The following is an 87,038-nucleotide window of genomic DNA, read 5'->3' as shown; positions in this document are numbered from 1 at the left end:
TAGTGTCGCAAGTTGTACATCCGCTGATGCCAGGCACGAAGTGTTTCAGGAGTACAACTAATCTTAGGCGCAATTGCTGTGATTGCAGCCCAAGTAGAAGGATAATCTTTTTCAGATTCAATCAATAATTGAACCGCTCTTTCTCTGATTTCAGGGGTATATTTTAATTTTGTCATCGGGACACTACGCTTCGCTACGTCTTGCGAAGCAAAGCTTCTCATCTCAGAATATTGACTCTCCGACAAACCCGGTACGGTTCACCTTCTTTTATTGGACTTTAACAATACATAGCTTCTTAGTAAAATATGAGCCTACATCAATATAGTGACAATTGTCGATTTGTGTCTGCTCTTTGACAATTGTATGACCAATATAAATTTCGTCAATATTTTCGACAATATCATATTTATCTGAGTAATTACGTATTCTCCCCCGCCCCCACAAAGCATTTGTATAAGCCGATGTGATTCCAGAAATTTTATAATCGCCTTTAACAAGATCTTCCTTAAAAGCATTCCAATCGTGAATATCAATGTCGGCATGAACAATACCTATCTTTTTATCTTTCAGCTCAACTTCAATCACCAATGGTAACTTTGCTAAACGACCAATAATTCTCTGCCGTGTCTTTTGAAATTGTCTATAAAACCATGCTCCCCCATTTCTTGCATGCATGTCTTTCATTTTAGGATCATGCTGTCCTCGAATACACATTTCTTCATGATTACCGCGCACAGTCAAAAACCATTTTTGATCGAGTAATGAAATACATTCTAAATTTTCAGTACCTCTATCGATGAGATCTCCTGTGCATATCAGTAGATCATTTTCAAAATCAAAATTCTTTAGATGAAGCTCTTGCATTAGAAGACTATAAGACCCGTGAAGATCTCCAACGATATAAACTGAATTATAATTTTGGTTTACAAGTATCTTTATTACATCATTCATGCTATGAATAAAACCTTCTACGAATTTTGAATCACATTATAGAACATGACCACGACAGCCTCCGATTCATTACAAAATATTGTTATTTATACAAATAATAAAATTTCACTTGATTTTTATAAGCCATTTGAAGATGGACTAAACCCTATATTATTTACAGTTAAAACTTTAGAACAGATCCCTAGAAAGACTGAAAATAAAATCCATATTGTCATCTTGGAGTCCTGTGATGAACTTAGCAATCTACAAATAAATTGTAATAAAATTCATCTTATCATGCCTACATGTTCAAAGAATAAATTAGAAAATGATCTACATGCCCTAATCTTTAAGTACGAGCAGTCGATGAATTCTCAACAAGCTTTAGAAAATCTTTACCATAGTTTTATTAAGTTCTATTGCTCGGCTGAATATTATCTTGACCCTCAGGATTTTTTTAATTCTGACTCATATAAAGATGGATATCGATGCATCAATATCCATGAAATATTGCAAGATAATGTTAGTTATGAACAACAACTCCATACCTACCTTAATACGATATCGAATACTGAAACAGTATCCTTCAATTTCTCAATAGGCTATGAATTCTCTTCTGAATCTGGCTATTTAAAGCGGATAGAAAATACTGTTGATCATTTAACATATGCAAAAGATAGAGATGTGTTCTTTAGCGTTGTGCTTTCAAAGTATCCACTATCAGATAATAGGTTAGCTATCGTACATTTGAGTCAATAGTCTCTAATGGCTTAATTTTTTCATATCAAAACCGATTAATTCATCATTATCTAGATCAAAAGGAAGAACCAATATCTCTGGATTTTTCCCTTGATCTATTTCATGCTTATTTAACCGAAACTCTGGTAAAGCTTTATTAAATTTGGAACTTTTTGGATAAATCAAAACTATTGGACCATCGTGTTCAAGGTACATATAACTATAAGCAAACATTTGCTGCATATCACCATCGCTGATTCCATAACGCTGATCTTCACTATTCTGATCCAATAATTTCCATTTTGTATCTAAAATCATATTGCTATGAATATTTTTATTTTTCGCTTCAAAGTAAATATCTGGCCGAAGATTAAATCTATCTTTTCCATTATGATGACACAAATATTTATTGCTCTTCTGCCTTTGGATTCGATAATGATCCGAATATGCTTTTTCAACCTTACTCAGCACATAAGCTTCAAATAACTTTTCCATCGGAAACAGCAAACTCATTCCATGCCATTCACCATGTAATGCAGATGGTGTCTGCTCTCCTAGGACTATTTCACACCAGACTTTGATTGGTTCATATTGAGCATATAAACGACCTGATTTCCATTGGGGAAAGTCTAAACGCGGCAATCTACTCGTTGGCACCTCACTCAATTTAAGACGGATTTCATTTGCCAATCGCCAATTATCAGTATTTTTTGTGAGTTTACAGATTTTTTCTAATGCAGTTTTAATAAGACGATTTGGCGCGGTATTTAAAGAAAAAATATCATGTTCAATCGGAAAACGATGTTGCTCGGTCACTGGTTGAGTCAGATATCTTTGGATATTCAATTTACCTTTCAAATAGGCACTTTGCTCTGCAACACATTGATATTCAGACCTTACACCTCGCTGAAGCAATAGGTTGCATGCCTCCAAAAAGCGACTCATGATCCATTCACTCAAAGGTAAATCTAACTTATCCAATGAGGCTGAGCCTGCTTCTCGAGGGGATGGAAGCTTCCATAAGGCTCGCAGCATTTTTCTGAGTAATGCACGTTCTTTTTTAATTACGTTTTCTATTTCTTTGTGGAATTCCTGACTCTTACTATCTTCCTGTTGAACTGGTAGCTCTATATGCTTGGGTAAAATCTCAATGGTATGACCACATGGTGTTTGAATAATACCGACATAGTTATCGACTTTTATTTTACGTCTGCCTTCTAACTCAAAAATGGCAGCACCATTTTTTTTAGCTTGGCTAGAAAGCTTACATAAATAATCAAATACTGAATTAGGGACGCAGATATGATCTAGTCCCATTGCATAAGGTTGGTTAGTGCCATAGTCTTCAATGACACCGTATTCTCTAATACTCAGAAGCACTATAATTCAGCCTATTACAAGTCATCTTCTTTTGCTTTCACGCCTGAAACAATCTGCAGAAGAGAATCAATTTTATCCTGAAGGTCTGCTTCATTTTTAAATAAATCTTGATTAATTTCCCAATTTCTACTTTCAAGGTTTTTCATTAGTTGTTCATCCATATTTGGAAATAGGGATTTATCTAATTTTTCAGTTTTTATCATCTCGTTATTACCAAGTACCAAATTAATCTTACTCCAATCATCAAAAAAGTATTCTTGCAATAATGGGATTATTCTTTTTTCAAAAATTGTCATCAATGATTCTAAACTTGGTTTTTCTATTAACGGGGTAAAATATGCATGACCAATACAGTGATCACGGTCTAATAAAACTTTGATTCTATTATTCATCACTTTTAGTAACTGATCGACTTTAATCTCAGTAGCATTTTTGATTTGGATATTCTTTAAAACCTTATTATCTGGCAGCATTTCGATAAATTCAAAACGCCGTCTTAAGGCGATATCAACTGAAGTTAATGAGCGGTCAGAACTATTCATTGTTCCAATAATATAAAGGTTATTTGGTACACTAAATGGCTCATTAGAATATGGTAATGTAACTTCTAGACCTTCTAGTTCTTCTGACTTTCCTTCTCTTTTTGATTCTTCAATTAATGTGATCAACTCACCAAAAATCTTTGAAACATTCCCACGATTAATTTCATCAATAATCAAAACATAATTTTCATTTGGATTGTTTTTTGCTCGTTTACAAATATTTTTAAAAACACCAGATTTAACGTCATAATCTAATTGTCCCTCTACTCTCTTAACTTTGATGCCTTCAATAAAGTCTTCATAACCATAACTTTGGTGAAAAGTAACAAAACTGATTTTACCTTCATCAACTAAAACTTTGTATTGTTCAACAATAGTGGATCTAGACCTTTCTAAATCTTCACTCCACCAATCGGGTACTACTATTTGTAGAGCCTTACTGATAGTTACATATGTTTTACCTGTGCCGGCTGGACCATATAAAATCTGATTAAGAGGAAAATCTAAATTATTTATATTTTCATCTAATTCAGAAGATTCATTCTCATCCGATTTATTTTTATCTTTTCCATTTTTACATCTCTCAGACTCTATTTCACAAACTGCTTGATAATACAATTCATAGAGTTCTTTATTTTCAAACCTATTTTTTATTTCCGTTATAGCAGTACAGTAGTCTGTCCATACTTTTGATGCTTTTTCTACGTTATTAACAGAAATATCTCTGTAGTTAATACCATACTTATTAAGAAACTTCGTACCTATAGAATTTAAAGGAAAAAACAAATCTGGCCGGCAACGGCTCAATCCTGTAGAAAGCTTATTAATTCCGATAGATGCATTGGGTAAAATATCTAAAACTTGATCTTTTATTGAATCGATATCTTCATTCTGAATTTCGACAACATCATTAAATAACTTCCATAAGTTAGGGATAATTTTTTCCGATCTTTCTACTATTATTTTGTTTTTTTCATTTGCCTTATATGGATAAAACCACACACTTTGAGCATCAGACTCTGCAATACCTGTTAGATCAAGGTCGAAAGACTTATCTAATAAAAGTCTGTGCAATTTTTTTCTCTTTTCAGTGGTTCCTACATTGATTAAAGCTAACACTGTAAAAGGATCTATTTCGGTATGATGATTCGGATCATCAATTATTAAACCATTTTCACCTAAGATTTTATCAGGTCGAAAATTATGACTTACTTCCTCTTTAAATTTTTTTAAATCATTAGCAAGTTCGGTTTGTTTTTCTTCATATCCACGAATATGAGGAAATACTGTTTTCCTATAAAACTCAATCCACTCATATCTTTTATCTAGAACTTCAATAGCCACTTATATATCCTTTAACTCTTAAATTAATTTATTAATGTATTCCGCTATTCATTTTGCATATGCCATTAACTGACAAAATACATTCACTAACTTCTGCTGTTTAATATTACTTGTATTACAATTTATTAAGTTGGGATTCCCCACCACGATCGCTAAAGACTGTGCTCTCGAATTCGCTACATTTAAACGGTTTTTATCAAACAAAAAATCCATTCCACGTGGTGAATCATTCGCATCACTTGCACATAGGCTGAAAAACACAATAGGTGCTTCCTGGCCTTGAAACTTATCTACACTTCCCAGCTTTGCATGTTCACCTAAAGCAGATTTAAGCTTAGTCACTTGAAAATTATATGGTGCTACAAATAAAATATCATCTAAAGTAATAGGCTTTTTATTACCTTCCTTATCGGTATAAATTCGCCCAATGAGCTCATTCACAGCATGTTGAATCGCTTGAACCTCTTCATTACTCGCTTGAGTATTTCCTTCATGTTCAACGGGGATGAATACAACACCTGCTTCCTTGTTTAATACCCCCTTATAACCATCAGGGACTTGAATAACTTGCAGATCGTTAGACTTGTGTGAATTTAACTTACCCTCATAAATGGCCTGACTGATAAACTCATTTACTTTTGAATGCATTCTGTAGGTAGTGTCGAGAAAGATGCCTCGATTAGGCTCAATTGTTGGATGATCTTTTAGCAAATAATCTAAAATAGACAAACCACTATCGCCAGGGTGCGTACCTTGAGCGGGTTGTCCTAGTTGCATTTGGTCACCCATTAAAACCAAATTATGAGCTGATTGACTCATTGCAATTAAGTTTGCTACCGATACTTGCCCTGCTTCATCAATAAACAAATAATCAAATTGCTTATTTAATTCCTCACGAGAAAACCCCCACGCTGTGGTACCAACGACACATGCTCCATCAAGATATTCAACTATTTTGTCATTCTTAATTTCTGAAATTCCAAAGTTTTCAATTTCAGTATCTGTATTTTTTGTACAACAGAAATGAGCTGGAATATTTTCATTTTGGCAATACTGTGCCACACCAATCAAAAGATTATTAATTGCCTTGTGGGAATTTGAGCTAATGCCTACTTTTTTTCCTTGCTTAAGTAGTTCTGCAATAACATGCTTACCTGTAAAGGTTTTTCCTGCTCCAGGAGGTCCTTGAATCACAATATATGAGTTATCCAAATTACAAATTGCCGATTTTATTTGATCCAACTTTTCTAAGTTTTTATGGCTCGAAACAATTATTTCTCCCTTTTCTATACCCTTAATGCGTGGATAATCCCGTCTTAAAAAATGGAGAATAGCATCATCATTGAGCTGGTTTTCATAATAGCTTCGGACTACTGTTTCTATTGCTTTTGGAATAGGCTTTGGATTCACATAATCATCTGGAATTAAATGCACAACAGAAAGCGGTTCTTTAAGCTGTAAGCAAATTCTGCCTTTTGAAACTGATGAATGCTCTTTTAATAATGTCGCTTTAAGATTGTTTCCCTTTTCATCTTCCTCCCCAAGAATATAAAAGCTAGTGGTATTTGCCATTTTAAATTCTTGATGAGGATCAAATGAATACTCATATGCTAAGCTTCTTGCTTTGGGGGTTGGTTTAAATGGATCTTTGTCTGTACGAATACAATTTACTAGACAATCAAGGTCATCATAAAGCTCTTCTACTGTTAAGCCCATTCTTTCAAAAAGTCGCCAAAAAACTGGCTTAGCTTCTCTACGATGAAACTCCAGAGCCCAAGCCATGTTTTCACAAATTTGTGACTCAATTATATCGTGAGACTTAAGAGATTCTGCTTTACTCAATAATTGATCTCTTAAGTTTGTTATTGCCGTTATTTCCTCACTTAGCTCTTTTTCTACAATGTCTTTTTTTCCTACATACTGGATGCCAAATTCTTGCTGTTTCTGATGCAACCAAGCCACCAGCTCTTGCGTACTATTACAATCATCAATATTGTAGTCTCGGATACTTTTCAGGACTTGTGATGTTTGCCAGATTAATCCATCTGGATTAACTCGCCAATTTTCATACACGACAACAGAATCGCCACCGGAACCCACTTCTGTTTCACGTTTACCACGGTATAAGTGTTCTACATTTTTAATAGAATATTTAGGTTCACCAATCCGTAATCCATTTTTAACGATCTTGTATAAATCAACAAAAACTTCATTTCTTAACAATTGATCTACTTCAAATTCACAAACACCATAACGGCACATAAGCTTCTTACATGCAGCAATTTCATAGTTTGCATAATGGTAAATATGCATCGTAGGATCTTGCTGCCAACGTGCATAAACCCATTCGATAAATGATTTAAATGCTATTTTTTCTTCAATTTCATTGTGAGCCCAAAAGTCTATAAATTTACGCTCACCCTTTTCATCGAAATATGTACATCCCCATAAATACTCAAGTCCCCCTTCAATTAAAGGAAACCCCTCGATATCGAAGTACACATCATTTTCAGAGTGCTGGGGTAATAATGCCAATCCTAGTTTTTCATGAGTGTTAATGATTTCAAATAAAGGCGTTGTAAGCCCTTCACTTTGCCGCTGAATCCGAGCCTGAGCTTTTAATCTTTTATATACATCAGTATTCAAGCCCTTAATATTTAGCTTATCACTATCAATCAAATCTTGCATCGTCTGAATACCCTCAGCATTCAGCTTCTTGATTTGCGAGCGTGTAATTGTGGCAACTTGAGAAAGATGATCTCTATCTTTGAGTAATTGCTTCGCATAATTACTCCAACAACCCCATGACTTGGAGTCAGAAGGATTAGGGTACTTTTCTAAATCGAATTCTTCGTGCAATTGCAAAAAGGCATTTTTTACTGATTGGTAGTAATAGTAAAATTCTTGTGTTCTCAATCGCTGTTGAGTTTGATCGCCTAAAATAATGACAAAATCATTCGAATAACGGCCTTGAATAGCTGCAATCATTTCCTGATAACAACACAGTTGGATGGTGTAATAAGGTTGTAGTGATTTAGAGAGTTTGGTATCCCAAATTTCATAATGATAGTCCCCAAGTTGACTAGAACCTGGAACCTTAACTAAAAAATCAGCAAATCCAGTAAACTTACCTTTACTTAAACAAGCCTGAAAAATAACATCTACACCTTCTTTCATAGCCTGTATCGTTGCAGCTTTCTTATCTGAACTTAATCCTATATCTGTAATTGTTAAGCCTTGTTGCTTCAACTCTTCCAATACAGATGATTCGTGCTCTGCTCCTTTATCCTGAAGCATGAGCATCATTGCATCATCTTGATCTTTTAAATCTAAAGTTTCAGGAGTAGTAAGACTGAAATGTTCCATCCAGGAAGCAAAAGGACTTTCTAAAAACAAAATTAAATCAGAGGGTGAAAAAATTAAATTATCATTGTGTAGTTTCATATTAACCCCAAATATTTTTATAAAGTACTAAAAAAACAAATACTACTATAGACTTCTTTCATAAATCAAAAAATGATCTTCTTCTTGGTTAATATTTGCATCCCAGATTTTTTAGCATTCGTGCATAATCTGCGGTTGAAATACAATGATTAGCCATCCTTTAACAAAAAGTAGATTTTTGCATCAGTCGCCTTAAAAAATATATTAGACCTTGCATTAGTCAAAATTTAAACAGCCACAAACTATATTTTATAAGGTTTTAACCAATTCAAAATTAGGTAAAAGCATACTCCGCAAGGTCTATTGTTAAAAATTCTATTCATGAAAAAAATCTGGGGAATCATAATGTGAATTTTGCATAGCTACATCTAATGGACAATAAAAAAATTGCACCCCTGGAATTTTTGGACTTCCATCTCGATTTTCCAAATGTTTTTCTAGTTTAATATATAAAGGATCATTTTTATCAAAACTGACATCTAAGAATAAATTACCTAGATATGGTTGCTGTATAACATTATCACTAGCCATACCGTAACAAAACTCAAATGAAATATTATTATAATTTAGCCATTGTATTAATTCATTTCGCTCAGTTAACTCTTTATAATTGTGATTTTCTATTGTCATTTCACTAAAACTAACAAAAAGTACATCACTTCCTTTTTTTCTCGCAATTGCATCTATATGTTGGATTATCATTGGCATCTTATTTACCCCTTCATTATATAATTTTTACTTCATGTAGTATATCTATTACATTAGAACTTGTTGACATTGACTGCTCAAAAAAATGCGAGAAAGTAGAATTTAATTTACAGTCTCAATTTAATCGCTGTGTTAGGTCAGGCAGCCTATCTTAATAAACTCCTCCAACAAACCCGGTACGGTTCAAAAACGGAAAAATGAAATTTACATTAAATTATCTGCTATATTAGCGGTATAAATCATTAAAATTGTTCTCTACATATACATAAAAATCATTTCCCACACGATCATATTTAAAAGCCATGGTGTTCCGAGTCATCCATCGCTTTAAAAGTTTTTCGTAGACATTCGCTTTTTTAGTTGAGGTCGCACTAAAAGACCAATAATGAATATCATGCTTATAGATAAGCTCCTCAACTCTCTGACTAATCGCATTAAAAACTTTCATGGCAGGTAAATTCAAGTTGATATCTTCATATATGGGATCATCTCTAAATAGGGCTAATTCAGGATGTTTACGGTAATTGATCTGGACTCTGGCACGGGGTGGTCTATTTAAAGAAAAGGAAAAACTATAATGATCAAATTTGAGTATGTAGTGCAATCCATCAATCATTAAGTCCTCTTTCAAAATCATACGATATCCTTCTTAAAATGATGAACAAGAACATTATTGTAGATTTCCATCAAGATATCTTGATCTTCCGGTGTTTGGAATGAACTGCCAAAAAAATCACGATCAGTCGAATTAAATAATTGAATAAAATGTTTTAGAAAAGGTTTTAATTTTTTACGCTTACAGTAGGCAAAATACTCACTTGCATCTTCGAATAAAATCCACCATTCCTGAGGACTACCAAATTGGTTTCCACCCATTGGATGTAATTGATCAAATAGAACATTCAGTAGATATTGAAAATTAAACTGCAAACTGCCGTATTCAAACTCTGGATATTCAGAATCCAGATCAAAAGTATTTATATGCTGATGAATTGCATAAGCCTCTTTTAGTATTTTCTGAACCTTTTGATATTGTTTATAGCGAATCAAATCTTTGGCAGATATTTTGGGCAGGCGCGATAAATCCATATTGTCACGTAAATCTGCAAGTTTAACTTCGCAAGCAATCGGATTTTTTACTGTTCTTTGCACTGCCTGAAAACGACTTTCACCATCTTGTTTTGTGACGGCTAAAACTGCATGAATAATATTTTCATCAAACCCTAGTAATCTTAAATCAGTTACCGATGTTGCTGTATCTTCCAAAATATCATGCAGAACAGCGACAATTTTGGCATCAGGATGTTGTGCATTTTGCATGACACGCAAGGGGTGATGGATGTAGGGTTGCCCTGCTTTATCTATTTGCCCCAAATGCCGTTCAGTTGCGAAGGAAATTGCTTTTTCTAAAGTAGCGATATGATATTCCCTTTATATTTAATCAAATTTTATTCAATTATATTAATCAATTACAGCAAATAAATAAAGTTCAATCATAGCTATTACGTCAATTTATGTCGTCTCATTAGGCAAATTTATCTGGGTTAAATCTAATTCTTTTACAAGCTGATCAGCTTTCAACTTCCTTGCCATTCTGCCCATATTGGTTTGTGGTTCAGCTACGGCTACATATTCATTTGCCGGAGTGATAACAAATGTTTTTAGAGATTCATTTTGAAATTTCTCCCAGAATAAAGTCATTAACCATTCTGCGGTATCTTTTACTTTAACGGTTGTTTGTGAAGCTTCTTCTTTGACGTAAAGTCTAATATTGGCGTCATCATCTTGCATGCTGACTAGACATTTCGATGTGATTTGGAAGTAGTGACAAATTTTTAGAATATTTTGATTAAAGACTGAATCCTCACAATCCCTAGGTTGTTTCACCCAAAAAAACAATTTCCCATTTTCTTTTTCATTAGCATTTGAATAATGCAGACTCAGCTGTTCAAACGCATATTTTAAACCAAATAAAGCAGCTGCGATTTCAACTTTATTAGTGAAGACTGGAAGAATATAGATTCCTGCTTTTTCATTAGAGGTATCGCCCAGTATCAGTTGATTGATAAGATCTAAATCTTGAACTGTTTTTTCAGTTTGATGTACACCCATATTTTCCTCACGATAAGCGAATTATAGTTATTTGGTTTATAAGGATTAATTTCATAACTTACTCTACGAGTTAGATATTGAATTAGCAAACCTATCGAGCATCTTTGCGACATTAATTGTCGTCTAGCTATTGTTTATTGAACCTACTGCACTTCAGTTGAAGTTATTCTGTGTTAACATTTAATGGAAAATTAAACAAATCTTTTAAATACTTTACTTCATTTATTCGCTAGATAGTTATGTACTTTTCAGATCTGGATTGGATTTGACTCATACATAGATATGCATTCTTCAACGAAACGTTTTTCAAGTAGGCATTTTATGATTTATCAGTATTATCAAGAAATTAAAGACTATAACTTTTCCGAAGATCAAATCTTAGTATTTGGCTGTCATGAGTTAGGTAAGCATTACTCTGGATATGCACAAACGGCTCTACATCATTTTGGTGCAAAACTAGGTCAAGGTGAAGGAAGACAAGGCCAGTCTTATGGCATTCCAACCATTGCTAAAAATGGGGAAGCCTTGGATTTAAATCTTATCCAAAACTATATCAATAACTTTAAGCAATATGCCAAAAGCAATCCTCATCTTGAGTTCTATCTCACTGAGATTGGCTGTGGGTTTGCCAATTTCAGCCTAAATCAAATTGGCCCTTTATTTAAAGACTCACCGACCAATATTTATTTTCCACGCAGCTTTGTTCCATTCTTAGAAGATTTAACGGTATTTTCTGTAGAAGATATTGAACACGTGTGGAAAGCGGATGATACACATATTGAATTGCCTTTAAACACTGGAACAACTGTACGTTTGAAGCTAGATCACCAGCAGCGCTTAAACATGCAGCCAAATGTTTGGGAAAGAATTAATACCAATCAAAATATTCAATATCTCACACTCAATGAACAGCAGTTTAATCAACTCGATCAAGCGATTGAAAATTTTAGAAAGGAAGAGGCTTTATTATTTTCTGAACTGATGTGAGCAACAGAATTTTTTAAACCTTATTTTCTTTTTATAGATCATCGTTATTTGTGAACGATGATCTATAAGCTAATTAAAGGGTAAATTAATTACACAGAATTATTTACACCCTCCATTAGAATAATGAAATGGGCAATTGTTTTGATCGCTAGCCAAATCATATTACCCTTGAGTTACAACTTTTCCATGCCTTAGCCAATTTAACCCAAGCTTTATTTTCTTTTGACCAAATACGTCTACATAATTCGGTAAGATCATCAAATTGCCGATCTACTGCACTTGAAACCCCATATTCCCAATGCCCTTCGTAAAGCCGAGCTTTTGCCAACTCTAGTATTCGATCTGCTAAAGCAATATGTTCTTCAACAAATTGTTGTTCTGTCACGCTCATATGTGCAAAATATTGCAAAGAATCCTCGGACTTATGAAGTATTTCTTCTGTTTCCCAAATCCATAAGGCAAAGCAACGATCTGCGCTTAAACAGTCAATAAATTGTTTAAAGTTTTCAAGTTTGGTTTTAAATGCAATATTGGCTTTTATTAATGCGTTTATTGCTATGAATCGCTCTTCATTATAAGTTAAATCAATATTTAAACTCTCTAAGTAGTCTCTTGTTTTTCGATCTAACCCTATGATTTTCATTTTTTCTCCTAATAGTTGAACATTCAACAAAAAATGTACCCACGAATGAGTGCATTTTAAAAATCAAACTTCTTTCTTTTTACGCATCTTATTCACAGGCTTACTCGCTTCTCTTTCAGCCTGGCTTTGTTGAATTGCTCATAAGCTGTGTCATTTGCTCCATATGGGCGGCATTGCTATCCAGGACAGCGTCTCAAGTGCTGTATCAAATTCACCTAACAGCGCTTGTTCACGTGGATTATTGTGAATTTGAGTTATCATACGAGTATTCTCTGACATCTTGCTCACGTAGCATCTGGAACAATACAGTGTGAGTTCACTTAGATACTCAAGGTTTTATCACCACAGGCAACAATCTAAGAAATAAACTCATAAAATCGATGGTAAATTTTTCCTAACTCTTTAAAGATTTCCAAGGCTTCATGAGCTTCCTTTACTAATGCTGAAACTTCCTTTTCAGCACTAGTAAAAAGTAGAGGCTTATGAATACTCTTAGCAATCTATAATGACTCTATTTATATGCACTTTAAGATTTAGTGATATATAAATCAGTCTTAAAATTCTCTTCACTTCTTACACATAGATTCGTCTCTTGCCGTTTTACCCACAACAATTGTTTTTGGAAACTTTCATTAAATGGAAAATCTCTGTCTTCTTTCACTTTTGGCCACTCAATGTATTTTATCTGCCAAAATCCAACTCCTTGATCTAATCGAAGCTCAATTTTCTTCCCAGATTTCAATCTAAAAAGTAAAAATCTCGCATGATCAATTTTTGAGTCGGGTATCTGCAAATTCAGCTTCTGAGATAACTGATCTTCAAAATAATTTATAAAGAAACTCTCAAATACTTCATGCTTGCTAAAATCTGAATATAATTTTTCATCTTGTATTTGTTTGTTTCTAAAACAAGTTGTTATCGTTAATCGAGGGCGAATACCTAATAATTTCTTTATTCCTTTTAACAAACTGGTTATCAGAATAATATTTGCTGGGGATTGCAAATATCGATCTGAATATTCTATTTCTATAACCTCATCAATCACCAAATCGTGTAGCTTAGATATTGGTAAAATTTTAGCCCAAAATTTTTCAGCAAAATCATTTACTGATTCACCATCAAAATCTTTACCAACTTTGATTTGTTGAAACTCATTTTCATAAGATTCAATAGCTTTAAAATCAAAACTAAATTTTTGTAATTGCAACTCTGGGGAAGTAATTGATTTATAGCTTGGGCTTTGACCCTCCAACCAGAACTCATTAAAACAACTTACTTCTGTCGACTGATTGTATAAGGTGATTACTTTCTCCTGACTTACAATCTGAGCATACAAATATTCAGGGGTAATATTGCTATTCACCGTAAATGAAATACCGATTTTTTCCAATGCCAACATTTCTTGCTGTATTTGTGGTGTCAAACTCATATCTAATGAGACCACCCCCACTAGCTTTATATTACTATTCAAAAATTTAAATAGTTTTTTTCTGATTGCAGTACACAAAACATCCCAATCTTCACTATTACCGGTGAGGTTGAATGTGATTTGTGTCGCACCATGATTTACATATTGCTCAATGATCGAAAATGGAGTACCCGCGATAAAATCTGTATTAGCAATTGGAGAATCTAAGTAAGTTAAAAACTCATCTCCTAACCATGCCAATGCCAAAGTACGATCTAAGTTTTCAATGTCATGTCTTGTTTGAGTATCAAGCAAGCATTTGCCACAGACTGAATCACAACTATCGTCTATACAATTTAGTTTTTCCGCAACTAATGATCTTAAAACTTCAGCAATATAATGAGCAGCAGTAGTCGAAAAACCCGCTCCACCGCTTAGGTCATCAAAAATTTGTAAAACTAAAACTGCTTGATCATCAATTTTCTTCACTTTTACTGCATAACCCAACTCATCAGTAGCAATACCCAATTTAGTTGCTATTGCCTGACGTAAAGCTACAACTAATGTTGTTGCAATAATTCGACCATCTTCATTGTTTAAAATATATTCATTACGGGTCGGATGTTTTAAAACAATTTCCAATACATCGGTTTTAATTTGGCAGCCTAAATGAATATTAGCTTTAACGACGCTTGAACCACCGCAATCTGGTCGTTTAAATTTATCACCATCTTTTAGAGCTTTAAGTGCCTTATGTGGACGATCTGGAGTTAAAGTACTTGGAAACTTCGCTTCACCGTCATAACTTTCTTCCATTGAATCCGCTCGACCACATTGCATACAAATAGCAAATCCTGTGCCGTTCAATCCTGAACTATATTGAAATACATGTCCATCAGGGTCTAGGTTAAAATATCCTAAATTAGCATGTGGCAATGGCCAACTTTGAGCTGTTTCTGAAAGCCCTACCCAAGGTTTCTGGACAGGGATATATTTTTGCGTCGTGACATCATTATTGGGTTTATCATAATAATCAACACTAAATCCGTTTGGACGTAATACTTTTTTAACATCTTTTATAATTTCGCCACATTTAGCATTTGTACATATCAACTGTTCTTCATTCAGCAAAACACCTGATGTCAACCCTGTTTGACCACAGTGATGGCACATCCAAGCATAATCAAATTTCTGGGATTTCTTATCGTGTTCATTATGAGTATTCTGCCATGCAAGTGATATGCCTCTCGATATATAGACACGACCATCAACGATAACTTCTGCACCTGGTGCATATTCACGAATCGCAATCGCAATATTACGGCTTGGTAAGCCTTTTACACGCGATAAATTATCTTCACGATCAAGACAACTTTCCAAATCCTTTGTTTTTCGGTTCTTTGAAAGTTTATCCCAACGATCTTTCTCTAGCTTAGTAATATTATTAAAGGTAATCACATCCGTTGGGAAACCATAACTTGGTAAAAAGTTACGCATTGCTAACTCAGATAATAAATATGTTTGTGTCAAACGGTATTTTTCATGTGTCAGGCGATGTAGATAGCTACTATTAGGATTCGTAGCCAGTTCTTGTTGATACTCTCTTTCAACGATGACATATTCTTCCAACCATTCTATCTTAAGTTCTCGGATTTTTGTCACACAAGCATCTATGATTTCTGCATTATCAATATCTTTTAATGCTGTGCCTTTTTTCAAAAATTTTAATACTTGTTGATAATCTTTTACTGCTTTGCCCACCAACCATTTTTCAAAGGTGTCACAAATTGAATCAGATTGATCATCCTGTTTAAGATAAAACCATTTTAAATCTAGTTTAGGTCGATCAATATCTGTATCCCCAATTTCTTTGATTAAAAAGATGGCTAGTAACTGTGCATTGATATGTCTCTGAATCAACCGTTGTGAATTAAAGCTTACATGAGGTGCCTGAATTGCTGTGGTATAAGCCCATAATGGTTGCTTAAACACTTGCTGATCATGTGGATTATTTTTACAAATCGTATAAGAAATAGCACGTGATTGACTGCCACGTCCTGCACGCCCTGTACGTTGTAAATAATTGGCAGGATGTGGAGGAACATTGTTCATAACTACCGTTGAGATCCCTCCAATATCGACCCCCATTTCCATGGTTGTAGAGCAGTTTAGGACATTGACCTTACCTGCCTTAAAGTAAGTTTCATATTGCTTGAGTAAATTTGCCGACTGTTGTGCAGAATGTTCTGCTGTACGATAGAAGAAACCACCCAATACTGCGCTATCTGATAGGTCTGTCCATAAATTTAATGATCTGAGCTTACCAACGGTTGAATCACCATGTATCTCTATCAAATTTTCAGGATCAAACTGCCACAGCTTTGGAAAAGCCATTTCTTCTGTTTTATATTTATCAATATTGTGCGGCAAACTGATTGGTAAATAAGGCGTGAACCCTTTGAATGTGGTATCCATCAAGCGATGCGTAATTGGGCATAAAAAGACTTTATCCACCAAACTAAAAGTTAATTTTTCCTTTCTAAGATGATATTTTGAATTCCCATCTTCAACTAGAAAGTCAGCTTTTAATACTTGCCATGCTTTTTTTAGCCAATCGTCAGCCATATTTCGATGTGCTTGCAAGCTTAAATCTAATTTTGCACCTAACACTAAAAGTTTGACTATGCGGTGATTTTTAGACACTGATGCCAGTGGCCATGCCAAAATACTATTATTTTTCGAACCATCATCTCTGTGTTTAAATTGATCTGCTAATTCAAAACTCACAACGTGCTTTGGACGTACACGCCCGCCTAACCATTGTTGCCAATCATCAGCAAGATCAATCACTGTATTCTCACGGATATAGTAATCTAGAACAACTTTAATAAAATCTTGCCAATCTTGATTACCTAAGCCAGATTCTTTCCAATAGTTCGGCAGATCATTTAAGTTGTTTAAGCCCTGATAACTAACTTTTACCAATCCCAAAGTTTCTAAGCTATTGGCGTTTTTAGGTCGACGTGAAAACTCACGTGTTAGCAGCATTTGTGCCAGTTTAAGTGGTCCTGCATCATCAAAAATATCACCTGCTATATGACGATTTGCGAGTAAAATACCATTTTGGAAATCAAAATCTTTTGCTAAGACTCGATATAGCTCTTCCCAACTTATTTCAGGTAGCGCAACTGGGGCTTTATTATTTATAAAACCATCTAATTCTTTTTGAAATAGATTAATTAAAAAGTCATTTCCTGATTTTTCTGCTTCTTTTATCTTCTGACGTAAAAATACCTCCGTCGAATCCATAGTTATAGTTTGTGCTTTCGTATGTTGTATTAAAGCTTTAAGTACAGCACCACGTAAGCGCGACCGTTCTGCTTCTTGTTGCATTTTGACAGACAAGCGTGCAGTGCCTTGACGACTATCCGTAAAGGTAATTAAGCGCTTACCCTTAGCTGGCATGTCCCATGGTGTGCAGTCTTTGAGATCTTTGAATTCACCTTCAATAAATTCTGGATCATTAAAATTTTTGCTTGCTTCATCAATATCATCCTGATCAATATCTGGACAATATTGTAAAAGATGTGGAACAGTCTGTGTAATATAGTAAGGTGCACCTAAAATCGCACGTCTAAATGGCAAATCATATTTTGTTCCTTTCGAGCCACATTCAGGATTGCTACATTCAACAAAATCACCAGTGTTAAGCGGCTCAAAATAATGCACATTTAACGCTTTTTTAGAAATTTGCCCAAGTTTTAAATTATCTAGATTCAGTTGTTGTCGACGATAGTTTTTCTCTTTATTTTCATTTGAAGAAAATACCACTAAACGATTCTTTATAGCATTTTTAAATTCACGTTCTTCTTGCTCTTCCGTTTCATTATCAATAAGTAATGCAAATTCATCTTCAACTTCAACAGTCCATTGTTTAAGAACATCTTCCCTACCCAATAAACCTAATAAATGTGGTTCCTTACAACTCTTACAGAACGTTAATTCCAATACAGGTGCTCCACACGCGCAGTTTTCTTGATGTGTCGCATACACCTGGCCAAAGCTCCAGTTTTTTAGATCTTCAGATTTTTGATCACACTTATCATTTATACAACTCCATAATCCATGAGTTACACGTTGATAATAGTTAACTCGAATCTTGAGAAAAGCTTGTTCCGTAATCGAAGGTTTTGTAAAGGTTAATAGATCTAACCATTTTAAAATCTCTTGTTGAGATAGCTGAAAATCCTTTTCTAGTGTTTTTTTGAATAAATCTTCTAGTGTTAAAGCACGTTCTGAGCAAATATATTCACGTAAAGTCAGTGCGATTGGGTGTCCAGACAGTTTATGATAACGCTCAAAAGAAATTTCTTGTCCTTCATCAATAGACACTAATTCATCAAAAGACAGAAGATTACTCTCAACCGAAGCTAATGGAGGTACTTCACGTTGACCACCAATCACCAAAATATTATCAATACTTTGACCTGAAATCTCTGATAAAAATTGTTTCAGTTTTTCCTCTGCATCTGCACCTGCAATCGTTGCAGATGTTGCGACAAAACGAACGTCTTTTGCTTCTACACCAAATGCATGTAGAACACGACGTAGTTGCATCGCAAGCTCAGCTGCTTGTGAGCCCATATAACTATGAGCTTCATCCAATACGATCCAACGCAATTTCCCTTGAGATTTTTGCAAAATAGGTGCATCGATTTGGCGCACCATCATATATTCCAACATGGTGCCATTTGTCACCAAAATAGGAGCCGGATTCGATCTTAGTTCTTCACGTGTGAATACTTGATTCGGATGAAGATTTTGTTCTCCAGTTTTCTGTGATTTATGCTCTGGTGTATTACCATTATATAAACAATAACGAATAGCATTCGCTGGTAGGAAATGCCGCGTCCAAGCATCTAAACGTTCTTGTTGTGAGTTAATCAGTGCATTGAGTGGATATAAAAACAATGCATGCACACCAGTTAAGGATTGCCCTGCTTGAATAAAGTCTTCATACAAGTCATTTAGAATGGGCACCATAAAACATTCCGTCTTACCTGAACCCGTTCCTGAAGTCACAACAATCGATTTTTTATCTTCTAACAAAGCATTCCAGCTCTGTAATTGATGTACATAAGGTTGATAGTTACGATTAAACCGATATGCGCCGTTTTCTTTATGATCTAAAGCATCAATCACATTTGCATGAAGTAATTCACCACCCAAATCTTCTAAAGTAGGCTGACCTGTCTTCCATGCAAACATCTGTTCAATTACAGGTGAAGATAAAAATGATTGATCTTCACCCACAGCTTGAGACATCTGCTGTTCTAGAACATTACGTAGTTCAGGATGCGAGATACCCAATATACTCAGTGTAGCTTCTTTATTTTTTTGAATACTTTCTTGTGTTAAAGAACTAAAATATTTATACATTGTTACTTCACTTCTAAAATTAAATATTTAACAATTGAACTAAAAATTTGATTAAACCATTGCTCATCAAATGCAATGATTTGCTTAAGTTGCAATATATCGTAGGCACTCAATTGCAGTTTAGAATGATGCTTAACGTTCATATATGCTAAACAAAATGGTAAATAGACCACATCTTTATTCCACTGACTTGCCAATTGACAACTAAAAGGGAGCTTCTGCATACAGTCAAAGTAAGCCCATTTATTCTGCGAAAGTGCCGTTGGCCACGCTTGATCTTCTGTTGCACTATGATTTCGTTGCAACATACGTTGATACTCAGAGTTTTCTAAACCACCTATAAAGTTACCTTCAAATATCCAGTCATTTAAAAAGTGAAAATTAAATTCAGGCCCAAATGAACGTTGATTGCTCAAATAGAATGTATGAAATGATTCAGCCAATAAAGGAGTAAAATTCTTCAATCTTTTTAAGATATTTTCTGCCTTTGCTCGACCATATGTTCCATCATCCATCAGTATTTTCTGCCAATACTGAATCAATTGATTGATTGCATTCAACCATGATGAAACAGGAATTAAATACCACATCACCGACAGTTCGGTTTCGAAACGACGTAAAATATCGAGAGATAAATCAAGTTTAAATATTGCGATAGCCAATTGATCATAATTACTTGCTAGACCTTTTAATACTTCAAAAGTATTTAAAGGCAAATGGTCATAATTATGTAATAAAGCTTTCACATGTTCCCAAAACACCTCATTATTTTCATAATTTACTGTACGTATAAACTGCTTAATCGATAGTTTATTCTGACCAAATGCACGTGTGGCGACAGTTAAAGGCTCAATGTCTTCATCTTGAGGATAATCAAACTTATGAATGCGTTTTGCTCTAAATAATGTAGAACCTTTGCTCGGAATTAATAAATAAGGAGCAAGACTCATATCTAACTCTGGTATTTGAAAAGCTTTCCCTACCCATTCATTTTTTTCAATTAAATCGAGTGGTGTAACCTGTGGTTGCACCAATGACATCACTTGCGGTTTAAAGCATAAAGATTCGGTATGATTTGAGGCATTTTCAGCATAGTACGCCTGAATACTTTTCCCCCAATTTAACTGATGTGCGTAATGACCGATATTGAATTTTTTTTCAATCTGCTGATATCTGACGGTACATTCAACATAACTATCCAAGTCATCATCGACACTCAATACACTTTTCACATCTTCCATAAACTCATATAAATTAATTAAAGAAATTCCTTGTTTTACTTTCAGCTGTGTACGATAAAAAGGTAAAGCATGTTTTTGATTATTTTTTGTTTTTAAGACAAGATCAAAGCCTAATTTAGCAGGTCTATCGTATGAATAAACCGTTAATTCTGTATTTAATAAATCATGAATGACTAAATCTGTAGATATTAACTCTTGCTGCTCACGAATCAGTTTGAATCCTCTTGCAGGAAAAGGAACTGTAACAATACACTCTCCACCAAATTTAAAGGTTATTTTTAAGTTTAATGCTAAAGGTACAACTGCACATTCCACTTGGCACTTATACAATATTCCAGTCTTTTCATAGACTAAGCTTGAATGAGGATTCAAGACTTCAATTTGAATTTCAGCATCTGATTCAATATCAAGTATAGCTTGATTAAGTACAGCACCTGCTCTTACATTTACTTCAAAATGTTTTGGTAAAACAATTACTCTCTTTTTTAATAGACTTTCACCCTGTCTATTTTTTAAAGTTAGCATCTGTTCTCCAAGTAACCGATGCAAAAGGATACTTTCAATCGGCTCTTTGCCACAAAACAAAGTATGTGTATCAAATGTTTTTAATACTGGTTTTCCTGTGAATGCTAAACTGGGTGAAGTTTGTAATGCGCTGATATTATTTGTTCTAAATAATAACTGTTCAAATTCAACTTGAGAGTGACCGCATTTAATGAAAATTTGATCACCATCTTGTGTCAGAATCCGTTGTTGGCCACTAATTTTATACAGATCAAATGCTAAAAATTGCCCTATATACTGTGGTGAGTCTTCTGATTCTGTATGGATAAACTTTGCGCTAGCCGGCAGACTAAGTAAGACTTCAGATGCCTTAGTTTTTAGCGCACCTTGTGCAATATACTTTGGTTTTTCCTGTATTTCAAAAGCTATAGGTAAAGTTTCAAAATCCAGAGAACTGTCTTCTAATTCCTTATAGCTAAGTACTACCCCATCTACCTCTAAACACAAATATAAGGTTTCATTGCAGAATTGTCGGCGAATGTCTTTTGAAAACCCTCGGTTAATTTCTGCAATGACTTGTTGGCTCTCCTGCAAAGAAAGATAAGCAACGCATAAAAAGTGGCTTTTATTATTCAAGCCTTCTTTAATCACCAAATGACCCCGTGTTCGAAGTAACTCAGTGTTCTCTTTCAATGTAAAAGAAAGTTCTTCAGGCAAATAAACCGTACTAAATAGCTCTCTAAAATCCTTAGACAAGCTATGTGTACATTTGAAAGCCTGGCGTAATTGGTGATGTTTAGAAATTTCTTCAGTGGTAGATTTAAATAAATGCCTTAAGAAATCATCTACAATGGTTTGATCTTCATCAATTGGCAATGGAAATTCTTTACGCCAGCTCCTTGATTCTTGATCTAAAATGGTAATTGGATCTTGCTGTACATTTAATCCATACTTTTCCACTTTTTCGATGATTAATTTTACAATATCAATTACTAAAGATAATGTCTCATCATGCTCAAATGCTTGGGGCAGCGTTTTTAATTCTTGCTGAATTTCAGCTCTTAATTCATCAATATCATATTTATTGTTTAAATATAATGAGGTCACTTTTTGAAAAATCGAAATATAGCGATTGCCATCCTCTTTTAACAGGCGTGCCGGGAACCCACCCTCTTTAAAAATCGAACCCAGGTAGTTATTGGCTTTACTATATTTTATAATCGGGCGCTTCCAGAATCTCAGCCCTTTAATTACAACTTCATTTCTGGTATTTACGGGTAAGTTGACGATATTTAATGCAGTTAAAATCGGATCCCATGTCCATTTTGCAGTATATTCACGTCTAAACCATTCGGCAGCATACAGTGTAAATAACCTTGCCCATTCATCGCCTATGCGGTTTATATTTTGAAATGGGAAACTTTTTTTTAGAATGTTTTCAATTTCTTTAAATTCCCCAACTGATAATTGATATTGATAAAGTACACGCCCATCAGCAGATGTTAATCCTCGTGTTGTTAATATCTGCTCTAAATATTTTCTTGGACTAAAATTTAAATTGCTCATTATTAAAACACTCGAATTTTAAATATTAAAATACTCATCACTATCATATTCAATACGTTACTTTTAAAATGATTAATTAAGCCTATTGATTAATAACTCAAATAATTTGAACGTATCATTTCCCCTTTAACACAATTAAAAAAAATGCCTCGTCCCCTCGAGGCATTTTTTGTTCAAACTTCTTTATTTTTACGCGTCTTTTTAGCAGGCTTACTCGCTTCCCTTTCTGCCTGAATTTTGACAAGCAAGGCTTCAGCACTGTTTACCCCTGTAATCAGGTCTTGATGCTGTTCACGCCATTCAGCAGTCAGTTCACCACTAAAGGCTTTGGCTAAAATAGATTGAGTCAGTAAATTCACTCGTTTTTGGGCTGATTTGACCGTTTCCTCAATTCTATTTACATACTCAAATAGCTGATCAATAACTTTTACAATCTGATTTTGTTCATTGAAACAAGGATAATGTACAAAAACATTTCGCACTGATTTCTTATCAATTGATTTTGTAGCTACACCACGTACATACTGAGAAATATATTTTTCACCAAAAATACTTGTTAAAAAATAATTTATGTATCTTGGGTTAACTAAATCTTCATCAAATCGCAACATAAATAAGTTCATTGCTAAACTGCATGGTCTATTCAATTTTGGCATTAAATAAACAGACCCTGCATTACCGATTTTTGAAATCAGAATTTCATTACCAAATAACTTCGTTTTTGTTAAAAACTCATAAGCTGTTTGATCAATATAAATTAGGAGATCATCAAAATTATTTTTTTCAAAATTTGTTGCACGAATCATGCAAGCATAATTTTCTTCATCAAGTAATGTGACATGATCACGGAGTTTTTCATAACTTCCATTAGCATGATAATCTGTTAAAAATTCAATCAGATCACCTAAACCAACTAATTTCCATGAGTCAGGTAAATCTACATCTGGCTTCAAATTTTCATCAACAGAAAAGTCTAAGCTTCTTTTTTGACTTCCAACTACCTTACTTTCACGATTTTTTTTAATTTGAATTAGTTCAGAATTCAAATCATCATTAATATTTTCAAGTCGCCACTCCTCCGTCAACTTCCCACTCACAGCATCCGCCAAAATCGACTGACGGAATTTTTTAAGAATGGCAGGAATCGCATCTAAACGGGCTTTAATTTGCTCGACTTGAGCAAGCATGACATCAAGCTGACGAACGATTTCTTGTTGCTCATTAAGTGATGGCAAATTTATAGGAATTTTTCTCATATTAGCTTGAGTAAGCTTTAAACGAGTTCCTCCATTTACGTAACCTAAGTAATCAAAATAATTTAAAAAATAAAAAATATATTTATTTATGCTCACTCCCTTAATAGCAAGTAATACATGAGCATGGTTATTTACCCAAGTTTTACCATGAAGCATGTAAGCTTTATTTTTAAAAGGATCTAGGAAAGGTACTCCATCTTCTCCAAGAGCAATAAACTCTCCATCAAATAGATAGTCATCAATCCAACCAACCTGTCCTGTTGCACCATAATAAGGGTAAAGCTCATTCGCTTTTTTATTTTCTATTCTGGCTAATCTTTCAGAATTATTTACAGGTTTTCGTAAATTATCTAAGACTTCCACACAATCTTCTAATGTAATAGAAATGGTAGTATCTGCTACAGGAACATTATCTAAACTCATGCCTGTTCCTCAGCGTTTAAACCTAGTGCATCTGCAAGCAATTGCTTTTGCGTATTGGCTTCATCGGTTTGACCTAAAGCTTTCATTAATGCATCTAATTCAACCAAAGCTTGAGTTAATTCAGACATTGCCTCACTTGCCAATACATGCGGTTCAGGTAAGTTTGCAGCATCCACGGCGTCATTGTCTTTTAACCATGAAATATCTAAAGAATCACCTTTTTGTTCTTTAATCCATCCACGGCTAAACTTACGCCATCGGCTGTTCTCAAGTGTTTGCTCTTGGCTTTCTTCTGTAAGTGACCATTCACCCTCAGTACGTGGTGATAAACCTTTAGGGTCAGCGCCGTACACAGTTTCAAAACCTTTTAAATGCATTTCGGTAAATGGCGTACGCTTACCAAAACTTGGCATATTGGTACGCAGGTCATACACCCACGTCTCTACCGTGCAGTGTTCGTCTTGTAGCGGATTGACTTCTGTTCCTTTGGTAAAGAACAACACATTGGTTTTTACGCCTTGCGCGTAGAAAATCCCTGTCGGCAAACGCAAAATCGTATGCACATTACATTTGTTCATCAGATCTTGACGAATTGCTGTACCTTGCCCAGCTTCAAACAGCACGTTATCTGGTAAGACCACGGCAGCACGACCACCTGGTTTTAAGTTCTTATAAATGTGCTGCAAGAATGCCAATTGCTTGTTTGAGGTATTAAATGGCAAATCATCACGGGTAATACTTGCCTCACCACCTTTAGACGTACCAAATGGCGGATTGGCTAAAATTACATCCGCTTTTGGCAAGGCCTGCCCCACAGGACCCAATGAGTTACCCAGTTTAATTGCACCTTGCTCACCACCAATATCATGCAGTAAACAGTTCATTTGCGCTAAACGGCGCGTATTCGGAACAAGTTCAACCCCAACAAAAGCATCTAAAGTATAAAACTGAGTTTCTTGTTCAGTCAGTGCATACAAATCATGGTGCTGTCGTATATACGCATCCGCAGCAATCAGGAAGCCCGCCGTACCACATGCAGGATCTTGAATCACTTCAGTTGGCTTGGGTTGCATACAACGCACGATACTATTGATGAGTGGGCGCGGAGTAAAGTACTGACCTGCACCTGACTTGGTTTCAGTAGCGTTCTTTTCCAATAAGCCTTCGTATAGATCACCTAGACCATCAGCTTTAATGCTGAACCAGTCCAGCTTGTCAAATTCATTGATCAGTTGCTGTAAATGGCGAGGTTCACGTAAACGGGTTTGAGCATTGGCATAGATTGATGCAATCAACTCATTTTGATTTTGAGACAAGTCCAAGAGCATTTGCTTATAGAAGTTTAATAGCTCAATGCCGTTATGATCTTTAAAATGCGACCATTTATATTGTTCAGGATAAATCTTGGCAAGCGTAGAAAACTCGCCATCCAGCTCATCGACCATTTTGACAAAGAGCAGCATTACCAGTTCAGACACATAATCGCTATAGTTAATCCCGTCATCTTTTAATACGTCGCAAAGATTCCAGAGTTTTTGGACAATATCATTTTGTGTCATGTGCTGCACTTCATCAGAAAATGTGAAAAATATAGAAATTTTATTACAGGTGAATTGTAGCAGTTAAGAGGCCTGCCACAACCCATCATGGATATCATCGACCAGTTTTTCAACGTCGCTATCAAGTAACTTACTCAAGCGTTTAACCCCACCGTCTTTGGCAAATTGATGGTGAATCATATTCTTGTCAACCACCACCTCTTTGGCAATAAACAGGGTTAAACGTGCCAACCATTGCTTTTGATCTTCCGTCCAAGCACGCTGCTGTAGAATCTTGTTTAGGCCCCGCTGATAACGTTCTTCCACCGATGAGATTTCTTCACCCAATGTTGAACGGCGAATCATAGAGATGATCTGTGATGCATAAGTCTGATTGGACTCATTGCCACCTAGTGCCTGGGTTAGCTTGCTTTGGGTAAAGCCTTTGCTGGTCAACAAGTTTTCCAGTTCTCGCAACTGCTCGCGAGTCAGATCAGATGGTCGTGTTACGACTGCTTTAATCGCAGCATTGTCATTCACGGCTGTTTTAACGAAGCTATCGAAATATTCCAGATAATCTTCAGGCTGTTGATGTGCCGTATCTACGACGCGTTCAATCAGCTCGTCTTTCTCGTCCGAGATAATTGGTAAATCCAAGGTGCCGAGAGCACTACGAACCTCAGCCAAACGTGCTTCTAAAATCGCACTGTTTTGCTGTAGCCAAGTACCAAGATCATCAATACCTTTAGCACGCAGCATCTGAGGTAGCTTAAAGGACTCAACCCCGAAGTTTTCTTTGATTTTTCCAAGTGCTTCACGCAATTTGCCTTGATCAGGATGATGCTTAAACTTCTCAGCCTTACCTAAAATACGGGTCACTTTCTGAATAAATTCATCGAGAACGATATCCGCTTGCGTACGCTTGACTTCATCAATACAAGGAACATTGATTGCTTTAGCTTTCTGCATCAATTCAGGATCACTTAACTCACGAATCAACTGATCAATGCTGATATTTGGACGCACGACAATCGGTTGCATGGTATTCACCGCTTGCAAGGTCGCAAAAATATCTACGGCGTCGTATATACGGAATTCTGTTTTACCAATATCAGGACATAACCGAGTTGCACGACCGAGCATCTGTTCAAACAGCACACGTGAACGAACTTTACGCATAAACACCAGATTACAGATCTTCGGTACATCAATACCCGTGGTAAGCAAATCTACAGTGACAGCAATATTCGGAAACTTATTCTTTTTATAACTCTCTACCAGTTTGCTTGGCTGATCTGCATTGCCTGTAATTTTCACCACAGCATCATTATTCCAGTCTTTCCCATATTTCTCTTTGAAAAGCTCATTTAACAATGCTACCACCTGATCCGCATGACGATCCGTCACACAGAAAATCATGGTCTTTTCATCACCTAACGGGTTCAGATCCTTTACCAATGCCTGACATATGACTTTATTGAAGCTTTCATTGATCACGCGTCGGTTAAAGTCTGCGACATCAAAATCCATGTCATCGGGTATCAGCGCCGTGGTCTTTTGCCCGGTGGCATTAGTCATCACCTGAACGCTTGTCCCTTTAGGTATTTCAATACCTGCCTGACTAAGTTTGGTGATGTAGCGAATCGGTTTGTCATAGTTGACTAAATAGCCTTCTTCTACAGCACGAGTAAAACTGTAGGTGAATACAGGTTTATCAAAAATCTCCGTTGTATGTAGTGCAGGTGTTGCAGTCAAACCAATCAAGGTGGCATCAAAATAGTCGATTACACGCTTATAGGTAGACAAGTACTGCGCTTCATCACGAATCGTTTCCTCACCTTCGGTCATTTCCTTATCCAGGGTATAACCACGGTGTGCTTCATCAATGATGATACAGTCATAAAAATCGATTGGCAGTGGTGCATCACTGTTAAACAGACGATGTACCAAGCTTTGCACTGTAGCAACTTGAACTTCAGGACGTTCAGTAGTATCTACACCTAAATCGGCAACAGTATAGATTTGTGCCAAGGTTTGGCCTTGCTCAATGACTTCAGCACCAAATGCATCAAATGCCTGTGTGCCTAAAGTAGAACGATCAACTAGGAACAATATATGCTTAAAACGCTGGCTTTTGATTAATCGATACATTAGGCCAGTCGCTAAACGCGTTTTACCTGTGCCTGTTGCCATAGCCAGTAAAATACGTTGCTTGTCTTTGGCAATTGCTTGCTCAACCGCTTTAATTCCTTCACGCTGATAGGAACGATCATTGAATGGCAGGATCTCGGTCTGTTCTAAATATTCATCTGCACGTTCAATATCCTGCTCAAGTTTCCACTTCAACCCTTCTGGGGAATGGAAACCTTGTAATACCTTAGAAATATTGGATGGATGTCGTACATCACGGAACCAGATTCCGCCCTCATCAGCTAAACGCTTAGACTGCTTTTGACCATTACATGCATACACAAAAGGAATGTGGTAGACCTTCTCCTCAGATGTCCACGGCGTATTCTTATAGGGCTTGTCTAAATCAGACGCAAATAGAAAGCCTTGTGAGTAACGCTCCGCCTGACGAATATACTGACTGACGGTTTTGTTCTGCTTCTTCGCTTCAACCACTGCAACAGGCATTAAGCCTTCAAAAAGTACATAATCCGCAAAACCCTCTTCACCATCCAGTAACGTCGGATATTCTGCTATTGCAAGGTTTAAACCCTTTTGCGGGCGAACGCCGTTGCTATACCTTAAAAGCTGTGTATCTGCCTGCCAACCTGCGAGCTGAAGCTGACGGTCAATGAGCCCTCGTGTTTCAGCCTCGGACAATTCAAATGAAGCATTGGCTATATCCAATTGCTCATCTTCAATAGGTGTCTCTAAAGTAGGCATGGTTGCCTGCTGTTCCAGCTCTTTTACTTTTGCTTCATAGGCAGCGAGTTGAGCCTGTAATGTTTGTGCTTCTACTTGCTGCTGTTGCTTAAGCTGTAAATTCTCTGCTTCTAGGGCTGCCAATTTATGTTGAATATCTGAGTGAACAGCTTGCTTGTCCTGTGCCGTACGCAACTGCTGCTGTAGCTCCATCAATTCAAAACGCATGCGCCGCGCTTCAAGTGTTGGGTCGACAGGTGCTTTAAACTCAGGAAACAATTTGGTTTTTTGAGTGGTCAGAATATATAACCACTGTGCCATTCGATACGACAACCTTAGTGAAGTCAAAGCATCACTATGATCGGTTTCGGCATCATGCGCACCTTTATTACCATTAACACGCAAGGTATGCAAAACAGAGATAAAGTCAGCTTTCAGCTTGAGCCTATTTTCCACTAAACGAATACGGGAGAGAAAATCCGACTGCTCAGGCACTTCAAGCTGATTTGCTTGAGCTACTTTATTTACTAGCGCTTCAGCAAATTTTCGGGTTTGTACAAGTGTATGCGCTGGTGCTGTGTAGTATGCTGCTTCCGCACTGACTAATAAAGCATGCATCAAAGGATCTACGTCCTTTAAAAAATCAAACTGAGACTCAGTTAAATTCATCATATTATTTACAACTATCTGTACTTTATTATGCTTTTATACAAAGCTCCCCTTAAAATAAGCATATCAGTTCACGTTATTTTTATTAAGAAAAATCTTTTGTACATAAGTCTAATTCAGAATGGCTTTTTTGCAAAAATATTTTGCAAGATACTGATTTCCAAGTGGTTTTCGGAAATTTTAACAAAAATAAATATAATCGTATAGATAAGTATTTTGCAACAAAGCCCAATAATTCTTTAACTTCAAGGCTTATGGATTGATCCTAGCCATAAAATAAACAGTTAACGCGCTAATTTCATTTAAAGGTGGTGACAATTGAACTAAGTATAACATCTCTCTTTTAACTGACATTTAAACATTTATTAATGCATGTTTTTAGCCATTTCTACCAAAACAAATGTGAAATCAATAAACCACTTTATCGTTTTTCATGAAAAAACAGAGCACGTTAACCATGCTCTGCCTATAGCTTATTTAGTGGATAAATTTAGTACCATAGATGAACAATACAAATCATTTGGCATTAAATATGAATTAGATTTTTCTGCCATAAAAGACTGTAGGGCTCTATCCGATTTTTCTAATAGGCTATTTGCCTGCTGTGTAGTAATCGGTACTGTTTGATGAAATGCGGTTAATTTTTTAGTGAACATACGTTTGGGTGAGAGCTGATTCATCATGACTCCGCTCTGACACCTGAAATCTGTTTCAAATGTTTAAATCTAAATTCAGTGATATGAGTAACATTTATTTAAGTAAGATTACTCATTCAAATGTTGTTTAAGAGCTGATTAAATTCATCCTTCACACTCAAATACTGACGTTGCTTTTCTTGCAGTACTGCAAGCTCATGCTCAAGATCTAACTGCTCAACTTCAATATGCACATCAAAATATTCCGTACAGTGTAAGCTATATTTATTGGCTTTGACCTGTTGGATAGTGACATCTTTTGACCACTCATTCTCCTGATCAACAGTGAGCAGTTCCTTAATTTTCTGTGCATCATTCAGGCTTAAATGAAGCTTTCTACGCTGACGCTCGCCTAAACCTCGTGCATCCACCATGCGAATGGTATCTTTAGCTTTGGCTTTATTTAAAATAAGTAAACTCATTTCAATATTTGAATCAGTCAAAATACCAGCAGGAAGTAAAACAACAGCTTCGACCCAATTTAATTGCACTATTTTTTCACGCAACTCTGCATCATACCCACCTCTGAATAGCCAGCCAGGGATAATCTGAAGGTATGCTTTACCATGCGCATTTAAGTTATATAGTGCTTGTTGAATCCACAGACTCTCAGATGCACTGGTAGGAATACGAGCAGTAATAAATAATTCTTTTAAATAATTTTGTCCTGCTACCAAGGATTCTAAGACCCTCATATTGACTGGTGGCGTACTCACTACAAGATCAACACCATAGCTTGAAGAGCCTTCACTTAATGAATCTGCCCGCTGAATATCTGCCTCTTTTTCACTTAAGGCAAAAAGCAGTTTTGTCACCCCTACTGTTGCTTCATTAATATCACGTAATATAGGCTTTTGAGTATTAAGCTCGTGTGCTAATAATCCTAGACCACATGCCCCATCGTAAAGTGTTTTGTCTTCGACAGACCCTATAATAGATGTGAATATATTTAGAACATTTTGTGAATCGACATAATACATATCCCATGTCTTTGGATGATGTAGAACATATTCTTTCAATAGTTTAAATACCTGCTCACCATATTCTTTAGGATTCAAACAGTCTTTATGCAAACCTAAAAATACTTGAAAGATATTGGCAAGCTGATTGCTACTCCATTTGATAGAGTTGGTATTGAACCAAGATAAATGTTCTTTAGTCACATATTCAGAAATAAAATTAGAAATTTTATCGTGCGTAGATGAGGCTGCTTTCTCACATTCCTCTGCATTTTCTTTTACAAGATAAGCAACCAAGATCAAAAGCTCAGTTGAACCATCACGCGTAAGTTGATGAGCCACATTTAATAAGTCTGGAAGATATGCATTCGTATTTTTCACTTTAAAACTCCTTTAGCTCATCAAATTTTGAAAAGCAGCATTCGTTGCTTTAATTTGTTGAACTTTCAGTTGCTCTATTGCATGCAAGACTTGATTATTTTTGTGAAATACTTCTGCCAATTTGTGCTGTACCCCTAAGTCTGGTACTGAAATTTCAATATCCTTTAGACTGCTCACAGGAATATTCATAATTGTCGTACCTTTATTCAAACTATTGAGTACTGCTTGACCATATTCACTGTTTAAGAAAACAGTTAAAAATTCTGGTAAAGCAACTTCCGAATCTACCTTGATGACTAGACATGTTGCAGGAGCAAATAAATTTAATTTTTCCTGTTCCGCAGTCACAATTGAAGCTCGTAGATTTGTGCCCTTTGATAAAAAAACAATGTCACCTTCTTTTAATTTCTTTTTTTCAATAAGCTCCTCATCGACAAATACTGTTTTCGTTGTACGAGTATTTACATCCAGAGAACCTTTATCGTTTAGGCTTTGACCTGTCAATAAACTGACTTGGATTAAATTCTCTTCATGAGTATCATTGAATTTATTGATTCCAACTGTAATACTTGAACATATTTCATTTAGTTTCATAATTACTCCAAATATAGTTTTAATAAAACTATTTTTAAATTTCCTTAAGCAAATAGTAGCTCTCGCAAACCACTAATGTGGTTCCGTTAATTAGACCACTCAATTCAGTTTTATAAGTGATAAATCCGCTCTAAATATTTAAATTATGCTGCCATTACTTTTAGTAAATGCTGATCATAAAATTCATCCGGTGTTGCCTTATTCAAACTTGAATGAGGACGTATCGTGTTATAAAAATCCAAATATTCAGCAATTGATTGTTTCGCTTGTTTAACCGTATCGTAAGCCTTCAAATAGACTTCCTCATGCTTCACGCTGCGCCATAAACGCTCAATCATCACATTATCCATCCATCGTCCTTTCCCATCCATACTGATACGGATATTTCGCAATTTTAACTCATTCAAAAATGCCTCGCTTGTGAATTGACTGCCTTGGTCTGTATTAAATACCTCTGGACAACCATATTTCACAATTGCTTCTTGCAACGCATCTATGCAAAAGTCTGTTTCCATACTGATCGATACTCGATGAGCCAGTACTTTACGACTATGCCAATCTATAATTGCACATAGATAGACAAAACCTTTAGCCATAGGAATGTACGGGTGAGTAGACCAAGGGAATTTCACCCTTAGCCCCTCGCAGAACCGGACATGAACCTCTCAGCTCATCCGGCTCCCATTATCCAACCGATGGTAAACATCCCATTTTCCAGTGCACAAAGGCATTTGGAAAATCACGCGCAAGTCGCCCTAAGGCATATCTAGCCCGTCTTTTATGACGGGCCAAGTTTTTATACTTACGCCTCATCCAGCGTATAAGATAAGCATTCATGTGTTGCCAGATCGCTGACATTGCTGAACCATGGAATCGACCATAGTATTGCTGCCAACCTTGAAGAATTGGATTGAATATTGCAGATAAATCACTTAATTCGCGATTACACATCAGATGTAGATGCCATTTCCGAATAGTCTGTCGCATTGCTTTAAGTGCATCACGACTGACTGCAGGAGAGAAATTTACATAAACTCTTTTATACTTGTCCACAGCCTTACGGGGCCTAAACGTGTACCCGAGAAAAGTAAATTGAACATCGGGATATGCTTTACGACGATTAATATCTTGGCAATAAACAATCTTTGTCTTGTCTGGATGCAATTCGAGACCACATTCACGAAATCGTGCATCGATCTTTTGTAAAACAAGTTTGGCTTGAGATAAACTCCGACAATGAATTACGCCATCATCTGCATAACGGCAGAACCGTACACTTTGAAGATGTTTCGTAATCCACATATCAAAAGCATAATGCATAAATAAATTCGCCAATAAAGGACTCACAACACCACCTTGTGGTGTGCCGCGATTCCTTTCTAAAAGATGGCCATTTATGTGTTGCATTGGTGCTTTTAACCAACGTTGCACATATAAAAGAATCCATGGAATTTCACAGTGTTTCTTGAGTGCACGCATGAGTAAATCATGGTCGATGTTATCAAAGAGACCTTTGATATCAAATTCCACAACCCAGTCATAATCCCAACTTCGTCTCCTCACTATCGCAATTGCATCATGGGCAGAACGCCCCGGACGATATCCATATGAGTTTGGATGAAATAATGGATCAATTTTCGGCTCTAATAAGAGCTTAACTGCTGTTTGCGCGACTCGATCTGCAACTGTTGGAATACCTAGTATACGCACGCCACCTGACTTCTTTGGAATCGGAACAGCCTTAACTGGCGGTGGAAAATAACTGCCAGAACAAAGTCGATTCCATAGTTTGTATAGGTTGTTCTTTAAATGCTTTTCGAATTGCTCAATAGATTCATGATCAACGCCTGGAGCGCCACCATTCTCTTTGACTTTTTTAAATGCCTCCCAGATTAACGCTTTAGGAATGTTAAATGGTTTGGTCATAAAGTTTTGCTCCTCCTGCTTGCACAGTTGACAAATCCGTAGACCTGGATAATGCAACCCCTTCGCTCCATTACCATTACAGTAACTTCAACACTACTACGAGTTGCTCCGCCCCTTGGTGACGCATTGCTATTATCAGCCTTGCCTTTTGAGCTTGTGCCTTTCGCTTGACATCGCCACCGAAGGTTCCCGCAGTTCAACGTAAGAGCCTGAATTAGGATCGCGCTGCCTCTACGCCGGACACCGAATGGCCCGTAAGCAGGTAACGGCCAAACTAATCGCGGGGTAACTTCCATCCCCGGTTTTGATGTCATTTGAGTACTTTCGACACTTGAACGGCAGTTCACTGTTGTTCGCCTTCCTAATTCTTACCTGACATCTCTACGATGCCTTTTCCATAACGCTCACGACCGGGACTTTTGATCCAAGCCGCTTATGGTGGTTTGCTACCTGCTCCTGCAAGCCGATAGCGAGGGGCCATACCCTCATCTCTTACGCCGCTTGCTGCGGCACACTGATATCTGTACACCAGACTTGATTAGAGTGATCTATGACCATGTTTTTCAACAGATATGGGAAAATACGATGTGCAAGATTAGGCTTACTTGTATTGGGTTTTGGATACAAGGCATGTATTCCCATCAAGCGCATTAAACGTCGGACTTTACGCCGACCTATTTGATGCCCTTGACGCTGTAGCATACCTCGTATCATTCGACTGCCCATAAATGGGTAGTCGAGATGAATTTCATCGATCAGACGCATCAAACTCAAATCAGTTGATGAAATCTCTTTGGGCTTGTAATACAACGTACTGCGATTGATTTGAATCAATTGCGATTGTTGTCGTACCGAAAGTTGATGGGTCTTATCGATCATTTTTTGCCGCTCAGCTGCCCTATTTTTCTGAGCGCACCTTCTAAAAAATCAATTTGCAATGCCTGATGTCCTATCTTGGTATGTAGAGCTTTGAGGTCAATCTCTGGTTCTTGTTGTGCTGTTGGTCGTGAAAAAATATTGACTGATTGCTCAAGCAGTTGATTTTTCCAATCAATGATTTGGTTTTGATGTAAATCGAATTGAGTAGAAAGTTCAGCGAGTGTGTGGTCGCCTTTAATTGCTGCGAGAGCAACTTTAACTTTAAACTCTGCTGAATGATTACGACGTTTTCTTCGTGTCATGGTTGACTCCAAAAACAAGCATTTCCCATGCTTATTGGGGAGTAGATTATCACTTATAGACGTGGTCTAAAATCCTAGAACCACATCACCACTTTGTAAATAGTTTTATTAAAACTTTTTTAATTAAAGCAAGAAAACTTCTTAATCGATAGCTTAAATATTGAAATGTCGAGTAAGCAGTAACCTTAACTTAACAACTTCAATTATGAGCTGAAGTAAATATATCCATTATTTTTTGCTTGAACGTACGCCCACTCAGCCACCTTATGTGAGCGTTCTTTATCGGTCAGAAATCCCAACACAGAAATTCGATCCACAATAATCAAATCCTGTTCTTCATTACGCTCTTGCCACTTATGCAAAAACTCATCTGATGCCAGTAAATTACTTTTCTTAGAATTACAACTTGAATCAGCAAGTACAAAGTTGTGCCCTGTGTCAGATGGATACATAGACCATGGAATGAAATGATCAACGGCGTAATTGCCATTGCGCATCGGTTTATTGCAGTAGAAGCATTTATAGTCTTGTAGGTCGACCAATACATTTGCTACCGCATTCAACTGGTTTCTACTCGGCTCAAACATGAATTGTTCAAGATTCGGCAACTGATTCAAAATAGGTGCATTGCTGCTGTTCTTACGGATATAGTCAATCCAACGTTTCTGGCAAAGCTCTTCGATGATTTCACTGAACTGTCGTAAGCAAAACATGACTTGAGGCAAAAGGATGAGCTGTTTTCCACACCGATCAAGCTGATATAAAAACTCAAAATTTTGACCATTGATGTTTTGTAGATAACGGACTGGCATGTCTTTTACAGTACGAGCCACATCTTTAACGAGCATTAACCATACCAGTGAGTTTCTTCTTAACAGCCCAAGAGATGAGTAACTATGCCGAAGCTCAATGATTCGGTTTACAATGGCAGCTTGCTTACCATTGTTCTGATTTAAAATCAGTTGTCCTGCATCGTTAAATACATACGGTACAGCCTGCTTCCAATATAGCTCAATAAATTTTTCAGCAATATCCGTATATTCGAGTGATAGACTCTCACCTGAATCTTTACCTTTTTCAATAGCTAATCGGCTTAGGCTAATCAGCAACGCAAATTTATAGGTGCTACTAAAACTACCCGACTGTAAAATCAGCTGAATATTTTTTAAGAATTTAAGTTGTTCTTGTGCAGCAGGTATATGCACATTAATCCTCTACTAAATAGATAATATAATTCGGATCATTCATTAAACATAGTCAAAGTATTCACCAAGTTTAATTCACGACAAAGCATGAAATTTGTCTGCTCAAATAACCTTTCAAACACTGGATGCCCTGATAATTGCTGAGTACCACGAAATGGATGATCTCGATATTCTGGCATCACTGGAAACTCTGCATTTCTCACTCTCAGTTCAAAGCTCAATGCATCAAACCACTCTTTATCAAAGCTCTTGTCCTGAAGTTTAACCAGCTCGTTTGCCGCTACCGGGTACGTCACCCAGAGCTTACGCATCATTCCCTGTTGCTCAACTTCCTTTGTATAGCTATCCGTTTCTGATTCAAGAACAGAAGAAATCATATTCGTGATCTCCCTGATATGCTTTTGAATGTTCTTATAGGCATTCAACTGAGGGAATCCCATCTGAAGGGCGATTAACTCATTTAGGAACTTCCTTAAAGAATCTTGTGAGAGATTGTCATTGGCAATATCAAACGACTCCTTGTTACCGAAGTTTGAGCGATCTTCCATGATCATAGGCCCACAGATATAGATATTTTCAGGAATGGTCAAAGCATCTTCTTGATCGCTAATAGTGAGTAATCTGGACTTAAGCGAATGATTGTCCCGGCACCATTTCTCGTAGAACTGAAGTTCTTTTAACTCAGGCGTTAATGTAGGTGTGTAAAAACTTCGGTATTTGTCGGTCTTAGTGCTATAGGTGGAACTGAGCTTATTTGCTGAGTAAACCGTTTGGGCCTTCTCTACCACAGCCTTAAGCCTACCTACCAACTCACCTTCAGTTGCAACAATTTTATAAAGAACACTATTCACGTCCTTCATAAAATCCCTAATCAAAGAAGCTAAACCCGGTTTATCACTGGCTTTATCCTTCACCTCACCAATTGGGATCATGGCAATCTGAGTTTTTTTGAAGCCAGCATCCCCAGTGATACGAGTGTATAAAGTCCCACGAATAAGCATGAAAATTGAGAGCATATCCAATGAGCTCTTAACTTTATATTCAAGCTCTGTCTGAGTTTCATCATTAGATACCAAGTAGAAATCTTCTACCAGAATCGTCAGCAGACGATCACGTTCATCGCCGTTGACCCACTCATTTTTCTCTTTATCCAAATATCCACCACGTCCCCGGTAAACAAGCTGGGCGATTTCCATTAAAGAGGCTTCAATTGCGAAACGAGGCATGGCAGCAATGATTGAATCACAGTTTGGGAATGAAATCCCCCTAGCCGCAGTCGAAGTAATTAGTACGACTTGCAATTTCTCTTTGCGATCCAGCAACTCTGAACGGTGGTATCCCATTAACTGGCTATCAAAAATGCCAATCTTGGAGCGTTCAACCACTCCTTCATCGACTAATGCATCTCTGAGTGCGGCCAATGCATTTTTATCCTGAGCAAAATAGATAACTTGCTTTTTACCGTCTTCAAGATTCTTCTGAATAAGCTTGATAGCGGTCTTTTGAGTCCTGTCCCCAGCTTCTTGGCGAAATAGATGAGTCAGGTTCTTATCCAAGCCAAAATCATCTGTTTCAGGGACTACAGCGTATTGCTTGAGCATATATTGGATTTTAAGATCACTTGCCGGGTAACAGTTCGCCATGATATGGATACTAGAACGAACACAGTTACCATCATCCAGATCTGCAGTCTGCACCTTGAATGGGAAATTACCCAAAGATGGAGAGATGAACATTTTTGCTGGTAACTGATCCTGTTTCTTTATGTAGTTCTGGATTGCATTCACATTACTGAGGGATGCATCAGCAAGAATCACAGTCACCGTAAATGGTGAATTACCTTGAAACGGTTCAATGAAGTTTTTGGAAAGGAATTTCAGCATCTCATTGATAAAAGTACGTGTGCCTGAATCCCCTGTAATTTCATCAAACATCACCACAATGTTAGGGAACTTTTTGGCAAACTCTCTACGTTCGATTTTGGCCTCTGTCGGCTTCTTATCGATTTTGTATTGGAACATTTTTTCCAACCCATCCAAACTGGAAGCTGCCACAATTTTATTTTGGGTTTCCCTTGGGTTTCGTGGTCCAGCTGGGGTGGTGTTATATGGCATGAATGCCTGACTTGCTACAGTCATCGTCAGCTTATTGAGCTCTGGATGGAACCCAAGCAATTGCTGGGTCGCTTCCCCTAATGAATCAAACACTCTGGCAAACTTCTTATTGGTTGCCGTAATTTTAGATTCTGAGGTATTGGCATAGCGTCTATTGGCATTTGCATTCTGTTCCAGGTCTTTGAGCTTCCGGTATTCATCTTGTTTGAACAATAGAACACTTGAGCCATGATCTATCTTCAGATTTTCAACACCACCCACAATAGCGGCACCACGAGCATTCACCTTACAATCCTTGTTGTGAATCTTCGAATAGATTTGCTGTGCCTGTGTCACCACATCACTGTTACTGGTAATCGTGGCTGAGATTTTAGATAAATCACCCACCACATCATCGTTAATCAACACTCGTGGACTGGTATAAAAGAAAAAAAAGCCTTCCAAATCTGCCAGCAAAGTCTTAACGCTCGATGTTTTCCCAATCCCCGGCGTACCAGTCAAACAGATGAAATTCACCCGACCTTGTTTACTTTCCTTCAGTGCCAGTACTACGGCGCATTTATGCAAATCACGTAAGGTGAATGAAGTTTTATTCTCAATTTTTCCCTTACGAATTGTTTTAAACTCAGCCAGCACCATCTCTTTAAGTTTTTGGTTATGGTCTTCGTCATCGACTTGCCGATCTATCAAGTCAAAAACCCACTCTAAAGCCAGTGGCTGGTTAGGATTCACAAAATCCTTAAGCCTTTCGGTAATAGTGAAAGTAAGATCCTGACCGTAGGAAATATCGCTAATATTTTTGGACACGATTTCCGAGATGTTTTTGACAGGTTCATTCACCAGATAATTCAGAATCTCAACTTGCAGTTTCGTGCGTTCATCCATATCGTCCAGACTCAGAACGTTATCCTGATACTCCTTGCCCAGCTGATACATAATTTCCAGCTCTGGGGATTTATCTTTATCCGCAAATTCAGCAGAAATGTATTCACTTCCCCGGCTGGTAATCGCCATCACACTCAGACGAATATTTGGCATGTCATCTTGTTCAAACTTCCATTTAAAAGAATCAACAAAAGTGGTTGCATACGAGCAGCCTTGCGCCATCTTAAATAGGACTTTTTCCTTACGGACATAGGCTCTCAAGTATTCACGTAGTTTTTTTGAGAACTTAAATGGGATCTCTTGAGCTTCTGCATTCACGTATGAGAAAACACTTTGGGATTCAGAATGTTTGATGTAACGCTTGTACTCTTGCAAATAGGTACAAGAATCCTTGGCGTTGAATTGTTCTGGTTCACCTAAAACGTAAAATAATGAATATTCCTGAACCAGCACATGATAGTTGGATTTGACTTTGATTACCGCCAAGAAATCAGCACGACCAAACATTCCCTTACCAAACATTTTAGCGTGGGTAAGACTGAATTGCTGATTCCATATTTCCAACGCCTTATCCTTGAAGGCTTTAATAGCAATATGTTCCTCCTCAGTTGTGTAGTCATCTACAATGGTCTGGGTTATATCATTTGGCATTGTCAGTGGACACCAGATGCCAGATAAGCCCCAATTTGGTCTTGCATTCGCCGTTTTAGCCCTTGCAATACCTTTTGGCTTGATCTTTCTTAGAAACTCACGAGTATTGGTATAACCATGCCCGAATCCAGTTTTTATCAGTTGCTGAAAATAGCTTTCGATATTTTCATGGATAGCGGCATTAATGACATCGCTATATAACGCTTCCTTCATTTCCTGAAAGACATCAGCAATCTGTTTACTATTCCATTCTGCTACTACAGGATTGCTGGCTAATAATAGCTTTGCATCAAGCAAAGCCATAATCGAACCACGTTTAACAGCGATCTCATAAACCTCGCCCCAAACTTTGGCTTCATTTTTTACCACGGCGCTTACTCCACATCAGTCGCTAAAGATCCTTCAGCTTCCTCTGGAGTCGACTCGATTGGATCAATCAAGTCTTCATTCTTCAGAATAACGTATTCTTCGAGCTTGCCGATTAAGGCTGGCAGACTCATGACGACTTCGCCTTTATTTAGACGACTCGACACGATGACTTCACCAAGCTCTTGAATGCCAGTGGCGCCACGAATATGGGAAGGCTCAAGTACCGGAGTGAAGTTTTTGCCAGCTGTAGGACGTTCAGACTCAAAGTAATGCAGACCACGCAATACAGAGCGAATTGATTTCATTTCATTGGAATCATTCACATCAATAATTTTACTGTGCAATCTGATTCGCTTATCGTTATGAATCGAATGCTCCTGACTGGTTAGCATGTAGAAATACGAACAAATACCATTCTGAGTACGAACACCAACAGTACGTTTAGTCGCAAAGCTATATACGGACAAGGATTGTTTATATTCTTTTTTATTGATGATCGCCGTATGGTACTGATGGTGCGGTACCTCATAGACACGACTGTTATCACTGGTTTTTAAGCTCAGTGCTGGGATCGTATCAGACTGGAATGGATAGAAATTCATATCCGGGAACAATTGATCAAGTTGATCCAAAGCGCTTTCACTTTCATGAATCAAGTTGCTGGTTTCAGTCTTACCGATCTTACGCTGTGCAAAATGGTGTGAAAGCAATACAACATCTTCAAAACCATCTGACTGCAGTTTTTCGATGATACGGTGCATCGCCTTACTTGTTCTCAGATTGTCTTCAGCAACTGGGGCATGACTGACCTTCTGTAGTGATAAGCGACCCTGTTTATCGTTGATACGCTCAAGTGTATAGACGTAGCAGATGTAGCCATAATCTGGTTTAAGCAGTAGCAAATCCTTCTGATGCTGATACTTAAATTCCACATCATTCTCAGGTCGAGAGTTATAGCTAATACAGGCAATTTTATCCTTAGTGCCCTCAAATGGGATGATGATTTCTGAATATCCTGACAGTGCTTCAATTGCAGCCTGAATACGGTAAGTCACGGTTTTATCCATTGCGAGGTTCACCGGGGCACAAACTCGCTCACCATTTTGATTATCATAAGGCATAGGATCTGGTTGATACTTAAGGCCCTGTACCTTCACAATAGCATCATCATTGTTCAGCAACTTCTCAAGGGTATAAGCAGTGGCATACGCTCGTTTACACTCAGGATTAAACCCACCTTTTTGGATCTTTTTTGATTTCCTTTGAAATTGGGCTTTTTCTTCATTCTCATGTTCATCAACTGAGTCAATTCGCATTAGAGGTACATATAAGCGCTCTTCAATACCCAGTTGATTTTTTACTTCTTTAACCAGATGTTTAAGGAATAGATGAATCGCAATCGAAAAACATGACGTACTGATGATCAAGGCATTTTCTTTTTCATCCAAACATAATTGAGCATGGCCGCCTTTTAGGTCACTCAATCGAAATAGCTTAGATGAATAATGAATCATGACCTTGTATTTAGATAACAAGTTGTCATAACTTAAGCTCTCAGGATGATAAAAATGTGGCAGCCCATTGTCGCTGACCTTCTTGTTGGTCGGCACCATCAATACTGGTAAACAAGGAATATTCAGATTACGAGCGACATCAAATTGATCTAGGTCGGTATTAGGATTCTCAATCGGTACCAACGTTCGAATTTTCAGTGTGGAATTAAACTCAATCTCGCTTAGGGCTTTACGAGCATAATCATTCTTTCGAATGATTTCGTCTTGGCTCATTTTCGCCAACTTTTTACGGCTAGCATCCACCATCGAGATGTAGCTGTAAAAGTTCGATTCTTTACCCTTAAATATACTAAAGAACTGTTCAGCATCTTCACCAATTGAACTCTTGAATACATCTAGATTCACAATACTTGGAAGGATGTAGAGTACAGTTTTAAGACTACTATCCTTTTCCATCTCACTAATGATGGAATCCAGATTCGCTTTTAGCGCTGTAGTGATCGTAGACGTGATCACCTCCATTCGCTCATGCATTTTTTCGGTATTGAGCTTTTCGTCTAAGATACGAGTAAGGTTAAGTCGGATTTTTTGAGGATTCTTGAATGCATCAACCAGTTTATTGAATGCCCCTTCAAAATCTGAAATCTTCATGTCTGCCCCAGATAGGACGAAGTACATCATAATGAGCTGGAACATCTCTACTTGAGCAACGCGATCTGAGCAGTGTTTGCTTAATCGCTCTTCAGAAATCGGCTGACCTTTATCATCCACAATATCCTTCAGCAGCAATGCTTTATTGATAGTATGCAGACGAGCTTCATAAGCAGTCAGCATGGTATCTGTACCCGAACGGTTGCCTTTGCTTGTCTTATAATTGATCTGCAACTTAGAATTAAATGAACTTACTTTTTCCTCTTTAACAAACTCCCCATTCACCCGAAAGGCATAAGTGACTTCACGTTTTAGAGATAGCCCTTCCTTATCCTCATGACGAATATCATTCATTTCAATTTTTGGTTTTACCCAGATTGGCAAAGCATCTGTTGCTCCAACATAGGCCAGCAAACCATTAAAATCAACTTTACCTACAGCGCCATAGATAGCACTAAAGTCAATACCATAGTCCTTAATGGTTTCCGTTGTTTCCTCATTCCATGGAGCAATTCGATTACCAAAAATCTCAAAGAAAGCAATCGCTTTACGGATATAGGAAACAGCGGACTCACGCTTGAAATCGTTACGCTCAGTCTTCTCAATGTGATCCGCAATGATCTCCATAATTTTGAAGCAATTTCGGATACGAGCTCGTGATAGTGCTTTGATTTCTACGAAATGAAGTAGATTTTGGATATCATTATTTTCAGCAGAACATTCATCATCAAGAATTTCCTGCATACGTTCAGCAGCCTCTAATGGCATCTTTTCACCAGCTGAGTAGGACTGCTTCACAATGGCTTTGATTGCCTCACAAACCTCTTTCACCCATTGAGGTTTGCTGATTTCTTCAGTAACAGTGAAAAGTCGTAATTCGCCATCTTTTGCTTTTAAGTCGTTTGTATATTGCAAAGAAGCTACTTTGGATTGTCCTTTGACTTGCATAGGATACTGAGAATTTTTGACAATCACTGGATCAGAATATTTGAGATCGCCTAAGAATTGGTTGAGAGAATTCAGTGCCATACCTGTCGGAGCATTTTGAAGTACTTGCTGAACAATTTCAGACATCACTTGGTCTAAATCACGATAGGTCTGGGCAGTTTTAGCTTCAGATTCTTTATCAAATAAAGTGCTTATTCTGAGTTTTGAATCTTCAGGTAATAATTGAATATCTCTGATGATGTTATAAATTGGCTTTGAATCGTTTTTAGTCCCGATCTGCTTAAATACTGCAGACACAAAAGCGGTGGCATCAAAATGCAAATTATGAGAAGGCCCATAATAATTGAAGAAATGATCTGATTGATGGTTTTTAAGAGTCCCCACCATAGCTTTTAATAAAGGGGAAAGAATTATTTTAGGTGCGAGTGTACTGAGTTCAGTACTAGAACCGTTGTTATTTAATTGCATTAAGTTTTATCCATGACAAAGTTGGCACTAAGAGGTATTTTTATATTTATTAAATATCAAAATCCTCTGTCTGAACTTTGATCATATTTTTTTTAATTAAGAATGTAAATATAAGTTATTTAGAGATTTCTTAAATCGCCACACATATCTTGATATTATGGGGGTAATTAAATCATATTGATAACCATAATTTTCTATATAACTTGGAAACTTGTACAGTAAAATGACTTCATAAACAGACGCGGATTAAAAACCATGAAATCCTCGGTAGCCTATAAATAACCGAAGTTATAAGTAGAGGTTAAGCAGCCATTAAAGGTGATCTTCCTTTGTTAGCTTGGTGTGGTCTTTCATGATTCGAATGCCACACCCAATCAGTTATGTAATCCTTGTGTCCTGCCATTTTTCAATAGCTAATCGTTTGAGAATAATGAATAGTGCAAATTTATAATGACTACTAAAACTCTCCGACTATAGAACCAGTTGGATATTTTTTAGGAATTTCAATTTTTTTGAGCTATAAGAATAAAATCAGGCATGTTTTTTCCAAAGTACATTCAGCCACTGTTCATCACGATCATGTCGCTGATCTACTGTAATCCACTGTTTTAACAACCTAACTCCATTCAACTGATCTAACAATTCATGAGCCTGCTCTTCATTTAAGTCAGTAAACGCCCTACCGCCTTTTACTCTATCTGCTGTTCCATATTTAAAAGACATATAACAAACACCGCCACGGCGTAACGCAGCATGAATACGTTTTAAAACATCAGGGAGACTGTTACGAGCACAATGTAGTAAAGAGGCACATGCCCATACCCCATCATAAACATCGTGCATATCAAGCTCATAAAAACTTTGCTGCTTAACAGGTACTCCTGTCAATTGGGTCGCTCGTTCGACCAATACTTCAGAATAGTCCGTCGCATCCACTTGATAGCCTCTATTTTTAAAAGCCAAAGTGTCACGCCCTGAGCCACAGCCTAAATCCAGGATGCGTGCAGAATCTGGCAACTCAGCTAAAAATGGTTGGTATAGGCTTTCCATATCCACATACAACGTGGCTTGTAAAAATTGATCTGCGTATTGGTTGTAATAGTCTATTGTTTTCATATTGGTTGCTTAGGCTAAACACTGACCCTAGTCTACTAAAAAACAAAAAGATAAGGGAGCATTTGCTCCCTTATCTTTTTAGTCAAATAAATCTGCTCTTACTTCTTCCAAAGCACGATCTGACTTAAAACGATTACATATCGGGTGAATAATTGCTCCATTTTCTAAAACACCGTAACCACCTTCTGCTTTTGATTCACGATGATCTACTTCAGTCGATTCAAGGTATAGAGCGCTATCACATACTTCGCAATAGCTCCATGTTTTCCTTTCCTCACGTTGATAAAGATTTCTTTTGGTCGCGAGTGAAAAATTTAAAGGTTTTTTCTTCTTTGTTAGTCTTACTGATTTCACAAAGCTCACAACATCATCCACAATGCTCTCATCATAATCACCACCAAAACGGTCAAGGTAAAAATCATTAAAATTAATATAATCAAATGATTGACTCATCGAAAGAATGACGGTGTTCAAACAAACTTCATCTTCAAAATCTAAATCCATATTGAGTCCAATGCAGATAAAGGCTTGATACACGTTCTTCAATCGCTCATGTGATCTGATGCCGCTACCAAACTTACCGACAGTTTCTTTGATCGCCACAGGAATTTTTTCAATTAAACTTTCAACACCACGGCGTGCTCGAGTAAATCCAATAAAATCTATCTTTTTATTCTGTATTTCAAAACAGTCTTGTTCAATTTCACAGACGATAGAGAACCAGGCCAAAAAGGATGTCACTTGAAAACGATTATCTTTATAAAAATATAGTTTTGGGTGTAAGCCCAAACTTGGAATCCGAATACTAATTGGTGGTGTAGCGATACGACACAGCACAACTCTAAGTTTTAGCATTAAATTTTCTACACGCTGACCTTGGTCTATATTCACAGTATTCTGACTAGTATCACCAAACATGATATTCAAGAGTTCATTGACCAAGCCGATTTTTTTACCGTGTGTTAAATCCGGCTCTAAAAGTATTATCTTAAAAAGATGATCATGAATTTGCTCACCCAAAGTGATCACTTCATTTATCCGCTCGTAATTCAGTTCAGCCAAGTTGGATTTATTATCGTTTATATAACAACACGCATAAATCACATAAAAAGCATCACTCCCCCTATTCTGTAAATGATATTCTTCATCTGGATCTAATCGTTTCGTATCCGAATTGATTGAACAAAAGGCTTTTCGAGCTTCCTCAGGTGTCCCAATGACTTCAATAAAATTAATTTTGGTTGATTTTAATTTTTGCTGAAACTCAGAATCGCTACATAACTCTTGAAAATCAGCTAATCCACCTAATCGATTACGAATCTGACGAATATCTCGTTTTTGTGGTGCCGTGAATTTTGGGGCTCCTATTACTTGCTCATCAATAAAGTATCTTTTGATCCAAGCATAGATAATTGAAATCCTGTGCCCACCATCGATGATATAAATATTACCAGCAGCATCTTTCCAATAGCGAACGCATAAATTGACATTACGATCATTCAAACAGTTTAGAATAAACTCCTGAATTTCAGCAGGGCTCCAACACTCTGTGGAGCGTTGATTGTCTGCTTTATATAGTTTTTCTAGAATCTCATGGTTGGCGAAGTCATAAAGTGATATTTCAAAGTTATGGTGCAGATTTGAGTGCGACATTTCGTCAGGCACCATCATTTTTCTTTGAATAATATTGGTTAAAAGCTTAGTACGGGCCATTTTATTTTCTCTAGGCAATACTTCTCTATATCTCGTAAAATTACGAAATTAGAAGTAATTAAAATTAAAGTTAGTGATTAATGAATTAAATATTCATTAATTCAGAAGTATCTTTTTGCTAGAGAAAAAACAGATAGAAATAGTATAAAGACGCATTTTAAACCTCGTTGATAGATTGTCGTTTGCCAACATCCTTTCCACGAGATGGAGGCAAACCAAATAGGGTGTGGAAATACCGCTCAACGAAACGGCCAGTCAAAGACTGCCCTACCTGGCTTACCATAAAAGAGCCATGTAGACACAAAAGAGCCACTAAAAGCGACTCTCTAGTTCGTTGAGTAACAGGTTTCCACGCCTGGTCACAGAATTTGCTGTAACATCTTTATCTTATGTGCATAAATTCAATTGGTCAAATTTTATGATTAATATTTAATCAATTGATTCAAAAATAATTACCTATATTTTTAGAGGCTTAAGAATACAGATAAGTATCTTATAATTTCTACAATATCTAGTTGCTGTAAACTGATCGCAATGAAACTCTATATATTTAAGCAGCGTGATTTAATAAAGGAAGTAGATTGAAACTGCAAATTTTATCGGATACTCACAATTCGAAATATTCATTATCAGATGAAGCTGACGTCATTATCCACGCTGGGGATTTTTCTAATCGTTTAAGTGGTGCAATTGAGTTTGCCGAAAAATGTAAAACGCTGAATAAAAAATTTATCTTTGTTTTGGGCAATCATGATTACTACAGCTCTAACTACAGTTCAGTCGTAGATTTTTTGAAAGAAAATTACCCTGAAAATACACTACTTGATGATAACCATATCAAAATACAAGATAAAATATTTGTAGGTGGCACATTATTTACGAACTTCCGCTCCAATTCTCCACTTACAGCTCCTGAGGTACTTTTACAGTCCCAAAAAGATGCTGAACAATCGATTTATGATTTTGATCAAATCATGATTAGCAATGAAAATAGACCTATAACCGCCGATGACTACATAAAACTATTTAAAAAATATCATCAAAATATTTTGCAGTTTAGAGGGCAAGATCATGTGATCGTTATTACGCATTTTCCACCTCATTTAGCCTGTCTTGATCCATATTGGGGTACGCATCCTGTTGCATCAGCCCTCAATCCCTATTTTATTAATGACCTAGATGTAAAAGGCTTTAAGTTATGGATTGCAGGACATACGCATACATCAGTGGATACTGTAGTCGATGGATGTAGATTAGTGATCAATCCTTTGGGTTATCCGCCAGAGCAAGGTAAAAATGGGTTTAGAGAAAATTTGATCATCGAAGTTTAAGTAGTCATACTCGTATTGAAGCAATTTAAACTAACTCTAATATTATACATCCTATAGTACTGTTGATTTAGCTTCTACACCATGAACTAGGAGAAACTCATGTCGATTCCTTTAGACCCAGAAAATGATTGGAAAAATAAAATTGCAGATCAAATACTTGAAGATTTAATCGAGATTGCCAAGCTTGAAGGTATGACTATTAAAAAAATGAAAGCAGATCAAAATGGTATTTTCTATGTAGAAGAGGAAATATCAATTGACGACGTACTCAAGCAATTTTGAACTCTGCTCATTGAAACGATATAAAGCGCTTGAATTTTATATTTAAAACCTTAACCAAATTGTATCACCTGTAGATGCGTACATAGCTTCAGCAGTTTCTTTCAACACATCACTATCATCCGTTTCCATTGATAGTTCATCACATGCAGGATACCTACTGTCGCTTGTGGAAAATAAGCCAGATTGAACAGTAGTACTATGCTGCATAAATCTAGTTCTATTTTGCCTTAAAAGCTGTACACCACGGTAGCTAGCACGCATTTGATTTAATGCTTGAAGACGTCTTTCATTTGTAGTCATTATTACTTTTCTCGACATTAATTGTCTCCTTGATTTTTATCTGAAATTAAGATTAACAAACTACGACATGAATTAAAATTGGGTAATGATCTAGCTATCCGGCAATCCCTCATTAAAATCACAACGATCAAATAAAATTCACACAATGTTTTAAAATCAATCCTCTAAAAACTCCAGCTTATCTTGATCAGTTCTGACGATTTTCGTAGGAAGTTGGTTAGCTCCGTTTAGTATAGTCTGGATATAATCATCCTTTATTATTTCATCTTTTTGATTTTTTACTGAGGATTCATCGGCTTTTTTCGCATTATCTTTAGAAACAACCCGATCTACCACAATATCTATCTCACTTTACAAATTTTTCAAGATCTTGCTCTTCAGCACTCTGGTACGAAGACGAACTATTAATTAAAGAATGCCCTCTTCTGAGTGCCAATTCTTTATTAATTTCTTGCTCAGCTATACTGGTCTCGCCGTGATTTTTTATGTATTCAGCGCGTTTTTGTATAAATGCTCGCTCTCGCTCTTGAACGCTAGAATTCACCACCGTATGTTCTATTTGACGAGTAGCCACATAATTATAGGCAATTACTCCGCAAAGTACGATTAAAAAGAAACTGAGTTGCCTCTTTACACTTCGACTCACAAATAATCCTTTAATATTCAGTCAATACTGAAGTTATCATGTACTCATGAAGATGAATTTAAAAACTATAAGGGCTGACACTATAAAGTTTCATTACTCGCCCCTAGGGTTAAACTCTTTAAATTCATCAGCATTGCTAGCAAATTCAGCAAAAAAGTTATTCCATCCAAATGCTGAATCTAATGCCTCTTTATTTTGGATTGGTCTAGGCAACTCATATCCAAGGATCCAGTATGGTGGGCGAACTCAAACATGCTCAGGTATAAGAACTTGCTGTAAGGCTGTTTCAGCACTTACTAAATATAAATTATCGTCTAAATAAACGATATTTCCTTGTAAAGCGTCTTGAATACAATGATCTACATCTATATGCGTATGCTTCATTTAGTCCACCTCTATTTTTTGAAATCGCATTCTTAAACCTGTTAAATTATTTAACGCTGTGATTAGTCATTGATTTGAGCTAACTTCCAACGGTGATAAATAACTGCTAAAAATAAATCACTCAAGATTTTTTGACAGGTACTCTCTTTATAGTTCCCATTACTAATTTTTAAGCTTACCCCCTTCTTACTTTTAGCCGCTCCAAGTTCTGCCGCAATTTCCTTCCATGACCTTTTGGGTATTTTAATTGTTCCTTGAAAAAACTGCTTATCTATGGCTTTAAGCTCACGACAAAATTTATCAAACTCCTGATACTCTACTTCGCTTTGGATATACACCTCCATACGAGCATCTATAAGACGAATACGGCGCTCAAAATAATCCAACATAAAGTTGCTATCCAGTAAAGCTGTGAAAATTTTAAAATCAGCTTCGCTAAATACATTTCCAGACTTATTTCTATTGATATGCTTTAACAGCATGTCTAAAGGATTACTTTTAGAAATATCTTTTTTGTGTTGAGAGTGTCTATTTTTATACAGGTTTGAGGCCAAGTCTCTCCCAATTTCTTTCAACTTCAGATTTTCATTTTTTCCTGAAAGTACATCTATAATATCATTCAATTCTGATGTCAGTTTGAGCCTTTCGGTTACATGATCTGTTTGCTCTACATCTTCTCGTTTTAATATCTGAGTATGCCACCGATCAGGAAATATTACGTCTTGAATAATCTTTGAATTGGGAGCTATCTTCTCTAAGATTTCTTTTAATTCAAGCTTCTCTTTCATTTGCGACGTATTCAATTGTTTCTTGAATACTCTGCAAGAGAGTAAAGCTCTTACAATATTTGCTGATATTTTACTTTCATCTGGACATAATGCATCCCCGACTAACATTGAACCAAAATGCAGGTAATAGTTGGCTGTCATTTCAATAGATGAATGGCCAATAAAATGTGCCAAAATCTTCCAAACATCCTGACGTCCAGCAATACTGTCTGTATCACCCAATAAATAATTTTTAATTTTGGCAATCTGATCAGGTGAGTAGCCAATCCAACTTCTGATTAACGCTTCACTTCCTTTCAAAATTAAAGCTAAATTGTTTGTCGCAGTATGCCTAAAGCTATGAAAGGAATAATCATGTGGTTCGTTATTGAATAAAGTATCAAAAATTTCCTTTGTCTTAGCACTAATAAAACGAGATGAAAAAATTTGACCAAATTCATCTTGGAAGATAAAACAGTCTTCTCCCCCTAACCATTTTTGACCAACTTTTACATTAAGATGCTTTTTGATTAGGCCAATAAATTCATTCAATTCACATTCAGTTAGCAATTCATCAAGGCGTATTCCTCGTTTTGCATTCTTCGTTTTAACCTGACGATGATAGTTATTATGAATAAAGCTTTTGATAAATTGAGGATTACTTGCTGTTAAATAATAATATCGTTCATAGCCAATTGTTTTAACATCAAGTTCAATCATGGCTAAGTCTCTTAACCTTAGCCCAAGAATTTCACCAACTCTTAAACCTGTGCGGTAAGCAAGCATACAAATTGTTTTGAATATATTTTTTTGTTCTTTACTCAGATCAGCTTGGCGACCAATCAAATTATTAAAATGCGCCCACATCACTGGGGTAACATATGATGCTCTACACATCTGAAGACCAAAGGACTTCAACTGATCTAAAAAACCTACTCGGGGAGCACCAAAATTACGAATTAAACTGTTATGAAATTTTTTTAAATTTTCTACAGCTTTACCATAGCTATCATATTTCACTTCCCTAATATTATTTTTAAATGCTTTATTTTTTCGACGCTTATCAGCAATCAATTTTTCGCTTAAAATATATTCATACGCCCCCTCAAATTGTTCTTCATCCATCTTAAAGATATCAAGGTCATGAATAACAACATACATAAAAAGATCTTCAGCGAAAGAGGATTTATAAGTATCCAAGGAGCTCAGAGCAATCCCATCTTTTACTTTAGAAAAATTTGAAGATTGACCGCCTACAAGATACTCCCGATACCATGTCATCAACGCAATCTGAACACTCACAAATGCAATGTCTTTAGCTAAGCTATATTTATGATTACTATAGCTTTCTTTAAGCGACTTAATATCTTCAGAGAATTGCCTAATGGTCTCGGGTTTTTCTTTATCTTTAAATTGCCCTATCAATCCTTTTTTAATTTCAGCGGCACAATGATATTGCGTACTCAGTTTTTGGATATTTTCAGACTTAGGCTTTCGAAAACTCCCGTTTGGATCATCAAATGCATTTTCGGAAGTAATCAATTTCTTTTTTAAAGATTTCTTGTCTTTAAATGCATCAAGCGTCTCAAGCATTTTTAAGGTTGACATTGATAGTGCAGCGCTGTCTAACGTCCCCGTAGATAATGCTGTTGTAAAACCGTCAAGCGTATTCTTTTGACTAAAATACTGCACGTAATCGACATGCTCAAATAATTGATATTTTTCCTTTGCAAAATAATCTCGTAAAACACTATTCTGATCGACATCCAATATAGCCAAATCAATATATTGATCAAAGCCTTCATCATTTTGAGCATCGATAGATTCAATAAGCTGAATTAGCCTTTTTTCTCCCTGATTCCTTTCAGCCTGAGTTTCAAATTCAATAATATTGATAAGTCTCACCATCATTAACAAACTAATAGCTGTGAGATAAATTTGTTTAATTTGGTATGGTTTATCGAGATAGACTAAATTCGCATATTTCTCATTTTCTACTGGATAATTATATAAGTAACCCGTTTTTGATGAACCTTTACGATATAGGGATACAAGTCCACTCAACAATTCTGATGGTTTTAACTGATCATTTGAAAAATATGCTCTGAGTGACCTTAGAATCGCCATTAAGTCCTCTTTATAACTACACCCACAATCAATAACTAGTGCTATTAAAAATTGTCGAAGAAGTAATTCCTTTTGCTCATCCGTAAAATCAGCATTAAAAACATCAGTTTTAAGCCTTTTCGGTAATTCAGTCTCCCAAAAGAAATGCAACTTGAGCTTAAACTCATGTAACCTTTGCCCTCTAAGCAACTTAATTTGCGTTGATTCAATATCTTTAATATTTGGAGCTGAATATGCTCTTTGAATAAGCTTAATTTCATATTGATCCTTTAACCACGGTATTTGTGACTCTATTTCTTGCTTTTTTTTCACACATAATTCAGACCAATATCCCCTTAATTCTTCCAAATCTTTTTTTGAGATTTTCCTATTGCGAAAGTATTTCTCTACTTTAGCTCGATTCGAATACATTTCGTTTTGAATAAGATCATCAAGTTTCTTTTTTTCACAAGATTCCGTGATCTCATGGATAAGAAATTCTGAGATTTTTTCAAATAAAACATTCGTCGAAGACTCTAGCTTAGTTCGAATTTTTTGTAACTCTTCATCTTTCATGATTGGCTCACCACTGATTTTAATCCCAGTCTTTTAAACAGCTGATTTACTGCATCTTGAATTTCAATCATGTAGGTGTAGGGCTGTAAAGATGAATATTTTGAAAATCCGATCTCATTTTGTTGATCGTGCGCATACCAACTCTTAAAAATCGCATCAGGCAATTCCAGAAAATTCCTTACAAAATGGCGCGTCCAATTGGGATATAACTCATCAATTTCAGGAAAGTTTTCTGATAAATAAGATGCTATATGCTTTTGTGTAAGTGGCTCCAATGTGAAGCTCATGAATTCTGAACCTTTCTTCCAATAAGAAAGGTAATAGATATGATCTGCTGTATTAGCTAGCTCTAAGGCATTAATGTTTTTGATAAATTCATCATAATGCTGTAACTCATTAACAACGAATTCGATCAGAGGTGAATAACGACCATGTGGACGAGATCTACTGCTCTTATCATGGATATATGCAATATTAGTAATAAAATCAAAATTTTCTCTGATACTAGATGCACCTATAGCAGGACGTGCACCTGAAGACAATAGACAACAAAACCAAATCCAAACACTGAAAGCATTAAATTTTTCAGCAATGTCTTGTTCTTCTTTTAAAACTTGGACAACTTTCAAGTTTAATGTATTTAAGAATTTTTTCGCTTTATCAAATGACCATACACGCTGACTTCCTACGCGGGCTTGCTCTTCTACTTGAATAAATTGCGGACGATCTAAAACATTTACCTCGTTTTTATTTTGAAACCATAGATATATATACTTCTCATATACCTCATTTAACTGTTTATAAGAAAATCCCCCATACGCTAGATCAGGTTGATGTGAAACCTGTCTACCGATTAAGAAATTTTTCGTAAGATCATCTTTACATATACGGTTCAAATGAAAGGAAAGTTGTAAAGCAATTGAAGTAACTGATATCGGGCCTATACGACGATGATAAAACCATTCTGATAAAGATTTTTCGAAATCTGTATTCGTTAGATTGGAAAGGTTAGCCTCTCTAATTCTATCAATCCACATAGCAGGAATTTGAAATGCCCAAGTTGTATGCTCGTTATATTTATTGTCTTTTTTAGCAATTTGACCTTTCAAATTTTTATTTAAATTTGCATCAACGATCCACAAATAATAGGCACGATTGGAGCTACGTTTTAATTGCTTAGTTTTTAGCAATTGGTCGATATCTTGAAATATAACGGCACTCTGCCCGGTAAAGATTGACATCAAGCAACAAGCTGCTTTTGCAGATTCCATGATATCTTTGTTTTCATGAAGTTGGTCAAGTAAAATCTGGTTTACAATTTTTAATAAGGGTATGTCCAAATAGTAAATATTACTCACCGTTGGTTGCTGAGTTCTATCTATATGACGATTCAATCTTTGATTTGAGACAAATGGTGCTAGTCTACGCGTATCTTCATTTAGATTATAATCATACTGCTTAGAAGTCTTATCTTCATCGACTTCATCATCAATGTTATCTTTGTCATCTGAGTAATCAAACTGGCTCTCGGTGACCAAAGGCGGATTATGATATGTCTGCGGATCAACGTCCAAATCGTCTATATTCTCAATCTCATCCGTCTTTTTAATTCTTACATTGTTGTGATAAAAGATATCCTCAACTGCAATTCTGTACTCGTCTAAATACCTTGTTAGAGCTTTGATTATATTTTCTGAAACATTAACATCAAGGCCCTTACAGAATTCTGTGACATCTACATTTTGGGCTTTTGCATACGTATTGAACTCTTTAATGGTCTTAGCTGTATGATCGAACTCAATAAGATGATTAAAATATTGAGAAACTATCGGCAATACTTCGAAAACAAAATCCTTAAAACTTTTTCCCATCATTTTTAAAATTAGATAGAAATTATAGTTTAGCCTTTCAATTTTATTTTGAGAATTCTCCATATTGGACATCAACACAATTAAAAAATTTACAACATTAAAAATTTTTAAAATATTTTGGTTAATCGAAAGTTGTTTTTCTTTATTTATAACATCCGAATCTTTAACATTTTTATATAAAATGCAGATACTTGATGACCCTAAAATACTTTTATATTGGGTTTTAGCTTTATTTATGTTTAAATATGAATATATACCTTCACATAAAACTTTTAATTCCCTCATAAATTCATCAGTCATATAAGTATTATGAAAATCTTTTAAATCACATGATTCTAATAGAAGCAAACCTTCTCTATATGAAGATAAAATTTCAGCTAAACAAGCACACCTTGATTTAAAAACTTCTAAATCTAATTTATTATTCATTTCAGCATTCCACAATATCAACTTTCTATTTTTCAAAAATATTTCTAGGTAATTTAAAATAATTTACAAAATCTGTTTTATAAATTATTTTAGGAATATGATATTTATCCCTCTTCAAGATTTCCTTATTAATTAAATAAAATAAATTTTCATCTTCTAATTTAGTTAAATAATCAAAAAGTTCCTTATAGAAGTTAATTCTATATTCACATTTTATTTTGTGACTTTGAAGATAAGTAAATAGCTCTGACCAAAAAATATAGTTAGCTTGATTCTTAAACCAATCTTCATGACTTTTAGCTTCAATAGATAAAAGATACGTATGTTGTGTAAGACTCAAATAGTCTTTCTTAACGCGAGTAATCATTGAATTTTTCAGTCGATCTTTTGCATTTTTTTGATCACCTACCTCAACATTAGTAAGCTTTATTGTCTGGTCGATTATGTCGGAGAATTTTCTTAGCGAACTTTCAGTTAATTTGTCTTGTTTCACACAAGATAGCTTAGAACTCTTCTTTGGTTTAGCTTGTTTTTTGGACATTATTAGCTCCAAATTCATCATTCTAAAAATTTCATAAAGGCTTTTTTTGAGCATGAGAAATCTTAGGACCTAAATCTCAATCAAATTTAAGCTAATGATATTTTTAAAAAATCAATTATAAATTTTTTCTGGATGAGCTAGCTTTTCTTGTTATTGCATGTCTTTTTTATATCAAATGCAATAAGCATTAATAACAAGAAAAACTGTCTCGATTTTTCTAGGCCTCTTCTTCGACACCAGCAAATTTGTAGACTTCCGCCTTACTCCAACGAAGAGTACGTCCATGTCTAATAGGATTAATTGGGCCATTTTCATATAAAGCCCACTTACGTAAAGTCTGTTCTGCATACCCTAAAAGCCTAGCTGTCTCTCTAGTGGTCAATAAAAGCCGATCATCTGTAATCGGCTTATGTTTATGCTTTAGTGCCATATTTCTCTCTTTAAAATGCTTTAAAACTATAAAAGCACGTTTAAAGGGGTAAAGAAAAGAGGTATAATTACTAAATAACTTTACCCCAACTTTAGTATGGAATGGAAAAATGGGACGCAATGCTCGTGGCATTTTGGAATATGCAAAAACAATTACTTGGTTTGACTATTTATTCAATGAAGCTAAAAAATTAAAGCACTTAAACATAACAAATGATTACAAGTTTTATAAATTCATGTATTCAAATTCTAAACATTCACCTGAAGATAAATTATTTAAAAAATATAAATTTGGTTTATCTACACCTCAAAAATCATGGAAAGAAAGCACTGAGAAAAATATACCCGGTGCAACCTGTATTATTCAACACCCTATTTGGGATATTGAAAACACAAAATTTACATCAAATAAAATTATAAATGACATGCATAACTTATCTTCAGATATTCGCAGCTATGTAATATCCGATGGATTAGGTTGTCCACAACCCATATGTTATCCAACACTTGAAAAAATTATTTCTTTTGAAAATCTTGATGCTATCTATTCTATATATCTTCTATATCAATGGGGATTAATTATTAATAACTATGAATTATGTAACTATTGTGCTATAGCTCTTGAAAAAAACTTAGAAACTCTCTTATTAAATATTAGCTATTTGCATAGATCTCACATATTTTTATTCGACATAATTTTCGATAAAATTAGAAAAATATCTTATCGAGGCCTGACTATAGCTGACGTCACAAATATAAATTGGCGCCTGCTAAGAGCTAAAAATTGGATCAGTGATATTCGAATGAACTCATATGTATCCGAATATGAGTTGTTCAAAAAATCTGTTATATCAGAAAAATTTAAAAATAAAGAAATTTACATTTCCAATTCTGATTCTTTAATATTGCATGCGAAAATTGCTACTGATCCAAATGATCTAATCACCCTTAACCTTAATAAATTTTTTCCTTCCCACATCATATTGTATTCCAACTAAAGCGGACACCCACAATTAACACCCAGGTATGGCAGCCTGCCCTTTTATCGTTTGTAAACCTTTTTCCATGTGCTCATGCTGCCTGCCCCTGCACCAAATGCTGTATTGGCAATAATACCTTGAACATCGTCACCTGAAGCAGGTGAGATCCCAGCTGAAATTGTCCCGGCTAATTCAACATTGCTCTCTTAAATGTATTTCTTAATGCGGCACTGCCAGCCAATTTTTACCGTGTAAAAAACCCATTTACTGCCTTGGTAAATTCTATCACCAGATCCCCAAAGTGGCGAGCCAAGCTGTATAGAGTGTGGCTAAAACAAAGTCATCCCTGCTGCGCCTGTCTTAAACCAGTCACCAAAGATACACCATGGCACAGCCGTCATATTGTGAAGCTAAGTCATGGTAGGATGGATGCGGTCGCTCATCTTGAGATTTACCATCTATCTGTATTGTCCGAGGAGTGTTCAGTTTGCCAATGTCAACGAGGTATAACCGGGTGCCGAATGGCGCCTTAGAAGAGGCTTGAGCCGTGTGCTGGGAAACTCGCATGCACGGTTCTTAGGGGGGTGACGTAGGCAACTGCGTCTGACTACCCGACAACCAAATGCGCCCTTAGGCCTTGGGAAGTAAGAACTGGCTGTTTGTTGGCTCGCTGCGCAGTGGTCAACGAGCGGCGAATATCAAGACTTAAATCCAGTCAGCAAAGCTGAATGGCTTGGATCTGTATGCCTATGTTACCGACACATAAAGTGACCTAAATAGAAGAATTACTGCCACACCGGTGGCAACCCGACCAAAATTAAAAAATAGGTGTGGGGTTCAGCCCACGCTTACGAAACTTGTAATAAACTGATCTAAAATTCGATCATATACTTCATATCTCAAAGTATTGACTTAAATTATGATTAAGCCATGCCAGAATTAGATCGCCCCATACCCAAGTCGTCACTTGAATTTGAGTAACTATAGGAAATTCTATCTTTAAAGTCTTTATCCAACAAAACCAATTAAGAATAATGTTGATTTAAGCTGCTTACCATTTGCTTACCAGAATCTAAAAACAAAAAAACCACTTACGATTAGTACACGTAAGTGGTTGTTTTATATGGTGGGCCCAGACAGACTTGAACTGTCGACCAACGGATTATGAGTCCGCTGCTCTAACCAACTGAGCTATAGGCCCTAAACTTAAATCATATTTTATGTATGATTAATGCTGCCTGATCTTAGTCAAATTTAACTTAAGTTACAAGCAGATGATTTTATCAAATTACGAAAATAATGTTAAAAATCATAAACTGCGCTGATTCTATCTGATCTTCCCAGCTTGAGTAAAGATCATATTGCACTATTTTGATCATTAATAAGACATCCAATTTTTTTCATCTGGTGTTTTAGGATATGTATTTTCCTGAAAACTCGTATTACACTGCTGCGACTCAAAGCCTATGATGATAAACATGAAAAAATTTTTAGGAAAATCTATTTTTAAAGCAACAGGTTGGGAATATAACGTAGACCCAAGCATTTTAGAAAAAAAACAAGTCATTATTGGCTTTGAGCATACATCGAATCTGGATACCATCCTCTCCCTCGCTTTATTTGAAATTTTAGAACTCAAAATTCATACCTTAATCAAAAAAGAATTATTCAAAGGCCCTCTAAAACCAATCTTAGAACGTTTAGGTGGCATCCCTGTCGACCGTAAAGCCAATAAAGATATCGTGACGCAAATGGTTGAACTGTTTAATCAAAATGACAGCTTTAATCTGGTGATTGCGCCTGAAGCAACACGTGCAAAAGATGGTGAAGAACGCAAACCCATCCGCACTGGTTTTTGGCATATCGCCAAAGCTGCCAATGTGCCAATTATTTTGATGTATGCCAATGCACGCAATAAACAAGGCGGGATTTTAGGTAAAATTTACCCAAGCGATTTGCAACAAGATCTGGAAAAGATCAAAGCGCTTTATGCGGAATACGACATAGACGTAAAAATTAGCTAATTAATCCAATCTATTTGATCAATCTTTGACGCTTGATCAAGATTTTAAAGTTTGAATATGAGCGATGCTAGTTTTCAACAAAACCATCGCTATGCTAATATTCCTGCACTTTTTTTTAAGTTTTATTTTTTGGAGTTACTTCCATGGCGGGTCATTCTAAATGGGCCAATATTAAGCATCGTAAAGCTAAACAAGATGCAAGTCGCGGTAAGGTTTTTACTAAATACATCCGTGAAATCGTAACCGCTGCACGTTTGGGCGGGCCAGATGCGGCGAGTAACCCTCGTTTGCGTGCTGTAGTTGAAAAAGCACTGTCTGTGAATATGACACGTGACACCATCAACCGTGCAATCCAACGTGGTGCTGGTGGTGAAGACAATGATGATTTAAAAGAAGTTACCTATGAAGGTTATGGCGTTGGTGGTGTTGCGGTTATCGTTGAAACCATGACCGATAACTTAAACCGTACTGTTCCAGATGTTCGTCATTGTTTCTCTAAAACCAATGGTAACTTAGGTACCAATGGTTCGGTGGCTTACCTATTCACCAAGCGCGGTGAAATTTCTTTTGAAGATGTTTCTTTAGAAGACAAAGTCATGGAAGTTGCTTTAGAAGCTGGTGCAGATGATATCGAGATTGATGAGGACAGTATCTTGGTGATCACTAGCCCAGAGAGCTTTGGTGATGTTCAGGATGCCCTTACAGCAGCTGGTTTAAAATCTGACAATGCTGAAGTTGTAATGAGCCCTTCAACTAAGGCTGAAATCACAGATATCGATCAAGCGAAACAAATCTTGAAAATGATTGATATGCTTGAAGATCTTGACGATGTTCAAAACGTCTATACCAACGTTGAATTCTCTGAAGAAGTTTTAGCGCAACTTGATGCTTAATTCTTTTAGATGATAAAAAAATGCATCTTTTTAGATGCATTTTTTTATAGCTTATTTAAAAGTTTATAGCAGTTAAATACATTATATTCTTTGATCACGAAGCTTGAATGTAGTGCGACGACACTATCAATCTTACCAATACGTCGTAATAGAATTTCACTATAGTCGTCCATATTGCGTGCCACCAATTCCAAAATAAAATCGGCACTCTGCCCTGTCACTAAAAAGGCATTGGTCACTTCTGGTATATCTTCAATTTCTTGTAAGAACTTATCAAAAGTTTCACTGTCGTGTTTGCTCAACGAAACCTGCAAAAGAATATGCAAACTAAAACCGAGTTTATTAAAATTAATTTCTCGTTTGAGCTGTCCCATTACTTGGGATTCAATCAGGTTTTTAATGCGTCGATGCACTGAACTAACCGAAAGGTTAATACGTTCTGATAGCTCATTCAGATTGACATCTTCATGGGTCAAAATTTCAAGAATTTGTTTATCAAAACGATCCAATTCCATTCTACAGTCCTCTCTTTCAATCGATGTTTTTATCGGAACTGCTCACTCAGTAATTTTTAAGGGTCAAGGGAAAACATTCGTTTAACTTTTGACGATGCTGCATGGATAACGCAAACATGATTCCGATAAACTTTTGGTTTATCTTTGTCTCAAAGCCGAAACAAGACCTTTTGAGCAACTGTTCAACTGATCTCCCAATAGTTGAACAACTTGTTTCGATCCCCATCACACCCTGAAACATAAGATAACAAAGCCTTTTTATAATTATTTCCCTCTTTTCAATTTTTTTAAAGTAAATTTGGCAATAATTTCTAATATTTTCTGCTTAAAACGAATTTTCTTTTAAAAACTAATTTTATTCCCTGATTATTTTTTGCTTTATCGATAGTTTTTCAATTTTCTTTCCCATAAAAAAGCCCCGATTTTTATTCATCAGGGCTTTTCGACTCAAAATTTGATTTACAAACCACGCCAATCAACGCGTGCATTACGCTCAGTCGCGTAAATACGCTGAACGTATTGCCCAATCGGTAGGTCTGATAAATAGTCATAATATTGCTTCAGTTCGCCATCAAACTGTTCAATATCGTCATTCTCGAGTTCCCAAGGCGTGCCTTTGATCACCAATAACGGTGCAAGAATAGAACAAACTGAAATATCCGCTAAACCAAGCCGATCACCAACCATATAACGCCCTTGATTATCAATCAAACGCTGATTCAGATCGCTAATTAACTCGGTCATACGTAACTTGGATTGAGCAACTTTTTCAGGGCTCAATTTATAGTTGGTCGAAACCAGACTTTTTAATATTGGTTTCGAAATCTTCTCAAACTGACGTAAATAGCCTTGTTCACCCATCATGATTTCAAGTGGATGATCACCCACTGACAGTGCATGTGCCAATGACCAGCGACGAACATGTACACCAAGTTCATCAGTCAATTTGTCGATTTCTAAAGCTTGCTTACGTAACTGCTCATCACGTCTCAATAACGCATGTTCAGGATAGGTCGTATCAAGATATAAAGCGATTTGTGTTGAATCAGCAACCCACCGCTTATCATCTTTCAGCATTGGCAATAAATATTGCCCAGACTTTAGATAAGTAAACGCACGATGGAAACCTGGAATTAAATTATGTGCCACATAGTCCAATTCCTTATGATCTAACAACCAGCGAGCTTTTTCACAATAGTGGGACAAAGGAAATTGGTATAAAACCCGCATAAACTCTCCAAATTTATTTTTCTACTCGATCAAACATAAGGTTTTCCCTACTTTAGAAGTAAAAGTTAATGAATACAATGTCCTTTTCGTTCGATCTTTTTGAATTTTGGCGAAGTCGCTTTATAAATTTTCATGGTGAGAATATTCCTCTCATTCATAGAAAATAAATTTTTATACTGTTTAATAAACCAGCACAAAATTCAAGTCATTGTTTTATATTAATATTTAATATTAATTTTTCTGTTATTTTTCTCATAAAAAATGCTTAGGAATTATTGTGATATACAAGCCATAACTGATGGTTTAGTTGAAAAGTAAAACTTTTGTAAAGTGTCTCTTATCTATTAGAGGTGCTCACATGTCCAGTAATCAATCAGTGATTCAAGTTCAAACACAACTGATTTCAAATGATCAGCAGGCCATCAATGCTGCCTATCAAGTTGCTGACTTTGCATTAGAAGATCGAAATAATCGAGATCAAAATCGTGTTTTACCCACCGAACAAATCATTCAGTTTAGCCAAAAAGGTCTGGGGGGAATCCGTGTACCGCAACAATATGGTGGTGCTTTTGTCTCCAATAAAACCTTAGCCCACGTGTTTCGTATTTTAAGTAAAGCCGATGCCAATGTTGGACAAATTCCACAAAACCAATTCGGCCTTTTAAATTTTATTAATATCACCGGTTCAGATGCGCAAAAGCAGTTTATCTACACTGAAATTTTGGCAGGCAAACGCATCGCCAATGGTGGACCAGAAAAGAATTCTAAAGACACCAAAGCCATTCAAACCACGTTAAGCTTGGAAAATGGGCAATACTTTTTAAATGGAGAAAAGTTTTATTCGACTGGGACCAGCTTTGCAGACTGGTTAGCGATTCGTGCCTTGCATCCAGATGGCTATACCGTATTGGCAATTGTTGATCGACATGCTGCTGGTGTTGAAGTGATTAATGACTGGAATGGCTTTGGTCAACGTACTACAGCCAGTGGAACAGTAAAACTACGCAATGTTGTCGTTGATCCTGCACTATTTTTTGATGAGCGCATTATTACCGACACTCCAAATGTTCGCGGTGCGTATTCTCAACTTTTACAGGTTGCCATTGATGTTGGTATTGCTGAAGCCGCTTTTGATGACACCTTATCCAGCATTCGTAAAGCACGTCCCATTATTGATGCAGGCGTAGAAAAGGCCAGTGAAGAACACTACACCCTGCAAGAAGTTGGCAAACTCAATATCCTGCTCGATGCTGCCATTTTATTACTGGACGATGCTGCCGAATATCTAGATGAACTTGATCAAATTGCTGAGATTTCTACCGAGCAAGCTGCTCGTGCTTCAATTTTAGTGGCTGAAGCAAAGATCTATGCCAATGATGCAGCCCTGCATATCTCCGAAAAACTACTCGAACTTGGTGGAAGCCGTGCCAGCCTGAGCCAACATAATCTTGATCAGCATTGGCGCAATGCTCGCGTACATACCTTACATGATCCTGTGCGTTGGAAATTCCATGCCATCGGTGACTATTACCTTAATGGTACACACCCTGCCCGCCATGCCTGGATTTAAGGAGCAAATCATCATGACCTCATATCAAGAATTACAAGGTTTTGCCAAAACCAATTTTAAAGCGGCGCATGTTATTCAGAGCGATGCCGAAGCCCTAGAAATTGCGACTCAACTCAGTCAACAGTTTAAACACGCGGCGGTTGAACGTGATGCCAATCGAAACTTGCCGTTTACTGAAATTGAAGCCTATAGTCAGTCAGGTTTATGGGCGATTACGGTACCTAAACAGTATGGCGGTGCAGAAGTTTCCAGCCTAACCGTAGCCAAAGTCATTGCGCTGTTTAGCGGTGCGGATGGTTCAATCGGTCAGATTCCACAAAACCATTTTTATGCATTGGAAGTATTACGCAATACTGGTACGGAAGCGCAAAAGAAACGCCTCTATCAAGAAGTATTACAAGGTGCGCGTTTTGGTAATGCGCTGGCTGAATTTAAAACCCGCACCTCTGCACATAAGCAAACCACATTGATTCCAAGCGAAAACGGTTATCTGATTCAAGGCGAAAAGTTTTATTGCACCGGCAGCCTATTCGCCCATCGTATTCCAACACTAGTGCTTGATGAAACAGGTAATGAGTTTTTGGCTTTTGTACAAAGAGACAGTCAAGGATTAGAACTGATTGATGACTGGTCTGGCTTTGGGCAACGCACCACGGGCAGCGGTACAGTCAAATTTAATCAGGTCTTTGTTACCAAAGAGGATGTGATTCCTTTTGATACTGCCTTTAAGCAGCTATCTTTGGTGGGGCCATTTGCCCAAATCATGCATGCCGCGATTGAAGTCGGGATTGCCCGTGCTGCGTTTGAAGAAACACTAGCGCGTGTGCGTGTCGCCCGCCCATGGATTGATGCCACTATTGATTCCGCTACTCAAGACCCTTTAACCCTATCTGAATTAGGTCGTGTGGCAACCGATGTCAAAGCCAGCGAATTACTCCTCAAACAAGCATCTCGCTCTGTAGATGCTGCAAAACAAGATCTCAATGCTGAGACCTTAGCCAAAGCCTCAATTGATGTGGCAAAAGTACGTGCACATAGTACGGAAACTGCATTAAAAGCCTCATCAAAATTAATTGAATTAGCTGGCAGCCGTGGCAGTCAACGTGCTGATGGGTTGGATCGTCATTGGCGTAATGCGCGTGTACATACCTTGCATGATGCTGCACGCTGGAAATATTACTTTATCGGTAACTATGTGTTGAATGGCATTCTGCCTCCACGTCGGGGGACTTTGTAATGAGTCAAACGACCGCTAAAAAAATCTTGTTAAATGCCTTTGATATGAACTGTGTCGGTCATATCAATCATGGCCTATGGACGCATCCGCGTGATCAATCACATCGCTTTAATGAGCTGAGTTATTGGACCGAATTAGCACAGACCTTAGAACAAGGTTTGTTTGATGGTTTATTCCTAGCCGATATTACAGGTGTTTATGATGTCTATCAAAATGGGATTGAGCTGACTTTAAAAGAATCGATTCAGCTGCCAAGCCATGATCCTTCTACCCTAATTTCGGCGATGGCTTTGGTCACGCAGAATTTGAGTTTTGGTGTGACCGTCAATCTCAGTTATGAGCAGCCCTATCAATTTGCACGGCGATTTGCCAGTCTTGATCATTTAACTCAAGGTCGTTTGGGCTGGAATATTGTCACAGGCTATCTGGATAGTGCCGAACGTTTGATTGGGCAAAAAGGTTTAAAAGATCATGATGCGCGTTACGATCAGGCCGAGGAGTTTTTACAGCTTTGCTATAAATATTGGGAAGGTTCGTGGGAAAATGATGCCTTAAAGAAAGATAAACAACAGCGCGTTTTTACTGATCCGAACAAGGTCCACTCGATCAATCATCAAGGGCAATATTACCAAAGCCAAGGTGTGTTTCAGGTAGCGCCTTCGGTTCAACGTACGCCAACACTCTTCCAAGCAGGTGCTTCACCGAAGGGACTACAGTTTGCCACGCGTCATGCCGAATGTATTTTTATTGGCGGCGATCAACCTGAAAAGATTCGTCAGCAAGTTAATAAAATACGACTACAAGCACAGCAACAAGGTCGAGATGAAGATGCGATTAAAATCTTTGTCGGCATTACCGTTGTCGTCGCGGAAACACATGAACTCGCCCAGCAAAAACTGGCTGAATATCGTCAATATGCCAGCCCTGAAGCAGGTTTAGCACATTATGCCAGTTCAGTCGGTATTGATCTTGCCAAGTTTGCAGATGATGAAGCGATTCCTTATCAAAAGAGCAACAGCATTGCTTCCGTCAATGAAAAGTTTAAAGAACAGCGCATCAGCAAAAATGACCTGAAAGCACAGCATGTTTTGGGTGGACGTTATCCCCTGATTGTAGGGAGTGGTGCTGAAGTTGCGGAATACCTGATTGAACTACTCGATCAAACTGGCATTGATGGTTTTAACCTGACCCGTACGGTTGCACCTGAATCACACCATGATTTCATTCGACTGGTAATTCCTGAGTTACAGCAACGTGGACGTTATAAAACTAAATATGCGACAGGTTCACTGCGGAACAAACTGTTTGCCCAAGGCGATCTTTTAGCTGCAAGCCATCCTGCTGATCAGTTCCGATGTAGAACGCATAACAACGCAGATGACCTAAAAATAATTGAAGAAATTAGTGCTTAACATTTAAGAAAAGAATTGGAGAAATATATGGCTCAAACAGCCTCTAAAAAATGGCTTGGTATTGGCCTTGTCGTCGTTGTTGCGATTATTGCCCTATTGATTTGGAATAAACAAAGACAGAACCATAGCAGTGAACTGGTGATTGGGATCAGTCCTTCTTTTGCCCATCCATTGCAAGTTGCAGTGGATGAAGCCAAACAGCAAGGTTTGAATGTCAAATTGGTCGAGTTTTCCGACTGGAATACGCCTAACATCACTTTGAATCATGGTGATATTGATGCGAACTTTTTCCAGCATCAGCCCTTTTTGGATAATGCCATTAAAGAAACTGGCTTTAAATTAAAGTCATTTGCTGCAGGTGCGGCTTCACATGTTGGACTGTATTCAAAAAAATATAAAAGTTTTGATGAACTCCCGAATGGTGCAACTGTTGCGATTCCGAATGATCCTGTCAATCAAGGCCGTGCTCTATTACTGTTACAACAAGCCAAGTTGATTGAACTGAAAGACAGTAACAATCACCTTTCTGCACTAAAAGACATTACAGCGAATCCGAAGAATCTGAAATTTACTGAAGTTGAAGGCCCGCAAACTGCGCGTGCCATTGATGATGTTGATCTCGCTTTTGGCTATCCACATTACTTACGTTTAGCCAAGACGGCTGATCCTGAAAGTGCCTTATTGTTTGATGACAACACCAATAAACGTTATGCGATTTTATTTGTGGTGCGTGATGATTATCAGGACAAGGACAACAAACTACAGAAATTTGTCGAGATTTATCAAAACTCACCTAAAGTCAAAGCTGCATTGGATAGTGATTTCGGTCCGACTTTGTGGTTCCCAGGTTGGAAATAAGGAGAACAATCATGGTGAGTTTTGGTTCACAGGTCGATTTTTCAGTCCCGCATCTAAAAATACGTGGTTTAAATAAGTTTTATGATGTACAGGGCCAACGCTTACATGCCTTAAAAAACATTAGTATTGATATTCCCAAAGCACAGATTGTTGGGATTATCGGAAAAAGTGGCGCTGGTAAATCATCCCTACTGCGTACCTTAAATGGCTTAGAGTCGATTGATACAGGTAGTATTTTAATTCATCAGCAAAATATTGCTGAACTCAGCCATGCCGAGTTGATCAAAACTCGGCAGAAAATTGGCATGATTTTTCAGCATTTTAATTTAATGTCTGCCAAAACGGTGTGGGAAAACGTAGCTTTACCACTCCGTATTGCGGGTTATGACAAGGCTGAGATCGAACAACGCGTCACCGAGGTACTGACGCTAGTGGGATTAGAGGCAAAGCGAAATGATTACCCTGCTCAATTGTCTGGTGGACAGAAACAACGTGTTGGTATAGCACGAGCCTTGGTTTCTCAGCCCGAGATCCTGCTCTGTGATGAAGCCACCTCAGCACTGGACCCTGAAAGTACCGCTAATATTCTGTCCTTATTGAAACAGATCAATCAGGACCTTGGTTTAACCATCGTCTTGATCACCCATGAAATGCAGGTCATCCAAGAGATTTGCGATCAGGTGATTGTAATTGATCAGGGTGAAATTGTTGAAGCCGGGCAAGTCTGGTCGGTATTTTCCAATCCACAACAACAGATCACGCAGGAATTACTCAACTTTGAACAGGTGAATTTACCCTTTGAGTTGAGCCAAACCATTCTGCCTCAGAGCACGCATCAGATTTTAAAATTGAAATATGTCAGTGAATCGAAATCGGTGCATGATTTATATGAACTATTGGATGGTTTTAATAGTCCAGTTCAGGTGTATTACAGTCAAATTGATAGCATTCAGCAGCGTACCATCGGCTCATTGATCATCGGGATTCGCAATCTCGAGTTTGATCTAAACCGCTCACAATCTGAAAAACATCCAGCAATAACACAACTTGAGGTGATCGGTTATGTACAATCAACTCATTGATCTATTACTGACAGGAACCACCGATACTTTAATCATGGTCGGTGTTTCTGCGATTCTCGCTTTTTTGATTGGTCTGCCAATTGCCTTAATTTTGGTGAGTACTGCAGATTTTGGGATTTATCCTTCCAAGAAAATCAATCAGTCCTTAGGCTGGATCATTAACATCACTCGATCAGTCCCCTTCCTGATTTTGATGGTGGCTCTGATTCCATTTACCCGATGGATCGTCGGCACCAGTTACGGCGTCTTGGCTGCGATTGTCCCCTTAACCATTGCTGCTATTCCGTTCTTTGCCCGTATTGCAGAGGTCAGTCTACGTGAAGTCGATCAAGGGTTAATTGAAGCAGCACAGGCGATGGGCTGTAACCGCAAGCAGATTCTTTGGCATGTATTGCTTCCTGAAGCTTTGCCAGGAATTGTTGCAGGTTTTACCGTGACCATTGTCACCATGATCAGTTCCTCTGCCATTGCTGGTGCCATTGGTGCTGGTGGTTTGGGCGATATCGCCTATCGTTACGGCTATCAACGTTTTGATATGCAAGTCATGCTGGCGGTGATTTTAGTCCTGATTGTTTTGGTCATGTTGGTACAAACCACAGGCGATAATATTGCCAAACAGCTCGATAAACGCAAAGTTTAAGCTCGAAATAAAAATCCGCACTCGCCATGACCTGACTTTGTCATGGCTTTCATGTAAAATCAGCAGCAATTTTTAAATAACACATTTGTGAGTGGTTTCATGGGTTTTAATTGCGGTATTGTTGGTCTGCCAAACGTAGGTAAATCTACATTGTTCAATGCATTAACAAAGGCAGCGATTGCAGCTGAAAACTTTCCGTTCTGTACCATTGAACCGAATACAGGTATTGTCCCTGTTCCAGATCCACGCCTAGACAAACTTACAGCGATTGTTAAACCGCAACGTGTTATCCCGACCACGATGGAATTTGTTGATATCGCAGGTTTGGTTGCTGGTGCATCAAAAGGTGAAGGCTTGGGTAACCAATTCCTTGCCAATATCCGTGAAACAGATGCGATTGCACACGTGGTTCGTTGTTTTGAAGATGAAAACGTGATTCACGTAAATGGTAAAATTGACCCATTAGATGACATCGCAACCATCAATACTGAACTTGCACTTGCGGACCTTGATACTGTTGCAAAAGCGTTATTACGTTTAACTAAAGCGGCAAAAGGTGGCGATAAAGAAGCGCTTGCAACTAAAGCAGTGTTAGAAAAAATCCAACCTTTACTTGATGAAGGTAAACCAGCGCGTGCAGCTGACCTTTCTGATGACGAACGTAAAGCCGTTCGCGGTTTCGGTTTAATGACGCTTAAACCAACCATGTATATTGCCAACGTGGCAGAAGACGGTTTTGAAAATAACCCACATCTTGAAGCGGTAAAAAAACTTGCTGCTGAAGAGAATGCGATTGTTGTACCCCTTTGCAACCAGATCGAAGCTGAAATTTCATTATTAGAAGATGAAGACCGTGCTGAATTCTTGGAAGCGATGGGTATGGAAGAACCAGGCTTAAACGTGGTGATTCGTGCAGGTTATAGCTTACTTGGCTTACAGACTTACTTCACTGCGGGTGTACAAGAAGTTCGTGCTTGGACTGTGAAAGTTGGTGCAACTGCGCCACAAGCAGCGGGTGTGATTCATACTGACTTCGAAAAAGGCTTTATCCGTGCTGAATGTGTGGCATATGATGACTTCATTCAATATAACGGTGAAAGCGGTGCCAAAGAAGCAGGTAAATGGCGTTTAGAAGGTAAAACTTATATCGTTCAAGATGGCGATGTTTTACACTTCCGTTTTAATGTATAAATCAATGTTTTGATTTCCAAACCGCCAGTAACGATCTTATTGGCGGTTTTTTTATTTTAGCCATTGGCTTGGGGTGCAACCTGTTATTTTGTTAAATACGCGGATAAAGAAACTGACATTTTCATAACCCACTAGATAGGCAATCTGCTGTACATTCATCTCAGAGGTTAATAATAGTTTCTTGGCCTTATCCACTCTCACCTGCTGTAAATATTGATTAGGTGAAATCTGTGTCGCTAATTGAAACCGCCGTTTTAAATTTCGCTCACTAAAATTAAACTGCTTGGCCAAATCAGCAATACGATTTTCCTGAGGAAAGTTGATATCAAGCCAATCTTGCACCTGCAACACCGCTTCATCACAATGATTACGAAAATTTGGCAGTACAGGATTGAGTTCTTGTGGAGCGTGCATTAACAAATGACTGGCACAGAGTTGTGCAAAATAATCCCCTTTCTGTTGTGCCACAATGCCCAGCAAAGCATCAAACGTTCCAAGCAATGTACCTGTCGTATAAATCTGCTCACTTTGCAAATAATTTCGATTGGCAGTAAAGGAGCTTTGAGGAAACAACCGTTTTAGTTCTCTCAGAAACGCCCAATGGGTCGCAAGCAGGACATGCTGCAATTGTTGAGTAGCCGCCAAAAAATAAGCAGCTGTTGTGAGCGCGAGAATTGGTGTTTGTTGCTGTATTTGACTTGTAAGCCAGTCGACCAAGTCATTATTTTCTTCTTGGATCTGAATAAGCCGATTCCCTTCAAAACTGGGAAGAATGACTAAATCATAAGTTGTCTCCCTTCTAACTTTGTCATCGACTTCGATACTTGGACCACTGGCACTTGTTTTGGCTAAACCATCTAGACTGATCATCTCAACTTGATAGCTTTCGGCTAGACCTTGCCGGATTGATAGTAAATTAACGACATGAAAGAAATCTTTCAGCATCATCACACTCATGGCCCAACACCCATCATAGACAATAATGGCGATTTTTTTCATTTTAATGGCACGATCAGACTATCCTTATTCACGATTATAGCTATATCAGATCAATCGTTTTTTATTATTCTTTGATCAATTTAGACACTTGGCTCAACTACAATGTCACTTTTACATAGCACAGAACAAATACTTGCGATAAAGCATGCACATGTCTTTCTAAAAATATGGCAGCCACAATACACAGATAATAAAATTCCAATCCTATTACTTCATGATTCTCTGGGCAGTGTGCAACTCTGGCGGGATTTTCCAGAACAACTTGCGATCGCAACCCACCGAACCGTGATTGCCTATGATCGTTTGGGCTTTGGCAAATCTGATCCTATTCTCTCTAAGCTATCTCATCATTTTATTCAACAAGAAGCCGAAGTGATTATTGAACTTTTAAATCAACTTGAAATACCACAAGTGATTGCACTTGGTCATAGCGTCGGTGGTGGTATGGCGGTCAGCTTTGCAGCACAAAATCCTTCACGATGTACAGCAGTCATCACGCTTGCAGCACAAGCCTATGTTGAACAGGAAACACTGGATGGTATCACTGCGGCTAAAAAAAACTTTCAACAACCTGAACAACTGCAACGCCTAGAAAAATATCATGCTGAAAAAGCACAATGGGTTTTAGATGCTTGGACAGAAACATGGCTTTCTGCTGAGTTTCGAGATTGGTCATTACAATCAGATTTACAGGCAGTCTCCGCTAAAATGCTGATCATACATGGCGGGCATGATGAATATGGCAGTGTAGAACAACCCAAACGATTGGCCAAATATACCCACGCTGAAACGTATATTATCTCCCAGTGTGGACACTTCCCTCACCGAGAATATCCCGAATTAGTCATCGAAACGATTCAGAAATTTATTGCTCAACTTTAACCGTTTTCAAAAGCGTACTGATATCACTCGCTATAAGTGCTCTTTCATCCAAATAAAAAAAGCCGACTCATCCTGATATCGGCTTTTACATCAAACTGACGACTTAAGATACCGTCTGCGGCTTCATATCCATTTCAGCACGTTTGATTTGGGCTTCTTTTAAAATGCGCTGATGCAACGGCTTACGGAATCCGAGCAAGAAGATAAACTCTGCCAATACAAATAATGGCCCGATGGCTAAACCAATCACATCATCAACAAAGGCTGGTTTTTTCTTTTCAAAATAATGGCCCACAAATTGGAATACCCAACCCACCACAAAAATACCAATACTCGCACCTAGCCAACTCCACATTGGTAAAGCCGCAATTTTCACAGCCAATGGATATGCCAAGACAAATAAAATCAGCATCAAAATACCGAATAACTTATCCAGTGAAATATAATAAATACTGCTTAGAACGATAAGCAACATGGCCAAAGTGATTGAAAAGCCCGAAATTTCTACGCCAGCACGCGCTGTTAAGCACAGAATAGAAAAAACAATTAAGGGAATTCCCACAAAATGGGTCACAACATTATTTCGATCTAAGTGATAAGCCGCATATTGACTAAGTAGACGTTCCAAATTTGTCATTGTTCATTCCTCATATAATTCGTTTATGCTGTTAATCTATAAGAAATATTGCAGCGAAGTTGTCATGTAGCTGACAAATGGATTTATTTTTCTCAAAGGAACCCGTTGTGCTAGATTCGATTTATATCCAACATTTGCAGCAAAACTCATGGTTTAGCCACCTAGCCGAGCCTTTTCAAAATTTTATTATTGAACATGGCAAGAAACATATCTTCGAAAAAAATGCAGCCGTTTTTAGTGCGCAAGATCGATTTGATGGGGTTTATGGCGTATTGGAAGGCTCAATTAGCTTGGGTTATATCGACGTCAATGGCAATGAAGCGATTGCTGCAATTGCGGAACCGATCATGTGGTTTGGTGAAATTTCCCTCATCGACCAGCAACCCCGCTCACATGATGCGATTGCATTAAAGAAAAGCGTGGTGCTGCAAATACCAGCACAACCACTCAATGATTTCTTGCTGCAAAATCCGTATTACTGGTACTACTTTGCCCTGCTGACCAGTCAAAAACTACGCTATGTATTTTTAGAGCAAATTGCGATTCAAACCCAAAGCATTACCCAGCGCCTAGCACAACGCTTATTGTTTATTTTAGAGGGTTATGGCAATCGTTCCTTTATTCAGGATTTTAGTATTCAAATCTCTCAAGACCAATTGGCCAATATGTTGACGGTATCTCGACAAACTGTAAATCAAGAGCTCAACCTGTTTGAAAAGCAAGGCGTCATTCAGCTTGGTTTTAAGAAAATCGAAGTCATTGATTTAGATCGGCTTAGAAAATTGGCAACAGTCGGTCACCTAAAAACGTAAGTATAATGTCTTGTATTTTAAATGGATAAGCACAGCATTTTTTTGCAATATGCTTTTAAGCTTAAACATAAATTAAAAGATAAACTCTCACTATAAAATACTACTGATGCCCTAAAATATTTCACAAAATCAGTCTGCTTTCTTGTCTTGAACACGCATACATTAAAGCTAAGCACTATCGCTTACCCGATGCAGATGACAATCATGAGAAAAATTGCAACGATTTTAACAGCAGGCCTATTTACAGTACTCAGCGCTAGCGCATTTGCCTGCCCGAAAGGAACTCAAATCCAAGGTGGTACCGGACCAAATCACAAAGGCGGTAAATGTGTTGCAACAAGTGTGGTAAAAACCAAGAAAGAAGCAACCAAAGCAACAGATACTGCAAAGCATGACATGACGAAAATGAAAGATACTGCGAAACACGATGCGATGAAAGCAACAACAGATACGAAAAAAGTGGCCAATACCACAGCAACAAAAGCCAAACAGGAAGCAGCAAAAACGGTCAAAACCTCATAAGCGTTTGATGACTTTAACCATAAAAAAGCGAGATAAAATATCTCGCTTTTTTATTTGTATATTCTTACTTAGGTGAAGTATTGCCTAGCGCGGGATTATCAATTGCATCCTTACACTGTGCTTTATCACGCTCGTAATCAGCCTGCTTCTGAATTGATGCATTGGCATTATCTTTTACATCACGTGCCCAAGTATCCAAACTGGTCAATGCTTTACGACACAAGGCATATTTCCCTTCAGTCACGGAATCGGTCATTTTGACATTGATACGCCAATCAGTACTGAGCTGACGCAATGGTTTTCTGACTTTTTCTTCAATATCAGTCACTTGTTTATTATAAACAATCGGATCGATGTCATTGATCAACTTCCATGCTGTATTGGCATAGGTGGTGGCATCATTATTAAGTTTCGGCGCAGGTTTGATCTCGACCTTTTCTTTTGGCTCATTATTTGAGTTTCCGCAAGCAGCCAATAAATATGCACTACACAACAGGATTGCGGTTACACGAGAGTTTGGATTAGACATAGCAAATCGCCGATGAAACATTTGGACATTATGCTAGTCAATTTGGGAATAATTCTCAATGCTTGTTACTTATTTACCCAGCAGAATGCTTTTTATTCTAAGTAATTGATTTTATGATTTTGTTCAGCATACTGTCAGACTTGTCCATCTATAAAAAATTAAAACTTCAAGAAGGAAGAAATCAACAATGTCGCAAATCAAGATTTATGCCTTACAAACCACTATTGAACAGTTTAGAAATCAACTTTCTCATGCCGTACATCAAGCACTAGTTGAAAGTTTGAACTATCCTATCGAAAAGAAATTTCAGCGTTTTATTGCGCTAGCGAAAGAAGACTTTATCTATCCCAATGATCGGAGCCAGCATTATCTAATTATCGAAATTTCGATGTTTGAAGGCAGAAGCACTGAAGCCAAAAAACGTTTGATTCAAAGTATTTTCACTTATATTCAACAACAATGTGGGATTTCAGCACAAGATATTGAAATTACAATTTTTGAAACACCGAAATGCAATTGGGGAATCCGCGGTCAACATGCAGATGAATTACAACTGAATTATCAGGTAGATGTGTAAGCAGCCAAATCGCAGATGAAGTGCAATTTTCTGTCTAACAAAAAGCAGGTTTTTTGTTTCAGATTAGCTTAATTCCACAAAAAGTTCTGCTATGCTTAAACGCAAATTACTCAGGATAGGATTATTCGCATGAGCGTCACTCTTGGAACTCCACTTCAATCTTCTGCATTTAAGGTTTTACTGTTAGGTTCTGGAGAGCTAGGTAAAGAAGTTGTGATTTCTTTACAACGCTTAGGTGTCGAAGTTCATGCTGCAGATCGTTATGATCATGCACCTGCAATGCAAGTCGCACATTATGCTTATACCCTGAATATGGCCGATCCAGCCGAATTAAAACAACTGATTGAAAAGATCAAACCCAATTTAATTGTTCCTGAAATTGAAGCCATTGCTACAGAAGTTTTGGTTGAAATTGAACAAAGCCAAACTGCAACGGTGATTCCATCTGCAAAAGCAGTTAACCTCACCATGAACCGTGAAGGCATTCGTCGTTTAGCCGCTGAAGAACTCGGCCTGCCAACCTCTGCTTATCGCTTTGCCAATACCTTAGAAAGCTTCCGTGCTGCATGTGATGACATTGGCTATCCAAACTTTGTAAAACCTGTCATGTCTTCTTCAGGTAAAGGTCAATCTCGTGTGAAGAGTTTTGATGAAGTGGATGCTGCTTGGGATTATGCAATGCAAGGCGGCCGCGTCAATCAAGGCACTGTGATTATTGAATCGCAAATTGATTTTGATTTTGAAATTACCTTGCTTACCGTCCGTGCTAAAAATCCAGAAACAGGTGAAATCGAAACACATTTCTGTGATCCAATCGGACACCGCCAAGATGCGGGTGATTATGTCGAGAGCTGGCAGCCGCAACAGATGACGCCTGCTGCGCTGGAAGAAGCAAAACGCATTGCCAATAAAGTCACTGTTGCTTTAGGCGGTTGTGGTATCTTCGGTGTAGAGCTGTTTATTAAAGGCGATAAAGTTTGGTTTAGTGAAGTTTCACCTCGTCCTCATGATACCGGTCTAGTCACTTTAGCTTCACAATTCCAGAGTGAATTTGAATTGCATGCCCGTGCAATTCTCGGTCTACCTGTCAATACAGCACGTCATAGTGTGGCTGCAAGTGCAGTGATTTATGCAGGTGTTGATGCTAAAAACTTGAGTTTCACTGGCTTGAATCTTGCTTTAGCAAATCCAAACACAGACTTACGTCTATTTGGCAAACCTGAGGGCTTTAAACGTCGCCGTATGGGAGTTGCAACTGCTCGCGCTGAAACAACGGATCTTGCACGTGAATTGGCACAGCAAGCCGCAGACCAAGTGAGTGTACAAACCAACGCTTAAGATGACCTTAGGTTATTATCATCACAATTTCCCCTCTTTTTAGAGGGGCTTTGATAGAAGACCCAGCTTTATGATCAAGACCTCTCCTTTGTTGAACTACGTCACTAGTCTTCATGATATTCAGGCCATTAACCAATGGCGTACGGATGTAGAAAAGCAATTACAGGAGAGCTATGAAAATGGTCAACCTATTCGTGAAGTGATTGGAGCGCGCTCAGACTCGATTGATGAAGCCCTGATCTTTCTTTGGAATCATGCAGGCTTAGATCAAACAGAATTGGGCTTATTTGCAGTAGGCGGTTATGGTCGCCATGAAATGCTGCCCTATTCAGATACCGATATCATGATTTTGTCTGAGGATGAAATCAGTGAAGAACAAGAAAAACTGATCTCGACTTTTATTTCTTCTTTATGGGATGTCGGCAATTTCAAACCGGGGATCAGCGTTCGTACCATTCAAAACTGTGTTGAACAAGCCATTAATGATTTAACTGTTGCGACCACCTTGATTGAAGCTCGTCTCATTACTGGTAATCAGCAACTGGCAAAATGGCCACGCCGTATCGTTGCGCAAACATGGACAGATCAAACCTTCTATGATGCCAAAATGGTTGAACAAGCCAAACGTTATGCGCAACACAACAATACCGAAAGTAATTTAGAACCTGATATTAAAAATGCCCCAGGGGGTATTCGCGATATCAATCAGATTGGCTGGATTGCCAAACGTCACTTCCGCGTCAATCGTATTTATGATTTGGTGCATTTGGGTTTTATCACTGAATTTGAATTGGGTGTACTGGAAGAAGCCGAAAGCTTTTTATGGGAAATTCGTACCCATTTACACCGTTTGGCCAAACGCGATGAAAACCGTTTATTGTTCGAATATCAACGTGATATCGCTGCAAAATTTGGTTATGTGCGTGAAGAAGGTCAGCCTGTTAATTTTGCTGTTGAACAGTTTATGAAGCGCTACTATCGTACCGCGCAGCAAGTTTCAACACTGAATGAAATGCTACTCGCCTATTTCAATGAATCAGTGATTACCCCACGTCTACCTGATTATGAACGCCATATTATTGATATTAATGAACGTTTTAAAATTGTCGATGGGAAATTGGCTGTTCAACATCACAAAGTATTTTCAGAAGAACCAATTGCCATCTTAGAGTTATTCTATTTATTGGCAAATCGACCTGAAATTACCGGTATTCGTGCCCGTACCTTGCGCCTGCTGGTACTTGCGGCAAAACGGATTGATCAGCGTTTCCGCGATAATCCAGAACATCAAGCACTGTTTATGTCGATTATTCGTTCACCACATTTATATGACACCATGGTGGCAATGAAACGCTATGGTGTATTGGGCAATTACATTCCTGCTTTTGGACAGATTACAGGCTTGATGCAATATGACCTGTTCCATATTTATACCGTCGATGCGCATACTCTGTTATTGCTGCGCAATTTAAGTCGCTTTAAAGAACCTGAGTTTGCTAAAGAATTCCCAGTGGTCAGTTCTGTATTCCAGCGTATTGCCCGTCATGACATCGTGTATATGGCTGCAATTTTCCATGATATTGCCAAAGGTCGTGGTGGTGATCATAGTGAACTTGGTGCGCTGGATGCGATTGAATTCTGCCGCACCCATGGCTTTACCGAGCGTGAATGTAAGTTGGTGGCATGGCTGATTAACAATCACTTATTGATGTCTCTTACTGCACAGAAAAAAGATATTTCTGACCCTGATGAAGTCAAAGACTTTGCCGAAAAAGTCGGTGATATGGAGCATCTCGATTATCTTTATACCTTGACGGTTGCTGACATTAACGCAACCAATCCGAAACTGTGGAATACATGGCGTGCATCCTTGATGCGTCAGCTCTATACCTACGCACGTGATGTGATTCGTTCAGGCTTAGGTCGTCCAGTTGACTATCAAATGCTGATTGAAGATACCAAATTTGCTGCCAGTGAACTCCTGGTCAATGACTTCTCTCTCGCTGAAGTTGAGAAAGTCTGGCAAGAGCTGGGCGATGAATACTTCGTCAAAGAATCAGCCAATGAAATTGCTTGGCATACCCAAGCAATTTTGCAACACGGCGATAATCCAGAACCTCTGGTCCTATTGCGTGCGCATCGTAATGCTGCTGATGATGCAGTTCAGATCTTTATCTATACTCGTGATCAACCGAACTTATTTGCTACCACGGTTGCGGTACTAGATCGTATGAATCTTGATGTTCAAGATGCACGTATTATCACCGCCTCAACTTCATTCAGCTTAGACACTTATCTGGTCCTTGATCGTTTTGGTACTTTACTGACTGATCCAGATCGCGAACGCAAAGTGAAAGCCGCTTTGGTCGATGCATTGAGTCATTCGGATCAATATCCAGGGATCATGCAACGCCGTATTCCACGTCATTTGCGTCATTTTGATGTGCAAAATACTGTCGATATTGTCCTAAACCCAACGCTACAGCAGCATATGGTTGAAATCTCAACCCTCGATCATCCTGGTCTGTTGGCGCGTATTGGTGGTTTGTTCATGTTGCAAGGTTTGGATATCCATTCTGCAAGAATTGCCACACTGGGCGAACGTGCAGAAGATATTTTCTTTGTCACCAAGAAAAATGGTGTCTTGCTCACCGATGAAGAAGTGAAAACTTTTGCGGAAAGCTTAAAAGCCGCTTTAGATGAAGCATCGAATCAAATTTGTAATCCATCTTAAATTTTATTGTTTGGTAACTGTTTAAATGAACTCTAGCTTGTCGTTATTGCATCCCTATCCTTTTGAAAAGTTAAATCAACTTTTTAAAGATGTGCAACCTGCCAATTTACCGTTGATTCCTTTATCAATTGGTGAGCCTAAACATCCTGCACCAGAGTTCGTTAAACAAGCGATTATTGATAATTTTGCTCATCTATCGACCTATCCAAACAGTAAAGGTCTGCCTGAGTTGCGCCAAAGCATTGCACAGTGGCTCATCAATCGCTTCAAGTTGAATCATATTAGTGCAGAGGATCATATCCTGCCTGTTTCTGGTACACGTGAAGGTATTTTCTCTTTTGTACAAGCTTTGATTAAGCGTGAAGATGCACCGTATGTGGTGATGCCAAATCCGTTTTATCAGATTTATGAAGGTGCAGCCCTGCTTGCAGGTGCAAAACCCTATTTCATTAACTGTACTGAAGAAAATGGTTACTTAGGTGACTTTGATGCAGTTCCAGCGGAAGTCTGGGAAAAAACAGCATTACTGTTTGTGTGCACACCAGGTAATCCGACAGGAACAGTTCTATCAAAAGAACAGTTTAAAAAGTTAATTGCCCTGTCTGATCAATATGATTTTGTAATTGCATCGGATGAATGTTATTCGGAACTTTGGTTTGACCAAGCACCAATCGGCCTATTAGAAGTTTGTGCCGAAATGGGACGTGATGATTATAAAAATTGCATCGTGTTCCATTCACTTTCTAAACGTTCAAACTTACCGGGCATGCGTTCTGGTTTTGTTGCAGGTGATGCGGCTTTATTAAAACCTTATTTGCAATACCGTACTTATCACGGCGCTGCAATGCCAGTACAAAATCAATTGGCATCTATTGCAGCGTGGAATGATGAAGCACATGTTGAAGAAAACCGCCAGCAGTATCGTGCTAAGTTTGATTTATTCCAGTCTGAACTCGGTCATTTATTACCTTTACAAAAACCAGATGCGGGTTTTTATTACTGGTTAAAAGTGGATAATGATGAAACTTTTGCCAAGATGTTGATGGAAAAAGCGCATATCAAGGTTTTACCGGGTCGTTATTTGTCTCGTGATACAGAACAAGGCAATCCAGGCGAAGGTCATGTCAGAATGGCACTGGTTGCCGATTTGGCGCAGTGCGAAGAAGTTGTGAAACGACTCAAAGCCATTCTATAAATAAAAAAATCCCCGAATATTCGGGGATTTTTTTATTTATGAAAAGACTTAAGTTTTAAATTTGCCCAATAAATAGGATTGCTGCGATGAGCATCATCAATCCACCCGAAATACGGCTAACAAATTTTACTGCACGCGGTCTGCTTCTAAGCAATTTATTGGCTGCTATCCCCACAAACATATACACCACAGCACAGCTAATTAAGTGAATTAATCCCAGAAAAATAATTTGTACGGTTGGTGAAAATGCCATTTGTGGATGAATAAACGGTGGCAATAAGGCAAAAAATAACAGCAAGACTTTTGGGTTTAAGCCACTAATCCCCACTCCTTTAATCAACCATGAACCTGCTGAATCAAGCGATTGCGTGGCATCGGTCTCAGTTGAAATGGTCGCTGGATGTATAAATAGATTGATGCCCATCCATAACAAATAACAAGCACCCATGATCGTCATCACAGTAAGTAAAATCGGATAGTGTTGCACCAAAGCGCCCACACCTGCTGCCACACATAAGATCGCCATGAGATGCCCAAACACTAAACCAGTGACGGCATTTAGAATAAATTTACCTTTGATGCCTGCAAGAATGACATAAGCCCAATCGGCGCCAGGTGTTAATACGAATAAGATCGAAACGCACCAAAAAGCAAAAATCACACTAAGTTCCATAAGCAAAGCCCTTCCCACATCGACAATACGACCTTTGATCGTTTTCTTTTTCACCATTTGGTGAAGATTGTTGAGAAAGGATATGCTTTAATGGTGAAAATGTTATTCCAAATACTTCTATATCTTCAAAGCCCAAAGGGAGATTCTTCTAAATGGATCGCATTGATAAGAAAATTATTGCTGAACTACAAGCAAATGGGCGATTATCTATCACAGAACTGGCAGAAAGAATCGGTCTAAGTCTGTCGCCTTGTCATCGTCGTGTTAAAGCATTAGAAGAAAGTGGTGTGATCAAAGGTTATCATGCTGATCTAGAAGCTTCAAAAATCGGCCTTAATTTCTCAGCGATTATCTTCGTCACTTTAAAAGATGGAGATAAAAAAGCACTTTCTAGCTTTGAAGAAAAAGTCATTGAAATTGCCAATGTGATTCAGGCACAACGATTATTTGGAAATCCAGATTATTTACTGCATGTGGTTGCTAAAGACTTGGCCAGTTTCCAGAAACTCTATGATGACAGTCTGTCTGCCTTACCCAATGTCCAGCGTTTGACCTCAACCATTGTCATGAAAAATGTGGTCTCCAATCGTTTACTGCCACTCTAAAGCAGCAGTTCGCCTTTATGACAGCATAAAAGTGTGGAATTGAAGCGGTTCAAACTTTTCCTAAGCTAAAAAGTCATAAACCTAAGCGACTTTATTAATTTTTTTATCTGTCTATGGGCTATTGAGCAACTGTTGAAATCTTCGTCTATACTTAGCCATCAAAACTTGATGACTATGGAAAGATGACTTCTCAAACTCCCAAGAAAATAAAGAAAAAGGGTTGGCTCATTTTAGCAATTGCGGTTGTACTTTTAATTATTGCAGTTGTGGTTTGGCAGACTGGAACTGCTAAAAAATCAGTGAATCCTGAAAAAGCTAAAAACGCAGATACCACTGAACAAAAAGCCGCTTTAACTGTAACAATTGTTCAACCCCAACAACAAAATTGGGAACAAACCTTTACTGCTAATGGCAACATTGCGGCATGGCAAGAAGTGGTGATTGGCAGCGAACTCTCAGGCCAGCGTCTTACCCGTGTGAATGTCAATGTCGGCGATGAAGTGCGTCGTGGTCAGGTCTTAGCTGAAATTAATAGCGAAACCATCCGTGCCGATTTGGCAGCAGCCAAAGCCAGTTATGCAGAAGCTCAAGCCGTACTGACTGATGCGATTACCAACAATAAACGTATTCAGCAACTAAAAAATACAGGCGCAATTTCAGCACAAGAGTCTACTCAGTATCAAACCTCTCAAGCAACAGCTCAAGCGCGTCTAGATGCAGCCAAAGCACAAATTGAAAGTAACCAATTACGCTTAGCACAGACCCAAGTGGTTTCACCTGACAATGGTGTGATTTCAGCCCGTACAGCAACGGTTGGATCTCTTGCACAAACAGGTCAAGAGCTGTTCCGCTTGATTCGAGACCATCGTTTAGAATGGCGTGCCGAAGTGACCACATCGGATTTATACAAGCTTAAACAAGGTATGACCGCACATATTGTTTCACCTGACCCAGCCCAACCTGCTGTAACAGGTAAAGTCAGAATGATTGCACCTGTGATCGATCCACAAACCCGTTATGGCTTGGTCTATGTGGACATTCCAACTACTCAAGCTGTGCGTATGGGCATGTTTGTTAAAGGTGAATTTGATTTAGGTCAGAAACTCGCATTGACGGTTCCTCAAACAGCCCTACTGTTGCGTGATGGTTTTTCCTATGTCTTTATTGTCAATGACAAGAATCGTGTCACCCAACAGAAAGTCATTGTAGGTCGCCGTTTGGGAGATCGTGTCGAACTCTTGAATTTACCAGCGAATGTAAAAGTGGTTTCTTCAGGTACAGGTTTCTTAGCTGATGGCGATCTGGTCAGTATTGCCAAAGACATTCCAGAGACACCACTTAGCAAACAACTTGTGACCACACAGGAGAAATGACATGAATTTCTCCGCTTGGTCAATCCGAAATCCAATTCCTGGCATTCTGTTATTTATTATGCTGGGTTTGGCAGGATTGCTCTGTTTTAAATGGATGAAGATCCAACAGTTCCCTGACATTGAACTACCCATGGTCACTGTGACAGCGGCATTACCCGGAGCTGCACCACCTCAGCTTGAAACCGAAGTCGCACGTAAGATTGAAAACTCGATTGCAACTCTGCAAGGTTTGAGAAATCAGTACACTAACATTCAAGATGGTGTTGTCACTGTCACAGCGGAGTTTCAATTAGAAAAACCTCTACAAGAAGCTGTGGATGATGTGCGCAATGCCGTGTCACAAGTTCGTTCCGATCTACCTGCCGATCTACGAGATCCAATTGTCAGCAAGATCAATCTTTCAGGTTCGCCAATCCTGACTTACACCATCCAATCGCCAAAGATGGATGAAGAAGCACTGTCATGGTTTGTAGACTATGATATCGCCCGCGCGATGTTACAGGTTAAAGGCGTTGGTGCGGTTGCTCGCGTTGGTGGCGTCACACGTCAGGTTGAAGTCGAACTTGATCCTGAAAAACTATTGGCGCTGAATGCAACTGCAACCGACATTACCCGTCAACTACGTTTGATTCAGCAAGATGCTTCTGGCGGTCAAACCAAAATCGGGGGTAGTGAACAATCCATCCGCACCATTGCGACAGTAAAAACAGCTGATGAAATAGGTGCAATGGATATTGCACTTAGTGATGGTCGACATATTCGTTTGGATCAGGTTGCAACTGTTCGTGATGGTACGGCTGAACGGCGTTCCGCTGCACTCTTAAATGGTCAACCTGTGATTGGCTTTGAAATTACGCGAAGCAAAGGTGCCAGTGAGGTTGATGTAGAAAAAGGGGTTGTCGTCGCATTAGATAAACTTAAAGCCGCACATCCCGATATAAAAATCAACGAAGCCTTTAACTTTGTAAAGCCTGTTGAGGATAACTATAAAGGCTCGATGTCACTGTTATATGAAGGTGCGATATTAGCGATCTTGGTGGTGTGGCTATTTTTACGTGATTGGCGGGCCACCATCATTGCTGCAACTGCCCTGCCATTATCGATTTTACCTGCTTTAATTGGCATGTATTTCTTTGGTTTCACCCTCAATACAGTGACGCTTTTAGCCATGTCATTGGTGGTGGGTATTCTGGTCGATGATGCCATCGTTGAGATTGAAAATATCATACGGCATTTACGTATGGGGAAAACGCCCTATGAGGCGGCCATGGAAGCAGCCGATGAAATTGGTCTGGCCGTGATTGCCACCACCTTCACATTGATTGCCGTATTCCTACCCACTGCGTTTATGAGTGGTATCGCAGGTAAATTTTTCGTTCAGTTTGGTTGGACGGCGGCTCTTGCGATCTTTGCCTCACTGCTTGTTGCGCGTTTACTCACCCCAATGATGTCTGCCTATATTTTGAAACCATGGGTCGGTAAAGTTGAACAGCAAGATGAATCAACAACCGTAGAAACTGCCACTGACCAAGGTACAAGCAGTCTAGCCAAAGACCGTGCTAAAGACGGCAAAGTTATGCGTGGCTACATGCGTTTGGTGACTTGGTGTCTGAATCATCGCTGGATCACTTTAGCTGGTGCAATTGCTTTCTTTATCTGTTCAGTTATGCTAATTCCATTGCTACCTACAGGTTTTGTCCCACCACCCGATACAGGACAAACGCAAGTTCGTTTGGAGCTTACCCCGGGTTCACAGTTTGGAGATACGCTTAAGACTGCCGAATATGCACGTACGCTGATTAAAGATCATCCTGAAATTAAAAGCATCTATACCACGATTGGTGGTGGTGCTGCGGGAACTGATCCATTTGCAGGTGGTGCATCAAGTGAACCGCGCAAAGCAACGCTCACGATTCAAACCACGGAACGTTCTGATCGTAGTGCTAGCTTACAAGACATTGAAGATCAACTACGCCAACGCCTTGCACCACTTCCGGGTGCACGCATTCAGGTTGGTTTAGCGGGTAACAACAGTCAATACCAACTGGCTTTATCAGGTGATGATCCAGAGGCCTTAATGGCAACTGCACGTCGCCTTGAACGCGAATTACGTACCATCCCGAATGTAGGCAGTATCACCTCGAGTGCAGCCTTGATCCGTCCTGAGTTAGTGATTCGCCCTGATTTTGCCAAAGCGGCTGATTTAGGTGTGACCACTTACGATATTGCTGAGACTTTACGAATCGCGACCGCGGGTGATTTTGATCAAAACCTTGCGAAATTGAACTTATCTCAACGCCAAGTGCCTGTTGTAATTAAACTGCCACTGGCTGCCCGTCAAGATCAAGAACTCATGAAACGCTTGATGGTGAAAGGTAGTCGAGGTCCTGTGATGCTCGGTACCATTGCAGACGTCAATATCGAAAGTGGTCCATCACAAATTGACCGTTTCAACCGTTTACGTAACATTAACTTCAATATTGAATTGAATAATCAACCGTTGGGAGATATTGCTGCCAAAGTTGATCAACTACCGACGATGAAGAATTTACCACCTACGGTGAAGCGTACCAATATTGGTGATGCTGAAGTGATGCAGGAATTGTTCTCTAGTTTTGGTTTAGCAATGCTCACAGGTGTACTGTGTATCTACGTTGTGTTGGTGTTGTTATTTAAAGACTTTTTACAGCCAATTACCATTCTGGTGGCCTTACCTTTATCCCTCGGTGGTGCATTCGTGATGCTGCTTTTAGCAAAAAGTAGTTTCTCAATGCCAAGTTTGATTGGTCTGATTATGCTGATGGGGATTGCCAGTAAGAACTCGATTCTACTAGTCGATTACGCGATTATCGCAAGGAATGAAAAGCATTATTCACGATTCAATGCCCTACTCGATGCCTGCCATAAACGGGCACGTCCAATTATCATGACCACGCTAGCAATGGGTGCGGGGATGCTTCCAATTGCACTCGGGATTGGTACCGATCCGAGTTTCCGTGCACCAATGGCAATCTCAGTCATTGGTGGCTTGATTACCAGTACCTTCTTATCGTTATTGGTGATTCCTGTGGTATACACCTTTATCGATGATATTAATCGCAAGATCCATAGCTTTAGGAAGACACCACATCAACCTATTGAACCCACTCAATAAGCTTGCATAAAAAAGACGGTCATTTGACCGTCTTTTTATTTAATACATGATCAGTACCAGCATCAATAACAAAAAACTGAGTCCTGCTAAATAATATAAATGGCGCAGATGCCGATTTAACCACGACAGGTAAATACTTGAACCGATCAATTGAACAATAGCGAGATTCCAGATCAACACTAACCCCACCATCCAGAAACACAACAAAGTATTTTGAACAAAATTATATTGCGGATAAATCAAGATCACCAACACGCTATAGAACATCAAATTCTTCGGGTTCAACACACTGGAAAGCAATCCCGATAGAAACGCCTTCAGGTAAGCATTATTGTGCGGTTGATGAACACGTTTCTCATCAAGTTGATTGACCCTCTGTGCCGATTGAGCCAAACGGAAACATTGAATCGCCAAATATGCAAAATAAACAACACCCAACCACTTCATGAGGATGAATAATTCGGTATTCACCTGACCAATGATAAATAGACTCAAATAAATGCTGATCAATATGATGGCATTCCCAAGTGCGATGCCTGCACAGGTGAATCTTGCAGCCTTTTTCTGGCTCTGTATCAAGGTCTTTAAAATTAAAAAGAAG

The 87,038-nt window shown here is 37.9% G+C and carries 60 protein-coding genes, 1 tRNA gene and 5 pseudogenes (1 of these 66 only partly in view); 25 read left to right on the top strand and 41 right to left on the bottom strand.

From position 1 onward, the window contains the following. Positions 1-267: 267 nt before the first annotated feature. Positions 268-951, bottom strand: coding sequence for a metallophosphoesterase (locus B2727_RS18180; RefSeq protein ID WP_241345459.1), 684 nt, complete (start codon positions 949-951; stop codon positions 268-270). Positions 952-996: 45 nt separating this feature from the next. Between B2727_RS18180 and B2727_RS18175 the strand changes: the two genes are divergently transcribed. Next, entirely contained in the window at positions 997-1,689 is a 693-nt protein-coding gene (locus B2727_RS18175) for a hypothetical protein (RefSeq protein WP_241345460.1), read from the top strand. Between the two features lie 3 nt (positions 1,690-1,692). Here B2727_RS18175 and B2727_RS18170 read toward each other — a convergent pair whose 3' ends face one another. From B2727_RS18170 to B2727_RS18140, 7 genes and pseudogenes are all read right to left on the bottom strand, one after another. Next, positions 1,693-3,048: an McrC family protein gene (locus B2727_RS18170; RefSeq protein WP_241345461.1), complete on the bottom strand. Its 1,356-nt coding sequence runs from the start codon at positions 3,046-3,048 to the stop codon at positions 1,693-1,695. Between the two features lie 14 nt (positions 3,049-3,062). Next, positions 3,063-4,934, bottom strand: a complete 1,872-nt coding sequence (locus B2727_RS18165) for an McrB family protein (protein ID WP_241345462.1) — start codon at positions 4,932-4,934, stop codon at positions 3,063-3,065. Positions 4,935-4,982: 48 nt separating this feature from the next. Continuing rightward, a complete protein-coding gene (locus tag B2727_RS18160) occupies positions 4,983-8,378 on the bottom strand; it encodes a TM0106 family RecB-like putative nuclease (protein WP_241345463.1) in 3,396 nt (1,131 codons plus the stop codon). Positions 8,379-8,693: 315 nt separating this feature from the next. Then, a complete protein-coding gene (locus tag B2727_RS18155; protein WP_241345464.1) occupies positions 8,694-9,086 on the bottom strand; it encodes a hypothetical protein in 393 nt (130 codons plus the stop codon). A 226-nt stretch (positions 9,087-9,312) separates the two neighbouring features. After that, the gene (locus B2727_RS18150) at positions 9,313-9,723 is read right to left on the bottom strand and encodes a hypothetical protein (RefSeq protein ID WP_241345465.1); all 411 of its coding nucleotides are present in this window, start codon (positions 9,721-9,723) and stop codon (positions 9,313-9,315) included. A gap of 371 nt (positions 9,724-10,094) precedes the next feature. After that, positions 10,095-10,505, bottom strand: a pseudogene (locus B2727_RS18145) (guanosine-3',5'-bis(diphosphate) 3'-pyrophosphohydrolase); the annotation flags it as partial. 93 nt (positions 10,506-10,598) lie between these two features. After that, the gene (locus B2727_RS18140; protein ID WP_241345466.1) at positions 10,599-11,198 is read right to left on the bottom strand and encodes a hypothetical protein; all 600 of its coding nucleotides are present in this window, start codon (positions 11,196-11,198) and stop codon (positions 10,599-10,601) included. Between the two features lie 321 nt (positions 11,199-11,519). Here B2727_RS18140 and B2727_RS18135 point away from each other — a divergent pair, with 321 nt between their 5' ends. Beyond that, positions 11,520-12,185, top strand: coding sequence for an A1S_2505 family phage non-structural protein (locus B2727_RS18135; protein ID WP_241345467.1), 666 nt, complete (start codon positions 11,520-11,522; stop codon positions 12,183-12,185). Positions 12,186-12,342: 157 nt separating this feature from the next. On the opposite strand, the gene B2727_RS18130 is transcribed toward B2727_RS18135, so the two are convergent. From B2727_RS18130 to B2727_RS18055, 17 genes and pseudogenes are all read right to left on the bottom strand, one after another. After that, entirely contained in the window at positions 12,343-12,828 is a 486-nt protein-coding gene (locus B2727_RS18130) for a hypothetical protein (RefSeq protein ID WP_241345468.1), read from the bottom strand. A 526-nt stretch (positions 12,829-13,354) separates the two neighbouring features. Continuing rightward, on the bottom strand, positions 13,355-19,549 hold the full coding sequence (locus B2727_RS18125; protein ID WP_291349903.1) for a DEAD/DEAH box helicase: 6,195 nt from the start codon (positions 19,547-19,549) through the stop codon (positions 13,355-13,357). A 128-nt stretch (positions 19,550-19,677) separates the two neighbouring features. Further along, entirely contained in the window at positions 19,678-22,986 is a 3,309-nt protein-coding gene (locus B2727_RS18120) for an STY4851/ECs_5259 family protein (protein ID WP_241345470.1), read from the bottom strand. 173 nt (positions 22,987-23,159) lie between these two features. Continuing rightward, positions 23,160-24,665: a restriction endonuclease subunit S gene (locus tag B2727_RS18115; protein ID WP_241345471.1), complete on the bottom strand. Its 1,506-nt coding sequence runs from the start codon at positions 24,663-24,665 to the stop codon at positions 23,160-23,162. Next, positions 24,662-26,224 carry an N-6 DNA methylase gene (locus tag B2727_RS18110; protein ID WP_241345472.1) on the bottom strand — a complete coding sequence of 521 codons (1,563 nt, stop codon included), beginning with the start codon at positions 26,222-26,224 and terminating at the stop codon, positions 24,662-24,664. The genes B2727_RS18115 and B2727_RS18110 overlap by 4 nt, the downstream gene beginning before the upstream one ends. 63 nt (positions 26,225-26,287) lie before the next feature. Then, positions 26,288-29,746 carry a type I restriction-modification system endonuclease gene (gene hsdR / locus B2727_RS18105; RefSeq protein WP_241345473.1) on the bottom strand — a complete coding sequence of 1,153 codons (3,459 nt, stop codon included), beginning with the start codon at positions 29,744-29,746 and terminating at the stop codon, positions 26,288-26,290. 769 nt (positions 29,747-30,515) lie between these two features. After that, positions 30,516-31,778: an HsdM family class I SAM-dependent methyltransferase gene (locus B2727_RS18100; RefSeq protein ID WP_241345474.1), complete on the bottom strand. Its 1,263-nt coding sequence runs from the start codon at positions 31,776-31,778 to the stop codon at positions 30,516-30,518. 12 nt (positions 31,779-31,790) lie between these two features. Beyond that, positions 31,791-32,372, bottom strand: coding sequence for a restriction endonuclease subunit S (locus B2727_RS18095; RefSeq protein WP_241345475.1), 582 nt, complete (start codon positions 32,370-32,372; stop codon positions 31,791-31,793). Positions 32,373-32,515: 143 nt separating this feature from the next. Beyond that, positions 32,516-32,992, bottom strand: a pseudogene (locus tag B2727_RS18090) (IS3 family transposase); the annotation flags it as partial. Between the two features lie 64 nt (positions 32,993-33,056). Further along, the gene (gene ltrA / locus B2727_RS18085; protein ID WP_004826931.1) at positions 33,057-34,298 is read right to left on the bottom strand and encodes a group II intron reverse transcriptase/maturase; all 1,242 of its coding nucleotides are present in this window, start codon (positions 34,296-34,298) and stop codon (positions 33,057-33,059) included. A 513-nt stretch (positions 34,299-34,811) separates the two neighbouring features. Then, positions 34,812-35,479 (bottom strand): annotated as a pseudogene (locus B2727_RS18080) (IS3 family transposase); the annotation flags it as partial. A 203-nt stretch (positions 35,480-35,682) separates the two neighbouring features. After that, complete coding sequence (locus B2727_RS18075) at positions 35,683-36,684, bottom strand: HNH endonuclease (protein ID WP_409449593.1); 1,002 nt, start codon at positions 36,682-36,684, stop codon at positions 35,683-35,685. A gap of 35 nt (positions 36,685-36,719) precedes the next feature. Next, positions 36,720-40,703: a hypothetical protein gene (locus B2727_RS18070; protein ID WP_241345476.1), complete on the bottom strand. Its 3,984-nt coding sequence runs from the start codon at positions 40,701-40,703 to the stop codon at positions 36,720-36,722. Between the two features lie 5 nt (positions 40,704-40,708). After that, positions 40,709-44,284, bottom strand: coding sequence for a hypothetical protein (locus B2727_RS18065; protein ID WP_241345477.1), 3,576 nt, complete (start codon positions 44,282-44,284; stop codon positions 40,709-40,711). Positions 44,285-44,674: 390 nt separating this feature from the next. Then, positions 44,675-44,823: pseudogene (locus B2727_RS20045) on the bottom strand (HNH endonuclease); the annotation flags it as partial. Continuing rightward, a complete protein-coding gene (locus tag B2727_RS18060) occupies positions 44,816-45,400 on the bottom strand; it encodes a class I SAM-dependent DNA methyltransferase (protein WP_241345478.1) in 585 nt (194 codons plus the stop codon). The pseudogene B2727_RS20045 and the gene B2727_RS18060, both read right to left, overlap by 8 nt. 78 nt (positions 45,401-45,478) lie before the next feature. Continuing rightward, positions 45,479-47,113 (bottom strand): HNH endonuclease, encoded by a 1,635-nt coding sequence (locus B2727_RS18055; protein WP_241345479.1) that lies wholly within the window; start codon positions 47,111-47,113, stop codon positions 45,479-45,481. 581 nt (positions 47,114-47,694) lie between these two features. Here B2727_RS18055 and B2727_RS18050 point away from each other — a divergent pair. Both B2727_RS18050 and B2727_RS18045 read left to right on the top strand, forming a co-directional pair. Further along, on the top strand, positions 47,695-48,444 hold the full coding sequence (locus B2727_RS18050) for a metallophosphoesterase family protein (protein ID WP_241345480.1): 750 nt from the start codon (positions 47,695-47,697) through the stop codon (positions 48,442-48,444). A gap of 99 nt (positions 48,445-48,543) precedes the next feature. Continuing rightward, positions 48,544-48,726, top strand: a complete 183-nt coding sequence (locus B2727_RS18045; RefSeq protein ID WP_241345481.1) for a hypothetical protein — start codon at positions 48,544-48,546, stop codon at positions 48,724-48,726. 42 nt (positions 48,727-48,768) lie between these two features. Here B2727_RS18045 and B2727_RS18040 read toward each other — a convergent pair whose 3' ends face one another. The 8 genes from B2727_RS18040 to B2727_RS20000 all read right to left on the bottom strand — a co-directional run bounded on the left by B2727_RS18040 (position 48,769) and on the right by B2727_RS20000 (position 56,776). Beyond that, complete coding sequence (locus B2727_RS18040) at positions 48,769-49,044, bottom strand: hypothetical protein (protein ID WP_241345482.1); 276 nt, start codon at positions 49,042-49,044, stop codon at positions 48,769-48,771. Positions 49,045-49,182: 138 nt separating this feature from the next. Next, positions 49,183-49,362, bottom strand: coding sequence for a hypothetical protein (locus B2727_RS18035; RefSeq protein ID WP_168384534.1), 180 nt, complete (start codon positions 49,360-49,362; stop codon positions 49,183-49,185). A 10-nt stretch (positions 49,363-49,372) separates the two neighbouring features. Beyond that, positions 49,373-49,672, bottom strand: coding sequence for a hypothetical protein (locus B2727_RS18030; protein ID WP_241345483.1), 300 nt, complete (start codon positions 49,670-49,672; stop codon positions 49,373-49,375). A gap of 246 nt (positions 49,673-49,918) precedes the next feature. After that, on the bottom strand, positions 49,919-50,056 hold the full coding sequence (locus B2727_RS18025) for a hypothetical protein (protein ID WP_241345484.1): 138 nt from the start codon (positions 50,054-50,056) through the stop codon (positions 49,919-49,921). A gap of 62 nt (positions 50,057-50,118) precedes the next feature. Beyond that, positions 50,119-53,505, bottom strand: a complete 3,387-nt coding sequence (locus B2727_RS18020) for an integrase (RefSeq protein WP_241345485.1) — start codon at positions 53,503-53,505, stop codon at positions 50,119-50,121. Further along, a complete protein-coding gene (locus tag B2727_RS18015; RefSeq protein ID WP_241345486.1) occupies positions 53,502-55,805 on the bottom strand; it encodes a hypothetical protein in 2,304 nt (767 codons plus the stop codon). The genes B2727_RS18020 and B2727_RS18015 overlap by 4 nt, the downstream gene beginning before the upstream one ends. A gap of 25 nt (positions 55,806-55,830) precedes the next feature. After that, entirely contained in the window at positions 55,831-56,346 is a 516-nt protein-coding gene (locus B2727_RS18010; RefSeq protein ID WP_174660020.1) for a hypothetical protein, read from the bottom strand. Positions 56,347-56,563: 217 nt separating this feature from the next. After that, positions 56,564-56,776, bottom strand: coding sequence for a helix-turn-helix domain-containing protein (locus tag B2727_RS20000; protein ID WP_171526933.1), 213 nt, complete (start codon positions 56,774-56,776; stop codon positions 56,564-56,566). 109 nt (positions 56,777-56,885) lie between these two features. Here B2727_RS20000 and B2727_RS18000 point away from each other — a divergent pair, with 109 nt between their 5' ends. Together B2727_RS18000 and B2727_RS17995 are read left to right on the top strand one after the other, a co-directional pair. Continuing rightward, complete coding sequence (locus tag B2727_RS18000; protein ID WP_016167544.1) at positions 56,886-57,773, top strand: hypothetical protein; 888 nt, start codon at positions 56,886-56,888, stop codon at positions 57,771-57,773. A 595-nt stretch (positions 57,774-58,368) separates the two neighbouring features. After that, positions 58,369-58,531: pseudogene (locus tag B2727_RS17995) on the top strand (IS66 family transposase); the annotation flags it as partial. A gap of 348 nt (positions 58,532-58,879) precedes the next feature. Here B2727_RS17995 and B2727_RS17990 read toward each other — a convergent pair. Then, positions 58,880-58,956: transfer RNA gene (locus B2727_RS17990), tRNA-Ile, on the bottom strand. 277 nt (positions 58,957-59,233) lie between these two features. On the opposite strand from B2727_RS17990, the gene B2727_RS17985 reads away from it, so the two are divergent. Then, positions 59,234-59,779, top strand: a complete 546-nt coding sequence (locus B2727_RS17985) for a 1-acyl-sn-glycerol-3-phosphate acyltransferase (RefSeq protein WP_374755507.1) — start codon at positions 59,234-59,236, stop codon at positions 59,777-59,779. A 143-nt stretch (positions 59,780-59,922) separates the two neighbouring features. Further along, positions 59,923-60,672: a YebC/PmpR family DNA-binding transcriptional regulator gene (locus tag B2727_RS17980; RefSeq protein ID WP_033133334.1), complete on the top strand. Its 750-nt coding sequence runs from the start codon at positions 59,923-59,925 to the stop codon at positions 60,670-60,672. A 44-nt stretch (positions 60,673-60,716) separates the two neighbouring features. On the opposite strand, the gene B2727_RS17975 is transcribed toward B2727_RS17980, so the two are convergent. Both B2727_RS17975 and B2727_RS17970 read right to left on the bottom strand, forming a co-directional pair. After that, positions 60,717-61,187 (bottom strand): Lrp/AsnC family transcriptional regulator, encoded by a 471-nt coding sequence (locus B2727_RS17975; protein WP_004661600.1) that lies wholly within the window; start codon positions 61,185-61,187, stop codon positions 60,717-60,719. 459 nt (positions 61,188-61,646) lie between these two features. Next, the gene (locus B2727_RS17970; RefSeq protein ID WP_033133335.1) at positions 61,647-62,417 is read right to left on the bottom strand and encodes a glutathione S-transferase family protein; all 771 of its coding nucleotides are present in this window, start codon (positions 62,415-62,417) and stop codon (positions 61,647-61,649) included. 358 nt (positions 62,418-62,775) lie between these two features. Here B2727_RS17970 and B2727_RS17965 point away from each other — a divergent pair, with 358 nt between their 5' ends. The 7 genes from B2727_RS17965 to ychF all read left to right on the top strand — a co-directional run bounded on the left by B2727_RS17965 (position 62,776) and on the right by ychF (position 70,407). After that, positions 62,776-63,987 (top strand): SfnB family sulfur acquisition oxidoreductase, encoded by a 1,212-nt coding sequence (locus B2727_RS17965; protein WP_033133336.1) that lies wholly within the window; start codon positions 62,776-62,778, stop codon positions 63,985-63,987. Between the two features lie 13 nt (positions 63,988-64,000). Next, positions 64,001-65,224, top strand: coding sequence for an SfnB family sulfur acquisition oxidoreductase (locus B2727_RS17960; protein ID WP_033133337.1), 1,224 nt, complete (start codon positions 64,001-64,003; stop codon positions 65,222-65,224). Further along, positions 65,224-66,636, top strand: a complete 1,413-nt coding sequence (locus tag B2727_RS17955) for an LLM class flavin-dependent oxidoreductase (RefSeq protein WP_033133338.1) — start codon at positions 65,224-65,226, stop codon at positions 66,634-66,636. The genes B2727_RS17960 and B2727_RS17955 overlap by 1 nt, the downstream gene beginning before the upstream one ends. A gap of 27 nt (positions 66,637-66,663) precedes the next feature. Continuing rightward, the gene (locus B2727_RS17950) at positions 66,664-67,494 is read left to right on the top strand and encodes a MetQ/NlpA family ABC transporter substrate-binding protein (protein WP_005189398.1); all 831 of its coding nucleotides are present in this window, start codon (positions 66,664-66,666) and stop codon (positions 67,492-67,494) included. Between the two features lie 11 nt (positions 67,495-67,505). Continuing rightward, positions 67,506-68,576 carry a methionine ABC transporter ATP-binding protein gene (locus B2727_RS17945; protein WP_033133339.1) on the top strand — a complete coding sequence of 357 codons (1,071 nt, stop codon included), beginning with the start codon at positions 67,506-67,508 and terminating at the stop codon, positions 68,574-68,576. Further along, entirely contained in the window at positions 68,557-69,216 is a 660-nt protein-coding gene (locus B2727_RS17940) for a methionine ABC transporter permease (protein ID WP_004962596.1), read from the top strand. Before B2727_RS17945 ends, B2727_RS17940 begins: the two co-directional genes overlap by 20 nt. Before the next feature lie 99 nt (positions 69,217-69,315). Further along, complete coding sequence (gene ychF / locus B2727_RS17935; protein WP_005271118.1) at positions 69,316-70,407, top strand: redox-regulated ATPase YchF; 1,092 nt, start codon at positions 69,316-69,318, stop codon at positions 70,405-70,407. A gap of 51 nt (positions 70,408-70,458) precedes the next feature. Here ychF and B2727_RS17930 read toward each other — a convergent pair whose 3' ends face one another. Next, entirely contained in the window at positions 70,459-71,406 is a 948-nt protein-coding gene (locus tag B2727_RS17930) for a GlxA family transcriptional regulator (protein ID WP_033133340.1), read from the bottom strand. Between the two features lie 102 nt (positions 71,407-71,508). Here B2727_RS17930 and B2727_RS17925 point away from each other — a divergent pair, with 102 nt between their 5' ends. Further along, positions 71,509-72,288, top strand: coding sequence for an alpha/beta fold hydrolase (locus B2727_RS17925; RefSeq protein ID WP_033133341.1), 780 nt, complete (start codon positions 71,509-71,511; stop codon positions 72,286-72,288). A gap of 103 nt (positions 72,289-72,391) precedes the next feature. Here B2727_RS17925 and B2727_RS17920 read toward each other — a convergent pair whose 3' ends face one another. After that, a complete protein-coding gene (locus tag B2727_RS17920) occupies positions 72,392-72,925 on the bottom strand; it encodes a DUF962 domain-containing protein (protein ID WP_033133342.1) in 534 nt (177 codons plus the stop codon). Between the two features lie 107 nt (positions 72,926-73,032). On the opposite strand from B2727_RS17920, the gene B2727_RS17915 reads away from it, so the two are divergent. Continuing rightward, positions 73,033-73,737, top strand: a complete 705-nt coding sequence (locus tag B2727_RS17915; RefSeq protein WP_033133343.1) for a Crp/Fnr family transcriptional regulator — start codon at positions 73,033-73,035, stop codon at positions 73,735-73,737. Positions 73,738-73,941: 204 nt separating this feature from the next. Beyond that, positions 73,942-74,259, top strand: coding sequence for a hypothetical protein (locus tag B2727_RS17910; protein ID WP_033133344.1), 318 nt, complete (start codon positions 73,942-73,944; stop codon positions 74,257-74,259). A 64-nt stretch (positions 74,260-74,323) separates the two neighbouring features. Here B2727_RS17910 and B2727_RS17905 read toward each other — a convergent pair whose 3' ends face one another. Further along, on the bottom strand, positions 74,324-74,788 hold the full coding sequence (locus B2727_RS17905; protein WP_033133345.1) for a hypothetical protein: 465 nt from the start codon (positions 74,786-74,788) through the stop codon (positions 74,324-74,326). A gap of 187 nt (positions 74,789-74,975) precedes the next feature. Between B2727_RS17905 and B2727_RS17900 the strand changes: the two genes are divergently transcribed. The 4 genes from B2727_RS17900 (at position 74,976) to dapC (ending at position 80,632) form a co-directional block, all read left to right on the top strand. Continuing rightward, positions 74,976-75,365: a tautomerase family protein gene (locus B2727_RS17900; protein WP_033133346.1), complete on the top strand. Its 390-nt coding sequence runs from the start codon at positions 74,976-74,978 to the stop codon at positions 75,363-75,365. 120 nt (positions 75,366-75,485) lie between these two features. Continuing rightward, the gene (gene purT, locus B2727_RS17895) at positions 75,486-76,703 is read left to right on the top strand and encodes a formate-dependent phosphoribosylglycinamide formyltransferase (RefSeq protein ID WP_171248652.1); all 1,218 of its coding nucleotides are present in this window, start codon (positions 75,486-75,488) and stop codon (positions 76,701-76,703) included. A 70-nt stretch (positions 76,704-76,773) separates the two neighbouring features. Next, entirely contained in the window at positions 76,774-79,437 is a 2,664-nt protein-coding gene (gene glnD, locus B2727_RS17890) for a [protein-PII] uridylyltransferase (RefSeq protein WP_005189443.1), read from the top strand. A gap of 25 nt (positions 79,438-79,462) precedes the next feature. After that, positions 79,463-80,632, top strand: a complete 1,170-nt coding sequence (gene dapC, locus B2727_RS17885; RefSeq protein ID WP_033133348.1) for a succinyldiaminopimelate transaminase — start codon at positions 79,463-79,465, stop codon at positions 80,630-80,632. Positions 80,633-80,687: 55 nt separating this feature from the next. On the opposite strand, the gene B2727_RS17880 is transcribed toward dapC, so the two are convergent. Next, positions 80,688-81,305, bottom strand: a complete 618-nt coding sequence (locus B2727_RS17880) for a LysE family translocator (protein ID WP_033133364.1) — start codon at positions 81,303-81,305, stop codon at positions 80,688-80,690. A 152-nt stretch (positions 81,306-81,457) separates the two neighbouring features. On the opposite strand from B2727_RS17880, the gene B2727_RS17875 reads away from it, so the two are divergent. The 3 genes from B2727_RS17875 (at position 81,458) to B2727_RS17865 (ending at position 86,437) form a co-directional block, all read left to right on the top strand. Beyond that, entirely contained in the window at positions 81,458-81,910 is a 453-nt protein-coding gene (locus tag B2727_RS17875; protein WP_004807851.1) for an Lrp/AsnC family transcriptional regulator, read from the top strand. Between the two features lie 182 nt (positions 81,911-82,092). After that, complete coding sequence (locus B2727_RS17870; RefSeq protein WP_033133349.1) at positions 82,093-83,283, top strand: efflux RND transporter periplasmic adaptor subunit; 1,191 nt, start codon at positions 82,093-82,095, stop codon at positions 83,281-83,283. A gap of 1 nt (position 83,284) precedes the next feature. After that, a complete protein-coding gene (locus B2727_RS17865) occupies positions 83,285-86,437 on the top strand; it encodes an efflux RND transporter permease subunit (protein WP_033133350.1) in 3,153 nt (1,050 codons plus the stop codon). A gap of 39 nt (positions 86,438-86,476) precedes the next feature. Here B2727_RS17865 and B2727_RS17860 read toward each other — a convergent pair whose 3' ends face one another. Then, a protein-coding gene (locus tag B2727_RS17860) for a LysE family translocator (protein WP_033133351.1) crosses the window boundary here: on the bottom strand, positions 86,477-87,038 show its 3' portion. Its footprint extends 62 nt past the window's final position; only the last 562 of its 624 coding nucleotides appear in the window; its start codon lies off the right edge, out of view — the gene reads right to left on this strand; it ends in the stop codon at positions 86,477-86,479.

The organism is Acinetobacter sp. UBA991, assembly GCF_002292065.1.
GTDB classification, from domain to species: Bacteria; Pseudomonadota; Gammaproteobacteria; order Pseudomonadales; family Moraxellaceae; genus Acinetobacter; species Acinetobacter higginsii.
This window is presented reverse-complemented; position numbering and strand designations above follow the sequence as displayed.

What these genes read in the sequence shown, in the direction of transcription:
- B2727_RS18180 (WP_241345459.1), bottom strand. Translation starts at nt 951, where the DNA reads ATGAATGATGTAATAAAGATACTTGTAAACCAAAATTATAATTCAGTT.
- B2727_RS18175 (WP_241345460.1), top strand. Translation starts at nt 997, where the DNA reads ATGACCACGACAGCCTCCGATTCATTACAAAATATTGTTATTTATACA.
- B2727_RS18160 (WP_241345463.1), bottom strand. Translation starts at nt 8,378, where the DNA reads ATGAAACTACACAATGATAATTTAATTTTTTCACCCTCTGATTTAATT.
- B2727_RS18155 (WP_241345464.1), bottom strand. Translation starts at nt 9,086, where the DNA reads ATGCCAATGATAATCCAACATATAGATGCAATTGCGAGAAAAAAAGGA.
- B2727_RS18150 (WP_241345465.1), bottom strand. Translation starts at nt 9,723, where the DNA reads ATGATTTTGAAAGAGGACTTAATGATTGATGGATTGCACTACATACTC.
- B2727_RS18140 (WP_241345466.1), bottom strand. Translation starts at nt 11,198, where the DNA reads ATGGGTGTACATCAAACTGAAAAAACAGTTCAAGATTTAGATCTTATC.
- B2727_RS18135 (WP_241345467.1), top strand. Translation starts at nt 11,520, where the DNA reads ATGATTTATCAGTATTATCAAGAAATTAAAGACTATAACTTTTCCGAA.
- B2727_RS18130 (WP_241345468.1), bottom strand. Translation starts at nt 12,828, where the DNA reads ATGAAAATCATAGGGTTAGATCGAAAAACAAGAGACTACTTAGAGAGT.
- B2727_RS18120 (WP_241345470.1), bottom strand. Translation starts at nt 22,986, where the DNA reads ATGAGCAATTTAAATTTTAGTCCAAGAAAATATTTAGAGCAGATATTA.
- B2727_RS18115 (WP_241345471.1), bottom strand. Translation starts at nt 24,665, where the DNA reads ATGAGTTTAGATAATGTTCCTGTAGCAGATACTACCATTTCTATTACA.
- B2727_RS18110 (WP_241345472.1), bottom strand. Translation starts at nt 26,224, where the DNA reads ATGACACAAAATGATATTGTCCAAAAACTCTGGAATCTTTGCGACGTA.
- hsdR (WP_241345473.1), bottom strand. Translation starts at nt 29,746, where the DNA reads ATGATGAATTTAACTGAGTCTCAGTTTGATTTTTTAAAGGACGTAGAT.
- B2727_RS18095 (WP_241345475.1), bottom strand. Translation starts at nt 32,372, where the DNA reads ATGAAACTAAATGAAATATGTTCAAGTATTACAGTTGGAATCAATAAA.
- ltrA (WP_004826931.1), bottom strand. Translation starts at nt 34,298, where the DNA reads ATGACCAAACCATTTAACATTCCTAAAGCGTTAATCTGGGAGGCATTT.
- B2727_RS18065 (WP_241345477.1), bottom strand. Translation starts at nt 44,284, where the DNA reads ATGCAATTAAATAACAACGGTTCTAGTACTGAACTCAGTACACTCGCA.
- B2727_RS18060 (WP_241345478.1), bottom strand. Translation starts at nt 45,400, where the DNA reads ATGAAAACAATAGACTATTACAACCAATACGCAGATCAATTTTTACAA.
- B2727_RS18055 (WP_241345479.1), bottom strand. Translation starts at nt 47,113, where the DNA reads ATGGCCCGTACTAAGCTTTTAACCAATATTATTCAAAGAAAAATGATG.
- B2727_RS18045 (WP_241345481.1), top strand. Translation starts at nt 48,544, where the DNA reads ATGTCGATTCCTTTAGACCCAGAAAATGATTGGAAAAATAAAATTGCA.
- B2727_RS18040 (WP_241345482.1), bottom strand. Translation starts at nt 49,044, where the DNA reads ATGTCGAGAAAAGTAATAATGACTACAAATGAAAGACGTCTTCAAGCA.
- B2727_RS18025 (WP_241345484.1), bottom strand. Translation starts at nt 50,056, where the DNA reads ATGAAGCATACGCATATAGATGTAGATCATTGTATTCAAGACGCTTTA.
- B2727_RS18020 (WP_241345485.1), bottom strand. Translation starts at nt 53,505, where the DNA reads ATGAAAGATGAAGAGTTACAAAAAATTCGAACTAAGCTAGAGTCTTCG.
- B2727_RS18015 (WP_241345486.1), bottom strand. Translation starts at nt 55,805, where the DNA reads ATGAATAATAAATTAGATTTAGAAGTTTTTAAATCAAGGTGTGCTTGT.
- B2727_RS18010 (WP_174660020.1), bottom strand. Translation starts at nt 56,346, where the DNA reads ATGTCCAAAAAACAAGCTAAACCAAAGAAGAGTTCTAAGCTATCTTGT.
- B2727_RS20000 (WP_171526933.1), bottom strand. Translation starts at nt 56,776, where the DNA reads ATGGCACTAAAGCATAAACATAAGCCGATTACAGATGATCGGCTTTTA.
- B2727_RS18000 (WP_016167544.1), top strand. Translation starts at nt 56,886, where the DNA reads ATGGGACGCAATGCTCGTGGCATTTTGGAATATGCAAAAACAATTACT.
- B2727_RS17985 (WP_374755507.1), top strand. Translation starts at nt 59,234, where the DNA reads ATGAAAAAATTTTTAGGAAAATCTATTTTTAAAGCAACAGGTTGGGAA.
- B2727_RS17980 (WP_033133334.1), top strand. Translation starts at nt 59,923, where the DNA reads ATGGCGGGTCATTCTAAATGGGCCAATATTAAGCATCGTAAAGCTAAA.
- B2727_RS17975 (WP_004661600.1), bottom strand. Translation starts at nt 61,187, where the DNA reads ATGGAATTGGATCGTTTTGATAAACAAATTCTTGAAATTTTGACCCAT.
- B2727_RS17970 (WP_033133335.1), bottom strand. Translation starts at nt 62,417, where the DNA reads ATGCGGGTTTTATACCAATTTCCTTTGTCCCACTATTGTGAAAAAGCT.
- B2727_RS17965 (WP_033133336.1), top strand. Translation starts at nt 62,776, where the DNA reads ATGTCCAGTAATCAATCAGTGATTCAAGTTCAAACACAACTGATTTCA.
- B2727_RS17960 (WP_033133337.1), top strand. Translation starts at nt 64,001, where the DNA reads ATGACCTCATATCAAGAATTACAAGGTTTTGCCAAAACCAATTTTAAA.
- B2727_RS17955 (WP_033133338.1), top strand. Translation starts at nt 65,224, where the DNA reads ATGAGTCAAACGACCGCTAAAAAAATCTTGTTAAATGCCTTTGATATG.
- B2727_RS17950 (WP_005189398.1), top strand. Translation starts at nt 66,664, where the DNA reads ATGGCTCAAACAGCCTCTAAAAAATGGCTTGGTATTGGCCTTGTCGTC.
- B2727_RS17945 (WP_033133339.1), top strand. Translation starts at nt 67,506, where the DNA reads ATGGTGAGTTTTGGTTCACAGGTCGATTTTTCAGTCCCGCATCTAAAA.
- B2727_RS17940 (WP_004962596.1), top strand. Translation starts at nt 68,557, where the DNA reads ATGTACAATCAACTCATTGATCTATTACTGACAGGAACCACCGATACT.
- ychF (WP_005271118.1), top strand. Translation starts at nt 69,316, where the DNA reads ATGGGTTTTAATTGCGGTATTGTTGGTCTGCCAAACGTAGGTAAATCT.
- B2727_RS17930 (WP_033133340.1), bottom strand. Translation starts at nt 71,406, where the DNA reads ATGAAAAAAATCGCCATTATTGTCTATGATGGGTGTTGGGCCATGAGT.
- B2727_RS17925 (WP_033133341.1), top strand. Translation starts at nt 71,509, where the DNA reads ATGTCACTTTTACATAGCACAGAACAAATACTTGCGATAAAGCATGCA.
- B2727_RS17920 (WP_033133342.1), bottom strand. Translation starts at nt 72,925, where the DNA reads ATGACAAATTTGGAACGTCTACTTAGTCAATATGCGGCTTATCACTTA.
- B2727_RS17910 (WP_033133344.1), top strand. Translation starts at nt 73,942, where the DNA reads ATGAGAAAAATTGCAACGATTTTAACAGCAGGCCTATTTACAGTACTC.
- B2727_RS17905 (WP_033133345.1), bottom strand. Translation starts at nt 74,788, where the DNA reads ATGTCTAATCCAAACTCTCGTGTAACCGCAATCCTGTTGTGTAGTGCA.
- B2727_RS17900 (WP_033133346.1), top strand. Translation starts at nt 74,976, where the DNA reads ATGTCGCAAATCAAGATTTATGCCTTACAAACCACTATTGAACAGTTT.
- glnD (WP_005189443.1), top strand. Translation starts at nt 76,774, where the DNA reads ATGATCAAGACCTCTCCTTTGTTGAACTACGTCACTAGTCTTCATGAT.
- dapC (WP_033133348.1), top strand. Translation starts at nt 79,463, where the DNA reads ATGAACTCTAGCTTGTCGTTATTGCATCCCTATCCTTTTGAAAAGTTA.
- B2727_RS17880 (WP_033133364.1), bottom strand. Translation starts at nt 81,305, where the DNA reads ATGGAACTTAGTGTGATTTTTGCTTTTTGGTGCGTTTCGATCTTATTC.
- B2727_RS17875 (WP_004807851.1), top strand. Translation starts at nt 81,458, where the DNA reads ATGGATCGCATTGATAAGAAAATTATTGCTGAACTACAAGCAAATGGG.
- B2727_RS17870 (WP_033133349.1), top strand. Translation starts at nt 82,093, where the DNA reads ATGACTTCTCAAACTCCCAAGAAAATAAAGAAAAAGGGTTGGCTCATT.
- B2727_RS17865 (WP_033133350.1), top strand. Translation starts at nt 83,285, where the DNA reads ATGAATTTCTCCGCTTGGTCAATCCGAAATCCAATTCCTGGCATTCTG.